General features: G+C 69.9%; 57 protein-coding genes and 2 pseudogenes (1 of these 59 cut by a window edge). 19 read left to right on the top strand and 40 right to left on the bottom strand.

Translation table 11 applies throughout. The annotated features are described in order from the left end of the window. Positions 1–505 (bottom strand): annotated as a pseudogene (locus tag AB0M48_RS28770) (hypothetical protein); the annotation flags it as partial. Between the two features lie 19 nt (positions 506–524). Here AB0M48_RS28770 and AB0M48_RS28765 point away from each other — a divergent pair. After that, positions 525–19,886 (top strand): glycosyltransferase, encoded by a 19,362-nt coding sequence (locus AB0M48_RS28765; RefSeq protein WP_363847813.1) that lies wholly within the window; start codon positions 525–527, stop codon positions 19,884–19,886. 19 nt (positions 19,887–19,905) lie between these two features. Beyond that, a complete protein-coding gene (locus tag AB0M48_RS28760; RefSeq protein ID WP_363847810.1) occupies positions 19,906–20,751 on the top strand; it encodes an XRE family transcriptional regulator in 846 nt (281 codons plus the stop codon). On the opposite strand, the gene AB0M48_RS28755 is transcribed toward AB0M48_RS28760, so the two are convergent. The 6 genes from AB0M48_RS28755 to AB0M48_RS28730 all read right to left on the bottom strand — a co-directional run bounded on the left by AB0M48_RS28755 (position 20,735) and on the right by AB0M48_RS28730 (position 36,080). Next, positions 20,735–21,943, bottom strand: coding sequence for an MFS transporter (locus tag AB0M48_RS28755; RefSeq protein ID WP_363847807.1), 1,209 nt, complete (start codon positions 21,941–21,943; stop codon positions 20,735–20,737). The two genes, AB0M48_RS28760 and AB0M48_RS28755, sit on opposite strands and share 17 nt — an antisense overlap. Before the next feature lie 125 nt (positions 21,944–22,068). Beyond that, positions 22,069–22,935: a hypothetical protein gene (locus AB0M48_RS28750; RefSeq protein ID WP_363847804.1), complete on the bottom strand. Its 867-nt coding sequence runs from the start codon at positions 22,933–22,935 to the stop codon at positions 22,069–22,071. Positions 22,936–23,134: 199 nt separating this feature from the next. Then, positions 23,135–23,590 (bottom strand): SRPBCC family protein, encoded by a 456-nt coding sequence (locus AB0M48_RS28745; RefSeq protein ID WP_363847801.1) that lies wholly within the window; start codon positions 23,588–23,590, stop codon positions 23,135–23,137. A gap of 25 nt (positions 23,591–23,615) precedes the next feature. Then, a complete protein-coding gene (locus tag AB0M48_RS28740; protein ID WP_363847798.1) occupies positions 23,616–24,464 on the bottom strand; it encodes an NmrA/HSCARG family protein in 849 nt (282 codons plus the stop codon). 74 nt (positions 24,465–24,538) lie between these two features. Further along, a complete protein-coding gene (locus AB0M48_RS28735; protein WP_363847794.1) occupies positions 24,539–34,960 on the bottom strand; it encodes a calcium-binding protein in 10,422 nt (3,473 codons plus the stop codon). 178 nt (positions 34,961–35,138) lie between these two features. Then, entirely contained in the window at positions 35,139–36,080 is a 942-nt protein-coding gene (locus AB0M48_RS28730) for a D-2-hydroxyacid dehydrogenase family protein (protein ID WP_363847791.1), read from the bottom strand. A gap of 25 nt (positions 36,081–36,105) precedes the next feature. Here AB0M48_RS28730 and AB0M48_RS28725 point away from each other — a divergent pair, with 25 nt between their 5' ends. Next, on the top strand, positions 36,106–36,564 hold the full coding sequence (locus AB0M48_RS28725; protein ID WP_363847788.1) for a DUF3291 domain-containing protein: 459 nt from the start codon (positions 36,106–36,108) through the stop codon (positions 36,562–36,564). On the opposite strand, the gene AB0M48_RS28720 is transcribed toward AB0M48_RS28725, so the two are convergent. Next, entirely contained in the window at positions 36,539–37,078 is a 540-nt protein-coding gene (locus tag AB0M48_RS28720; protein WP_363847785.1) for a TetR family transcriptional regulator C-terminal domain-containing protein, read from the bottom strand. The two genes, AB0M48_RS28725 and AB0M48_RS28720, sit on opposite strands and share 26 nt — an antisense overlap. A gap of 56 nt (positions 37,079–37,134) precedes the next feature. On the opposite strand from AB0M48_RS28720, the gene AB0M48_RS28715 reads away from it, so the two are divergent. Beyond that, positions 37,135–37,527 (top strand): hypothetical protein, encoded by a 393-nt coding sequence (locus AB0M48_RS28715; protein ID WP_363847782.1) that lies wholly within the window; start codon positions 37,135–37,137, stop codon positions 37,525–37,527. Here AB0M48_RS28715 and AB0M48_RS28710 read toward each other — a convergent pair. The 5 genes and pseudogenes from AB0M48_RS28710 to AB0M48_RS28690 form a co-directional block, all read right to left on the bottom strand. Next, on the bottom strand, positions 37,517–38,647 hold the full coding sequence (locus AB0M48_RS28710; RefSeq protein ID WP_363847780.1) for a lipase family protein: 1,131 nt from the start codon (positions 38,645–38,647) through the stop codon (positions 37,517–37,519). The two genes, AB0M48_RS28715 and AB0M48_RS28710, sit on opposite strands and share 11 nt — an antisense overlap. Positions 38,648–38,891: 244 nt before the next feature. Further along, positions 38,892–39,752 carry a BBE domain-containing protein gene (locus AB0M48_RS28705; protein ID WP_363847777.1) on the bottom strand — a complete coding sequence of 287 codons (861 nt, stop codon included), beginning with the start codon at positions 39,750–39,752 and terminating at the stop codon, positions 38,892–38,894. A 7-nt stretch (positions 39,753–39,759) separates the two neighbouring features. Continuing rightward, positions 39,760–39,828: pseudogene (locus AB0M48_RS28700) on the bottom strand (hypothetical protein); the annotation flags it as partial. A 274-nt stretch (positions 39,829–40,102) separates the two neighbouring features. Further along, entirely contained in the window at positions 40,103–41,200 is a 1,098-nt protein-coding gene (locus AB0M48_RS28695) for an ionic transporter y4hA (RefSeq protein WP_363847774.1), read from the bottom strand. 132 nt (positions 41,201–41,332) lie between these two features. Next, positions 41,333–41,743 (bottom strand): SSI family serine proteinase inhibitor, encoded by a 411-nt coding sequence (locus AB0M48_RS28690; protein WP_363847771.1) that lies wholly within the window; start codon positions 41,741–41,743, stop codon positions 41,333–41,335. 245 nt (positions 41,744–41,988) lie between these two features. Between AB0M48_RS28690 and AB0M48_RS28685 the strand changes: the two genes are divergently transcribed. From AB0M48_RS28685 to AB0M48_RS28670, 4 genes are all read left to right on the top strand, one after another. Then, positions 41,989–42,576, top strand: coding sequence for a D-alanyl-D-alanine carboxypeptidase family protein (locus AB0M48_RS28685; protein WP_363847768.1), 588 nt, complete (start codon positions 41,989–41,991; stop codon positions 42,574–42,576). Positions 42,577–42,666: 90 nt separating this feature from the next. After that, on the top strand, positions 42,667–43,302 hold the full coding sequence (locus tag AB0M48_RS28680) for a TetR/AcrR family transcriptional regulator (protein WP_363847765.1): 636 nt from the start codon (positions 42,667–42,669) through the stop codon (positions 43,300–43,302). A 33-nt stretch (positions 43,303–43,335) separates the two neighbouring features. Then, on the top strand, positions 43,336–43,833 hold the full coding sequence (locus tag AB0M48_RS28675; RefSeq protein ID WP_363847763.1) for a hypothetical protein: 498 nt from the start codon (positions 43,336–43,338) through the stop codon (positions 43,831–43,833). 221 nt (positions 43,834–44,054) lie between these two features. Continuing rightward, complete coding sequence (locus tag AB0M48_RS28670) at positions 44,055–46,295, top strand: glycoside hydrolase family 3 N-terminal domain-containing protein (protein WP_363847760.1); 2,241 nt, start codon at positions 44,055–44,057, stop codon at positions 46,293–46,295. On the opposite strand, the gene AB0M48_RS28665 is transcribed toward AB0M48_RS28670, so the two are convergent. The 15 genes from AB0M48_RS28665 to AB0M48_RS28595 form a co-directional block, all read right to left on the bottom strand. Beyond that, entirely contained in the window at positions 46,273–47,049 is a 777-nt protein-coding gene (locus AB0M48_RS28665; RefSeq protein ID WP_363847757.1) for a hypothetical protein, read from the bottom strand. The genes AB0M48_RS28670 and AB0M48_RS28665 overlap by 23 nt on opposite strands. Next, the gene (locus tag AB0M48_RS28660) at positions 47,046–48,794 is read right to left on the bottom strand and encodes a methyltransferase domain-containing protein (RefSeq protein ID WP_363847754.1); all 1,749 of its coding nucleotides are present in this window, start codon (positions 48,792–48,794) and stop codon (positions 47,046–47,048) included. The genes AB0M48_RS28665 and AB0M48_RS28660 overlap by 4 nt, the downstream gene beginning before the upstream one ends. Continuing rightward, positions 48,791–49,918 carry a nucleotide disphospho-sugar-binding domain-containing protein gene (locus AB0M48_RS28655; protein ID WP_363847752.1) on the bottom strand — a complete coding sequence of 376 codons (1,128 nt, stop codon included), beginning with the start codon at positions 49,916–49,918 and terminating at the stop codon, positions 48,791–48,793. Before AB0M48_RS28655 ends, AB0M48_RS28660 begins: the two co-directional genes overlap by 4 nt. Beyond that, a complete protein-coding gene (locus AB0M48_RS28650; protein WP_363847749.1) occupies positions 49,915–50,694 on the bottom strand; it encodes an alpha/beta hydrolase in 780 nt (259 codons plus the stop codon). Before AB0M48_RS28650 ends, AB0M48_RS28655 begins: the two co-directional genes overlap by 4 nt. Then, positions 50,687–50,947, bottom strand: coding sequence for a phosphopantetheine-binding protein (locus AB0M48_RS28645; protein WP_036014077.1), 261 nt, complete (start codon positions 50,945–50,947; stop codon positions 50,687–50,689). Before AB0M48_RS28645 ends, AB0M48_RS28650 begins: the two co-directional genes overlap by 8 nt. Continuing rightward, complete coding sequence (locus AB0M48_RS28640; protein ID WP_363847745.1) at positions 50,947–54,612, bottom strand: beta-ketoacyl synthase N-terminal-like domain-containing protein; 3,666 nt, start codon at positions 54,610–54,612, stop codon at positions 50,947–50,949. Before AB0M48_RS28640 ends, AB0M48_RS28645 begins: the two co-directional genes overlap by 1 nt. Next, positions 54,600–61,163 (bottom strand): SDR family NAD(P)-dependent oxidoreductase, encoded by a 6,564-nt coding sequence (locus AB0M48_RS28635; RefSeq protein ID WP_363847742.1) that lies wholly within the window; start codon positions 61,161–61,163, stop codon positions 54,600–54,602. The genes AB0M48_RS28640 and AB0M48_RS28635 overlap by 13 nt, the downstream gene beginning before the upstream one ends. Positions 61,164–61,486: 323 nt before the next feature. Further along, on the bottom strand, positions 61,487–61,957 hold the full coding sequence (locus tag AB0M48_RS28630; protein ID WP_363847739.1) for a zinc-binding dehydrogenase: 471 nt from the start codon (positions 61,955–61,957) through the stop codon (positions 61,487–61,489). Positions 61,958–62,024: 67 nt separating this feature from the next. Further along, positions 62,025–62,897 carry an aminoglycoside phosphotransferase family protein gene (locus AB0M48_RS28625; protein WP_363847736.1) on the bottom strand — a complete coding sequence of 291 codons (873 nt, stop codon included), beginning with the start codon at positions 62,895–62,897 and terminating at the stop codon, positions 62,025–62,027. A 61-nt stretch (positions 62,898–62,958) separates the two neighbouring features. Further along, positions 62,959–63,411 (bottom strand): winged helix-turn-helix domain-containing protein, encoded by a 453-nt coding sequence (locus tag AB0M48_RS28620; RefSeq protein ID WP_363847733.1) that lies wholly within the window; start codon positions 63,409–63,411, stop codon positions 62,959–62,961. 11 nt (positions 63,412–63,422) lie between these two features. After that, positions 63,423–64,355, bottom strand: a complete 933-nt coding sequence (locus AB0M48_RS28615; RefSeq protein ID WP_363847731.1) for an ABC transporter substrate-binding protein — start codon at positions 64,353–64,355, stop codon at positions 63,423–63,425. A gap of 12 nt (positions 64,356–64,367) precedes the next feature. After that, on the bottom strand, positions 64,368–65,090 hold the full coding sequence (locus AB0M48_RS28610; RefSeq protein ID WP_363847729.1) for an amino acid ABC transporter ATP-binding protein: 723 nt from the start codon (positions 65,088–65,090) through the stop codon (positions 64,368–64,370). Continuing rightward, the gene (locus AB0M48_RS28605) at positions 65,087–65,959 is read right to left on the bottom strand and encodes an amino acid ABC transporter permease (protein WP_363847726.1); all 873 of its coding nucleotides are present in this window, start codon (positions 65,957–65,959) and stop codon (positions 65,087–65,089) included. The genes AB0M48_RS28610 and AB0M48_RS28605 overlap by 4 nt, the downstream gene beginning before the upstream one ends. 208 nt (positions 65,960–66,167) lie before the next feature. Beyond that, positions 66,168–67,439 carry an LLM class flavin-dependent oxidoreductase gene (locus tag AB0M48_RS28600; protein WP_363847723.1) on the bottom strand — a complete coding sequence of 424 codons (1,272 nt, stop codon included), beginning with the start codon at positions 67,437–67,439 and terminating at the stop codon, positions 66,168–66,170. 12 nt (positions 67,440–67,451) lie between these two features. Continuing rightward, on the bottom strand, positions 67,452–68,303 hold the full coding sequence (locus AB0M48_RS28595; protein ID WP_363847720.1) for an LLM class flavin-dependent oxidoreductase: 852 nt from the start codon (positions 68,301–68,303) through the stop codon (positions 67,452–67,454). A gap of 369 nt (positions 68,304–68,672) precedes the next feature. On the opposite strand from AB0M48_RS28595, the gene AB0M48_RS28590 reads away from it, so the two are divergent. The 4 genes from AB0M48_RS28590 to AB0M48_RS28575 are packed head-to-tail and all read left to right on the top strand — an operon-like array spanning position 68,673 to position 71,622. After that, positions 68,673–69,062 carry a MerR family transcriptional regulator gene (locus tag AB0M48_RS28590; RefSeq protein WP_319985089.1) on the top strand — a complete coding sequence of 130 codons (390 nt, stop codon included), beginning with the start codon at positions 68,673–68,675 and terminating at the stop codon, positions 69,060–69,062. Further along, the gene (gene trxA, locus AB0M48_RS28585) at positions 69,050–69,361 is read left to right on the top strand and encodes a thioredoxin (RefSeq protein WP_363847716.1); all 312 of its coding nucleotides are present in this window, start codon (positions 69,050–69,052) and stop codon (positions 69,359–69,361) included. Before AB0M48_RS28590 ends, trxA begins: the two co-directional genes overlap by 13 nt. A gap of 19 nt (positions 69,362–69,380) precedes the next feature. Then, the gene (locus tag AB0M48_RS28580; protein ID WP_363847714.1) at positions 69,381–70,964 is read left to right on the top strand and encodes a Na+/H+ antiporter; all 1,584 of its coding nucleotides are present in this window, start codon (positions 69,381–69,383) and stop codon (positions 70,962–70,964) included. A gap of 10 nt (positions 70,965–70,974) precedes the next feature. Then, a complete protein-coding gene (locus tag AB0M48_RS28575; RefSeq protein ID WP_363847711.1) occupies positions 70,975–71,622 on the top strand; it encodes a uridine kinase in 648 nt (215 codons plus the stop codon). Positions 71,623–71,763: 141 nt separating this feature from the next. Here the strand turns inward: AB0M48_RS28575 and AB0M48_RS28570 are convergent, their stop codons facing one another. The 4 genes from AB0M48_RS28570 to AB0M48_RS28555 form a co-directional block, all read right to left on the bottom strand. After that, positions 71,764–73,344: a hypothetical protein gene (locus tag AB0M48_RS28570; protein WP_363847708.1), complete on the bottom strand. Its 1,581-nt coding sequence runs from the start codon at positions 73,342–73,344 to the stop codon at positions 71,764–71,766. Between the two features lie 128 nt (positions 73,345–73,472). Then, on the bottom strand, positions 73,473–75,161 hold the full coding sequence (locus AB0M48_RS28565; RefSeq protein WP_363847706.1) for a glycosyl hydrolase family 8: 1,689 nt from the start codon (positions 75,159–75,161) through the stop codon (positions 73,473–73,475). A 117-nt stretch (positions 75,162–75,278) separates the two neighbouring features. Further along, the gene (locus AB0M48_RS28560) at positions 75,279–76,958 is read right to left on the bottom strand and encodes a glycosyl hydrolase family 8 (protein WP_363847703.1); all 1,680 of its coding nucleotides are present in this window, start codon (positions 76,956–76,958) and stop codon (positions 75,279–75,281) included. Positions 76,959–77,081: 123 nt separating this feature from the next. Next, positions 77,082–77,912 carry a patatin-like phospholipase family protein gene (locus tag AB0M48_RS28555; protein WP_363847700.1) on the bottom strand — a complete coding sequence of 277 codons (831 nt, stop codon included), beginning with the start codon at positions 77,910–77,912 and terminating at the stop codon, positions 77,082–77,084. Between the two features lie 157 nt (positions 77,913–78,069). On the opposite strand from AB0M48_RS28555, the gene metH reads away from it, so the two are divergent. The 3 genes from metH to AB0M48_RS28540 all read left to right on the top strand — a co-directional run bounded on the left by metH (position 78,070) and on the right by AB0M48_RS28540 (position 84,721). Continuing rightward, the gene (metH, locus tag AB0M48_RS28550) at positions 78,070–81,642 is read left to right on the top strand and encodes a methionine synthase (protein WP_363847699.1); all 3,573 of its coding nucleotides are present in this window, start codon (positions 78,070–78,072) and stop codon (positions 81,640–81,642) included. Between the two features lie 125 nt (positions 81,643–81,767). Beyond that, the gene (locus tag AB0M48_RS28545; protein ID WP_363847693.1) at positions 81,768–82,802 is read left to right on the top strand and encodes a sugar ABC transporter substrate-binding protein; all 1,035 of its coding nucleotides are present in this window, start codon (positions 81,768–81,770) and stop codon (positions 82,800–82,802) included. Continuing rightward, on the top strand, positions 82,799–84,721 hold the full coding sequence (locus AB0M48_RS28540; RefSeq protein WP_363847690.1) for a bifunctional diguanylate cyclase/phosphodiesterase: 1,923 nt from the start codon (positions 82,799–82,801) through the stop codon (positions 84,719–84,721). Before AB0M48_RS28545 ends, AB0M48_RS28540 begins: the two co-directional genes overlap by 4 nt. Before the next feature lie 57 nt (positions 84,722–84,778). Here the strand turns inward: AB0M48_RS28540 and AB0M48_RS28535 are convergent, their stop codons facing one another. Next, on the bottom strand, positions 84,779–85,717 hold the full coding sequence (locus AB0M48_RS28535; RefSeq protein WP_363847688.1) for a phosphotransferase: 939 nt from the start codon (positions 85,715–85,717) through the stop codon (positions 84,779–84,781). Between the two features lie 54 nt (positions 85,718–85,771). On the opposite strand from AB0M48_RS28535, the gene AB0M48_RS28530 reads away from it, so the two are divergent. Further along, on the top strand, positions 85,772–86,212 hold the full coding sequence (locus tag AB0M48_RS28530) for an NUDIX domain-containing protein (RefSeq protein ID WP_363847686.1): 441 nt from the start codon (positions 85,772–85,774) through the stop codon (positions 86,210–86,212). On the opposite strand, the gene AB0M48_RS28525 is transcribed toward AB0M48_RS28530, so the two are convergent. Beyond that, entirely contained in the window at positions 86,167–86,778 is a 612-nt protein-coding gene (locus tag AB0M48_RS28525; protein ID WP_363847683.1) for a TetR/AcrR family transcriptional regulator, read from the bottom strand. The genes AB0M48_RS28530 and AB0M48_RS28525 overlap by 46 nt on opposite strands. 70 nt (positions 86,779–86,848) lie before the next feature. Between AB0M48_RS28525 and AB0M48_RS28520 the strand changes: the two genes are divergently transcribed. Continuing rightward, the gene (locus AB0M48_RS28520) at positions 86,849–87,793 is read left to right on the top strand and encodes a 2-dehydropantoate 2-reductase N-terminal domain-containing protein (protein ID WP_363847680.1); all 945 of its coding nucleotides are present in this window, start codon (positions 86,849–86,851) and stop codon (positions 87,791–87,793) included. On the opposite strand, the gene AB0M48_RS28515 is transcribed toward AB0M48_RS28520, so the two are convergent. From AB0M48_RS28515 to AB0M48_RS28505, 3 genes are all read right to left on the bottom strand, one after another. Next, positions 87,787–90,336 carry an amidohydrolase family protein gene (locus tag AB0M48_RS28515; protein WP_363847677.1) on the bottom strand — a complete coding sequence of 850 codons (2,550 nt, stop codon included), beginning with the start codon at positions 90,334–90,336 and terminating at the stop codon, positions 87,787–87,789. The genes AB0M48_RS28520 and AB0M48_RS28515 overlap by 7 nt on opposite strands. Further along, on the bottom strand, positions 90,300–90,797 hold the full coding sequence (locus AB0M48_RS28510; RefSeq protein ID WP_363847675.1) for a hypothetical protein: 498 nt from the start codon (positions 90,795–90,797) through the stop codon (positions 90,300–90,302). Before AB0M48_RS28510 ends, AB0M48_RS28515 begins: the two co-directional genes overlap by 37 nt. A gap of 126 nt (positions 90,798–90,923) precedes the next feature. Next, complete coding sequence (locus tag AB0M48_RS28505) at positions 90,924–91,313, bottom strand: hypothetical protein (RefSeq protein WP_363847672.1); 390 nt, start codon at positions 91,311–91,313, stop codon at positions 90,924–90,926. 190 nt (positions 91,314–91,503) lie between these two features. On the opposite strand from AB0M48_RS28505, the gene AB0M48_RS28500 reads away from it, so the two are divergent. Further along, on the top strand, positions 91,504–92,658 hold the full coding sequence (locus AB0M48_RS28500) for a metallophosphoesterase (protein ID WP_363847669.1): 1,155 nt from the start codon (positions 91,504–91,506) through the stop codon (positions 92,656–92,658). Here the strand turns inward: AB0M48_RS28500 and AB0M48_RS28495 are convergent. Together AB0M48_RS28495 and AB0M48_RS28490 are read right to left on the bottom strand one after the other, a co-directional pair. Continuing rightward, the gene (locus AB0M48_RS28495; RefSeq protein WP_363847666.1) at positions 92,645–93,190 is read right to left on the bottom strand and encodes a histidine phosphatase family protein; all 546 of its coding nucleotides are present in this window, start codon (positions 93,188–93,190) and stop codon (positions 92,645–92,647) included. The two genes, AB0M48_RS28500 and AB0M48_RS28495, sit on opposite strands and share 14 nt — an antisense overlap. Next, positions 93,187–94,101: a hypothetical protein gene (locus tag AB0M48_RS28490; RefSeq protein ID WP_363847663.1), complete on the bottom strand. Its 915-nt coding sequence runs from the start codon at positions 94,099–94,101 to the stop codon at positions 93,187–93,189. The genes AB0M48_RS28495 and AB0M48_RS28490 overlap by 4 nt, the downstream gene beginning before the upstream one ends. 452 nt (positions 94,102–94,553) lie before the next feature. On the opposite strand from AB0M48_RS28490, the gene AB0M48_RS28485 reads away from it, so the two are divergent. Next, on the top strand, positions 94,554–95,663 hold the full coding sequence (locus AB0M48_RS28485) for a hypothetical protein (RefSeq protein WP_363847660.1): 1,110 nt from the start codon (positions 94,554–94,556) through the stop codon (positions 95,661–95,663). Here AB0M48_RS28485 and AB0M48_RS28480 read toward each other — a convergent pair. Beyond that, a protein-coding gene (locus AB0M48_RS28480; protein WP_363847658.1) for a sugar efflux transporter crosses the window boundary here: on the bottom strand, positions 95,616–96,278 show its 3' portion. 540 nt of this gene lie beyond the right edge of the window; 663 of the gene's 1,203 nt are visible here — the last part of the coding sequence; its start codon lies off the right edge, out of view; its stop codon occupies positions 95,616–95,618. The two genes, AB0M48_RS28485 and AB0M48_RS28480, sit on opposite strands and share 48 nt — an antisense overlap.

Below are 96,278 nucleotides of genomic sequence, written 5' to 3'. Positions count from 1 at the left end.
CGAACACCAACACCCCCTCGACCAACACGCCATCGCCGACACCGAACGTCAACACGCCCCCGGCCAACCCGACCACCAACACGCCGCCGGCCAACACCCCGCCGGCCAACGCGCCGTCGCCGCGCCCGGACACCACCCCGTCCGCACAGCCCCCACGCGCCGACGCACCGCCCGCACAGACGCGCCCCGCGCCGCCCACCACCGCGCCGCCGGTCAACACCCCGAACACCAACACCCCCTCGACCAACACGCCATCGCCGACACCGAACGTCAACACGCCCCCGGCCAACCCGACCACCAACACGCCGCCGGCCAACGCGCCTTCGCCGGCCGCTGCGGTCAACACCCCGCCGGCGAACGTCTCGCCCAGGAATGCGCCCGACACCAACGTCCCGCCCACCAACGCCCCCAACCCCGGCGGCGACCCCAGCATCAAGACGCGGCCCGCTCCCCCGCCACCCACCACCGGTGCCGGGGCGAACCCCAGCACGACGGCGAACCCCAACGCCGCTCCCGATCTCGTCGTGGCGCCGGTCGTCACACCCGCGGCGAACAACCAGCGCTCGAACAACGACTCGGACAGCGACAGCAGCTCGGCGTACGAGGACGCGCTCGAGCCGACGCCCCAGCAGCGCGTGGACGGCTACCGGGCCCAGGACCCGAAGAACGATTCGGGTTATTGGCCGGACGACAAGGGCGAGCTCATGTACGGGCCGAACCCTGCGTCGGACTTCGTCAGCATCAGGGTCGACGAGAACACCACGGTCGGCCTGACGCCGTACATGACCAAGCAGTGGCTGGCGGACAACGGGATCAAGCTGCCGAAGGGGGCCACCGTCGAAGGGGCGATCCACCCCCTGCTCTACGACGCGGGTCTGGGCGGTGGCAACCGCAAGCCCGAGGTCTACGGCATCGACAACGCCGCCGACTTCCACAGCGAGATGATGGGTATCGCGGCCGAGCAGGGAATCCAAGAGCAGCAGCACGTGCTCGACGCGGTGAACGACCTCGCCACCGACATCACGAACAAGTACCCGCCGGACCAGTTCTCCTACGTCGGCCTGGGCCGCAGTCCCGCCGCGGTGGTGGCCGCGCTGCAGGACCAGGGCCACGACGCGGTGTCCATCCCGCTGTCGAACTTCCGGCCGTTGCCCTCGGACCCGGACTCGATCCTCATCCCGGCCTATCACGGCCCCGACGGCAGGCCCAAGACCGAGCCGCTGACCGACCAGCAGCAGGACATGCTCGACCAGCACTTCGACGAGTTCCTGGGCGACCTGCCTCATGGCAAGAACGTGCTGCTGATCGACTACACGCAGGGCGGCCTGTCGCTCGTGTCCGCGCAGTACCAGCTGCAGCAGCACGTGAACCACAACGCCACCCCCGACGCTCCGCCTCCCCGCGTGCAGGCGTTCGCCATCCACGAGGCGACGAACCGCAACGACATCCTCAAGACGATCAACGCCGCGGCGGATCCCGGGTCGAAATTCCAGAGCTTCTACGAGAGCTACCTGGACCCCAGCGGCCGCCGGAACTCCCGCCAGGACTTCAGGAACAACATCGAGACCCACGAGATCCCGTTCCGGCACCCTCTCGGCGACGCGTTCCGCAAGGAAGCGTTCGACGAGTTCGCCGAGCACGGGTCGTACAAGATCCTCGACCAGAACCCGGAGACGTTCCAGCAGGACCGCCCGCACAAGAACAAACCGGTCGAGCCCGGTGTCACGACCGCCTACGAGGTGCTGCAGGACGCTGTCGGGGAGGGCAGGCCCAGGCCGACGCCGGATACCGCCGACAACGGCACGGACGGCGGCTCCAAGGGCGGCGGTTCTCGCGACGGTGACGCGCAGGGCAGCGACCAGGGCAGCACTCGCGGCGCGCCCCCGTCCTCCTCGACCGGCACCCCCGACGCGGACACCGGCGGCAAGTCGAGCACCGACACCGACACGGCCGCGGACACCAACGCCCCCAACCAGAACACCAACGGCGACAACCGCCCGACGCCCACCAGGGACGCGACGGCGACCCCACCGACTCCCCCCGCGCCGGTCCCGCCCGCTCCCCCGGCACCGCCTGCTCCGAGCTCGAACACGAAACCGGACGGCACCCGCAAGGACGTGCCGAAGGTCGGCGCGCCGCCGGCGATGACGCCGCCGACGCCGCAGTCGCACCAGGGCAAGGACGTCCTCACCGACGAGTCCTGGCGGCACGACCCCGCCAGGACCGCGGACTGGTCCAACCCGGACAACCCCGCCGACCGCAGCACCTGGGCCCATCGCCGCAACGACACCGACGTCCGCACCGTCGACCTCGACGTCCGCGACGTGCGCACCGACAGCACGCCGTCGAAGATCGAGGCCTACAAGGGCCTCATCAACTACGACCTGCGCCGCATCGAGACCAGCCCCGGCAAGTTCGTCCAGGAATACACCGTCAAGGTCCACCTCGAACCCACCGGCAAGGTCACTCCCGACCAGCTCGCGCAGATCAGGGACAACGCCACCAACGGCGTCAACAACCTGCTCAACCAAGGCTTCCGGCTCCCCAGCGGCGACCAGTTCCACCTCAACCTCGAGTTCACCGACAACAAGGCCGACGCCCACACCACGGTCAAGATCGACCCCAAGAACCCGAACGTCGACCAGGACCACTGGAACCCGGACACCAGCCCCGAGGTCCTGGCCCACGAAACCCTGCACTACCTCGGCGTCCCCGACGAATACAAGGACACGACCCGAGTCCTGCAACAGCACGACACGAACTCCGGCGTCCACCACGACGACGGCGGCCTCATGGACACCGCCGCCCACCTGCCCGACCCCGGCATCCGGCCCCGCCACCTCTGGCTGATCGAACGCACCGCCACCAGCCAGGTCATGGTGCCCGACACCACGATCAACCCACCCGGCCCCGCCACGGTGCCGCCGCCCGCAGGCTGGACGCCCAAGCCACCGACGAACGACGGCCCTGTGTCCACGCCCGGCACCGACTCGGACCCGAGCCCCGACGCCGACCTCCCGACCAGGCCGACGACCATGCCGGGTCGGTTCTACGGCTCGGACTCGGACTCCGACTCGAACAGCGACTTCGACGTCGACGTCCGTCCCAACCAGACGCACCTGCCGAACCTGGACCGCGTCGGTCTGGTCGAGTCGGTGCTGCGCAGTGCGGCGTTCCAGAACGTGCCGGTCCCGAACGCGTCACCGCTGGTCGGTTCCGGCGACGTTCGATCCACTGTGGACACCGTGCTGAGCGATATCCGGCAGAACCCGCAGAACCACAACCACCCCGGCCTGAACCCGCCCGCCCTGGCGAACTGGGTCGCGAGCCGGATCAGCCAGGACACCCTGGCGAAGTTCCACCCCGACCTGGAACCGAACACCCCTGGGCTCACCGCCGACGCCAAGGTCGAGCAGTGGCGGGCGAACCTCGCCGACGACCTGGCGAACGGGTCGTCGAAGCGCTGGGACGTCGTGAACGCCGGCCCCAAGGCCGCCGGTACGAACCCCGGTGACGCCGACGTGATCAAGCACCTGACTCAGCAGCTGACCGCTAACGGCGCGCTGCCGTCGTCGGCCGACCTGGTGGCGAAGGCGCTGCAAACGCCGTCGTGGGCCGACTCCCACGTCGGATCGCACCTGCCCGACTCGATCGCGCAGGCGTTGGACGTGCAGCTCGTCGTCGCCGACAACGGCGTGCAGACGGTGCACGGCCCGGACGGCGCGACGCAGGTGCAGATCAGCTCGCAGAACGGCACCTTCGGCGCGCTCGGAGCCCCGACGCCTCAGGAGATCCGCGCCGGCATGGAGGCGTGGCTCGCGGGCAAGTCCTCGGCGGAGGTCAACCAGACCATCGCCGATCTCTACAAGGGCCGCCAGGACGAGGGCCTCTACAACGCCGCGCAGAAGGTTCAGCTCGTCAAGCGCGCAACCGCGCACCCCGGCGGCCCGCAGGCGTTCGTGAACGCCCTGAGGGAACGATCCTCGGCCCTCCAGGACCGCATCAACGAGGTGAAGGCGCAGGCCCCCCGCAGGCCCAGCCTGTGGAAGACGCCGCAGCACACCGAACGGCAGGCGCAGATCGCCGCGCAGGTCAAGACCCTCACCGACCTCCTCGACAGCACCAACACCCAGATCGAGACCCTGGCCGCGCAAGGCCCTGGTCTGGGCACCACCCACCTCATCGACAACTTCGTCGCGGGCCCGAACGCGGACAAGCTCGAGCACGTCCCCGCGGACGTGCTCCCCCGGCTCGACGCCCAGCTGACCGCGCAGATCGCGGCGGCGGAGAACGCCGGGTTCGACGCCTCGAACCTGAAGAAGTTGCAGGAGCGGGTGCAGAACGAGGCAGACGTCCGCACTGTGACGAACCACGCCGCGACGCGTGGTCTGGACGGGCTGACGGCCCAGTTGGACGACGCCAGGGAGGCGTTGCGGAACTACCGCGACGGCAAGGCGTCGAACACGGGTTTCCACGGCTTCCTCAACCAGATGCTCGGTCAGGAGGTCGACACCTCCGTCGACTTCGACCAGAAGATCGCCCAGGCCGAAGCCCTGGTTCAGCAGGCTGAGCGCAACCTGTCGTTCGCGAGCGATCCCGACTACGGCAACCGCTTCGAGAAGGCCGCGGAGAAGTACTCGAAACTGCAGTCGGCGATGCAGCGGTTGGACCAGCTCAACGCGGAAATCGATGCGCGTGGTGAGCGCCTGCGCGATCTCGACGCCAGGACTCGGGAGTTCAACGCACGCCAACTGGCCCGCGCTCTCGAAGAGCGACAAGCCCAGCAGGACGCCGAAAGCGTCCACAGCGCTCCTGGTTCCGACGCGGAGTCGGACGTCGACGCGCGGTCGGATGCCGATGCACAGTCGAACTTCGACGCGCAGCCGGACAACCGCGTGCTGACCCCGCGGCACGAACACGCGGCTTTCCGGGCGTCGCTGTACGGGAAGTCGCAAGCCGAACTCGCGGAACTGGCCGCGCAGCACAGCACCCACCCGGACCGCTCGTTCGAGATCGAGCAGATGTCCCGCTACCAGGAGATCGCCCAGAAGGAAGGTGGCCTCCAGCAGCACCTGCGGGACCTGCAGAGCGAGATCCGCCAGACCCGCGAGGAGGCCCGTGACCTCCAGCGGACCACCGACGCCCTGCCGGACGTGCTCAAATCCGAGCTCATGCGCACGGACCAGGCGCAGCGCCACGCGGAGCAGCAGCGGCTCACCGACCACGCGCAACAGCTCGACCAGGAGCTCATGCGGCTGCAGTACGACCGCACCGACGCGCTGACCACCTACGCGCTCACCCTGCCCGCCGACACGACAGCACCCGAGTGGCAGACGGTGACGCCGGTCGACGCCGAGATCATCGAGAACCGCGTCACCGACCTGATCCGCGACGCGCGCATCGGCGGTCTCCCGACTCCGGAACTCGACCGCCTGTACGACCAGATCCGAGAAATCCGGATGATGGAGACGCCGACGCCGTCCCGGCCCGAAACGCCGACGGTCGAGGTGGACGACTCGGCGTCGGTCCGATCGGACGACATCGCGTCAGCTGATCCGGACACCGACGTGCGGGACCGCGAGAACACCCCGCCGGCAGAGACCCCGCAGGAGCAGGCCGCCCCCGCGGCCGAACCGCGGCCGTTCATGCAGGACCCGTCGGCGCATTCCGCGGCCCCGGACATGGACCTCGTCGTCCCCGGTGGCTTCGGTCCCGTCCACGAGGGCACACCGCAGCGGTCGTTCGAGGCGTCGCTGTACGGCCTGGACACCGCGGCGCTGCGGGACCTGCAGCAGACGTACGGCCGTGACGCCGCACGCTCGGCGGCGATCGAGCACATGATCGAGGTCTCCCGGCAGTCGGGCCCGCCCGCGACCCACGACCAGCGCACGCGAATCGCCGAACAGCGCCTCGCTGAGATGAAGACGGCCCGCGACCGGTGGAACGCCTCGGACCTGGTGCCCGACCGCCTCAAGACCCAGACGATGCTGGACGAGCAGGCGACCCGGCGGGCGGGCGCGGACCGCCAGGTCGAGTACTACCAGCGGCGGGTCGACCAGCTCACGAACAACCGCGACGCGGCTCTCACCACGCACGCGCTGCAGCTGCCGGCCGACGTGGACGCGCCCGGCTGGCGGCAGTTCGGCGACGCCGACCTCGCGGCCGTGCGCAGCCACGTCGACCAGCAGATCCGGGACGCGCAGGCGGGTGGGCACAACACCGCTCACCTCGAGGCTTTCCTCGACTTCACCAACGAGCTTCAGGAGACGCGTCGGAACGAGGACGCGGACACCCGTCCCGCGCCGGAACCGGAGACCCGTCCGGCGCCGCCCAGGCCGACGCCCAACCCCGTCATCCCGATGACGACGATGGCGCCGCAGCCGGTCGGCCAGCTCCCGGACACGAACCTGCCGAGCTTCTTCCAGGACAACAAGGCGCTCGGCTCGATCGTGCCGACCGACGTGCGCGGCGCGGACGCGGTGGTGCGGGAGATCAACGGGCTGCGGCCCGACGACGCCGCCCGCATCAAGAACGCGATCGAGAACGACTTCGAGACGTTCCTCGGCGATGGACGCAACTTCCAGGTGAAGATCGGCAACGCCTGGTTCGAGGCGAACGTCCGCGCGGAGATGCACGCGGACGGGAGCAGCGTCACCGACGCCGCGAACACGAAGGTCGACAAGAACTACCAGGCCGCCGCCGCGTCCACGACGACGAACAGCATCTCGACGTCCAACGACGTCGGCGGTGCGGTGACGGCCGGCGTGGCGATGGGCCCGTACGGCTCGCTGGGTGGCAAGGCCGCGCTCGCGACGCCCGCGGTGTCGCAGGCCACCAGCACCTCCATCACCGAGCAGCGTGCGATCAAGGGATCGGACTCCGGGTCCAAGAAGATCACCGTGCCGGTCTCGTACGAGATCACGCTGTACGACGCGTCGGGCAACCCCTCGCTGTTCTCGACGCTCAGCACCGGTCCCGACGTGACGCTGCAGGTCCCGGCGGACCTCAGCACGATCGTCGACTCCGGCAGGTCCTCCGCGGCGGTCACGCCGCCCGACGCGGCGTGGGGCCTCAAGGCCGAGAACGTCGTGCCGGAAGCCGTGGTGGTCAAGGACTCCGGGAAGCTGTTCAACGACGTCGCGGAGAACCTGCACCCGTCGATCACCAAGATCGGTTCGCCGGGCCGCGAGGCGCTGCAGAACTTCCTGAGCCCCACCTCGATCCGCAACAACCTGCCCTCGATGCTCGGCGGCTTCGTCACCTCGCCGGACCTGATCAGCCCGCACGCCAGCAAGGGCGCCGCGGTGCAGATGAAGGCGACGCTCAAGGACGCGAAGCTCATCGGCACGCACGCCGACGCGGCGCTGGACCTCAAGGACACCTTCTCCTGGGGCAGCAGTGTGGCCGCGTCCAGCAAGACGGGGTTCGACGTCACCGCCGGCTTCGGGGGCAACATCGGCGTCCCCGGCAAGGTCGGCGGCACCGTCGGCGCGACCGCCGGCTACTCCGCGCGCACCGCGGAAGGCGTCAACGCCGGGTCGAGCTCCAGCCGCAGGTCCGGCATCGGGGTCAAGGTCGAGACCGGTCTGTACGAGGTCACCGCCGAGGTCGAGGTCCAGGGCCCCGCGGGCAAGCCCGTGACCATGGAGATCACGACCCACATGCGCATGGGTCTGGGCGAGGCCGGTGCGGTGGGCCTGCCGACCTCGGCCGGCACCCGCAACTCCACGACCGACCCGGCGACCGCGGACACCAGGTTCCTGCCGCCCTACGTCGCCGACACGCTCGCCGCGGGCAACGCCAAGGTGGGCGAGTTCGTGCCCGCGACGCAGGTGCAGAGTCAGGTCGAGACGAAGCTGCGGGAGCTGCCCGGGTTCGAGAAGTTCCTGCCGAAGTGGAACAACCCGGACGCGAACCCCCGCTCCAGCAAGGGCCAGGGATTCGGTGACGTGGCCGAGCGGCTCGCGAACCAGCGCAAGCTGGACGCGAACCTGTCCCCCGCCGCGTTGAAGGCGAACATGGACAGTCTGCTCGGTCCGGGCCTTCAGGTGCAGCTGAAGAACTCCGGCAGGACGACGAACACCTACGTCAACGTCACGGTCAAGGCGAAGCTGACCAACCCGAAGCACCTCGGCAAGGCCGACGGGCGCACGGTCAGCGACTCCACCACGAGCGGCCCGAAGCTCGACGCCAACACCAGCACCACCAAGGGCTGGACCGGTGGCATCACCGGCAGGGCCAACATCCCGGTGAAGACGGGCGTCGCCTCGCTGACCCCGATGCCGCAGGCCGGTGTGTCCTACAGCCACTCGTGGACGGACAAGACCTCGGCGGGGCCGGCCGTGAGCGCCACCTCGTCGAACCCCGGCAGCCCGGACGCGCAGGTGTTCCAGGGCGACGTGGAGTTCGAGGTCGAGATCACCACGTTCACGCGGCCCCGGACCTGGGTCCGCACCGTCGTGCCCGGCGCGCCCGGTCAGCACGCGCCGGACGTGAAGACCGTAGCCAAGACCGGCGCCGGCCTGGACAAGATCGACGGCAAGGTCAACCTGTGGGTGTCGGACTCCTCGACGCTCAAGGACAACCCCGGTGACGGTTTCAAGCCGGGTGACCCGTTGGCCACGCCGATCGAGAACTCCCCGACCGTCAAGGACCTGCTGAACCCGGCACAGGCCCGCCCGAAGTCGCCGGAGTTCCTCCACGTGGAGGCTGTCGCCAACACGACGGAGCTGCGGGACCAGGCGATCGACGCGCTCAACCGCGCGGCCAAGGGCGACTCGGCGCTCACCACTCCGGGCACGGCGTCACGGGCGCAGATCGACAGGATGTTCGCTCCGGAGAACATCAAGGCGAACCTGCAGCGGCTCATCGAGACCGGCGTGCAGGAGCAGGGCCTCAAGTACGACCGCCGCGTCGCCGACCGCTCCGGCGCGATCGGCATGTCGGTCAAGCTCGGTGAGGCGAAGCTGGTGTCCATCTCGGACGCCACCGGCACCGACAACTCGTTCAGCGGTGGTTACAAGGCCGGTGGGTCGTCCACGACGAGCCGGTCGGTCGACCTCGTCGCCGGCATCAACGTCCCGGTGCGTCCCAACGTCACCCCGCCGGCCGCCGGCCAGCCGTCGAACCCCAGCGGGTCCGGCGGTGTCGCGGTCACCGGCAAGTGGACGCCGTGGTCGGACAACAAGACCACGTCGAACGAGATCGGCGGCAACGTCGACCGCGGCCGGACCACACCGGACGACGCCCGGACCGTGCTGGTCCAGGTCGACGCCGAGTTCACGATCGTCGGCGAGAGCCGCGCCGGGAACTTCGTGCACGGCGGCACGCCGAACGCCCAGGGCGTGAAGGTGAACCTGCCGAAGTCCGTCTTCGTGCGGGTGTCCGAGGACGTCGCGCGGGAGATGGGCGTGCTGCCGAGGGTGGCGCCGAACGTCCCCAAGCCCGACTTCCCGAAGATGGCGCCGCCGTCGACGGTGGCACCGGGCGAGCCCGGCGCGCTCGGGCTGTCCAACGTGGAGAAGGTCCCGGACCTCTCCGCGGCGGTCAACGAGCTCACGACGAAGCTGTCCACGAACACCAAGAAGTTCGGCAGCGACCCGCTGATCCCGGACTCCGTGCTCAAGGACTCGATGAGCAACCTGCAGCGCATCGTCGACCTCAACTCGCCGTCGAGCGTCAAGGCGATGATCGACAGCGCCCTGGACGGTGGCGTGCCGCTGCTGGTCCACCAGCCCGGCACGTTCGGCAAGGACTCCTACCAGGTCACGCTGCGGGCGAAGACGGGCGAGCCGAAGTTCGACCAGGTCGTCAACGACGGCGTCGACATGTCCCACAACGACGGCGGCTCCCGCAAGGAGAGCTACGGCAAGGGCCGCGGCACCGGCTGGGGCCTCGGGCTGCGGGCACCGGGCCTCGCCTCGCCGGGGAGCGCGAACCCGAACGTCTCCGGCACCGCGGGTCTCAGCGCGATCGCGAACGTCGGCTCCGCCCAGAGCAGCTCGGTGACGGCCTCGACCAGCATGGCGTTCGGCCACAACCGCACGGCGAGCGGTCCGGCGGCGCGCTACAACGTGCCGGTCGAGTTCGAGCTCGTCGTGGAGAAGGGCGACAAGGAGGTCGCGAAGGTCCGCAGCGCCGAGCAGGACATGGTCGTCCGCACGCACGCGGACAACCAGAAGGTCTCGGAGCCGACGACCGGTCGCGGCACCCCGCAGCCCTACATGTCGGCGGCGAGCAGGCGCGGCGGCGAGTTCGGCACGCCGGAGGCGACCTACGCCTTCCAGCAGGACAGCCGCGCCACCCAGCTGCCGGCGACCGCGTCGGTGGAGAACCTGCGCGGCGCGGGCGACCTGCGCGACGCCGCCGTGAAGGCGATGACGGAGGCCGGCGCGGGCAAGGGCCTCACAGGCAAGGGCACGGGCTCGCTCAACAGCCTGCTCTCGACGCTCAGCCCGGAGAACCTGCAGCCGCACCTGCCCGCGATGCTGTCCGGCCCGCTCGACGTGCCGGGTCTCAAGGAGGCGGCGCTGACGTTCGGCCAGGACGCCGACGTCAAGGTCTACGCGAAGCTCGTGAATCCGCAGCTGGACTCGCTCAGCGACGGCGTCAAGATCGAGACCCCGCTGACCACCAAGACGACCGACGTCTCCAGCGAGGCCAAGGTCGCCGACACCTCCGACGTGGCCGTGGGCCTCGCCCAGGGCAGCGCGGCGGTCAAGCAGGGCGACCCGAAGGACACCGTCAACTTCGGCACCGGCGGCGTCGAGCTGAGGCACGCGAACGAGGACTCGTCCGCGGTCTCCGGCGGCCCGGCGCAGGCCCAGGGCGGGGGCGTCAAGCCCAAGGACCCGTCGCGCACCGGTCTCGTGCAGTTCGACGTCGAGTACCGCGTGGTCGCGACGATCGGAGGCAAGACCGGCGTCGTCGACCTGACGGTGCCCGGCTCGGCCGGCGTGCGCATGCCCGCCACCGAGGTCGAGTCGGTGCTGAACCAGAACTTCAGCGACTCGTTGAAGGACGCCCAGACGGAGGTCAAGAAGACGGCCGACGACTGGCGCGAGGCGGAGAAGAAGGTCGACGAGGCCCGGCACGAGGCCCAGGAGGTCATCAATTCCGCGGCCGCCGTGCTGGCGAGGACCGACCAGCCGCTGGGTGACGCCGCGACGAAGCTGAACACGGCGATCGAGAACCACATCAACGCCGAGGCCGAGCGCCGGACGCGGCAGACGGCGTTCGACACCGCCGTGGCGGACGTCGCGCAGACCCGCGCGGCGATCCAGGACCTGACGCCGCGGATCTCGTCGCTCAGCCAGGACGCGCTCGCGACCAAGGACGCCCTGGACGACGCCCAGATCGGCGGAGCGCCGAAGGCCGAGCTGGACCGGCTCGGGCAGGAGGCCGACGCGGCGCACACCGCGTTGACCGACGCCCAGCAGCAGCTCACCGACGCCCACACGCAGCTCGACGTGCAACGCAAAACCGCCGTCGACGCCCGCGCGGAGCTCCAGGCGCAGCAGAAGGCCGTCGCCGACGCCGAAACGGCCCGCACCGATGCCGAGGAAGCCCACAAGGCACTCACGGCCGAACGCGCCGAGGCCGAGAACAAGATCAAGGACGCGGAGACCAAGCTCGACGACGCCCGCAGGGCCGCGGACGCGGAGCAGAAGAAGTGGTGGGACGCGAAGGCGGAGGCAGACCGCCAGGTCGACCTCTACAACGCGACCCCACCGCCCGCGACCCCGCCGCCCGCGCCGCCGGCCCCGCCCGCGACACCCGGCGACGCGACCACGAACACGCCTGCCCGCGACGCGGCCACCAACACGCCACCCGCCGACGCGACCACCAACACCCCACCCAGCGACGCCACCAGCACCGCAGCGGACGTGAGCCAGAAGCCGCTGCCCCCGCTGCCCGCGGAGTCGTCCGTGGCGGAGGGCAGCCGTAGCGGCGCGGAGACGAACTCGCCCAGTCCTGCTCCGACGACCACCAAGGCGCCGAAGAAGGTCCGCGGCGGTGGCGCGCCGCCGGCGATGACGCCGCCGACGCCGGAGTCACACCGGGGCAAAGACGTCCTCACCGACGAGTCCTGGCGGCACGACCCCGCCAGGACCGCGGACTGGTCCAACCCGGACAACCCCGCCGACCGCAGCACCTGGGCCCATCGCCGCAACGACACCGACGTCCGCACCGTCGACCTCGACGTCCGCGACGTGCGCACCGACAGCACGCCGTCGAAGATCGAGGCCTACAAGGGCCTCATCAACTACGACCTGCGCCGCATCGAGACCAGCCCCGGCAAGTTCGTCCAGGAATACACCGTCAAGGTCCACCTCGAACCCACCGGCAAGGTCACTCCCGACCAGCTCGCGCAGATCAGGGACAACGCCACCAACGGCGTCAACGACCTGCTCAACCAAGGCTTCCGGCTCCCCAGCGGCGACCAGTTCCACCTCAACCTGGAGTTCACCGACAACAAGGCCGACGCCCACACCACGGTCAAGATCGACCCCAAGAACCCGAACGTCGACCAGGACCACTGGAACCCGGACACCAGCCCCGAGGTCCTGGCCCACGAAACCCTGCACTACCTCGGCGTCCCCGACGAATACAAGGACACGACCCGAGTCCTGCAACAGCACGAGACGAACTCCGGCGTCCACCACGACGACGGCGGTCTCATGGACACCGCCGCCCACCTGCCCGACCCCGGCATCCGGCCCCGCCACCTCTGGCTGATCGAACGCACCGCCACCAGCCAGGTCATGGTGCCCGACACCACGATCAACCCACCCGGCCCCGCCACCGTGCCGCCGCCCGCGGTGACCTCGCCCTCGTCCGGCGCTGCACCGCACGGCGTTCCCGCACCCAGCCCGAACGCCGCTCCCGGCACCGGTGCCGTCCCTCCGTCGTCGCCGGAACCGGCCGCGGTGACGCCCTCCACCCGGCTCCGCTCGGCCTCCTGGCCGCTGCCCCGCACGCACCAGGCCGCCCAGCAGTTCCAGGCGCGGCCTGCTCCCGAGGGACACAGGCGGGAGTCCGTCAAGAGCAACAAGCGCGAGTCCACCAAGAGCAGGCGCGAGTCCATCAAGAAGCTGTTCACCGTCGAGGTTCCGGGGATGTTCAGGAGGGAGTCGCAGGCGTCGGTGCCGTTCACGGCTCCTGCCGCGGCCGTGACGCTCACCTCGTCCGACCCGTGGGTCGGCTTGCTGCACGCCCAGGCCGATCCGTCCACTGTGGATGTCGACGTACTGAAGGACCACGTCGCCCAGGCGGTCGCCGAGGGCAAGCCCGGCAAGGCCCGCATCCTGATCAACCGCCTGCGGGGATCGGACAAGCAGGCCGAAGTGCAGCAGCACTACGACGACGCCGTCGCCGCGCGGGGCGACGAGGGTGCCGTCGAGGTTCCGAAGGAGCTGCACTTCGCCTGGTTCGGCACCACACCGAACCAGGCCGCCGTGCAGAGCCTGCTGGAGTGGGCCGCGAAGGTTCGCGAGAACAACGAGAACTCGACCGGTCCCGACCAGAACTGGAAAGCCACGCTCTGGACCGACGCGTCGTCGGCCGATTGGACCCCTGAGGTCAAGCAGCAACTCGTGGACGCGGGCATCGACATCCAGCCGGACGTCGACTCCCTGGTGCACGACCTCTCGACCGACGTGCAGAGCCGCACGGACACCCGGACGACGATCGACGACGTCTACTCCGCCGCCAAGGACCCGAATGCCAAGGCGTACAACCTCCAGTCCGACATCGCGCGGTACGCGGTGCTGGCCAAGCGCGGCGGTGTGTACGTCGACGTCGACATCCGCCCCGGCGCGGTGTCGCTGAACGAGGTCGGCGACCTCAAGATGCAGCCGACGGACGTGCCGCTGATGGCACCGCGACTGCGGGACCAGCACAGCGTCGACAACGCGTTGGCAGGACTGGAGGACGTCGCGCCGGGCGCCGCTCTCAGCACGGCCGCCGAGATCCAGTACGACAAGGGCGAGCTGAACAACAACTTCATCGTCGCGCCGCCGGGCAACGACTTCATCCACGCCCTCACCGACGTCATCCCGAAGAAGTTCGAAGGCCTGCAGAGCTACGGCATGTCGCAGGAGGCTTTCAGCAAGGCGCTCAAGAAGCAGGCGCCGGACATCTCCGGGCCGAACGTCCTGGTGGCCGGTGGTCTCACGCCGACCACCGGCCTCATCGGCCAGTTCACGATGCAGCCGGAGAACCACGGCCTGCGGGCCGAGATGAACTACCTGCCGGAGCCGGTGCCCCTCGTCGACAAGCGGGACTACAGCGCCCTGTTCGACCCGAAGGTCAAGAACAGCTGGTCGGGGCTCGAGTGGGTGACGACCGAGAGCGAGGCCCAGATCGACACCGGGTCGTCGCAAGCGTCGCTGCGGGCCGCGAACGTCCCGAACGCCGACGTGACCGCTCTCGCCACCGCTCGTGCGGAAACGACCCCGGACGTGCACGTCCGGTCACGGAGTCCCCTCGTCCCGAACGATGCGGCGACGCCGGTCACGAGTCCCGCCGACGTATCAGCCGACGTATCAGCCAACGTCTCAGCCGACACGGACCCGGCCCACGGCACGACAGCACGAGGACAGCACGACAACGCCACGCGGCACGAGCTCACCGAGCAGATCGCGGCGATGGGACTCGACGCACGGCACGCCGCGTCGACGTTCGACGGCCTCAGCGCCCTGGGATCGGTGGAGAACCACGTCGCGGACGTGCTGTCCTCCCCCGGTGTGCAGGGCCCGGTGAACCGGATCCTGTCGGCCTCGGGCTCGTTGAGCCCGGAGCACGCCGGGCGGGTACGTGACCTGGTCACCGACCTGCTCGTGACCACGAGTGCCGTACCCGTGCGGCATCGCCGCGTCGGCGACATCACGAAGCTGAACCTCGGTCACGTCCACGACTGGCAGACCGCGCGGCCGATGCCGCCGGCGACGCTCGAGCACGTTCTGGCCGAGATCGCCGCCGACGTCGAGGCCGGCCGTGTGCCGCTGTCCGACCTGCCGCACCACGCGGCGGACCCGCTGCCCCGCCGACTGGCCGTGCTGGGGACGCTCAACCTCGCACCGCACGCGCGGGCGGGGCTGCTGGCGCACCCGCCCTTCGCGGCGCTGCTCGACTCACCCCACCTCGCCGACGCGCTGTTCGCCGGCAAGGGCCTGGACGAGCAGCGGTTCCTGAACACCTGCGAGTCGGCCGCGGTCCACACAGGACTGCGGAGCGTGTTGCCCACGGTCATCGCACAGGTGCACGCGGGCCGCGCGGTCGCGGACAGCGCGGAGCAGGCACTGCTGCGTGCCCTGGAGAACAGCCCTGAGCTGCTGGCACGCAAGGACCGCCCCGGCGGGCGCACCGTCGAACAGCTCGTGCGGGACCGGATCGCCGAGGCACGCGAGACGTTCGACCGGCTGGAGCAGCAGTCGAGCACCGACGCACCGGACTGGGCCGCCATGAGCGACGACTGGGGGCGGGTGATGCAGAAGCTCGCCGCCGTCTCCGACCCGAGCGAGGGCGTCGACTCCATCCCGGTGCTCAGCCGCAAGGCCATCCGCGGAGCGTGGGCAGCCAGCGCGGTCCTGTCGCTCCCGATGGGAGTCGACCGGCCGGGCCGGCGGGGCACCGGTGTGAACGAGGACTACCGGCTGCTCGCCGAACAGGTCCTCGCGGATCCCACTCCGTCAGGCAGGACCAGGCCGCTCGCGGACATCGTGGACGACAGGTTCTGGTCGCGGGTGCACCACCTGGGCGCGCTGCCCGTCGCACTGGAGGGGCGGTTCACCGCGCACGCGCTGTCCGTGCAGGCGGTTCGCCACGAGGGTGTGGAGGTCTACCTCGTCGGCGACCCGAAGAAGAAGCACTTCGACATGCTCACGCAGTCCGAGTTCGCCGCATGGGCCGCCCGCAGCAACGCCGAGGCGGCACTTCCGCTCCAGACCACGGTGATCACGAGCCCCGCGAACGTCCAGCCCGCGGCGCCCGGTGGACCGGCGCACCCGTCGACGAGGCCCACCCCTCCCGAGCCACCGGCCAGCTCCAGCCCTCCCGTGCAGTCGACGACGAACTGGACACCACCGGAAACGTCGGCTCCCGACACCACCACCGCGAGCCGGCACGACGGCGCGGCCGAACAGCAGCGCGAGATCACCACGGCCGCCGCGGGCGACGGAGCCCGCCCGAAGCAGGACCGCCCGGCGGACGTCCTCGACTGGGCGCGACGGATGCCGCTGGTCGACCTGGCCATGACCGATCCCGGCGCCAAGATCCGCCAGGGCCAGAGCACGCGCGAGCACACGCAGCGGGTGCTGGAGGTCCTCGGACGGCCTGCTCCGCGGTCGTTCCCCGGGATCGGCCGGATCCTGCCCAAGATCACCGCGGTGACCGCGCAGGGTCCCGAGGCCGCGACGAGGAACGACGCCATCGCGCTGGCGTCCGTCGTGGACAACGTCGCCAGGGACATGGCGGAGGCGTTCAACGACCCGCTGTTGAAACCGGTGTTCGCACGCAAGATCATCGAGTCGCAGGCGGACCGGCTCCACTGGGACGGCGACGCGTCGTCCTCGTCGATGTCCCCGGAGGCCGTCCGCCTGGCCGGTGCGCTGGTCTCCGACGACCCGCTCACCTCGTACATGCGGGGAGACGTCGAGCTGCCCGCCGTGGCAGCCAGGGTCGAGGACGTCGCCCAGCGGGCCGGTCTGGACGCGCAGACGACCTTCGACCTCCTGCGCAGGCGCTACGAGGCGGAGATGCTCTCGTACACGATCTCCGAGATCCAGGCGGGGAGGCTCAAGCGGGATCCGAACGCCGACGGGTCGTTCGACCTGGAGAAGCTGCCCGGCGAGATCGCGCCGAGCCACTTCCGCGATGTCGTCGAACTCCGCAAGACCACCACTCTGCACCGCTTCTTCGGCGGTCCCGAACGGGGCAAGCCGGAAGAACGCGAGTGGAACAACAAGGACCTGGTCCTCACCACGGCCGCGGCCACACGCCTTGACAGCCTGCGAGCCGTGCTGGCGCCTGCCCCGGCGGCGACTGCCGCAGAGGTATCCACGGCCGATGCCACCGCACCTGCGGCGGGGCCCTGGACCCCGCCGGCCGCGCTGCCGTTCACGGCGGCCGACCTCGCGGCGGGCAGGGATGGGCTGGCCTCGTCCGCGGCCACCACCTCGGTACCGCCGCCAGGCTCCGCTGAGGCAGGATCGCTGACCCAGCGCCAGTACGAGCACCTGCGCGACATCCGGACCGACCGAGCCGAGGGCGACCAGGCGGTCACCGAGGCGGCGGCACGCCGGGAGTCGGTCAAGCAGAACCTCGTCGAGGAGCTCTCGGTGCCGGACCTCGCCGCCGCCGAGCAGGTGCTCGCGAAGGCCGAGGCCTGGTTCGCCACCGCGCCGATCACCATCTCGCTGAAGGGCGAGACCGTTTTCGGCACCGACCAGGGAGCGGCGTCGCTCACCCGGCCCGACGCGCGCTACCTGCCGGCCGCGGAGGTCGGTCTGCGCGTCGTCGACTCGTCCACGCTCGAGTCGCTGCGGTCCAAGGAGAGCGACGTGGACGCGCGCCGTGCCGAGGTCCACCGCCTGGAGGCCGAGCTGGTGCAGAAGGCCCAGACGGAGGACGCGTTCAACCGAAGCTCGGAGTTCAAGGCGCTGTGGACCGCGCACCACCGCGCCAAGGCCATGCTGACCGCCAGCGAGATCGACGCGGCCAGGACGCCGCGGCAGGTCCGCTACCTGGAGGGGTTGCTCGCCGAGGACCCGGACTTCGCCTTCTGGACGCAGTCCAACGAGGTCAACGCCTCTCGTGGTGACAACTACACGCGGTGGCGCCGGGAGAAGGACGACGCCGAGTCGGGCAGGCGCGGGTTCGGCCCGCACGAGGCCGCGGTGTTCGGCGCGGTGAACGTGAACTACGACCGGACGAAGGGCTTCGAAGGAACGGCCTTCTACGGCGAGACCCATTTGCTGCTCGAACCGCACGTGCGCCAGCGGTCGTTCTACACCTTCGGTGCGAGGGGGCCTGCACGCAGCAACGTCGTAGACCTGATGCACGACATGTTCGAGCAGCGCCACACGGACTACGTCAACGGCATCGTGCAGAACGCCCTGGGGCTGGAAGGGATGGTCCCGCAGCGGAACCTGCTGCTGGAGACGCACGTGTACGGCGATGTCGTGTTCGGTCGCGACGTGGCGGAGGTCTCGGTCCCCCGCGCAGGGCTCGACCCGGCCGTGCGGGCGCGGATCGAGGCGTTCGCGGAGACCCACGGCATCACCCTGGTCGAGTCGGACCCGGCCGCGTGGCCGGAGCAGAAGGCCGAGGTCGACGCCGCGGCGGTCAGCAGCGCGCTCGCCGCTCCACCGGCGAACCAGGATGCAACCGAGGCCAGCCGTGCCGGTGCGGGTGACCGGACGACCTCGGGTCAGCCGGTCGCCGCGCCGCAGTTGCCGGAACTGGACCTCGGCAGGCCGTTCGTCGAGGACCTCTTCGACGAGATCGACGCCAAGACGTCCGCCGCGCCACGTCCGGCAGAACTGCGGGACTCCGTGCAGTGGCGGGTTCCGGAGGACGCCGCTTCACTCACCCCGGACCGGCTCGAACGGGAGTTCGGCATCCCGAAGGTCAACCAGGAGCGGTTCCAGAACTTCGTCGACCGCTTCAACATCGTGCTGGACGTCCGTCCCACGAACCCGGACTCCGTTCGCTGGCTCTACGACGGCGCGATGCCGAAACCCAAGGACATCAAGGCGAAGACCATCAACCAGGCCGACGTGCTGCTCGGTGCCGACGCGGAGCACGTCGGGCTCGTCGGGTTCTTCCAGCCGGACCCCAACCCGGATCTCTCCGACGTCGACCCGGCGATGCGGGACAAGGTCGCCAAGCGCTTCAACGAACGCGCCGCCGAGTTCGCCGAACTGATCGGCACGATGGAGAAGTACGAGCAGGACGGCAAGTTCAAGGTCATCGACGGTGTCGTCCACGGGTCGAACTCGCGAGGCGACCTCGTCTGGGTGACCGGTGACGCCGACATGTACGGCATGTACGACACGGAGGGCAACCGGCTCGGCGAGGAAGACTACGAGGGCATGGTCTTCCTGCTGGTCAACCGCAACGTGGGGGTCCAGCACGGAGCACACCTGTACTGGGACCCGGCCACCGACTTCGACCGGAAGATCTTCGACACGATCGTCAACAAGCACGTGACCGAGGAACCGCTGGTGCGGTTCAACCCGGGTCAGCCGGCGTCCCTCGTGCTCGCCGACCCGTTGCCACCGCGCGTCGACGCGGACAGCCAGGCCGCGCCGATCGAATCCGGAGGTTCCGAACGGCACGAGGTGGCGGAGGCCGCCCCGCCGAGCCGGCTCAGCCAGTACGAGGAACACGTCAGCAGCACGCGGCGGCACCTGCGGCACCTGGCGTTCGACGTGGTCAACCAGGCCGCTGCCCCGGCTGTCACCTCGGACGGCCTGTACGCGGCGGTCGGACAAGTGGTGCGCCAGGACCCGGCGGCCCTGCGCGGACAGGTGCTGAACCACGCCGCCACCACTGCGGCGGTGAGCCGGGCGACCGCGGACTTCACCACGTCCAGGCCGGTCCACACAGGACACCTGACAGGTGCGCTCGTTGAGAACGCCAACTGGAAGATGCACGCCGACGCGAACGAGAACACCGGTGCGGGAAACGCGCGCGACCTGCTCGGCCACCTGATCGCGACTCAGCTGGGCACGACCTTGGTGATTCACCAGGGCGCGGGCACCACGCCGCTGGTGCTGGCACCGATGGGCGACCACGCCGGAGTTTCCGTCGAGGTCGACATGGTGGTGGTCGACGGCCGCGTGACCTACCGGCCTCACCAGCCACTTCAGCAGGGCGTGTGAATGCATTAGCGTGACCAGCGTGGACGAGTTCGCGCAGGCGCTCCGGACGGCGATCACGAATCGCGGTCTCGGTCTCGAGCGCCTGCGCGAACACCTCTCCCAGAACGGCGTGTCCGTCTCGATGGCCACGCTGAGCTACTGGCAGACGGGCCGCAGCCGTCCCGAGCGGCAGAAGTCGCTGCAGGCCGTCGTCCACTTGGAACACATCCTGCAGCTCCCGCCCGGCCACCTCTCGGAACTCCTGGGACCACCGCGCCCGCGGGGCCGCTGGCTGCGTCACGCCCCGGCACCGATGTCCGCGTTCTGGTCCCCGCAGACGCCCGTCGAGCGCGCGTTGAACGGCCTCGACACGCAGTGGGACGACCAGCTGCTGCGCGTGAGCCAGCAGGACTTCGTGACGATCGGGGCGGACCGCACCGAACGGGTCTTCCGGTCGCGGCAAGTGCTGTCGGCGTCGATGACCGGGCCCGACCGGTGGGTCGTGATCATGCACGTCGACGACCACGACCGGCCGTTGCCGCTGGTCAGCGCCCTGAAGAACTGCACGGTCGGCCAGGTGGTCCGCGAGCCGGCCGAGGGGCTGCTGGTCGCGGAGCTGCTGTTCGAACGGCCGCTGCGCAAGGGCGAGAGCATCGTGATCGAGCACGAGCTGGTGAACCAGGATCCGTGTCCACCCGCGACGAACTACGAGCGCAAGTTCCGGCTGCCGACGCGGGAGTACGTGCTGGAGGTGACGTTCGAGGGCGCCCCTCCCCGTTCCGCGGTCCAGCTCGCGGACGGGTCCGCGGTGGCGCCCGGCCACACGCTGCTGGACGTGGCGCTGGACGTGCGGCCCGGTGTCCGCGGCTTCAGCTGGACCTGGTGAAGCCCTTCGACGACGGGACCAGCGCGGCGGCCGCGGGGGCGGCGAAGCAGATCACCGCGCAGCCGCCCAGCACGACGCCGGCCCCGAAGTGGTCGATGGCCGGTGCGATGAAGGCCAGGCCGACCGGCGCCAGGCCGAAGGAGAGCAGGAAGTCGAGCGAGGAGACTCGGGCGAGCTTGCCCGGCTCGACCTCTCGCTGGACCGCGGTGAACCACGGGATGTTGAACAGCTCGACCCCGACACCGCCCACGACGTAAACGGCGATCACCACCGACCAGTGCACCGGCAGCAGCAGGGCCAGCGGGACCAGGCCGTAGCAGGCCAGTCCGGCCAGTGCGGCCCATCCCGGCGTCTTCGGGCGCCAGCGGCCCATCAGCGCGGCTCCCGCCAGCGCACCGAGGGTGTACGCGGTCGTGGCGGCCACCAGCACCGCTTCCGTGTCGTAGCGGTCGCGGCTCACCACCGGCAGCAGGACGGCCGTGGCGGAGTAGCCGAAGGCGACCATCGCGGTCAGCGCGCCGAGTCCGGAGAGCAGCCACGGGTGCCGGCGCGCCTCGTTCAGGCCTTCGAGGAAGTCCGCGGCGAAGCTGGCCCGGGCGGTGGTGCGATCCGGTGCCCTGGTGCCCTTGGGAGGCACGAACGCGGCGACCAGCCAGAGGGCGGCGGTGATGATGAGCAGTGCCCTGGCGTCGACCAGGAGCGCGGCGAGAGCGGTGAGGCTCGGGGCGGCCAGCGTGGTCACCCTGATGGCGACGGTCGTCGCCGCGTTGGCCTGCTGCCGCTGCGACTCAGGCACCACCTCGGCCACCATCGCCTGGAACGCGGGCCGGCAACCGCCCTGACCGGCACCGACGATCGCGGCCGCGGCGGCCATGAGCACCAACGAGCTGCCCATGCCGAGCGCGATCACGGGTGTCATGACCGCGCCGGTGAGGCACGACCAGAAGACGACGTTGCGTCGTGAATGACGATCGGCGAGCACACCGGCCACGGGTACCGCCACCAGGAAACCGACGGTTCTGGTGGCGAGGACGACGCCGAGTTCGACGGCGGTGATCGACCGTTCGAGAACGGCCAGGCCGAGCACGAACGGCAGGGCCCACATCGCGAGACCCGACACGGTCGTACCGGTCCACAGCCGCACGAAGGGCACGTTCCGCAGGACAGATGGCGCTGTTGCTTTCTCCGTCACGACGCCCAAGGTTTCACCACTGGCGGACTCCTGACCACACTATTCCCGGCGACAGCGCAACGGGCGGCTGTTCCCCCGCGCCTCGAAGGGAACAGCCGCCCGTCGTGCCGTCCGATGTGGACAGATCAGCCGATCTTCTCGATCCGCGCGTTGCGGATGAGGAACTTGCCCGGCTCGCGGACCTGTTCGAACGCCGCGTTGTTCAGCAGCGCGCAGCTGCCGGACGCCGACGCCACCTTGACGGTGGTGGACTTGTTGTTGTCCAGGTTCGTCACCTTGAGCGTGGTGCCGATCGGGAACGTGCCGCTGGACGCGGCGGGCGCGCCACCCTCACCGGACAGCGTGACGGTCGAGCCGGTGCAGACCTGCTGGCCGGTGGCGCCGTTGTCGCCCTGGTTCGCGTCGGGCTGTTCGCTCGGCTGGGCCGTGGGCGCGGGCTGGTTGCCGGCGTTGTTGTTGCCCTGACCGGTGTTGCCCTGGTTGGCATTGCCCTGCCCTGCGTCGGCCGCGCCACCGTCACCCTTGCAGCCCGCCGCCTTGCGTCGCTGCTGGATGAGGTCGACCACGGCCTGCCGGTTCGCGATGCGCGCCTCGGACTGCGAGTCCGGGGTGGCCTTCTGGCCCGCGATGAAGCTCAGGTTGTTCTGCAACGCCTTGTCCAGCCCGCCGCAGTCCTCACCGGACGTGGCGGCCTGCCCGGCCTCGGGCTTGGCCTGGACGTCGTTGCCACAACCGGCCGCCGCACGCCGCTGGTTGATGAGGTTCACGACCTGCTGGCGGTTCTGGATGCGAGCGTCCGACTGCGCGTCCGGGTTCGCCTGCTGACCGGCGATGAAGTTCAGGTTGTTCTGCAGGGCGGTGTCCAGTCCGCCGCAGTCCTCAGCCGCGTTCGAGTTGGTGCCGCTGAAGGCGAAGATGCCGCCGGCGACAGCCGCGATCGCCAGCACGGCGCCCGCGCCGATCATGGCGGGCTTGCGGTGTCGAGCGCCCATTCTGTGTCTCCTCGGGGGGTCGAACGGTGTTGTACCGATGACTACGGGGAGGTCACGGACGGGGTTCAAAATGGCCTGGACCTTGTTGTTTTTAAATGCTTTTAAGGTTTTCGCAGTGCTGGTGATCTTGCTGGTCAGAGTGCTTTTCGGGCTGTGGAGCGCTTTGGCGCCTCGCTTTGTTCGTTTTCCTGTCTGGTTGTCAGGCAGACTCGACAGCACGCTTCAACCGCTCCAGCGTCGCCTCGATGTTGCGCTGGTTCGTCACGGCGCGGTCCCTCACCCCGGTCGCCAGCATCGTGAGCGGCACGTACCAGCCAGGCCGGCGGTCCCACGTCGACTCGGTGACCCGGCACCCGCCCGCGGTCTCCTCGATGTCGTACTGCCAGCGCGACACCGCCAGGCCGAGCGACTTCACCTCGAACGCGAACCGGGTCGCGGAGCAGTCGGTCACCGTGGAGGTCGTCGGCCACTTGCGCCAGCCGCGCTGGTTGATGCCGCGGAACCGCGCACCGACCCGTGGACCCGCGGCGTTGAGCCACTTGCCGCCCGAGTACTCCTCGGCGCATCCGCTGAGCCCACGCAGGTCGCTGACCAGGGCGAACACCCGCTGCGGCGAGGCGGCAACGTCGATGTGCGCGGAGGCGTCCGGCTTCATGCCGCCGAACTTACTACGAGTAGGTTCAGTGCGCCAGCCACTCGCGAACGGTGCGCGCGGACGGCACGATCGCCCTCGTGGCGTCGAGGTCGTACGCCACGGGGTGCGTGCGCAGCCATCGCCACATCCTCGTCAGGTCGTCGCCGACGAATTTGTGGAACAGCCAGATCGGCATCGGGAAGCCCCGCGGCGCACGACCACGGGTCTCCCGCCAGAGCGCACGGCACTCGTCGACGCTCCGCACGTCCGCGCAGAGCGGGAGATCCGCACCCACGAACCGGTCCGGCTCCGCGAACACCCTGGCCGCCACGGCGCCGACGTCGCCGGCCGAGAACCACAGCAGCGGCCGGTCCGCGCCGATCAGCTTCGGCATCAGGTGCCACATGGACACGGCCGGGTAGAAGTCCTTGTCCGTCATCAGTTCCATGAACGCCATCGGGCGCAGGACGGTCAGCGGCAGCCCGAGCGACTCCAGGTGCGCCCGCACCACCAGTTTGTTCTCCCACTGCCGCACACCGGTTCCCGGCACTCCCGGCCCTGCCGAGGCGTACACCACGTGCCGCACGCCCTCCGAAACCGCGGCGTCACCGACCGCGCGTCCTTGCTGGACCTCCTCGTCGAGGCCGCTGGTCATCGGGTTCTGGACGCTGAACACCCCGTGCGCGCCCGCGAAGGCGGGGCGCAGCGAGTCGGCGGACGCCATGTCCGCGCGCACCACCTCGGCGCCCGCCGAGGCGAGCCGCCCGGCCGCGGGTGACGAGGGGTCACGGGTCAGCGCCCGCACCCGCCAGCCGCCGGCGAGCAGGTGCCGTGCGACCGAGCCGCCCTGGCGTCCGGTCGCACCGGTGACCACGACCAGTCTGGCGTCGTTCATGGCCGACCTCCTGTCGGTCCGACGCGAAAAGCATCCGGAGCCGCTACCGCGGCTCCGGATGCCCCCGCTCGTTCTCAGTCCGTGCAGGACACCGGCGAGTCGAAGTGGCCCGGTGTCGTGGGATAGGCGAAGCCGATCCCGTGCTGGTTGTTGTCGGACGGGTAGACCAGCGCCAGCTCGCGGAACGCCGAGGTGCCACTGGTGGTCACGTCGCCGACCGTCTGGCCCGCACCCGAGCCCCAGGCCAGCTTCTGCAGGAACACCTCCATGCCGGGGCTGCGCTGACGGATGTCGTTGTAGCCGCCGTAGGAGGCCGGGCAGTGCGTGTACAGGTTGTACGCGCCGGCCCAGTCGATCAGGCGGTCACCGGGGTTCGGGCCGTTCTGCGCGCGGTCGGCCTGGAGCACGTCGCGGTCCCAGCCGCCGTAGATCCAGTCCGTGCCGTCGTGGTGCTGGTTGTCGGCCAGCGTCGCGGGAACGGCGGGGTTGTCGTTGGTCTTCTCGGTCATCTCGAGCCACAGGCACGGGTCGACCGCGCCGTCGCCGAGCGTCTGCGGCCACAGGCCCTGCGCGCAGTTGCCGGGGTAGGAACCGCGCGGGTTGAAGTCCAGCACGTCCGACCCGAGCGCTCCCTCCTGCGAGGCCGGCGAAGTACCGCCGACGCCGCCGAAGGTGTGGTCCAGGAACCTGTCGTTCGTGCCGCGCGAGGCCGCGTCGAACGCGCCGTTCGTGAGGCAGTCCGGAGTCTGGGCGTCGACCACGGGGTCGCAGCCCTTGCCGCCCCACAGCACGTCCGCGCCGTCGCCGCCGAACGTCCGGTCGCCGCCGCTGTCGGCGTTGACCAGGTCGTCGCCGAACCCGGCGTGGATGTTGTCGTTGCCCTGACCGCCGCGCATGCGGTCGTTGCCGCCCTCGGCGATGCCGTTGTGCGGCATGGCCGGTGCGGTCGGGCCGCCGACGAACTTGTCGCCGTTGACGTCGTGCAGCAGGTCGGCCCGCCGGTCGTAGGAGCCGGCGCGGAAGCCCGTGTAGGACTCCTGCGGCACCGAGTTCAGGCTCACCGTGAAGCCACGCGCAGCCACGTCGTTGGCGTTCATGTACTCGTTGACCACACCACCGCGGTCACCGAGCATCGCGTCCTCGCCGTCGCCGCCGAACATCACGTCGTCGCCGAGCTCGCCGTACATGTCGTCATCGCCGTTCTGGCCGTGCATGGTGTCGTTGCCGTCCTGACCCCACATCCCGTCGTTGCCGTCGTCACCGAACATGGTGTCGTTGCCGAAGGCTCCACCGGGTTCACAGGTCGCCTGAGCCGTCGTGCAGAACCTGGTCGACGGGCCGATGTCGGCCACGCGCGACACCGTTGCGTTCGAAGGCACTGCCCCGGACTTGTAGCGCTCGGCGTAGACCTGCTCGGTCATCGACCCCGGCTGGCCTTGCAGCGTGCGCCGCAGGGAGCCGTTGTCGCCGAGCTGGACGTCGTCCTCGCCGTTGCCCTCGAACGCGTCGCCACCATCGCGGAAGCCCTGGATCGTGCTGCCGCCGATCATGTCGTCCTGCCCGTCGGGCGCGGTGCCGACCAGCTGGTCCGGTCCGCTCGCGGTGCCCGGCCAATCCGGTTCCACCAGCGGTACGACCGTGGTCTGCGACGACGGGGAGCCGAGCCCGCGGTCACCGCGCAGCACGTCACCGCCGCCGTTGCCCTCGAGGTAGTCGGCGTTGCCGTCGCCGGTGAGGAAGTCCCCACCGTCCTGGCCCCACTGGACGTCCACGCCCGAGCCGCCGGACATCCGGTCGTCACCGAACCGGTCCGCCGGACCGGCCTGCAGGTCGTAGCGCTGCACGATCCGTTGTGCGGCGGGGTTTCCGCCCGCGGACCCGAGCCGGACCGTGGCCCGCGTCGGGGTCTCCCCAGGCGCCGGGCGCAGCACCACGCCGTTGTCACCGATGGCGACGTCGTCACCCGGACCGCCGAACATCGCGTCGGCCGAGTCGAGCTGGCCGGCCGTCGTGTCGCCGGTGCCGGACAGCGGCGTGCTGTTGCCACCGACGAGGTCGTCGTTGCCGTCGTCGCCCTCGATGAAGTCGACGCCCTGCGAGCCCTCGACGTAGTCGTCGGAACCGTTGCCCTTCAACCGGTCCGGACCGGTCTGGCCGATGATCACGTCGTTCGCGTCGTCACCGTTGACCTCGTCCGGACCGGACGAGTCGGCGTGCGGCGTGAGACCGAGGTCGTACAGGAAGATCGCGCGCCCGGTCATGCCGCGTTCCAGCGTGATCCGGTTGAGCGTTCCACCGCGCACGAGCCGGCCGTTGTCACCGAGCACGACGTCCTGGTCGTTGTTGCCGTGGACGACGTCTCCGGCGTCGGGCTGGCCGGCACCGGCCGATTCCTCGGTCGAGCTGCCGCCCACCAGGTCGTCCTGACCGTCGTTGCCGTCGATCCTGTCCCGGGCGGGACCGCCCTCGGCGTAGTCGTCCGACCCGTCACCGGTGATGGCGTCGTCGTCACCCTGACCGTAGATCACGTCCGAGTCGTCGCCACCGCTGATCTTGTCCTTGCCGGACGTGCCCGCGGCGGGCGTGTACCCGAGGTCGAGCAGCTCGGCCTTGTGCGCCTTGACGAACTGCCGCTCGAGCGTGACCGGCGTGGCCTGCGGACCGTCCACAAGGGACAGCACCGCGTTGTCGCCGGCGATCAGGTCAGGACCCGAGTCGCCGAACAGGCTGTCGCCCGCGTCCGGACGGCCGGCACCGGAGGCCACCTCGGCGCTGCCACCGACGATCCGGTCCTCTCCGGAGTCACCGTGCACGACGTCGTCGGCGTTGTTGCCCTCCAGGTAGTCGTCCTTCGGGCCACCGAACACCTCGTCGTGCGCGAGACCACCGAACGCCCGGTCCTCGTCCTCGCCACCGAACACGAAGTCCGCACCACCAGCGCCGGCGTTCGCCCCGTCGAGGTCGAACGGTGTGTCCACACCGTTGTCGCCGATGACGACGTCGTTGCCGGTGTCGCCGTAGAGGAAGTCGCCGACGTCGGGCTCTCCGGCCTTGCGCGTGCCACCGATGACGCGGTCGTTGCCCGCACCGCCGAAGGCGCGGTCGACGCCGTTGTTGCCCTCGATCACGTCGTCCTCGGCACCGCCGTACAGCGCGTCGTCGTCGTTGTTGCCGTAGACGTGGTCCTTGCCCGCGTCGCCGTAGGCCACGTCCTTGCCGCCACCGCCGTAGATGGTGTCGTCGTCGTTGCCACCGGCCAGGACGTCGTCGCCGAGCTGACCGCAGAGCCGGTCCTTGGCGGACCTGGCGTCCACGTTGTCCGCCGCGCCACCGGCGGCCACGATCTCGACACCGGTGCCACCGGTGATCATGTCGCGGCCGTCGTCGCCGTCCTGCGGTTCGGCAGGCGGCATCGACGCGGGGTCCTCGCTCGGCGGTGTGCACGGGTTGGCGTGCTTGTCACCGAAGACGTCCGCGCCACCGTCACCACCGATCACGTGGTCGTTGTGCGAACCGCCGACCAGCAGCTTCGACGACGGCGTGACACCGGCGGGCAACACGCGGTGCTTGACGGCGCGCACCGGGCCGAACACCCCGGAACCGGTCACCTCGCCGACGTCGGACGGTTCCGCGATGACGTAGTCGTCGTGCGGCCCGCCGTACACCTTGTCCTTGCCGTAGCCACCGGTCAGCACGTCGTTGTTGCCGCCGCCGCGGATGTCGTCCACCTGGTCCTTCAACGAGTGACCGGTCACGAAGTCCACGCCCTGGCTGCCGTACACGGTGTCCGAACCCGTGCCGGTGTCCACGACGTTGATCGCGTCCTTCATGTTGTCGCCGTTGAAGCCCTTGTCCGCGGGGCCGTGCTCGTCGACACCGGTCTGCACCTCGGTACCGGTGTAGATCGTGTCGCCGCCGGAGCCACCGGAGATCCGGTCGCTGCCGGTGCCGCCGATGATCACGTTGGCTTGCGCGACGAGGTGCGCCGGCGGGGTGGTCTTGCCTTCCGCGAGCGGGCTGTCGGACGCGATGCCGATGTTGTCGTCGTCGGGACCGCCGTCGATCCGGTTCTTGCCGAGCCCTGCCGCGATGCGGTCCTTGCCCGCGCCACCGCTGACGGTGTCGTCCGCACCGCCGACGGTGATCACGTCGTCGCCGTCGCCACCGGTCACCGTCGCCGTTCCTTTGCCGCCGAACGCGGCCGCGAGGTCGCCGGTCGTGATCTGGTCCTTGCCGGGACCGCCGTTCACCACGGACCTGCCGATGCCGGTCTTGACCGAGTCGTCGCCGTCACCACCGGTGACCTCGACGTCCTTGTCGAACGGCTGGGCTTCGGCCTTGGCGTCGTTGGCGGCGCCGCTCTTGTCGCCGTCACCCTGGAAGACGATGATCCGCTTCCCGTCGTCACCGCTCGCGTTGCCGACCACCTTCGTGAGGTTCGGGTCGCGGAACTCCTCGCGGAAGCCCAGCGCACTCACGGCGAAGCCGTCGAACCCGCCGCCGTCCTTGACGAGTTGAGTGATCGTCCACTTCTCCTCGTTGTTGTTCGCGGTCCACTCGGAGTGACCGCGCTTGCCGATGTCGCCGTCACCCATGTGCAGCACCAGCGTCGTGCCGCTCTTGTGTGCGAGAACGGGTGGCGGTGGCGAACAGTCGGGTTTCACGGAGAAGTCGAGCAACGTGATGTCGGCCAGCGTGAAGTCGAACGAGACGCTGAAGATCGAGAACCCGAGCGTGATGTACACCTTCAGGAACAGACTCAGTCGTCCGTCCATGTTGAACAGGCACATCGGGTTGTTCAGCGCCACCTTCGAGAACTCGAAGAACCGGAACTTGCCGTCGTTGTTCGGGTCCGCCCAGGTGAGGTTGATCGTCAGCGCGACACCGCCCTTGATGCCGACCTCGATCACCACCAGGCTCACCGCCGCGCCGGCGGCCAGCTCGCCGCGGAACGTCACGACCGGCAGCGGCTTCCCGGTCTCGTCCTGCGTGACCAGGTAGATCGAGTCCAGAATGGACGCCGCCTTGCCGGACCCTGCCAAATACGATTCGGCAGCCTTGCGGAGACCGAACGTGTCGAAGCCCGCCCGGAACCGCGCCTCGACCGAGGCGCTGCCGGAGATCGTCACCAGTACCGGCGGCGGCGCGTACACCGGGCCGAACGACTGGCTGTAGGAGAAGCCGAGGCGCAGCGGCCCCGAGTCGAACCGGACCAGGTCCACGTCCTGGCCCATGATCAGGCCGAAGAGCTTCGAGGGCTCCTTCAGGATCGGGAACGTGAAGCCGGCCTTGTTGCCCTCCTCGCCCTCGGACACGACCTTCGCCCCACCGGCCGACGCGTCGATCTTCGACGCCAGGTCACCTGGCGCCAGGTTGATCTTGTTCGGGTCGATCAGGGACGCGGCGTTGTCCGGCGAGTTGGTCGTGGTCTTCGCCTTGTCGCCGAGCACGGAGAAGCTGCCGATGTCGATCGCCCCGCCGTTCTGGGTGATCTTGCCGATGAGCTGGATCGCGCGCAGGACCTTGTCGACGAACTCCAGTTCCGGGCCACCGGCGATGGTCGAGAACTCCTTGGCGATGGTGACCAGGTTGACGTCACCGCCGCCCACTGCTCGCGACAGGTCCGACAGCACCGGGATCGGGGCGTAGAGCTGGTCGATGATCGGCTGGATCGGCTTGGTGAACAGCGCGATCTTCTCGACGATCGGTTTGAGCACCTCTCCGAGGAACTTCCCGGCGTTGAGCTGGACGTTGTTGAACGCGATCTCCGGCGTGCCGTCACCGGGCTTGCCGCCGAACGCGTTCCACTCCCACTTGAGGTGGAACCAGCCGTTGACGCCCGGCAGCGGACCGGCGCTCACGTCGAAGTCCCAGTCGATGCCGGCCTTGGCCTTCAGCGAGACGTCGGTGACCTGGCCGACGTCGGCCAGGTCGGCCAGCGTGATCCGGTCGTCGTTGGCGGGCCCGCAGTTCTCGTAGCAGGCCGCCTGTCCCTTCTTGTGCAGGTCGACGACGAACATGCCGGTGAACAGGTCGGTCGCGCCGCCCGCGTGCTGCTTCAGGTTCACGTCGAGGAACGCCAGGCGTGCCTTCATCGCGTCGGGCAGCGTGAAGCTCAGCTTGACGCCGAGCTCGGGGTTCGGCCCGTCCTTGGTCGCCACGTAGAAGCCGCTGCTCTTGTCGACGCCCGCCTTGACGTGCAGGTGGTAGGCCAGCGCCGCCTTCATCTCGGGCGCGCCCGGCGCCGCCTTCAGCGACAGGCCGGGGATGCCGATGTCCAGCGGGCTTTGCAGCGCAAGGGTTTCCTTGTCGCAGTCGTTGCCGAACACGTCACCGTCGCAGACGTCGAACGTGAACGTCGCACCGGTGATGTCCGCCAGCGACGCCGCCGCCGGGCAGTCCGTCAGCTTCGGGTTCGTCGTCGCCGGCACGTACGCCGCGCCGTTGGGCGTGTTCTTGTCGTCGAACGACACCGCGTCCGCACCCAGGTCACCCTTGATCACGACCCAGTTGTTCGCGTTCGGGTCGGTCTTGCGGATGACCTTGTAGCCGGTGGCGTACTGCGACTTCTTCCAGGTGATCCGGTTGAAGTTGTCGTTGGTCAGCGGGTCGGCGCCGTTGGTCACCTCGGCGAGGGCCGGTGGCGCGTCCTTGCCCTGGGCGCTCGCGACGACGCCGTAGACGTACTTCTTCGCCCCGGCCGTGCCCTGCGCGGTGGCCTTCGCCTCCGTCGCCGGTTGCAGCGTGGCGTCACAGGTGAAGCCGACCGCGACCGCACTGCCGACCGCGGGCTTGAGGTGGTCGTTGACCCACGTGGTCAGCTCGCCGGTGTTGTTCACCCGGCCGCCGCCCGGCAGCTTGGTCATCGCCTCCTGGATCTTGGCGCGCAGCTGGCCGAACTTGTCGGCTCCCTGCTGGACGTCGTCACCGACCAGCGGCAGCTTGCCGTCGAACGCGGCCGTGCGCAGCGCGCGCTCGATCATCGCCAGGTACTTCTCGATGCCGTCGCCGAACTGGGAGAAGTCCAGCAGCGCGTCGAGGATCTTCTGCCCGAGGTCGGTCGGCATCTCGAACCGCTTGACGCCACCGGGCAGGTCGGGGCTGAACGAGAACGCCTGATCCAGGTCCGCGACCTGACGCGGCAACCGGACGACGAACGAGTCACCGGGACTCGACAGCTTCGTCCAGTTGACGTTGTCGGAGCTCACGAACACGGGCATGACCGCGCACAGCGCGAGATCGGTGCCCTGCGCCGGGTCGCCCTGGCAGGTCACGGGCTGGTTGTCGCCGTTGAGCGTCAGCTGCACGCCCTTGACGAAGTCGCTCAACGGCACCGGGTTCTGCCCGCTGAAGCCGAGGTGCGCGTTGTAGTGCGCGTTCGCGACGGCCTTCTCCGGGCCCTTCGGGTTGCCGAGCGCGATGGACAACGGCCCGACCGAGGACTTCACGACCCCGGTGATGCCGCCGTGCGCGGTGATGTCCACAGTGGAGTCGGGCAGGACCTTGAGCCCGCCCGCGTTCGCCGGCCCGTCGCCGGCTTCCAGCGGCAGCACGAACCCGATCTTGGTGGAACCGGTCAGCGCCAGGTTCGCCGTGGCCTCGCCCTCGGCACCGACCAGGGACCTCGCGGTGCCCTTGTCGTCGGTGAACGAGAACCGGACCGGCTGCGAGGTCGCGACCTTCCGCAACACGTCGACCTTGAGCACGATCGACGGCTTCGAGTCGACGACCTGGTAGGCGAACGAGATGCCGCTGCCGGTGGGCAGCGCGGCGTTCAGCTGCGTGACCAGGTCCTGCAGGTAGTCCGGCGGTGCCGCGGTGAGCCTGTCGACCGCGTCCTCCAGCGGGCTGCGGAACGCGTACCCGGTGCCGTTCGCGGGTACCTGGCCCCACGGTCCGGCGAGCAGCACGCGGTTGTTCGCCGGATCGGCCGCCGCGACGACGGCGACCTGGGTGCCGACCAGCACGGCCCGGCCCTTCAGATCGGGGCCGAACGCCTTGTCCCCGGTCCTCGTGTCGTCGCGGAGGAAGCCCACGCTCACGCCGTTGATCGTCGTGTTGCCGTAGTTGCCGGTGCCCGCGTCGGCGCTGCCGAGCAGCTCGGACAGCGACTTGCCGACGACCGGCAGAGGCGTGGTCATGGCGGTCTTGACCTTGCCGTCGCCGTCGACCGCCTGCAACGAGCCGTTGAGCACCTGCAACGACTTGATGATCTGGCCGAACATCGCCCGCGGGTTGTTCGGGTCGAAGTCGAACGCCTTGGCCTTGTCGAGCGCGTCGAGGCCGGTGAACTCGATCTTCGACGGGTCGGTGATGTCGGGCATGGTTACGCCGACCTGCACCGGCCCGCCGAAGAAGTCCTGGATGCCCGGCACGTCGAGCTTCACCGTGGCCGTGGCCTTGGCGCCCACCGAGACGGTGAGCAGGTTCTCCGGTTCGAGCGCGGGCGTCTCCGGGTTGTCGACGACCTTGGCGAAGATCTGCGACAGCGGCAGGTCGCCGTCGGCGTCACCGATCTTCTTCAGGCTGATCGACAGCATGTCGGTCGAGCCGTCCTTCGTGGACATGTGCAGGTCGCCGGACATGTGCACCTTGAGGTACCCGACGCTGCCGTTGACGTCGACGTTCGTGTCGACCTGGGCGCTCGCCCCGAGCAGCTGACCGCCGGTGCGCAGCAGGAACCGGTCGGGCGTGCGCGGCAGGCTGGACACCAGGGTCGTGGTGCCGTCGGGGTTCTTGTCCGCGAACGGGCAGCCGGTGGCCGCGGCGTCGGGGTCGAGCGGCTTGCACGCGTCACCCTTGATCGGGTCGCGCAGGTCCAGCACCAGCGTCGCCTTGGCCTCGTAGGACGGCTTCACGGTCGCGGTGGCGTTCAACGCGTTGGCGCCCTTGAGCCCCTTGCCCGCGAAGACGTCGCCGAACGTGACCTGGCCGGTCATGGGGTCCGGCGCGTTGACCTTGTACGGCGACTTGCCGGCCGGGGTGCCGCCCTGCCAGCCCTCTTCGAGCGTGATCTCGTCGGCCGTGTTGCTCTTCACGACACCCTGCGAGGTGCCGGCGGACACGATGCGCCCCTTGAACGCGTCGACGGTCCACGGCTTGGTCTTGCCGACGTGCTTGAGGGTCGTGCCGGTGTAGGTGACGCCGTCGCCCTGGCCCGAGGTGAGACTCGCGACCACGTCCAGCGGCTGGCCGTCGTTCGGCGCGTCCTGCTTCATGGTCAGCGTGAACTCGAGCTTCTTCACGTCGTCGCGGTAGTTCACGCCGGACACGGCGATCGGTCCGGCGTTGAGCTTGGTGAAGAGCTCCTGCACCGAGCTGAACTTCGGCAGCCCCGCCTTGGCCGGGTCCTCCTCCGGCTTGAACACGTTGTCGTCGACGAACTTCGCGAGCGCGCTGCCCGCCTTGACCGCGTCGGCGAGCGTGCCGCGCATGAACGGCAGGTTCACGTTGCCGACCGGGTCGGCCGTCGAACCCCACTGGGCGCGCTGCACCGCGTCGATCGAGCTGACCAGGTGGCTCAGGCCCTCGAGCAGGTCGCGCGGGCCGAGCGTCGTGAAGCGGGTGAGCTGGGCCAGGTCCGGGCCGGTCACGGTGATCGACGGCGCGCCGCTCGCGATGTCCGGCCACTGCACGCCGATCGTGCCGGTGAGGCCGCCGGCGTTCGCCCCGGCGAGCTGCTGGGACGTGAACTTGAGGCTGGCGTCGACCTTGCCCGCGGGGTTGCCGAGCCCGATGTGGAACAGGCCCGCCGCGGCGCCGGGCTCGGAGATCTCCGTGAGCCTGCCGTCGCCGTCGGGGTCGTCGGCGAACGCGGTGATGTTCGCTTCGACCGTGACGTGGCTGGCGCCCTTGTCGAGATCGACACCGAGGATGCCGAAGCCCGCGGACGGCACGGCGTCCGGGTCGAACGCGCCCTTGGCGCCCACGCTGAACTTCGGCGAGTCACCATCCTTGACGAGCCAGAACGCGCCGGTGGACTCCTGGTAGGCGAAGCGGAACTTGGCGTCGAACGTCAACGTCACGTCCACGGCCCCGGACGTCGTGAAGCTGACCGCCGGGTCGGCGACGCTGATCGGCTGCTTGTCCGCGACCGTCGTGACGTGCAGCGTGGCGTCGACCCGCTTGACGCCGTTGGTGTCGCTCGTCTGCACGGTGAGCGTGCCCGGCCTGCTGTCGCCGAGCGGGTAGGTGCCCGCGAGGTCGGGGAAGTTCTCCTTGTCCTTCAACGGGTCGTGCACCGTCTTGGCCACGAGGTCGCCGAAGCCGAGCGCCGCACCGGGACTCACGCCCAGCAGCGGCAGCGCCTCCCCCAGCTTGCCGACGTTCGCGAGCTGTTTCGAGAAGTCACCGAAGGCGCTGATCCCCGCCAGGATCTTCTGCACGTCCGGTGCCTGGGCCACCGCCGGTGGGCTCACGGCCACCAGTCCGAACAATGCCAGTGCACCGCTGGTGAACGCCGCTACCGCCCGCCTGCTTCCGCGTGAGTACCGCATGGCCGGCCCGCCCTTTCGACGGCGTGGCCCCCGATGCCTCGCTGCCAGGTCCGATGTCCAGAGTGGAGTGACGCAGGCCACACACATGTGCCGCCAACGGGTAGTCGTCCCGCCAGAAGGGGTCGTTACCCCTGCATCAGGCAGACCTGGCGATTCACCCGTTCAGCCCACCAGACATCTACTGGGAGTGGGCCAGCTCCCGGATCGGCGTGCCCTGAACGAACGCGTGGACGTTCTCCACGGCCTCCTGGAAGTACGTCCGGTAGTTGGCCCGCGTGACGTACCCGAGGTGCGGCGTGGCGAGCACGTTCGGCAACGTCCGGAGCTCGTCGGTCACCGGCAGCGGCTCGGTTTCGAAGACGTCGAGACCCGCGCCGGCGATCCTGTTGTGCCGCAACACGTCCAGCAGTGCCGCCTGGTCGACGATGGCCGCGCGCGAGGTGTTGACCAGGAACGCGGACGGCGTGAGGCAGGCCAGCGCCGCGGCGTCCAGGAGACCTCGGGTGCGGTCGCTCAGGACGAGGTGGACGGACGCGAAGTCGGACTGTCCGAGCAGCGCGTGCAGGGAGGGTGCCAGCCGCACACCCTCGGCCTCGGTGCGGTCCTCGGTCAGGTTCTGGCTCCACGCGACGACGTCCATGCCGAACGCCCTGCCGACGCGCCCGACGGCCCGGCCGATGTGGCCGAAGCCGACCAGGCCGAGCGTCGCGCCGGCGAGGTCGACGCCGATCGTGCTCTGCCACGGGCCGCCGGAGTGGAAGGCGGCGTTCTCGACGGCCAGGTGGCGCGCGAGTCCCAGGATCAACGCCCAGGTCAGCTCGGCCGGCGGGGTCTTCGCGCTGCCGGTGCCGCAGACCGTGACGCCGTGCTCCTTCGCCGCCGCCAGGTCGATCGACGCGTTGCGCATCCCGCTGGTGACCAGCAGCCGCAGCCTGGGCAGCCGCGCGAACAACTCCGCCGTGAACGGGGTGCGCTCACGCATGATGACGACGCACTCGGCCTCGGCCAGGGCGTCGGCGGGGTCGTCGAGGTGCTCGCGCAGGACCGTGACGTCGAGGCCCGACCAGTCGGCGTGGGCGAGCGCCGCACCCTGGTAGTCGTCCAGCACCACACACCTCATGCGCTGATCATGTCAGAGTGGGGGCATGGGAGCCTTCCACCTGGCACAGGCCAACATCTCGACCGGGCGGTGGGCGTTCGACCACTGGAGGATGCGCGGGTTCACGAGCCGGATCGACGCGATCAACGACCTGGCGCAGCAGGCCCGCGGCTTCGTCTGGCGGCCGGGCTCGGATCAGATGACGGCCGATCTGCGGCGGCTGGGGCGCGATCCGATGCTCGAGGCGTTCAACCTCAGCGTGTGGGAGTCGATCGAAGCCCTGTGGCAGTTCACCTTCAGCGGCGTGCACCTCGAAGCGGTCAAGCGCACCAAGCAGTGGTTCGACCCCGAGAGCGTGCTGGACGTGATGTGGTGGGTCCCCGCCGGGCATCGGCCCACGACGGACGAGGGCCTCGCGAGGCTCGACCTGATCAGTCGGAACGGGCCGACGCCCGAGGGCTTCACGTTCCGCAGGCGGTTCACGCCAGAGCACCCCGGACGATGATCTCCACCAGCGGCCGGGGATCGATCGCCTCGCCCCGCCCGAACTGCTGCAGGAACAGGCCCTGCACACAGGCCCCGAGCGTGTCCGAGGCCGCCAGCGGGTCGCGCGCGCCGAGACCGGCGAGGGCCGGGACCAGCATCGACGCCATCGTGGCCTTGCCGCGCACCAACGCCTGCCGCACCTGAGGATTGGTCGCGGCCTCCACCCACAGCACCATGCGAGCGGTGACCGCGACGGCGTTCGGGCCCGTCATGAACTCGTAGAGCCGGCACAGCTCGTCGACCAGATCCTCCGGCGACGCCGGCCTGAGCGTGGTCTCGACCTGCGGGACCTCCTGGCGCACCATCCAGTCCACGACGCCGTCGAGCAGCGCGGCCCGGCTGCGGAAGTAGTTCGACGTGGAGCCCTTCGGCAGGTCGGCGCGGTCGTCCACGCGCGCGTGGGTGAGGCCTCGCAGACCTTCGGTGCCCAGGAGTTCGACGGCGGCGGCGAGTGCGCGGTCCCGGTTCGACATCACCGCACTACTATAAACGTAGTGACGAGACACTACGAACGTAGTACCGTCGATCCATGACCGCGACAATCGCCCTGATCGCCTGGATCGTCAACACCGCGATCGGCTTCGTGCTGCTGGCCCGCGTCCTCAGAGCGCGAAGACGGGTACCGGCCCTGGCCTACTACCACCTCGTCACCTCGATGGTCGGCCTCGGCGTCTGGATCGCTTTCGTGGCAACGGGTTCGACACTTCTGGCCTGGACCGGATTCGCGGTGCTCACGCTGCACCTCACCCTCGGGGACACCCTGATGGTGAAGGGCTGGCGGAAGAGCAACCCGGACGCGCGGGGCATCGTCTACTTCCGGGCGATGACGTCCCTGCTCAAGAGGCCGATTCCGCTGGCACACGCCTGCATCTCGCCCCTGGCCTGGTTCCCGGCCCTCGCCGCCGCGGTGATCAGCAGTTAGGGTGCGTGCTCCGGCCGGCGAAGCGGTCGCCGAGCCAGTTCATCGCGTTCGAGCCCCACGCGCTGACCGCGGTGACGTGCCCGAGCAACGGCAGCGGCGTCCACTGCACGTCGGCTCCGAGCGAGCACCACTGCGAGCGCAGCTTCTGCCCGACGGCGAACGGAATCAGCTCGTCGAGCGTGCCGTGGTAGAGGTACACGGGCGCGGCGGGCTTCACCGAGCCGAGCGCGTTCTCCTTCAACCTGTTCTGCCACACCGGGTCGAGCATGACGTCCGGCCGCGTGGTCAGCGCGTTGAGCCGCGTGAACGGTGCCACCAAAGCGATCTCGGCCACGCAGGACTCGCGGATCTGGTCGATGACCTGCTTGCCGCGGGCGTTGAGCACCGACGACAACGGCAGTTCGGGATAGGCCTGGGCGTATCCCGCCGCGGCCGCGAACACCAGTCCGGAACCCGCGTTGCCGTCGTTGAACTTCGCGACCGCGTTCAGGTCGGCGGGCACGCCACCCGCGGCGACGCCGACGACGTTCAGCGCGGGCGCGTAGGACTTCCACTGCTCGGCGGCGGCCGACGCGGCCTGGCCACCCTGCGAGTAGCCGAAGACACCGACCGGGGCGTCCGCGGACAGCCCGGGGATGCCGCTCGCCGCCCGTGCCACGTCCAGCAGGGCACGGCCCTCAGAACGCGCCACCGCGTAGGTGTGATCCCCTGGCGTGCCAAGGCCTTCGTAGTCGGTCACCGCGACCGCCCAGCCGTTGAACATCGCCTGCGCGAGGAACGCGATCTCGACCTCGGTGCCGTTCTGCAGCTGCTGCGACGGCGCGCACCGGTCGGCCATGCCCTGCGTGCCCATCGCGTACGCGACGATCGGGCGCGGGCCGTTGTTCCACGGCAGCGGTGACACGAGCACCATGCCGGACACGACGGTGGCGGTGCCCGTCGCGGACGTCGAGTTGTAGCGGATGTCGTAGGCCTTCACCGGAGCCGGTAGCAGTCTGAGCGGCTCCGGGTGCCACGCCACCTCCCGGCTGCTGACCAGCTCCCCCGGCGCCGCGGCGGTGGCGGGCGTGACCAGGCTGAACATCAGGAAGACGGCGGCGAGCACGGCACGGAGCTGCATCGTTGGACCCCTTTGTGGTAACCGGCGTTACCGCAATGTAGGGCCGAACGCCGCAACAGGACAATAGTCCGTTCGGCTTTATGGATTCATGTCGGTGTCGTGAGCGGAAATCGACCGAGCCAGTTCGCGGTCAGACGGGCGGATCGTGGTTCCGCCCCCGTGTCCTCATACTGGACCGTATGGGGGCGCGGGGGCGGGGCCGCGAGCCGTCCTGCTGAGCGTGAACTGACCGGCCGATTTCCGCTCACGACGCCAAGCTCTGAGGGAACGCGAAGACGCGATCCGGGTCGTACTTGCGTGCCACCTCACGAAGCCTCGTGAGCGACGAGCCGCAGTAGGCGTTCGCCCAGTCCGGCATCTGCGGGTCGAGGTAGTTGACGTAGCCGGTGGCGCCGAACATCTTGCCGAGCTCGTCCCGGGCGACACCCATCGCGCGCCGCGCGTTCGCCTCACCCGCCTGCAACGACAGCTCGACCTGGATGCTCGCGAGGGCGCCGCGGTGCGGGAACGCCGTGGCCGGGCCACGACCGACCGCGCCGCCCAGCGCGTCGATCATGTTGTAGGAGTTCGGGGTGTTCTTGAAGATGTCGGCGAGCTTCTGCGGGTCGGTGATCGGCCCGGTCAGCATCCGCGACGTCGCGACGTAGCTGCCGCGCGACTGGCTGCCGCCGCCCCCGTTCCAGCTCGGCCGGCACGAGCCGTCGCTGACCCGGCACCACGCGAACCGCTCCATCGCGGCGAGGAAGCTCTGCTCCGTCTCGCGGCGCGAGGTGGGTTGCGAACCGACGCGGCGGACGAGGTCGTCGAGCAGCAGACGGAGGTTCGCCGGCGTGCCGACGAAACAGCCGCCGACCTCGACGTACGGATTTGAGCCGCTGCCGACGCCGACGGTCGAGGTGAGGGCGTCCGGCGCCTTGCCCTGCCAGTCCGGCCACGCGCTGAGCAACGAGGCCAGCGCGGCCGACGGGAACTGGAGCGTGAACGTCGTGAGGTTGCGAGCGGGTTCGGTGCGGAACACGAACGACGTGACGATTCCGAAGTTGCCACGTGCCGTCCGGCCGGACGTCGATCCGGTCGAGGCCGCGCACGTCGACGACCAGGGCACCGTCCGCGGTGGAGTAACCCGGATAGCTGTGGCCGCCGCAGCGTGCGGTGATCTTCGTCCGTTCCTGGCGCGCGATCTCGACGCAGCGCTGGACGTCCGCGGGGGACGCGACTCGCGCGATCGCGCTGGGACGCTGGGCGTCGTACTGCGTGAAGTAGCCGAGTTTGGCGTCTCTGTAGGCGGCGTCGCCCGGCCTGATCAGCTGGGCGTCCATCGTGGACTTGCCGATGAGTGCCGACACAGCTCCCCAAGCGGCTGTGTGCAGAAGTGCCCTGCGACGCAACATGGCACGAACGTAGGAGCCGGATGAACTGGGGCACAACGGATTCGGAGACCGGGAACGATCCCGGCTACGGGTTCACAGCCAGGAACAGGAATGCGGCCAGAAGCACCAGGTGAACGCCACCCTGCAGACGCGTCGCCCGGCCCGGCACCACGGTCAGGACGCTGACGAGCACCGTCAGCAGCAGCAGGATCATCTGCGTCGGCCCGAGGCCGAGCATCAGCGGCCCGTCCAGCCAGATCGTCGCCAGCGCGATGGTCGGGATCGTGAGGCCGATGCTCGCGATCGCCGAGCCGTAGCCGAGGTTGAGGCTGGTCTGGATCCTGTCGCGCAACGCGGCGCGAGAGGCGGCGATCGTCTCGGGCAGCAGCACCAGCAGGGCGATGACGACACCGACGAACGACTGGGGGAACCCGGCCGCGCGCACGCCCGCCTCGATCGCGGGCGACTCGATCTTCGCGAGGCCGACCACCGCGACCAGGGCGAGGAGCAGGAAGCCGAGCGAGGTCAGCGCGGCCCGGCTGGACGGCGCCTCGGCGTGCTCGTCGGCCTCGATCACGCCGTCCTCGTCGACGGGGAGGAAGAAGTCGCGGTGCCGGACGGTCTGGGTGAAGACGAACAGCGCGTACAGGCCGAGGGAGGCGATCGCGGCGAACGCGAGCTGCGGGCCGGAGAACTCGGGGCCGGGCGTGGTCGTGGTGAAGGTCGGCAGCACCAGGGTGAGGGTGGCGAGCGTCATCACGGTGGCGAGCGCGCCGCCGCTGCCCTCCGCGTTGAACAGGATCGTGTGGTGCTTCAGCGCGCCGAGCAGCAACGCGATGCCGACGATGCCGTTCGTGGTGATCATGACCGCCGCGAACACCGTGTCGCGCGCCAAGGACGAGGCCTCGGGTCCGCCGGACACCATGAGCGTGACGATCAGCGCCACCTCGATGACCGTCACCGCGACCGCGAGGACGAGGGATCCGTACGGCTCCCCCACCCGCAAGGCGACGACCTCGGCGTGGTGCACGGCGGCGAGGACGGTCGCGGCGAGGACCAGGGCGACGAGCGCGACGAGCAGGCCCCCGAGGTCACGCCCCCAGGTCAGGGCGAGCAGGACCATGCCGAGCACGGGGGTGATGGTCGTCCAGTGGAGCAGCGGGAAGCGGGGAGCGGCGGCCATGATCCAACCCTCGCATGCCCGGCAGCCCGTCCGCCATTCGGCGCAACACCCGTTTCGGATGCCACGAAATGTGGAGCGGAGCGCCCCTGCCGCGCCCCGCTCCACATTTATTTGAGGTGCCGTGTTCGATTCCTAGAAATCGAAGAGGGCACCGGTGTGCGCCAGCATGACGCACGAGTTCGGGTAGGTGTGCACCTCGCTCACGGGCTCACCGCGCCAGAAACCGAACATGGCGACCTTGACGGGCGCGTAGTGGAACGTGCACGCCCGGTCGTCCGCCTGCATGGTCTGCAGGTCGGTCCCGGCGGAGGCGAGCGTCGCGCAGGCGAGGGCCCTGCGCGGGTGCTGGTCACCTCGTTCGCAGGTCAGCACCGTTGCCTTGAAGGCGTTGCCGTCGAACTCCGAGTACTGGACGGAGAGCACGAGCGCGGTGCCGCCGCGGGAAGAAGACGGGGACTGTGCCGCGGGAGCGGCCTGGGCGATGCCGGCGAAGGCGAAAAGCGACACGAACAGAGCGACGAGACCAAAGATGCGGCCGGACATGAAAAACGGTCCTCCTGAGACCTCACGAATACGGGCCGGTTCTCGGCCGATGCAGATGTTGCCACCCCGAATCGCTGTGGCGAAAGGGGCCAGGATTCGTTCACCGATCACATTCGTCCGCTCCACCGAAAGCGTGATTGGGCCGAACGGATGTGTCGATCGCCACGTTCGCGGGGACACAGCTGCCGAAGGACTGTTACGGGTTGCTGACAGACGTGGCCGCGTGCCGACGTATTATTCGAATCATGTCCAAGACCTCCAGACGCGTCGTGTCCGGCGTGCTCCTGATCGTCACACTCGTGGTTTCCACCGGCGGCGCGCTGGGTTACCTGGGCAGATTGACGCTCGTGTTCGACCGCCAGCCGGGAAAACCGCTCGCGATAATCGAGGAGGTGCCCGGACCACCCGACGGGCCGAACTGCCCGATCGACGCGCGCTACTTCGACGAGGAGCCGGAGGGCCTGCGCCCCGAGGTGCTGCAGGCATGGCTCAAGCTGCGCCAGAAGGCCTCTGACCAGGGAATCAAGCTCTGCCTGAACGACGGCAAGCGCAGCCGTCAGCAACAGCAGGCGGAGTTCGACGACGCGGTCAAGAAGTTCGGGACCGAAGAACTCGCGGCGAAGTACGTGTTGAATCCGCCGGACCGCTCGATGCACGTGATCGGATTCGCGGTCGACGTGCAGCCGATCGAATCAGCGAAATGGGTCGAGAAAAACGGCAGCACCCTCGGCTGGTGCCGCCGTTACGAAAACGAGCAGTGGCATTTCGAGTACAACTCCGGCTATCTCACCGGAGGCTGCCCCGCCCTGATCCCCAGCGCGACGGGCAGCTAACCCCCGCGCAAAGGTCTAGACGCCTGGGGTGCGCGAGAGGTTGCGCCGACGTAATCTGACAAGCCCAGTTACCAGATTGGAGCACGTCCGGTGGCCCGTGCCTACGGCGGCATCTCACCCGAGCAGCGCAAGGCCGAGCGCCGGGCGAAGCTGCTGCAGGCCGGTCTGGCGCTGTTCACGAGCACCGGCTTCGCGGCCACCAAGATCTCCGAGCTGTGCACCGAGGCCGGTGTCTCCACGCGCAACTTCTACGAGGAGTTCGCCTCGAAGGAGGCCCTGCTGCGCGACCTGCACGAGCTGATCAACGCCGCGGCGTTCACGCGGGTCCGCACGGCCCTGTCCGAGCTGGAGACCGCCGACCTGCGGAGCCGGATCACGACGCTGCTGGACGTGTTCGTGCGCAGCGTGACGGCCGACCCCCGCGCGCCGCGCCTCAACTACGTCGAGGCCGTAGGCGTGAACGCGGAGATCGAGCAGCAGCACGTGCGCTGGGTGAACACATGGGCTGAGTTCATCGAGTCGGAGGCCCTGGCGGCGGCGGCCGCGGGCGTGGCGCCGCAGCGGTCGTACCGGCTCACCGCGATAGCGCTCGTGGGCGCGATCACCGGCCTGCTGCGCGAGTGGCAGGCACACCGGCCCCCGCTCGCGGTCGACGAGATCGCCGAGGAGATCCGCGAGCTCATGCTGGCGGCCATCCTGCGGGCAGACGTCCCGCACAAGCGCTGAACCGTTGGGCCACTGCCGTCCGTAATCCCCGATGTGAGCCGATTCGCCGTTCTCGCGCTGCTCGTGTGCCTGGGTGCCTGTGCTGCTCCGCCAGAGCAGGAGACAGCCTCGCTGGCCGAACTGGAGGCCGCTGCCGGTCCGGTCGCGGGGCCCACCCAGATCCTGCCGGGAGACATCGCGAAACTGCAGGTCGTGGAGTCGCCCGCGGTCGGTGCCGTCATCGCCGACCGCGAGCGCAACACCCTCTACTTCAACACCCAGGACGGCCCGTCGAAGTCGACCTGCCTGGAACCGGAGTGCACGCTCGTGTGGCCGCCGTTGCTGGCCGCGGGCGGCAAGATCGAGGCACCGGGCTTCGACCAGGCGTTGCTCGGCACGACCAAGCGCCCGGACGGGCTGGAGCAGGTCACCATCGCCGGCAAGCCGGTGTACCGGTACGTCGACGACGAAGTGGCCGGCGACGCGACCGGGCACGGCGTGGACGACAAGTGGTTCGCCATCTCACCGACCGGCTCGAAGGCCACCCGCTAACCCGAATTTCCGGCGCCCGCGCAACCGCGCCGCGTGACGCCCGCACGACACACTGGAACCGGTGACCCCGCAGGGTTGCCGGTCTGTCGCGTTCGGGTTACTCGAACGATTCGTTTGTACCGGAAATCAAGAAACCGGTTTCGCCCGGAACCGGTTTCAGGTATCAACTGTGAGAGCGCTCCCATAGACGCTGCCGCCGCACGAGCCCTCTCGGAGACCACATGGATCGCGACGACGTGCCCTACCTCGACGCCACGCTGCCCACCGCAGAGCGGGTAGCCGACCTGCTGGGCCGCATGACGCTGGCCGAGAAGGTCGGCCAGATGATGCAGCTGGACTCGAGGGAGGACCTGGACGACCACGTGCTGCGCAAGCATGTCGGGTCGATCCTGCACACCTCGCCGGAGCGAGTGCTGCGCGCGCATGACCTCACCACGCGGACGCGGCTGCGCGTCCCGTTGCTGATCGCCGAGGACTGCATTCACGGCCACTCGTTCTACGAGGGCGCCACGATCTTCCCCACGCAGCTGGGCATGGCGGCGAGCTGGGACCCCCAGCTGGTCGAGCAGGTCGCCCGCGTCACCGCCGTCGAGGCCGCCGCGACCGGCGTGCACTGGACGTTCTCGCCGGTCCTGTGCATCTCGCGGGACCTGCGCTGGGGCCGTGTCGACGAGACGTTCGGCGAGGACCCGGTGCTGATCGGCGAGCTCGCGGCGGCGATGGTCCGCGGCTACCAGGGCGACGGCCTGGCCGACGAGACGGCGATCCTCGCGACCGCGAAGCACTTCGCCGGGTACTCCGAGACCCAGGGCGGCCGGGACGCGAGCGAGGCGGACCTGTCGCGCCGCAAGCTGCGCTCGTGGTTCCTGCCGCCGTTCGAGCGGGTCGCGCGTGAGGGCTGCGCGACGTTCATGCTCGGCTACCAGTCCACCGACGGCGTGCCGATCACGGTCAACTCGTGGCTGCTCGACGAGGTCCTGCGCGGCGAGTGGGGCTACAAGGGCACGCTGATCACGGACTGGGACAACGTCGGCCGCATGGTCTGGGAGCAGAAGCTGCAGCCCGACTACGCGCACGCCGCCGCGGCCGCCGTGAAGGCCGGCAACGACATGATCATGACGACCCCGCAGTTCTTCGACGGCGCGTTGCAGGCCGTCGAGGACGGTCTGCTGGCGGAGTCCGACCTCGACCGCGCGGTCACCCGCATCCTGACGCTCAAGTTCGACCTGGGGCTGTTCGAGAACCCGCGCAGGCCGGACGCCGAACGCCAGCGCGTGATGATCAACCACGACGACCACGTGGCGCTGAACCTCCAGGTCGCGCGCCGGTCGCTGGTGCTGCTGCGCAACGACGGCGTGCTGCCGTTCGGCAAGCCGAAGGGCAAGATCGCGGTGGTCGGCCCGCTCGCCGACGACGCGCAGACCCAGCTCGGCGACTGGGCCGGCTCGTCCGGTCAGGCCGACTGGCTGCCCAACGGCCACCCGCGCGAGATGATCACGACGGTCCTCGACGGCCTGCGCGAGCTCTCGTCGCAGGAGGTCACCTACGCCCGCGGCGCCGACATCCTCACCCTGGAGCCGGACCCCGAGGGCGACACGTTCCCCGACGGCCAGCCGCGCCCGCCTGTCGTGAAGGCCTGCGCGCCGGACGCGAACCTGATCGCCGAGGCCGTGGCCGCGGCCGAGGGCGCCGACTACGTGGTCGCCGTCGTCGGTGACGTGATCGAACTGGTCGGCGAGGGCCGGTCCACCGCCACGCTCGACCTGATCGGCGGCCAGATCGCCCTGCTCGACGCGCTGGCCGAGACCGGCACGCCGCTGGTCGTGGTGCTGCTCGCGTCGAAGCCGCTGGTCCTGCCCGCGTCCGCGCGCAACGCCGCCGCGCTGCTGTGGGTGGCGAACCCCGGCATGCAGGGTGGCCGCGCGATCGCCGAGGTGCTGCACGGGCTGGTCGAGCCCAGCGGCCGGCTGCCGATCTCGTTCGCGGCGCACGCCGGGCAGCAGCCGACGTACTACAACCAGATCCGCGGCCAGCACGGCACGCGCTACGCCGACCTGACGCAGGAGCCGGCGTTCGTGTTCGGCGAAGGCCTGTCGTACACGACGGTCGAGTACGGCGACCTGCACGTGGAGACGGCGGTGCTGCGTCCGGACGAGACCGTCAAGGCGTGCATCTCGCTCACGAACACCGGGTCACGGCCTTCCCGCGAGACCGTGCAGGTCTACGTCAGCGACGCCGTCACGTCAGTGAGCTGGGCCGACAAGGAGCTCAAGACCTTCAGGCAGGTCGACGTGGCGCCGGGCGAGACCGTGAAGGTCGACCTCGAACTGCCCGTCTCCGCCTGCACGATCGTCGACGCGGACGGCCACCGGGTGGTCGAGCCGGGCGAGTTCGTCCTGCTGGTGGGCCCGAACTCGAGGGACCTCCGCCGGGCGGAGTTCACCGTGAAGCCGCTGCCTTGAAGGGGCCGGGGACGATCGTGAGGTAGCGGGGAGGGATCTCCACCGCCTTCGTGATCGCCTTCTTGACCGCCGGGACCAGGTCCGCGTCGACGAGTGCGACAGCGGGCCTGCCCGGCGGGTCGATGAGCATGCCGGCGCCGCGCGCGCCCGCCGCGAGTGCGGCCTCGACCACCGCGTCCTGCTCCGGATCCGGGTCCTGAGCGCGGTGGTACGCCGTCAACGCCACGCCGAGATCGTCTGCTTCGCGCACGTAGGGCCGTTCCACCTGCGGTTCCGGGCGCCGGATCCGGGTGTCGACGACGAGCAGCCGTTGGCCCGGCAGATCGAGCGCCTCGGCGCGCGCCTGTTCGAACCGCTCGCCCGAGAGGTCCCTGAGCGCCAGCTCCACGGCCGCGTTCAGCGCCTCGCTCGCGGACAGTCCACTGCCCCGCGGCAGGTCGACGCTGCACATCAACGCGGCCCCGCCCCTCGCACGCACGCCCGCCGCCCAGGCCGGGACGTCGCCGGACGGCAACAGGGCGCGCTCGGTCGGCCGGTTCACCGACACGAGTTCGAGCAGGCCGTCGTCGCGCCGGTCCCCCGCCACGATGGCACCCCACTTGGCGGGCACCTTGATCGCACCACCGAGCAGGTTCAGGACTCCGGGGGCGTACCAGACGCCTTCCGCGGGCCGTCCGAACGTGCGCCGGAACGCGTGCGGCACCAGCCTGAGCTCCGGCGCGAGCTCAGGCCGATCCGCGATGTCCACCGTCATGCCTGCTGCACCAACGCCTTCTGGGCCAGCAACCGGTAGGCGTTGCCGTTGCCGGTGCGCGCGGCGAGGAAGCGGTTGACCGTCTGGTCCAGCGCCAGCGCGACGAAGAACGCCGGGATGCCGAGCGACCACAGCAGGAAGCTGCGGGTCCTCCTCAGCCGCACCTTGCCCGGCCGCCACGGCGCGGGCGTGCGCGGTGCCTTGTCCCCCAGCCACAACAGCAGCGCGAGCGTGAAGTCGTTGCACAGGTGGGCTTTCGCGCGTTCGGTGGCCACTGTGGTCAGTCCGCGCTCGGCGAGGGCGTCCTGGAGGTTGCCGATCGGCATCATGTGCTGGTGCTGCGGCTGGAACCACGGCATCCAGTACTGCCCGAACAGCCTGCCCAGCCGCCACTCCGGGTCCGGCAGCTCGATCAACAGGTAGCCTCCGTCCGGCAGCACGTCCGCGGCGATGTCGAGCTCCTCCCACGGATCGCGCACGTGTTCCAGGTAGTGGTGCATGCTGATCACGTCGTAGCGGCCCTTGAGCTCGCCCGCGAAGTCCTTGAAGCTGCCGCGGTAGGAGTTCTCGATCCGGCCGAGCCGCGCCGCGTCCTCGATGGCCGCGCCCTGGTCGAGCCCGTCGAACCTCGTCTGCGGCAGGACCTCCTTGGCTCCCAGGCAGAAGTGCGCGTGCCCGGACCCGACGTCCAGCCAGCGTTCGGGTTTGGTGAACGGTTCGACCATGCGCGCCCGGCCGTAGTAGGGCTCGGTCTTGCCGGAGAACACCGCTTCCGCCGACGTCTCGCCGAGGCCGTCGTAGAAGTCGCGGTAGTAGAAGCCCAGGCCCTCCTCGGTCAGGCGCGGGTTCTGCCAGACGTGTCCACATCGGACACACCGGTCCATCGTGAACGTGCCTGGCTTGCGCTGCACCAGGTCCGTCGCGGTGACCCAGCGGCGCAGGTCCGTGCTCCCGCACGACGGGCAGTTGGTGCGCGGCGCCTCGTGGAAGTTCCGGTCGCGGTTCTGCTCGTACCAGGGCGTGGCCTGTTCGAGGTGCTGGGCCTGACGCTTCTCGGCCGTCGACTTCTTGCCGCCGGAGGTCTTGAACCACAGGTAGGGCGTGCGCAGGACGCGCGGCACCCACAGGTCCCGCGGCTTCAGCGGCGTGCCTGCGAACACCAGGACCGGGTGCACCGAGTAGGCGGCCAGCGCGGCGAGACCCCACTGCCAGTTCGTGACCAGGGCGGCGACCACGGTCGCGTACCCGATGACCGAGCCCGCGATCCACAGCGACGGCCGCTTCCCGAGCCGCCGCAACGTCGCCGCGCGGTACCCGAGGTCGTACGGCCCGGCCTTCAGTCCCGGCGCGACCGCGATGTCGACCCGCGCGTGCACGTGGTCCTTGACCCGCCGCACGTACGCCACGAACTCGGTGGGGTCGTCGGGATCGACCTCCTCGACGTACGGCTCCCGCACCAGGACGGCCTGCGACGCGCTGATCCCGCGCGCCCACTGGTCGTCGCGGTACTTGCCGGGGTCGACCGCGCCGAGCAGGTCCAGCGCCGCGACCGTGGGCAGGTCGCGCGGGACGAGGTCGACGAGATCGGCGTCGGACTCCCAGGAGCCCTCCGGATGGACTCCGGTGGCGGTGACGATCGAGTGCCCGCTCGCGCCCTGGGCGAGCACTCGCAGCTTGGACGCGCGGGAACGCAGGCGCAGCACGTCCAGCAGGACGACCACCACGACCAGCACGCTGAGGATCACCCGGCCACCACCTTCTCCAGTAGGTCGGCTGCGGCCGCTGCGCCGCCTGCCGCCGAGAACGATTCGCGCACCAGCTCGGCGGCGGCCGCGTACTCCGGCTCGTCCAGCACGGATGCCAGTGCGCTGCGAATGTCTGCTGCTCGCGCCCGTGAGTAGGTCAGCCGCACCCCGGCGCCTGCCTCCACGACCTGGGCGGCGACGGTCGGCTGGTCGTCGCGGATCGGTGCCACGACCAGTGGCAGCCCGTGCGCGAGCGCTTCGCAGACCGTGTTGTGGCCGCCGTGCGTGACGACGGCGTCCAGGTGCGGCATCAGCGCGAGTTGCGGCACCGAGGGCAGCACCAGGACGTTCGCCGGGGCGGGCCTCGGCGGAGCGACCATCACGGCCTGGACGTCGAGTTCCGCGACCGCCTCCAGGGCCTGGCCGAGGAAACGCTCGCCCGCGGGACCGTTCAGGGTGCCCAGGGAGATCAGCACCCGCCGCCCGCCGGCCAGCCTCTCCCAGGGGAAGTCCACCCGTTCCACGCGGTGGGTCAGCGCGGGGCCCACGAACGCCACTTCCTCGCCGAACTCACCTGCCACCAGCGCCTTCGAGCTGTAGACCAGCACCAGCCGGTCGGAGAACCTGATGTCGCCACCGGCGAAGTCGTGCAGCAGGTCGCGCACCCAGGCGTCGACCTTCGGCATCGTCCTCAGCGGATTGACCAGCTCGGCGGACGTGCTGGCCGACGTCACCCACGGCAGTCCGGCGCCGCGCGCCACCAGCGGTCCCGCCAGCGCCTGCTGGTCGGCCACGACCACGTCCGGGGCGAACACCGTGACGGCGTCCGAGACTCCCGGCACCATCGCGTGCCCCAGCGGGATCAGGAACTCCTCCCAGAAGAACTTGAGCACGGCCATCCCGCGCAACGCGAGCCAGCGCTCCCGCTGAGCGCGGATGACGGCTTCCAGGTGGTCGTCGATCGCGCCGAACACGAGCGCGTTGTCCGGCAGGAGTGGTTCCAGCGTGCTGGGATGCCCGACCCACGCGACCTCGTGCCCGCGCGCCAGCAACTCGGCCCCGACGGAGGCGGTCGGGTTGATGTGGCCGGTCAACGGCGGCACGACGAACAGGAACCGGCTCATGACGGCAGCCAGTCGAACAGCACGTCCAGCAGCTCGGCCGTGGCCTCGCGGAGAACCGTGTGCCCCAGCCCGGGCACCACGTGCAGCCGGCACGACGGGATGCGCTCGCGCAGTTCGGCGGCGGCCCCGATGAGTTCGGACTCGGCGCCGTAGACGCCGAGCACCGGGCACCGGACCTGCGTGAGGTCGAGTTTGGCGCCGCAGCCGAGGTCGTCGATCAGCGTGGTGCCGTTGAGCAACGCGTTGGCGTTCACGGCGAGCTTCGCGATCTTGCGCTGTCCCAGGGCCATCAGCTGGTCCTGCGTCCGGTCGAACTCGAGACCCAGCGCGGCGACGGTCAGCGTGTTCGTGATGTCCTCGAACCACGCGTCGCCGACCACTCCCCCGACGGCCGACTCGACCAGCACGACGCCACCGACGCGTTCGGGAGCCTGCACGGCCGCGTGCATCGCGACGACACCGCCGTAGCTGTTGCCCAGCAGGAAGACCGGCTCGGGCACGCCGATCTCGTCGAGCACGGCGACCAGGTCGAGCGCGCTCTCCTCCGGCGTGTAACCGGACGGAGGCCGTTCGGACAGGCCGTGCCCGCGCAGGTCGAACAGCACGGTGCCGTAGCCGGCCTGGGCCAGCGGCGCGGCGAGCGTGTAGTAGAAGCTGGACAGGTTGTCCATCACCAGGCCGTGCACGAACACCACGGTCGGTCCGGCCTGTGTGCCTTCTGGAGGCCCGAGCCGCTGCACGTGGAAGCGCAACCCTCGGGTGTGAACCTCAGACACGGGCCGTGATGTGGTCGACGAGCCGGCCGACGGACATCGCCATGATCTCGTCGATGTCCATGTCCGCCAGGAAGGCCACGAGGTCGACGCCGTAGTGGGCGTTGAGCTTGTCCGCCAGGGCGACGAACTCGATCGACTCCAGGCCCAGGTCGTCGCTGAACGTGGTGTCGCGGGTGATCTCCACGCCCAGCAGGAAGTCGGGCCCGACCACCTCGGTGATCAGCTTCGCGACCTGCTGCAGCACCTCGTCCATCAGATCTCCGTTCGCACGCGGGCCGCGGCTCGCCCCGGTTCGGATGTCACTTCGACTCGCGGCACGGCGAAGGCCCCGCGCACACGGCCGTCGGCGGTCACACTCAGTTCGGCCGGGTAGATCGGCCCTGCTCCGCGATCCCACAGCCACGAGCGCACGGCGTCCTTCACCGCGATCACGCGCAGCAGCCAGTCCCGCTGGGCGGGCACGTCCAGGTCGCCGTAGTGGTGCCGCTCGGCGGAGTTCAGGTAGCGGCGCATGATCAGGTCACGGGTCGCGCTGTCGGCCCAGTTCTCCACCACGCACACCCGGTCACCGTCCTGAGTGGACAGCATCTCGGTGCCCGGCTTGAGCTTGACCTGCCAGATCCGGTCGTCCGTGGTGAACCGGCGGGTGGTCCAGCCGGTGATCCGGCACCACAGCACGCCGTTCACGGTCAGCTCGGCGTCCGCGATCATCACCTGCGGGGTGACCTCACGAATCCACGCGGTGCAGCGGACGTCACCGGAGGGCGCCGGTCCGTGGAACGTCACCCGCTCGATGCCGGTCGGCAGCACGGTCTGGTCCTCGGTGCGGCACACCTGCATCCAGTGGCCGATCAGCTGCCCGGCGCTGTCCAGCAACGCTCCCGGCGCGGGCAACGGCGTCAGCACGCCCGCGATCCCGTTGTCCGCCAAGCAGTCGATCTTCGTGACGCCCGCGAACGCCGGTCCGTGGAACATCCAGTTGTCCGCGTACAGCTCGACGGCCGTGACCGGCGCCTCACGGACGCCTTCGAGTTCCCTGCCGACCGGCTCCGGGGTCTGCGGGGACATCAGCACGACGCCCTCGGCGTAGTCGCCGACCTTCACCAGGACCCGGTCCTGACCTTCCGCGCGGGCGGAGATCTTGACGGTCGTCGCGGGCAGCGCGGTGAGCCAGCGCTTGGCCCTGACCTGGGCGAACCCGTGGACCGTGCCACCGGTGAGCCGGCGCGCGGCGTCCGCGAACACCTCCAGCAGACCGGTCGCGGGGACGATCGGGAACCCGTCCGCGAGGTCCGGCCAGCCCGGTGCCTGCGGGAACACCGAGTGGTCGGCCAGTTCCGGCATGGTCCGCAGCGAGAACTCGCGGGTGAACCCCGCCTCGTTCGGCCTGAGCGCGCCGACGACCTCACGCGCGACCGCGTTGGTGTGGGCGAGGAGTCTGTTGACGGCGGCGGACATCGGGCTGTCGCCGGCCACCAGCACGGGCTGGGTGCCGAGTGCGTCGAGCGTGATCTTCGGTGTGCCGAGCCGGAGCTTGACCTTGTGGGCGGTGCCGCGCTTGAGGCCGAACGCCCACAACGCCTCCGGCGCGATGTCGGCGTTCACGGCGATGTGCGGCCTGTCGTTCAGCGTGTCCCCGACGAAGCCGGTCAGGCTGCCCTGCCCGATCTGGACGAACGCGCGGAAACCCGCGCCGTGCAGGCGTTCCAGCAGTGGCCGGAACCGGACGGGCTCGACCAGGTGCCGCAGCACCAGTTCGCGGACGTCGTCCGCACTCATCGGTTCGAGGGAGTTCGCCGACCACACCGGGACGTCCGACGCGCGCACCGGGAGCTGGTCGAGCATTTCCTTGGCCCGCCCCAGGTACGGGGCGAGCGCCGGGGTGTGGAAGCCGGTGCGGAACGGCATCAGCTGCGCCATCACGCCGTTCGCCTTCAGCGTGCCGAGGACCTGTTCGAGGCGGTCGATCGGGCCGCAGATCACCGACTGGTGCGGGCAGTTGTCGTGGCTGATCGTCACGCCGTCGATCAGGTGCTGCTCGGCGGCGTCGGCGGAGCAACCCAGTGCGGCGTAAGCGATGTCGACGACCGCGACCGCGCCCGGACCGAGCGCCGAGACGAACTCGTCGATCGTCGGGTAGATGCCGCCGACGACCATCGCGGTCCACTCGCCCATGCTGTGCCCGGCGAGCGCTCCCGGGGTGATGCCGAGCGCCATCAGCTCGCGGGCCTCACGGCGGCCGTCCTGCAGCAGCCCGACGGCGTGGTCGACGACCTCGCCGCTGAACTCGCGTTCGAAGCCGGGGAACAGGAACGCGACCTGGTCGGTGCCGGTCAGCAGCGGGTGCGGGGAGAACCAGATGTCGTGGCGGCCGGGCCACGCCTTGCCCTGGGCCAGCACGCGTTCGGCGAGCTTGAGCTTGCGCTCGTCCGGGTTGCCGATGGTGAGCCGGAACGCCCTGTCGGCGGTGGAGGTGCGGCGTTCCTTCAGCGCGGTGGCGAGTTCGTCGGCGGTGTCGGCGGCGAACGTCATGACCGGCTTGCGCGGCTTGGCGATCGTGTGGCCGTCGAGGACGGCGTGGGCGTTGATCCCGCCGAACCCGAACGCGTTCACGACCGCGCGATGCCGTCCGGTCCACTCGCGAGCACTCGTCACGGGTGTGAACCTGGTGCCGGCCAGGCTGCTGTGCGGGGTGTCGACGTGCAGGGTCGGCGGAAGCGTGTTGTGGTGCAGGGCGAGTGCCGCCTTGATCAGCCCGGCCATGCCGGCCGCGGGCATCGCGTGGCCGATCATCGACTTGACCGTGCCGATGCCGATCTCGTCGCCCTGCCCGCCGAACGCGCTGATCATCGTCTGCAGCTCGGCGGCGTCACCGGCGGGCGTGGCCGTGCCGTGCGCCTCGATCAGACCCGGCGACTTCTCGCGGGGATCGAGACCGGCATTGGCCCAGGCTCGTTGCACGGCGAGGAGCTGGCCGTCCGGGTTGGGCGTCATCATGCTGGTCGCGCGGCCGTCGCTCGCGGTGCCGATGCCGCGGATCACCGCGTAGACGCGTTCGTCGCCGACGTCCTCCAGCCGCTTCAGCACGACCATGCCGACGCCCTCGGACAGCAGCGTGCCGTCCGCGTTCGCGTCGAACGGCCGGATCCGCTCCGTCAGGCTCAGCGCCCTGAGCTGCGTGAACACGCTCCACAGCGTCGGGTGGTGGCAGACGTGCACGGCGCCCGCGAGCATGGCGTCCGCGCGACCCTCCTGGAGTTCGCGGACGGCGTGCTCGACGGCGACCAGCCCGGACGCGCAGGCCGCGTCCACGGTGTACGCGGTGCCCTTGAGGTCGAACCGGTTGGCGATGCGCGACGCCGCCAGGTTCGGCACGAGGCCGATCGACGACTCCGGCTGCTCCGGGCCGAGCCGGTCGCGAATGGCCTGCCGGACGGTGTCCAGCTCGGTGCCGGCGAGGTTCGGGAAGAGGTCCCCGACGACCGACACGACCTCGTCGGCGAGCCTGACCCGCTGGTCCAGCCGCGCGCAGCCGGGCGTGAGGTAACCGCCGCGTCCCACGACCACGCCGACGCGGTCTCTCGACGGCAGCACGGACTCACCGCCCGCGTCGGCGATGGCCTCGGCGGCCGTGGCGAGGGCGAGCAGCTGGTCGGGCTCCGCGCCGTCCACGGTGGACGGCATGATGCCGAACCTGGTCGGGTCGAACTCCGCGAGGTCGTCGACGAACCCGCCCCTGCGGCAGTAGAACCTGTCGCCGGTCCTGCTGTCCTGGTCGTAGTAGGTGGCCGGGTCCCAGCGGCCCGGCGGGATCTGGCCGATCGCGTCGACGCCGCTGACGATGTTGCGCCAGAACGTCGCCGCGTCCGGGGCACCGGGGAAGACGGCGCCGATCCCGACGATCGCTACGCCTCCCATCGGTAGACCACCTGCACGTCCTGACCGTTCGCGATCTCGTTGAGCAGCGCGTCCACGCCCTGCGCCGGCTCGATCATCGGGATGCCGCGGCGCGCGTACTCGCCGGCGAGGCCGGACGCCATGCCTGCACCGGCCCAAGGACCCCAGTCGACGGCGACGACACGGCGGTGCGCGCCCCAGAACCTGGCCATCCGGTCGAGCGCGTCGTTGGCCGCCGAGTAGTCGGCCTGACCGCGGTTGCCGAACACGCCGCTGACGCTGCCGAACAGCACGAGGAACCCGTCGCCGAACGCCTTGGCGCCGTTCACCTTCGTCGCCCAGACCCGGTCGAACGACTTCTGGGTCTTGGCCTCGATCAGCTTGTCGTCGAGCACACCCGCGCCGTGGACGACACCGTCGAGCCGGCCGAACCTGGCCAAGATGTCGTCGACCACCCTGCCCACGGCTTCGGCGTCGGTGACGTCGCACTCGTGGTAGCGCACGCTCGATGCCGTGGCACGCAACCGTTCCATGGTCTGACGGACTTCGCGTTCGGCGAGGACCTTGCGCGCCAAGGCCTGCACGTCGTCCTTCTCGCCGAGTTCGAACAACGCCTTCACGAGTTCGGGCTCGGTGGTGGCGTGGCTGAGCCGGTGGTCCTCGGACGCGATCGGCGTGCGGCCGATCAGCTCGACGTGGCAACCGGTGCGCTCGGCCAGTCCGGTGGCGGCGAGCGCGGTGATGCCGCGGGCGCCACCGGTCAGCAGCACGACGCTGTCGGCGTCGAGGGTGAGGGGCGCGGGGTCGAGTTCTGCCTCGGCCACCTCGATGACCTGGCGCCTGCCCGCCTGGTAGCCGACGACGGCCGGGCCGGGCCCGATCTCGGCCAGCAGCGCGGTGGCGATGTCGCGGTGGCTTTCCTTGGGGTTGACGTCGACCGAGCGGACCACGAGGTCCGGGTACTCGAGCGCGGCCGTGCGGATCAGGCCGTGCAGCCCGATGTCCGACGGCAGCTCGTCGGGCTGGTGGTCGAATCCGAACGTGCCGCCGCCCGTGGTCACCACGACGAGCGCGACCCCGTTCGTCACGCACGCCTTGACCTCGCTGAACGCCTCCGGCAGCCGTGCCTGGAGCCGGATCACGACGTCGACGCCGGTCAGGTCGGCCGGGAAGGACGGCTCGATGCGCGGCCGGGCGGTGTGGCGTTCGAGCAGGTCGGCCAGTTCGAGCCCGATCCCGTTGTCGTCGACGATCAGCACGGTCTTGCCGGTGAGGTCGGCGGGGGCGGCGGGTTCCGCAGGCACGACCTGGGGAACCAGCCGGACCAGTCTGCCGGGAGCGGGAATCGCGGTGCCGCCCGGCGCGGTGGCGGAGTTGGTCGCTGCGAGCGCGGCGGCCGGGATGGTGGTGGCGGTAGCTGCGGTGAGAGCGGGGGTTTCCCCGAACCAGGCGACGATCCCGTCGATCGTCTTCACCTGCGCCAGCTCGTCGACCTCCCCTGCCGCGCCGAGTTCCTGGGCCAGCTCGCCCACGATCTCCGCGCGCTTGATGGAGTCGATCGACAGGTCCGCCTCCAGGTCCAGCCCCGGCTGCAACATCTCGACCGGATAGCCCGTGCGCGTGCTGATCGTCCGCAGCACGACCTCCCGGACGTCCTTGCCCACCGCGGCGACCGGGGCCGCGGCGCCGAACCAGCCGACGATGCCCTCGATGGTCTTGAGCTGCGCCAGTTCGTCCACCGACCCGGCGGCGCCCAGCTCGGCCACGAGCTCGCCGACGATCTCGGTCCGCTTGATGGAGTCGATCGACAGGTCCGCCTCCAGGTCCAGCCCCGGTTGCAGCATCTCGACCGGGTAGCCGGTGCGGTTGCTGATCGTCCGCAGCACCACCGCGCCCACGTCCTCCTGCGGCTTCGCCACCTGCTCCGCGACGACGGCGACGGGCTGCTGGTCGATCACCTGCCGGGGCGCCGGGACCGGCGCGGGCTCGGTGCCGAGGTAGCTCAGCAGGACGTCCCGCTGGGCGCTGACCGCGTCCCGCATCCCGTCCAGGAACTTCTCGATGATCTCGTCACGGCCCAGCCCCGACCCCACTCGCAGCGTCGGGAACTCCGTCGCGGGCCGGAGCCCGCCGGGCAGTGCGTCACCGTTCGCGTCCCGCACGAGTCCTCCATCCACGTACCAGCCAGGCCGCGGCGGCACGGCCGTGGCCGGTTCGGCCCTGTCCTCGAACAGCGGTGCGGTGTCCACCTCGACACCGGCGACCGCGAGCGTCGCCAGAGTGCGCAGGAACGTCACGTGGTCGTCGCAGCGCAACGCCTGGTGCGGCCGGTCACCGAGGGTCTTGCCGACCAGTGACGTCAGCACGCCGCCGGGGCCCGCCTCGACGAAGATCCGGGCGCCCGCCGCGTACATCGACTCGATCTGGTCCACGAAGCGCACGCGGCCCGCGAGCTGCGCGGACAGTCCTTCGCGGACGTCGCCGTGCGGAGCCGCCGACACGTTGGACCACACCGGGAACCGCGTCTCGCCGAGGGAGATCTCCGCGAGACGGGCCGCGAACCGGTCGCGGGCACCGGCCATCAGCGGGCTGTGGAACGCGGCGGCGACCGGGATGTTCTTCACGGTGAGCCCGGCGGCCCGGAGCACCTCGACCGCACCGGCCACGGCCTCGGTCGGGCCCGAGATCACGACCTGGTCGGGCGCGTTGTGGTTGGCCACCACGACGTCCGGCGGCAGCAGCGCCTCGACCTCGGCCACCGTCGCGGTCACCGCGGCCATCGTGCCGGGGTCCTCGCCGACCGCCTCCAGCATGGCCTCGGCGCGCGCGACGCTGAGCTCCAGCAACTCGGCGGCCCCGAACACACCGGCCGCCGACAGCGCGACCAGTTCGCCGTAGCTGTGCCCTCCGGCCAGGTCCGGCCGCACACCGACGGAGTCGAGCAGCGCCGTGACCATGAGCCCGGCGATGCCGAGCGTCGGCTGGGCGTTGCGGGTGTCGGTGATCTCCGCGCGCTGCCGGGAGACGTCCTCGGCGGTCAGCGCGGCCGGCGGGTACATCACCCGCTCGTAGCGCGCGTCGAGGAAGTCCTGCAGGCGCGGGAAAGCGGTGACGAGGTCGAGCAGCATGCCCGGCCGCTGGCTGCCCTGGCCGGGGTACAGGAACGCGACCTGGGGCCGCTCCCCCGTCCGCAACGACGCGGCGTCCGAAGCACGCCAGGCTTCGACGTCCGCCAAAGCCTTCCGCAGTGCGGCGTGATCACTCACCACGAACGCGGCCTGGACCGTGCCGCTGCCACACGCCGCGGCCAGCGAACGCAACGGCGTCCGCTCGTCCACCAAAGCCGCGAGACGGGCGGCTTCCCGTTGTGCGGCAGCTGGGTCGTCGCCGCGGATCAGGAACAGCTCGGCGGGCCAGGCGGTCAGGCCGTGCCGGGGTTCGTCGGCCCCGGTGTAGCCCGCGATCACGGTGTGGAAGTTCGTGCCGCCGAACCCGAACGCGCTCACGCCCGCGACCCGGTTCCGGCTCGCCCACGTGCGGTGGCCGAACGCGAACGGGCTCGTCCGAGCGTCCCAGAAAGCGTTGGGCTGCTTGACGTGCAACGTGCCGGGCCGCACGCCGGTGTGCACGGCCAGGGCGGCCTTGATCACGCCCGCGAGTCCGGCCGCACACTTGGTGTGGCCGATCTGCGACTTGACCGAGCCGATCGTGCACGTGCCGGGTTCGACGCCGGAGAACATCTCGGTCAGCGACGCGAGCTCGGTGCGGTCGCCCACCACGGTTCCGGTGCCGTGCGCCTCGACCAGTCCGACGGCGGTGACCGGCAGCCCGGCCGCCGCGTAGGCGCGGCGCAGGGCCCGTTGCTGGCCTTCCGGACGCGGCGCGGTCAGGCCCAGCGACCGGCCGTCGCTCGACGCGCCGATGCCCTTGACCACCGCGTAGACGCGGTCACCGTCCCGTTCGGCGTCGGCGAGTCGCTTGAGGACGACGGCCGCCACGCCCTCGCCGAGTGCGATGCCGTCCGCCGCCGAGTCGAACGTGGCGCAGCGGCCCTTGACGGACAAAGCTTTCACCGACGCGAACATCTGGTAGTCGTGCGCGCTGTTGTGCAGGTCGACCGCGCCGCACAGGACCATGTCGCTGGTGCCGCCGACGAGTTCCTTGCACGCCACGTCGAGCGCCGCGAGGCTGGACGCGCAGGCCGCGTCGACCGTGTAGTTCGCGCCGCCGAGGTCGAGCCGGTTCGCGACCCGGCCGGCGATCACGTTGCCGAGCACGCCCGGGAAGGAGTCCTCGGTCAGCGACGGCAGGTGGTCGTCCAGACCGCGGACGCCCAGGGCGGGCAACGCGGTGCGGACCGTGTAGGCGTTCGCGAGGTCGGCACCGGCCTCGGCACCGAAGATCACCGACGTGCGTTCGCGGTCGAACACCCGCGTCGCGTAACCGGCGTCCTGGAGCGCTCGCGCCGAGACTTCGAGCGCCAGCAGCTGGGCGGGTTCGATCGAGGTGAGCGAGGTGGGCGGGATGCCGTACGCCAACGGGTCGAAGGCCGTGCGCGGGAGGAAACCACCCCATCGGAACGGGCTGCCGTAGCGTTCGGGCGACCAGCGGTCCGGCGGGATCTCGGTGATGGAGTCGGCGCCCGCCAGGACGTTCGCCCAGAACTCCGCGACGTCACGCGCGCCGGGCATGATCGCGGCCATGCCGACGATGGCGACGTCCAGCGGTGCGGGCTCGGCGGTGTCCGCGACGGTCTCGGGCAGCACGCCGGACACGATGTCCTCGTGCAGCTCCGCGATGGTGGTGCGTTCGGACCGCAGCGTCGCGACCTGGCCGATCATGAACATGCCCTCGCGGCGCTGTTCGTCCTCGCCGACCGGCTTGAGCCCGCCGTCCTCGCGCACGAGACCGCGGCTGGCGAGCCGGAGCCGTCCCAGGTTGAGCTGTTCGAGCCTCTCCCAGCTCTCCTGTTTCGACAGTCCGGTCAGCTCGGCCCGCGCCTGCTCGAAGGTGTCCACATAGGACGTCTGCGCGCAGCGGACGGCGTGGCCCGGCGAGGTCTCCAGCAGCGCCGTGTCCTCGCACTCCAGCGCGACCTGCTGGAACACCGGCTGGATCGCGCCGTGCGTCACGGCTTCCTCGGTGAACAGGTAGGCCGTGCCGACGAGAACACCGACCGCCGCGCCCCGTGCCGCGATCGACGCGGTCATGGCGGAGATCATGGCGGCCGAGCGGGCGTCGTGGATGCCGCCCGCGAACAGGGCGACCACGTCCCTCTCACGCCCGCGCAGCACGTCGATCTGCTGCTGCCACAACGTGAAGCTGGTCCGGGGACCGGTGTGCCCACCGCACTCCGAGCCCTCGAAGACGAACTTGCGGACACCCTCGTCGAGGAACCGGCGCAGCAGCGCGGGCGACGGCACGTGCAGGAACGCCTCGATGCCGGCGTCCTCCAGTTCGCGCGCCTGCGCGGGCGTGCCCCCGGCGACGATCGCGTACTTCGGCCGGACGGCCAGCACGGCCTCCATCTGCCGAGCCCGCAGTTCCGGCGGAGCAAAGCCGAGCAGGCCTACGCCCCAGGGCCGTTCGCCGAGTTCGGCGGCGGTGTGGTCCAGCAGTTCACGGACCGCCGGGCCCTCCATCAGCGCGAGCGCGAGGAACGGCAGCGCACCACCCTCGGCGACGGCCGCGGCGAACGCGGGCTGGTCGCTGACGCGGGTCATCGGGCCCTGCGCGATCGGGTACCGCAGGCCGGGGACGCGGTCGCAGAACGGTCCGCCTGGCCGGATCGAGCGGTGCTCACCCGCCAGGGTGAGATTGTTCCTCATCCCTTGTTGAATGGCTCCGACCACGCCTCCGACAGTGCCGAACGAGGTACGGTAAGAATCCGCCAGGGAACCTTCCTGACCAATTTCGAGCGCGTTTTGACGAACATGAACGCGTAACCCGTCGTTCACGACGGTGTCGGCGCCGTCCATCATCCGGACCGCGTTGACAATTTCGCCGGAAATATGTTTTCGCGCTTCTGCGACGAGTGCGAGCTGGCCTTCCAGCACCACTCCGCGAGCACCCCCGGCGACCGCCGCCGCAGCCGTGTCGGGGCCGATCGACCCGGCCACCCAGACCGGCAGGTCGGTCAGCGCGAGCACCTGCTGGAGCAGCACGAACGCAGGTGAGCCACCCACTCGGCCGCCCGACTCGGCACCCTTCGCGATCAAGCCGGCGGCTCCGAACTCGATCGCCGCAACGGCTTCCGCCACCGAGGTGATCACCGCGAGGACGCGGCGTCCACCCAGCTCAGCGAGGTTCGGAACATGTCGAACAAGATCCACGACGACGGTGTCGACGGTGTCCGGCAGGGGCACGGTCAACGGTCCGTGCAGCCGCACCCCGAAAGCACGCGGGTGACGCGTGGTGACACGGCCGAGGTCGGCGGCGGCGTGGGGCCCGAGGTCGAGCACACCGAGCCCGCCGGCTCGTTCGGCCGCGACCACGAGGGCCGGGTTGGGGGTGCCGAAAGGACTCAGGCACAGCACCCGTTCTCGATCCGACAGCATGTCCACTGCGCTCACTTCCTCACCCTGCAGGGTGGGGAGAAAGGAATTCAGCTAGGGTTACTACTGACCGGTACGGTGACAGCGCGCTCACCGTACGCACAAACCCGAGGCGCCGTCGAGGGGGGTGGTGAAACTTTCTCATCTACGTAACCTGACGAATGGCCCCGGATGGCGGGGCCTCCTACTCCGGTTCGCGGATAGCGCGACGTGCTATGGCATCAGCAGCACCGGCTTGATCACCTCACCCGCCGCCGCCCGCATCGCGTCCCCCACGGCGCCGAACGGGAAGTGCGTGACGACCTCGTCGAACGGAAACCTCCCCTGCCGGCGCAGGTCGATCAGCGTCGTGATGAGCGCCGTGCTCCACCCCTCCCCCCGAGCACGCCGACGACCCGCTTGCCCCACAACGTGCTGAGGTGGTCCAGTTCGACGCGCGCCGCTGCCGGCGCTCCGCCGATGAGAGCGCACGTCCCGCGCATCCCCACCGACTCCACGGCCTGACGGCAGACCGTCACGACTCCGGTGCACTCCAGACTGAAGTCCGCGGGCCCGGCGCAGATCTCGTGCACCGCCGCGCCAGGCTCGTCCACGGCGACGTTCACCGTGTCGGTGGCGCCGAACCGCCGGGCGAGCGCGAGCCGGGACTCGTGCCGGTCGACCGCGATGATGCGGGTCGCCCCGCTGTTGCGCGCGGCCATGATCGCGGCGAGCCCGACCGTGCCGGCGCCGTGGACCACGAGGGACGAACCGGGGTGCGGCTCAAGCACGTTCAGCACGGCGCCCGCACCGGTGGACAGTCCACACGCCATGGGCCGAGCAGTTCCCGCGGGAACTGGCCTTGGATCAGTTCACCCACAACGGACCCGTCGATCCGCTTCAGTCGTCCCAGCCGGGACACAACTGGTCGAGCGTCCGGCTGGCGATACCCGCGAGAAACAGATTGGTCTCGCGGTAGTACGGCAGCGCAAGCACAGCAAGGTGCAACGCCCAGCCCTTGGCGCGGGCCCAAGCGGCGTCGTCGTACTCGCCCATCTCCCGCTGAAACACCTTGCGGCCGCGTTCGTCGAGGTAGAGCCAGGCCGTCATGAGGTCACCGGCCGGGTCGCCGACGCCCGCGCTGCTCCAGTCGATCACGCCGGTCAGCTCGCCGCCGGTGAAGATCAGGTTGCCGACGTGCAGGTCGGCGTGCAGCCACCGGCCCGGCTGGTCCCAGCGCGGGGCGTTCAGGGCGTCGTCCCAGATCGTGACGAGTCTGGGGTCGCCGCCGACCTGCGCGATGCAGGAGCGGACGGAGTCGTCGTTGTCGCGGGCGTCGAGACGGCCGCGATAGGTGGTCCACGGCCGGCCGGTGGCGTCGACCTCGTGCAGAGCGCGGATCAGGGCGGCGAGCCGGTGCGGGGTGTCCTCGGACACTTCCTCGGCCGGGGCGGTCTCGCCCGCGACCCAGCGCACCACCGACCACTGGTACGGGTAGCCCAGCGCGGGCTCGCCCAGCGCCAGCGGTTCCGGCACGGCGACCGGCAGGTACGGCCCGACCAGGGGAACGACGACCGCTTCCTTGGCCGGGTCGTTCCTCGCCCATTCCCGGCGCGGCAGCCGCACCGCCAGGTCGTCGCCGAGCCGGTACAGGGCGTGGCTGGTGCCGCCGTGCACGAGCTCGGTGATCGGCAGACCGTGCCAGCGCGGAAACTGCGTGCGGACCAGTTCGTCCACAAGGGACACGTCGGTGGCGGTCTCGCCGTCGAGCATCGATCAACTCCCCCGGTTGAGCCTCCCATGCAACACCGCGCCTGGGGCCGGGGCAACTCGTTTACCCGGCGCGCCGGTCCGCGAGGCGCACCACGTTCAGCGACCGCTCCACCCGGAACCTGCTGCTCGACGACACCAGGTACCCGACGCCGCGGACGGTCTGGACGATCTCCGCCGCGTCGCCGAGCTTCTTCCTCACCCTCCGCACGTGCACGTCGACCGTGCGGCCGCCGCTGTAGTCGTCGTCGACACCCCACACCGCCGAGAGCAGCTCGCGCCTGCGGTGCACGCGGTCGGTGTGGGAGCACAGGTGGAGCAGCAGTTCGAACTCCAGCCGCGTCAGCTCGACGGGCTCGTCGTGCACCAGCACCTGCCGCGTGTCCGGCAGGATCCGGACGTCCGCCTCGTCGACCACGGCCTCGACCGCCGGCACCAGGCCCGCGTCGGTCAGCGCGCCGAGCAGCCGCAGCGCGGTGTTCTCGTCCCCGGTGTCGATGGTGATGCTGAACCTCATGTCGCACCTCCTCAGCTCTTGGGCAGGCCCTGCGGGTTGATCTCCGACGTCGGCACGGCCTCGTCGGACAGGCCCCAGCGCTCCAGCACCTCGGCGTACTTGCCGTTGGCGATCAGCTGGTTCAGCGCCTCCTGGACAGGAGTAACGAGCCCGCTGTCCTTCTTCGTGGTCGCGGCGATCTTGCCCTGGACGGCGGCGCCGCCGGAGAAGTTGCCGATCACCTCGGTCTGCCCGGACGTCGCCGCGTGGTAGGCCGACGTGGGGTTCGGGCCGAGGTAGGCGTCGATGCGGCCGGACTGCAGTGCCAGGTAGTAGTCCGACGAGTTCTGGAAGTACTTGATGTCCGTGGCCTTCAGACCCGCTGAGACGTTCGCCGCACTCCAGTCGACCAGGATCTTCTCCTGGTTGGTGCCCGACGTCACGGCGATCACCTTGCCCGCCACGTCTTTGGGCTCCTTCACCTTCCAGGTACCGCCCTTCTTCGCCTCGAACGCCAGCGTGTCCAGGCGGTAGGTGGCGAAGTCGTACTTCTCCTTGCGCGCCTCGGTCACCGTGATGTTCGACAGGCCGAGGTCGTAGGCACCGCTGTCCAGACCGACGAACAGGTTCTCCCACGACGCGACCTCGAGGCGGGGCTTCAGGCCCAGCACGTCGGCGACCAGCGTGGCGATGTCGGTCTCGACACCGATCACGGTCTTGTCGTCGGTGGCGTAGAACCGCAGGGGTGGTGCTGTGCCGGCGGATCCGCCGATCACCAGTTCCCCCTTCGTTCTGAACTTCTCCGGCACCTTCGCGGCGATCTTGTCGTCCTTCACCGCGGTGACGCGGTTCTGCTGCGGGCCGAGGTTCACGCTCAGGCCCGGGACCTCGGCGGGCTCCTCACCACCGGCCGTGCCGCAGGCAGCCAGACCGAACGCCAGCACGGCGAGAAGTACTTTGCGCACAACGAACTCCTTCTACAGAACCTTGGACAGGAAAGCGCGGGTGCGCTCGTGGACGGGGTGGTCGAGCACCTCGCCGGGTGATCCCTGCTCGACGATCACGCCGTCGTCGATGAACACGATCCGGTCGGCCACCTCGCGGGCGAAGCCGATCTCGTGCGTGACGACGACCATCGTGGTGCCGGAACGGGCGAGGTCGCGCAGCACGTCCAGCACCTCGCCGACCAGTTCGGGGTCCAGCGCGGACGTCGGTTCGTCGAACAGCACGACCTTCGGCCGCGTGGCGAGGGCACGGGCGATGGCGACGCGTTGCTGCTGGCCGCCGGAGAGCTGCCGCGGGTACGCGTCCGCCTTGTCCGCGAGCCCCACGCGTTCCAGGAAGTGCCGCGCGTCGGCGAGCGCCGCCACCTCCGCGATGTTCTCCAGCGCGGTGAGGTGCGGGAACAGGTTGAAGTTCTGGAAGACGAACCCGATGTCCCTGCGCTGTTTGAGGATGTCGCGTTCCTTGAGCTCGTGGAGCTTCCCGCCGCGGCGCCGGTAGCCGATGAGCTCGCCGTCGATCGTGATGTACCCGCGATCGACCTTCTCCAGGTGGTTGATGGTGCGCAGCAACGTCGACTTGCCGGAGCCGGACGGCCCGAGCACCACCACGACCTCGCCGGCCGCGACCTCCAGCGACACCCCGCGCAGCACCTCGAGCGACCCGAAGTTCTTGTGCACGCCCAGAACCTCGATCACCTGCGGTCTCCTCGCGCGAAGTAGCGCTCGACGTGGTGCTGGCCGATCGAGAGCAGGGTGGTCAGGATGATGTACCAGACGGTCGCGACCATCAGCAGCGCCACGACCCGCGCGTTGCGGCCGTAGATGACCTGCACCTGGTAGAAGAGCTCGCCGATCGCCATCACGGAGACGACCGACGTGCCCTTGAACAGGCTGATCACCTCGTTGGCCGCGTTGGGCAGGATCGACCGCATCGCCTGGGGCAGCACGATCCTGCGGAACTGCCGGAGCCTCGGGATGCCCAGCGCGGCCGCCGCCTCCAGCTGCCCGCGGTCCACCGAGATCACGCCGGACCGGACGATCTCCGCCGCGTAGGCCGCCTGGTGCAGCGCGAGCCCCAGCACGGCCGCGCCCATCGGGCTGATCAGCGCGATCGTCTCGAAGCTGACGAACTCCGGCCCGAACGGCACACCGAGCGAAAGCCGCTGGTACAGGTAGGAGATGTTGAACCAGAACAGCAGCTGCACGATCAGCGGGATCGACCGGAACGCCCAGATGTAGGTCCAGCCCACGGCGCTCAGGAACGGGCTTTTCGACATCCGCAGCACCGCCACGACGATGCCGAGCGCGAACCCCAGGACGGTGCCGAGCACGGTCAGCACGATGGTCGTGCCGACGGCGGTCAGGATCGACCGGGCGGTGAAGTAGCGGGCGAACGTCGGCCAGTCCCACGCGGGGTTCGTGACCAGGCCGTGCACGAACTGCGCGGCGAGCACCAGCACGAACGCGACACCGACCCAGCGCCAGGGGTGACGGGCGGGCACGACCGGTAACGAGGAGAGATCATCGTCCTTTGTGGACACGAGCGTGAGCGTGCCAGAGGTCATGGCGAGTCCTTGCTGCGGCGGGGAACGTGAGACGAGCGAGAAGGGTCAGCTCGTACAGGCGGTGCGACAGCGGGAGGACAGGACCAACGCGGCAGCGCCTTTCATCCTGTCCTCCCTTCCCTGCGCTCTTGAGGAGAGCACTCACTCAACGACGCTCACGTTAGGTACCGGCGAACCGGCCGGGCAAGGACGTCCACGTGCTGAACAACTATCGGATACCGAGATGATCCCTCAGCGTCGGACCTGTGTAGTCGGCCCGGAAGACGCCGCGCTCCTGCAGCAACGGCACGACGGTGTCCGCGAACTCGTCGAGCCCGCCCGGCGTCACGTGCGGCACGAGGATGAACCCGTCGGCCGCGTCCTGCTGCACGAGGTCGTCGATCTGCGCGGCGACGCTGTCCGCCGACCCGATGAACGTCTGCCGGGCGCTCACGTCGATCACGAGGTCGCGGAGGGACAGGTTCTTGGCCGCGGCCTTCTCCCGCCACTCCCGCACGGTCTGCGCCGGGTCCTTGAACATCCGCACGCTCGCGCGGCCCTTCGCGATGGTGTTCTCGCCGATCAGCGGCTCGACCTCCGGCAACGGCCCGTCGGGGTCGTAGCCGCTCAGGTCCCGGTTCCACACCTGCTCCAGGAACCGGATGGCCGTCGCGCCGCTGACCTGCTGCCGCCGCACCACGGCGGCCTTCTCCTGCGCGTCCGCGTCCGTGTCGCCGAGGACGAACGTGGCCGCGGGCAGCACCACCAGCTGGTCGTGCGTGCGGCCGTACTTGGCCAGCCGCCCTTTGACGTCGCGGTAGAACTTCTGGCCCGCCTCCAGGGTCCCGTGCCGCGAGAAGATCGCGTCAGCGGTGGCGGCGGCGAACTCCCGGCCCTCCTCGGAGTCTCCCGCCTGCAGGATCACCGGACGCCCCTGGGGCGAGCGCGGAACGCCGAACGTGCCGCTGATGTCGAAGTGCTGGTCGGTGTGCTCGAACGGCCCCACACCGGTGTCGAACAGCTTCCAGGCGGTGCGCAGGAACGACTCCGCGCGCGTGTACCGGTCCTTCTGCTCGAGGAACCCGCCGCGCCGGAAGTTCTCACCGGTGAACGCGTCCCACGAGGTCACGACGTTCCAAGCGGCACGTCCGTCCGACAGGTGGTCGAGCGAGGCGAACTGCCGCGCCACCTCGTAGGGTTCGTTGAAGGTGGAGTTGATCGTGCCCGCGAGGCCGAGCCTGTCGGTGACGGCGGCCAGCGCGGCGAGCACGGTGAACGTGTCCGGCCGGCCGACGACGTCCAGGTCGTAGATCTCGCCGCCCTGCTCGCGCAGCCGCAGCCCCTCGGCCAGGAAGAAGAAGTCGAACTTCGCCCGTTCGGCCGTCCGTGCCAAGTGGACGAACGACTCGAACTCGATGTGGCTGCCCGCCTGCGGATCGCTCCAGACGGTCGTGTTGTTCACGCCGGGGAAGTGCGCGGCGAGGTGGATCTGCTTGGGCATCTCGCGTTCCTCCTAGGCGAACTGGTTGGCCGGGCGGGCGAGGCCGAGGTGGCCGCGCAACGTCGTGTGCTCGTACTCCGTGCGGAACAGTCCGCGCCGCCGCAGTTCCGGCACGACCTCACGGGTGATCAGGCGGAGGTCGCCGTGCAGCCGGAATCCGGTGAAACCCTCGCCGTGCCAGGCGATCAGCTCCTCGACCGGGGTCGCCGCGTCGACGTCTCGGAACACGAGCCTGCCGGATGCCGAGACCTCGTCCGCGAACACGATGTCCCCCAACGGCTCCGAGGCCGCGATCAGCGGATGGCCCTGCGGCGGACGTGGCGTGATCGACGGCCCGCGCACCTTGAACCACCGGCCCTCGAAGTCGATGTGGTGCAGCTTCTCGCGGTCGATGAACCGCCCGGTGGCCACGTCGCGGATCTCCGCGTCGTCCTCCCAGCTGTCCCACAACCGGCGCAGCACCTCCGCGTAGTCCGCGGCCTCCTCCCACAGCTCGGGCTCCGGGCCGATCGAACGACGCCCGAAGTGCCTGGCGTCAGCGGGATCGGACGCGACGGCCAGCTGCACGCCCGCCCGTCCCCCGCTCACGTAGTCGAGCGTGGCGATCGCTTTCGACAGGTGGAACGGCTCGGTGTGCGTCACCACCGCCGTCGGCACGAGCCCGACGCGCGTGGTCAGCGGAGCGATGCGCGCGGCCGTGAGGACCGCGTCCAGGCCCGGCCGGCCGCCGAGCGAGTCGTCGAACGTGACGAAGTCGAGCTTGGCCTCCTCGGCCTCGCGCACGAGTCCGGCCCAATGCCTTGCGGTGAAAGCCTCTTCGCCAGTGGCGTGGAGCGCGGCGGCCAGGTGCAGTCGTGTGCCCACCGGTCCCCCTCTCGTCGTTTACCCGCATTCTGTGGGCGGAGAAGGGGCTCGTGCCGGGGCGGCCACTGGGTGGGACTCCTGGCCGGAGCGGGAATATTTTCGTGCTTGCGGATCGTGGCGCGGCGATGTCACGATCTTCCGCATGACGACTCGAAAGGGCGTGCGCGCCCTCGCGCTGTGAGCGCACCGAGCGGGCTTGAGGCCCGCTCCTCCGATCGTTTCCCATTCCGGGACCACTGGCAGACCGTTCGGGCGCGGATCGCCGCGCTCGTCTGGTGCCTGCGTCACCGGCTGCAGCGCGGCGACTGGCAGGGCGCCCCGAGCCGAAGTGTTGCGTTGACGTGAGCGTCAAGGTTTAGCGTTCGGTCCATGAGGATCGGCGAACTGGCCAAGCGAGCCGGCACCACGACCCGTGCGCTGCGCTTCTACGAGTCCGAAGGGCTCCTCGAAGCGGGACGCACGCCCAACGGTTACCGCGAGTACGACGAGCACCACCTGCGGCTGGTTCGCGAGATCCAGTCATTGCAGGCGGTCGGGCTGTCCCTGGAGGACACCCGGCCGTTCGTCGCGTGCCTGCGGGCCGGGCACGAGTCGGGCGACTCGTGCCCGGACTCGCGGGAGGTCTACCGGCGCAAGCTCGCCGAGGTGGACGCCTGCCTGGACCGGCTCAACACCGTCCGGGAGTTCCTGCTGGCCAGACTCGCCTTCCAGGACCCGTGCCTCGTGCCCGAACCCAAGGAGTTCCAGTGCAGCAGCTGACCGACGCCACGTTCTCGGAGCAGACCCGGACGGGGACCGTTCTCGTGGAGTTCTGGGCGCAGTGGTGCGGGCCGTGCCACATGCTCACCCCCGTGCTGGAGGAGATCGACCGCGAGCGGGACGACCTGACCGTGGTCAAGATCAACGCCGACGAGAACACCGCCACCGCCCGCGACCACCAGGTCATGTCGCTGCCGACGATGCTGCTGTTCCGCGACGGCGTGCCGATCCGGCAGATCGTGGGAGCGCGTCCCAAGTCCCGCCTGCTGGCCGAACTGGATGACGCGCTGAGCACCTGATCGGCCTATCTTCTAGCGCATGCTCGGTCTCGAACTCGTCGTGGTGCTGGGTGTGTGCATCCTCGCGAGCAGCATGGTGTCCGGCCGGTTGCGGGTCGCCGCCCCGGTGTTGCTGGTGGTGTGCGGCGCGGTGCTCGGCTTCGTGCCCGCCCTGCAAGAGGTCAGCCTGCCGCCGGAGGCGATGCTGCTGATCTTCCTGCCGGCGTTGCTGTACTGGGAGAGCCTCAACACGTCGTTGCGGGAGATCCGCAGCAACCTGCGCCCGATCGTGCTGCTCAGCACGTTGCTCGTGCTCGCAACGGCCGCCGCCGTCGCGTCCGTCGCCCACGCGCTGGGCCTCGGCTGGGGTCCGGCGTGGGTGCTCGGTGCAGCTCTCGCACCGACTGACGCCACGGCCGTCGCGGCGATCGCCCGTGGCATGCCGCGTCGCACGACGACGATCCTGCGCGCCGAGTCGTTGATCAACGACGGCACGGCTCTCGTGATCTACGCGATCGCCGTCGCCATCACCACCGGTGAGCAGCAGTTCAGCACCGGACGGGTCGGGCTGCAGCTGGTGCTGTCGTACGCGGGCGGCGCGGTGGCCGGGCTGGTCGTCGCGTGGCTCGCGGTGCAGGTGCGCAAGCGGCTCGACAGCCCGTTGCACGAGAGCGTGGTCAGCATCCTGACCCCGTTCGCGGCGTTCCTGCTGGCCGAAACCGTGCACGGCTCCGGCGTGATCGCCGTGGTGACGTGCGGCCTGACGCTGGCGCGGGTCGGGCCGCGCATCGTGCGCGCCGACACCCGTCAGGTCAGCTACGCGTTCTGGGGCATCGCGACGTTCGTGTTGAACGGTGCCCTGTTCGTCCTGATCGGACTCCAGGCGCACAGCGCGATCCGGTCGCTGGACGGCTCGGAGACCCTCGCGACGTTCGGTGCCATCGGGCTGGTGGCGCTGACGGTGACGGGCACGCGCCTGCTGTGGAGCTACACCACTCCGTATGTGATCCGCGCCCTCGATCGCCGTCCGCAGCAACGACTGCGGCGCGTCGGTGCCCGCCAGCGGCTGGTGTCGTCGGCCGCCGGGTTCCGCGGCGCGGTGTCGCTGGCCGCCGCGCTGGCCGTGCCCGAGACGGTGGTGGGTGGCGGGCCTTTCCCGTTCCGCGACGAGATCATCCTCATCACGACGGGCGTCGTGGTGCTGACGTTGATCGTGCAGGCGGTGCTGCTGCCTTCGATCATCCGGTTCTCGCAGCTGCCCGAGGACACGGCGCTGGACGAGGAGCTGCGGCTGGCCCAGACGACGGCGTCCGAGGAGGCCTACGAGGCCCTGCCCCGTCTCGCCGACGAGGTGGGCGTCTCGGACGTCGTCTACAAGCGGGTGCGCGCCGAGTACGAACACCACCTGGAGGTCGTGCGGGCCAAGGAGGCTGGCGACGAGGAGGTGGCGCGGTCGGAGGTCGAGTACGCGGCGTTGCGGCTGGAGCTGATCGCGCACAAGCGGGCGACCGTGGTGCGGTTGCGCGACGAGGCCGCCATCGACGACATCGTGCTGCGGACGATCCAGCGCAAGCTCGACGTCGAGGAGGTCCGGCTCTCCAGGCGCGAGGTCGAGGACGACTGAAGTTCGGCCCGTGATCACTCGGGAGCGCGTGCTGGGCCGGATCGCCGACCACCTGGTCGGCCTCGGGCGTCCGCTGCGGGTGGCGGTGGACGGGATCACCGCGTCGGGCAAGACGACGCTGGCCCGAGAGCTGACCGCGGCAGTCGCCGCACGGGGACGGTCCGCCGCGCACCTGTCGATGGACGGGTTCCACCACCCGCGAGCCGTGCGGCACCGGCAGGGCCGCGACTCGGCGGACGGCTACTACCTGGATGCCTACGACTTCGGCGCGTTCTCGCGGCTGGTGCTGGAGCCGCTCGGGCCCGGTGGGGACCGCCGGTACCGCGAGCGGATCATCGACCTGCGCTCGGACACTCCCCTGGACGAGCCGCCGATCACCGGGCCGGACGACCTCGTGCTGGTGGTGGACGGGAGCTTCCTGCAACGCGAACTGAAGTGGGACGAGGTCGTCTTCGTCGACACGCCGTTCGAGGTGGCCTTCGAGCGCGGCACCCGGCGTGACACCGAACTGCTGGGCGGGCTGGAGCAGGCGCAGCGGGCCTTCGGCCGGCGGTATCACGCCGCGAGCCGCCAACCCGGAGCTGCTGGAGCGCGAGCTCGGCAAGAACGCCGCGCTCACCGAGGCCATCGCGGCCGCACTGCACGCGCGGTGCGGTGATCCTGACACCGCTTTCCTCGCCGCCGGTGCCGCCATGCTCGCGCAGCAGGCCGCGTTCCGGCAGTGGACGCAGCCCGGTGAGACCCGGACCTTGCGCGATCTTCTGCTGGACGCGGTGCGCGCCCTGCGCACGACCGTCGGTTAGCTGACCAGCGAAAGGCCCCGGCGGACCGGCTCCGGAGCAGCCGTGGCGGGTGCGGCCGAGGGAACCTCGACCTCCTCGCCGCCGATCTCCCGGGTGATCCACGCGCCGGACTCCACCAGGACCTTCAGCGTGCGGGTGTCCAAAGCGTTGACGCGGCCGTAGTACCACTCGTCGGTCGCCAGCGGGCCCATCCGGTCACCCATGCGGTTCTTGATGTCCAGGACGCGCTCGAACAGCGTCTTGACCAGGGCGGCGCGGTCGGCGGGACCCTGGAGGCCCTCGCGGATGCGGTCCTCGATGCCGCGCGGGGTGCCTTCGGAGTCGGGCATGAGCATGGTGGTCCAGGCGCGGGACTTCTCGCGGTACTGGAGCTGCTGCATGACGCCCTCGTGCTGGGCGAAGTCGGCGGCGCGGAAAGCCTTGCCGCGCCAGCGCTTCTGCAGGTTCACGGCGAGCGAGAGGGCGCTCTTGAGGCCGGTGTTGAGGCCACGGCCCGGCCAGAAGTGCAGCGAGTTCGCGGCGTCGCCGAGCAGGAAGCCGAACGTCGACGGCGCGAGCTGCGCGGTGAACTTCGACATCTGCTGCATGCCGAGCGTGAACGAGTTGATGCCGACGACGTCCGCCACGCCGACGCCGAAGAAGCGCAGGCCGTCGAGGATCCGGGGCCACAGGTAGGAGAGCTTGTCGACCGACGGCTTGAAGACGGCGCGGTGCCGGTCGCAGACGAAGCGGCCGTTCGAGGCGGGACGCATGGTGCAGCCGAACTTGCCGATGCACGACACGGGACCGCTCTCGCCCAGGGCGACGATCTCCGACGCCTCCTCTGCGGTGAGGCGCATGTTGATGAAGCCGCCGCCGAGCGAGTTGAAGAGGAACCTGTTCTGCGCCACGGTCAGCGGGACGGTGTGCTCGTCGGGCGACTTGGCGGTGACGCGGATGCCCAGGACGCGCTCGTCCAGCGGCGAACCGTCCACGGAGAACAGTTCCCGGCTCGGGGTGCCGAACTGGGACGAGAACGCCTCGCGGGTGGCGGAACGGGCGCCGTCGGCGATCGCGAGCACGTGCAGGCCGTCGAAGCGGGCGGGAGGCGTGTAGGCGCCGGGGACGACCTCGATGCCGTAGACGTCCTGGGCCATGTCGAGCAGGGAGTCCTCGATCCAGCGGATCTTGATGTTGCGCGGACGACCCTTGGACGCCGGGGAGTCCGGGCCGAGCGGCCACATCTCGAAGAACTTGCCGGGCGCGAACAACCGCTCCTGGACGGCGACCGGCAGGGAGGCCCAGACGTTGCTCTGCAGCGTCACGACCTGCTCGCGGCGGTTGTTGCCCTCGGCCAGGCCCTTCCACACGACGCGGTTGCCCTGGCGCATCCAGCGGCGGTCGTGCACGCGGACCGAGACCTGGTCGCCCAGCAACGACTTGATCGTGCACGCGAAGGCGAGACCGACCGGGCCGCCGCCCGCCACGTCCACCCGCAGCGGAGCGGTCTGGCGCAGCGGCACGACCCGGCTGCCCTGCTTCGGCAGCTTGACCGTCGGACCGCATCTACCGATCAGCACCGTCTTCTCGTCCGCCATGACCCATCCCCCTCGATCCCGTTCGACGGCGGGAACACGTAGTGGCACGGGAGACGGTTCAACGGTTCTCGAAGAATTTTTCCAGGGGCCCTGTCGCCGCACTCAGCGCGGCGACAGGGCGGAGCGGTCTACGGGATCCAGTGGTTGCCGGACACCGTGATCATCACCTGGAGCTGGATGCTCGCACCGAAGTACGTGTTCGTGTCGATCGGCGTGGTCAGCATCTTGTTCCACAGCGCGTCCAGCCACGCCTGGCTGCCCGAGTCCGTCGTGGCCGCGACCGCGAACGGCGCGAAGAACGCCGCGTCGCTGCCGCTCTCGATCTGGGTGCCGCCCAGCGAGTAGCCGATCGCGATCCTGTTCGGGTCGCCGCCGGTCTTGCTCCTGATCCACGAGTTCATCTTGCGCGCCGCCACCAGCGACTTGCCGTCACCGGTCAGTGCGGCGTCCGCACCGATGCGCCACGGGTCGCGGCACGCGTTGTACCAGTACTTGCCGTCGGTGTCGTCCCGTTCGAGCATCTTGCCGACCGCGGGCTTCACCGTGGAGTTCGTGTCCTGCACGAAGTCGGGCAGCAGGCCGGTGCTCGGCGCGTACTTCGACTGCAGCGTGGCGATCAGGTCCTGGTGCTTGGCGCGGATCGTGTCCCACGCCGAGTCGCCGGTCGCCTTGCGGAACGCCCGGAAGTGGTCGGACATCCAGTCGGAGGAGCGGGAGCCGTAGTACTGCCTGCTGTTGCCCGAGTTGGACCAGTCGCCCATCAGCAGCAGGTTCGTGTTCGGGTTGACCAGGCTCTTCTTGATCGCGTTGATGTTCCTGATCGCGATCTGGCGGTAGTCGTACGTGCCGGCGCTGCCCCACTGCCGGTCGGCCAGCAGCAGCCCGTAGGCGGTGTCCATGTCGCCGTCGGTCGCGCTGTCGCCGCCGCTGACGCTCCTGCAGGAGGCGTCCTGTTCCGCGGCCAGCAGGTCGGGGTTGATGACCGACGGGTGGGCGAGCTTGTACTTCAGCAGGCCGTCGAAGATCTTCTTCGCGTCCGGGTCCGCACCGGCCATCTGCGCGGTGATCACCATGCCGTAGCCCTGCGCCTCGGCGACGTACGGGTGGTCGGCGTCCGGTGAGATCACCTGGTACCAGCCGTTGCCGCAGTTCTGCTTGACGAACGCGGCCTTCCACCTCTGGTAGTGGTCGACGATCTTGGCGTCCATTGTGGACGTGCTGCCGGACGGCCGCAGGATGCCGGCCGCGTACGGGGTCCGGCGGCTGCCGAACGGGTAGCCGAGGCCGCTCGACGGCGGAGTGGTCGTGGTCGGCGGGGTGGTGGTCGTCGGCGGGGTGCCGTCACCGGCGCCGTAGACCTCGAACTCCCACAACGAGTAGCCGTACGAGGTGCCACGCGCAGTGCCGTGTACCCGCACGTACCGGCCGGAGCCGTACAACGTCAAGTCGTCGGTGCCACCGTCACCGGCGCTGGTCGAGTACACGTCGGACCAGGAGGAGCCGTCGGGAGAAATCTGCACGCGGTACGACCTGGCGTACGCGGCCTCCCAGCTCAGCTTCACCCGGCTGATCGCGTGCACCGAGCCGAGGTCGACCCGCAGCCACTCCGGGTCGTGTCCCTCCACCGAGGCCCAGCGGGTCGACGCGCTGCCGTCGACCGCCTTGCCCGCCTCGAGTCCCGCCCCCTCGACGGAGGAGGCCGTCACCGCCTTGCCGCGGGAGACCAGTGGGTCCGCCGCCGATGCGATGGTCGTTCCCGCGACGAGGAGGCCGAGCACGAGCCCGGCCGCCCCGATCGCCGTCGTTCTGCCGCCCACGACCGCCTCCAGCAATTGGTTAACAAAGCTGTCAATGCGAGTGGTTGGCGACGGTATGCAGGTCGGACACCGTCAACAAGAGGTGCAGACCGTTGTTGCTCGATCGAACAGTGCTGGTCAGGGAACCCAGTGGTTGCCCGTGACCGTGATCATCACCTGGAGCTGGATGCTCGCGGAGAAGTAGCTGCCGCCGTCGATCGGCGTCTGCAGCATCCTGTTCCACAACGCGTCCAGCCACGCCTGGCTGCCCGGATCGGTCGCCGCCACCACCGCGAACGGCGCGAAGAACGCGGCGGCGCTGCCACCGGAGATCTGCGTGCCGTTGAGCTGGTAGCCGATCGCGATGCCGGCGGGGTTGTTGCCCGTCTTGGACTTCACCCACGTGTTGAGCTTGCGGGACGCCGCGAGCGACTGGGAGTCACCGCTGGTCACCGCGTCCGCACCGATGCGCCACGGCACGCGGCAGGCGTTCCAGTAGTACTTGCCGTCGTTCACGCTCTCCAGCACCTGCCCGGCCGGCGGGCGCGGGGAGGAGTTCGTGTTCTCCACGAAGTCCGGCAGCAGACCGGTGTTCGGCGCGTAGTTCTGCTGCAGCTGCCCGATCAGGTTCTGGTGCGCGGCGCGGATCGTGTCCCACGCCGAGTCGCCCGTCGCCTTCCGGAACGCCCGGAAGTGGTCGGCCATCCAGTCCGACGACCGCGAGAGGTAGTAGTACTGGTCGCCCGCGCTGGACCAGTCGCCCAGCTTGAGCAGGTTCGTCGACGGGTTGACCTCGCTGGCCTTGATCGCGTTGATGTGCCGGATCGCGAGCTGCTTGTAGTCGTAGGCGCCGGTGCTGCCCCACTGCCGGTCGGCGAGGAGCAGCCCATAGGCCACGTCCATGTCGCCGTCCGTGGCGCCGTCACCGCCGTTGACGCTGCGGCAGTTCACGTCCTGCTCGGCCGCGAGGAGATCGCGGTTGATCGAGGACGGGTGGTCGATCTTCCACTTCACCAGGCCGTCGAAGATCTTCCGCGCGTCCGGGTCCGCGCCCGCCATCTGCGCGGTGATCACCATGCCGTAGCCCTGCGCCTCGGCGACGTACGGGTGGTCGGCGTCCGGCGAGATCACCTGGTACCAGCCGTTGCCGCAGTTCTGGCGCACGAACGCGGACTTCCAGCGCTGGTAGTAGTCCACCACCGCGGCGTCCAGGGTGGACGGCGCGCCGGAGGGCCGCAGGATTCCCGCCGCGTACGGGGTCTTCCTGCTGCCGAACGCGTAACCGAGGCCGTTCGAGGGTGGAGTGGTCGTCGTCGTGGTCGTCGGCGGAGTGCCGCCGGTCACGCCGTAGACCTCGAGCTCCCACAGCGAGTAGCCCCACTGCGTGCCGCGGGCCGTGCCCAGCACCCGCACGTACCGCCCGGAGCCGGACACGGTCAAGTCGTCGACACCACCGTCACCGGTGCCGGTCGAGAACACGTCCGTCCAGGCCGAGGCGTCCGGAGAGGTCTGCACGCGGTAGCCCCTGGCGTACGCGGCCTCCCAGTTCAGCCGCACCCGGCTGACCGCGTGCGCCGAGCCGAGGTCGACCCGGAGCCACTCGGAGTCACTGCCCTCCGCCGAGGCCCACCGGGTCGTCGTGCTGCCGTCCACGGCCTTCGCCGCCTCCAGCCCGGCACCCTCGACAGAGGACGCCGTGACCGCCTTGCCCTGCGACACCAGCGGGTCCGCGGCCGTCGCACTGGTCGTCCCCGCCACCAGGAGACCAATCACGAGTCCGGCCGCGCTCACCGCAGCCAACGCCGATCGTCTGTCCACACCCACCTCCAAACCAATGGTTAACAAACCTGCCTAAAGGGCGGTCGCGGCGACCATAGGCGGGCCGGTCAACCTCGGACAAGAGGTGCGGACCAGTCATCTGAACCGGAACCGGTTGCGGAACTACTCCCAGACCTTCCGGACGGCTTCCGCCATCGAGACGGCCTGCGCGTACCCGGCCTCCGCGGCGGGCTTGCGCCGGGCCGGATCCAGCAGGTTCCTGCCGATCGCGGCCAGCGCGGCACCGTCCGGGCTGATCACGATCGACGGCACCCCGAGCTTCGCGGCCTGCGCGCCGGGCGTCGCCGCCGGACTGGCCGACCGCGTCAGCGGCGCGACGACCACCACCCGCGAGTACCCCGCGGCGAGGTCGACGTTCGCCACGGACCGCATGCCGCCGTCCATGTACCGGCTGCCGTCGATGCTGACCGGAGGCCACACCAGCGGCACCGCGCAGCTCGACGCGACCGCCTTCACCAGCGGCACCCCGCTGTCCCGGTCGAACGCCACGAACTTCCCGCTCACGGCGTCCACGGCGGTGACCTTGAGCGGACGCTCCGGCCAGTCCTTCGTGGACAGTCGCGAGTCGAACACCTCCAGCCGGGACTCCTCCGACGGCGTGCGGGCCTTCAGCGCGGCACGCCCGAGACGGGCCCGCTTCTGCGCCGGCGTCCCCGGCATCACGTAGGAAAGCGCGTACCTGACCACCATCCACGAGGTGAGACGGGCCGGGATCTCCCCGTCGGGCGGCGCCAGCTGACTCGCGTAGAGATCGGCCAGCGGGGCACCTCCCGCCAGCTCCGCCGCCACCACGGACCCCGCGGACGTCCCGACGAACAGGTCGGCACCCGTCAGATCGACGCCCTGTTCCGCCAGTCCGTGCAGAATGCCCGTCTCCCAGGCGATTCCGGTGACGCCACCGCCACCCAGCACCAACGCTCGTTCTCCTGTCACAGCGGCCATCCTATGGAGTGGGACGAGTTCCTGGTGCATGGTCGCTGTTGGTAATCTTGCCGGCGAAGCCGAGAAGCGCTGCAACAGGTCTCGCGCCTGCCACGCTCGGCCTCGCACCACCACGAACAAGGGCGCTTCCGACTTTTCGGGAGCGCGCGTGACTGGTCTCAGGTCTCTGTTGAACTCGCGCATCGCCGTGCTCGACGGCGCGTGGGGCACGATGTTCCAGCAGGCCAAGCTCTCCCCCGCCGACTACTACGGCACGGAGTTCGGCGACCACCACCTCGACGTCGCGGGTGATCCGGACCTGCTCAACCTGACCCGCCCGGACCTGGTGCTCGACGTGCACCGGCAGTACCTGGCGGCGGGCGCGGACATCACGACCACCAACACGTTCACCGCCACCTCGATCGGTCAGGCCGACTACGGGCTGGAGGACCGCGTCCGCGAGATGAACATCGCCGGCGCGCGGCTCGCCCGGCAGGCCGCGGACGAGTTCGGCGGCCGGTTCGTCGCGGGCTCGGTCGGGCCGCTCAACGTCACCCTGTCCCTGTCGCCCAAGGTCGAGGACCCCGCGTACCGCGCCGTCACCTTCGACCAGGTCAAGGCCTCCTACGCGGAGCAGATCTCGGCACTGCGCGAGGGCGGCGTCGACCTGCTGCTGATCGAGACGATCTTCGACACGCTGAACTGCAAGGCCGCGATCGCCGCGGCCCGCGAGGTGGCGCCCGACCTGCCGCTGTGGATCTCGGTGACGATCGTCGACCTGTCCGGCCGCACGCTGTCGGGCCAGACCGTCGAGGCGTTCTGGGACTCGATCGCGCACGCCGAGCCGCTGGTCGTCGGCGTGAACTGCTCGCTGGGCGCCGAGGAGATGCGCCCGCACGTCGTCGACCTGGCACGACTCGCGAACACCTACGTCGCCTGCCACCCGAACGCAGGCCTGCCCAACGCGTTCGGCGGCTACGACCAGACGCCGGACGAGACCGCCGCCCTGCTGAAGGACTTCGCGGGCAACGGCATCGTCAACGTCGTCGGCGGCTGCTGCGGTACCACACCCGAGCACATCAAGGCCATCGCCGACGCCGTGCGCGGCATCGACGCGCGCGAGGTGGTCAAGCCCCGGCACACCACCCGCTACAGCGGCCTGGAGACGTTCGAGATCGGCCCCGACACCGGGTTCGTCATGATCGGCGAGCGCACCAACGTCACCGGTTCGGCCAAGTTCCGCAGGCTGATCGAGGCCGACGACCACAACGCCGCCCTCACCGTGGCGCTGGACCAGGTGCGCGGCGGCGCGAACCTGCTGGACGTCAACATGGACGCCGACCTGCTCGACGGCGAGCAGGCGATGACGACGTTTTTGAACCTCATCGCGACCGAGCCGGAGATCGCCCGCATCCCGGTGATGATCGACAGCTCCCGGTGGACCGTGCTGGAGGCCGGGCTGCGGTGCGTGCAGGGCAAGGGCGTGGTCAACTCGATCAGCCTCAAGGAGGGCGAGGAGCCGTTCCTGCGGCAGGCCCGCACGATCCGCGACTACGGCGCCGGTGTCGTCGTGATGGCGTTCGACGAGCAGGGCCAGGCTGACACGACCGACCGCAAGGTCGAGATCTGCGCCCGCGCCTACGACCTGCTGACGCAGCAGGCCGGCTTCCCGGCCGAGGACATCATCTTCGACCCGAACGTGCTCGCGGTCGCGACCGGCATCGAGGAGCACAACGGCTACGCCAAGGCGTTCATCGACGCCCTGCCGCGGATCAAGGAGCGCTGTCCGGGCGTCCGCATCAGCGGTGGCATCTCGAACCTGTCGTTCTCGTTCCGCGGCAACGACGTCGTGCGCGAGGCCATGCACTCGGCGTTCCTGTTCCACGCCGTCAAGGCCGGGCTGGACATGGGCATCGTCAACGCCGGGCAGCTCGTCGTCTACCAGGACATCCAGCCCGAACTGCTGGAACTGGTCGAGGACGTCATCTTCGACCGCCGCGAGGACGCGACCGACCGCCTCGTCACGCACGCCGAGACCGTCAAGGGCCCCGGCCAGAAGCGCGTCGTGGACCTGTCGTGGCGCGAGGCCCCGGTCGGCAAGCGCCTGGAGCACGCGATCCTGCACGGCGTCGTCGACTTCATCGAGGAGGACACCGAGGAGGCACGGCAGGCCCTGCCGCGTCCGCTCGACGTCATCGAGGGCCCGCTGATGGACGGCATGAAGGTCGTCGGCGACCTGTTCGGCGCGGGCAAGATGTTCCTGCCCCAGGTCGTGAAGAGCGCCCGCGTGATGAAGCGCGCGGTCGCGTACCTGGAGCCGTTCATGGACGCCGAGCCGAAGGCCACGGCGGGCGGCAACGGCAAGGTCGTGCTGGCCACGGTCAAGGGCGACGTCCACGACATCGGCAAGAACATCGTCGGCGTCGTGCTGGGCTGCAACAACTACGAGGTGATCGACCTCGGCGTGATGGTGCCGGCCGCGAAGATCCTCGACACGGCGATCAAGGAGCACGCCGACGTCATCGGCCTGTCCGGGCTGATCACGCCGTCGCTGGACGAGATGGTCTCGGTCGCCGAGGAGATGCAGCGGCGCGGCATGAAGCTGCCCCTGCTGATCGGCGGCGCGACGACCTCCAAGCAGCACAACGCCGTGAAGATCGCCCCCGTCTACGACGAGCCGGTCGTGCACGTGCTCGACGCGTCACGGGTCGTCGGCGTCGTCTCCGACCTGCTGGACGACCGGCGCGCCCACGAGCTGAACATCTCCAACCGCGCGGAGCAGGCCCGGCTGCGCGAGCAGCACGCGAACCGCAAGTCGGTGCCGTTGCTCAAGCTCGACGAGGCGCGCGCGAATCGGGAAGAGGTCGATTTCTCCGAATTGCCGACCCCGGCATTCACCGGTACTCGCGTGCTGAGCCCGTCTCTGGCCGAACTGCGCGAGTTCATCGACTGGACGTTCCTGTTCCTCGCCTGGGAACTCAAAGGCAAGTTTCCCGCGATCCTCGAGCAGCCGGTAGCCCGCGAACTCTACGACGACGCGACCGCGTTGCTGGACGAAATCGTCGCCGGGGAATTGTTCGAGGCGAAGGGCGTGTACGGCTACTGGCCCGCGCATTCCGACGGCGACGACATCCTGCTCGACAACGGTGTGCGAATCCCGATGCTGCGCCAGCAGACCAAGAAGCCGCTCTCGCGCCCGAATCGCTGCCTCTCCGACTACGTGGCGCCCGAGGGCGACCACATCGGTGGATTCGCGGTGACGATCCTGGGTGCCGGGAAGCTGGCCGCGAAGTACGAGGCCCAGAACGACGACTACCGCGCCATCATGGTGAAGGCGCTGGCGGACAGGCTCGCCGAGGCGTTCGCCGAATGGATCCACCTGCGGGCGCGGCGCGACTGGTTCGAGCCGGACGCGCAGCCGGAACTCGCTGACCTGCACGCGGAGAAGTTCCGCGGCATCCGTCCCGCGCTGGGCTACCCGGCCTGCCCCGACCACACCGTGAAGCGCGAACTGTTCGATCTGCTGGGCGCGGAGGAAATCGGGATCTCGCTCACTGAATCGTTCGCGATGAACCCGGCGGCGAGCGTGAGCGGCCTGATCTTCCAGCACCCCGAGGCGAAGTACTTCACGGTCGGCAGGCTCGGCCGCGACCAGGTGCAGGACTACGCCACGCGGTACGGCAAGCCGCTCGCGGAAGTCGAGCAGTGGCTGCGCCCCAACCTCGGTTACGACCCCGCGTGATCGGTGCCGGAACGTGAAAGCGCTTGCCGGTATTGGCAGGCGTCATCCCGGTTTGGCACCAGTCGATGTAGCATCGGCCGCTCTGGATCAATCACCCCGTAGGTCGAGCGAGCCCGAGGTCATCCATGCGAGCTGCGGCGCTGGTGCTGGGTCTGGTGCTGTTAGCGAGCTGTGCTGCCGCTGCGGAGTCCGGGGCGTTGCCGCACGTCGGTTTCGTGGTGAAACGCACCGGTGGTTCCTTCGCCCAGGAGATGACGAGCGGCTTTCACGAGGGCGTCGGCCGCATCGGCGGGGTCAGCGCGACGGTGACCGGTCCTCCCGGGCAGGACGGGCACAAGGAAGTCGAGTTGTTCCGCGATTTGACGATGGCGGCGATTGGCGGAATCGCCGTGGCGACGTCGGAGCCGTCGCTGATGGCGCCGTCCATCGGTGAGGCGTTGAAGCAGCGCGTCGCGGTGGTCGGCGTGGACATGCGGCTCACCGCGAGCTCAGGGGTGAAACTCCACATCGGTAACGACAACTACGAACTCGGCGAAAAGCTGGCTGACGAGTTGATGCGCCGAATGCCCCCGGACGCGACCGGGACGGTGGTGCTGGGGAACACGGCTCCGGGACTCGCCGGGTTCGACGACCGGGCCGAGGGAATCCGTGGGCGGTTCGCCGAAAAGCTACCGGGGGTAGTGGTGCTGGGCCCGTTCGACACGCAACGTGACGACGTCGCGAATCGCGACACCTGGAAACGTCTCGTGGCAGCGAATCCGAACGCCCTCGCGTTCGTTGGTACGGGCGACTGCGACGGCGTCAACCTCGCCGCGTTGAAGACCGAGAAGTCGGCGAGGTGGCTGGTGGGCGGGTTCGGGGTCGACCCGAGGACGTTGCAGGCGGTGCGGGACGGCGCGATGGTGGCGTCGATCTCTCCGGAGCACTACCTGAAGGGCGCTGTGGCAGGCTGGTTGCTCGCACGGCACGCCAAGGGCGGTGCTGCGCTGCCGGAGGGCTGGATCGAGACGCCGGGGCTCACGGTGACCACCGCGAACCTGGACCAGATCCTGCACCGGCAGGAGTCCGAGAAAGCGCGCAAGGAGTTCTTCCAGCCTCAGATCGACAGCTTCGTCGACGATCCGGCGAGCTGGGTGCGACCGTTGGAGCAGGCACGGTGAGCTTTTGGGAGGGCCGCGCCACCGCACGGGTGGCGACGGTCGGGCTGACGTTCGGGCTGCTGGTCCTGGCCGGGCTGGCGCTGTGGAGCAGCATCAGCGCGCAGGCGACGACCGCGCACGTGCGGGAGCTCAACGAGACCAGCGAGCGGTGGGCCCGCGTGCTGGAGCACATCAACGTCGCCGACAACGCGTTGCGCGACCTGCAGGTCGCGCGGACCGAGCAGACCGTCGAGCCGCTGCAGAACTCCGTCGGCTCCGCACGCGCGGAGCTGGAGTGGCTGCGCGCCAACGGCATGCCGTCCGACGCGGCGGAGGCAACGAAGCTGCTGCCCCTGTACGACCAGAGCACGGACATGCTGCGCGCGGTCGTCGCCGGCACCGACCCGGCGCAGGCGGACCAGGCGGGGCTCGCGCACTCGTCGTTGCGGCGCCAGATCTCCTCGACGATCGGGGTCAAGCGCCTCGACACCACCGAGTACCTGCGTTCGGCCGACGAGAAGAACGCGCGGCTGCGGATCGCGCAGATCGTGGTGTTCGTGCTGGACGCGGCCCTGGTCGCGCTGTTCGGCATGGTGCTGCTCGCGCAGCGCCGCATGATCCTGCGCCAGGCCGCGAAGAACGAGCACGAGGCCCACCACGACGCCCTGACCGGCCTCGCGAACCGGACGCTGCTCGCGCGGCGGATGGAACAGGCCGTCGACAAGGCGCGCAAGAAGGACGAGCCGCTGGCGTTGCTGATCGTGGACCTCGACAGGTTCAAGGAGGTCAACGACTCGCTCGGGCACCACACCGGCGACCTGTTGCTGCGCCAGGTGGCGAACCGCCTGTCGTGGGCGGTGCGCGACACGGACCTGGTGGCACGGCTGGGCGGCGACGAGTTCGCCGTGCTGCTGCCCGGCGTCGGCTCGGCGGAGAACGCCAGCATGGTCGGGGACAAGATCCTCCAGGCCCTGGCCATGCCGGTCACGCTGGAGGGCCTGGAACTGGAGATAGCGGCCAGCGTCGGCGTGGCGCTGTGCCCGTCGGACTCGGGCGACGGCCACGAACTGCTGCGGCACGCCGACATCGCGATGTACGCGGCGAAGCGCGAGAAGTCCGGCGTCGCCGTCTACGACGCTCGCCTGCACGAACGCGGTGCCGCGCACCTGACCGCGGTGACGGAGCTCCGGCACGCGATCGACCGCGGTGAGCTGTTCCTGCACTACCAGCCCAAGGCGCTGGCCGACACGGGCGCGGTGTGCGGGGTCGAGGCGCTGGCCCGCTGGCAGCACCCGACGCGCGGCCTGGTGCGCCCGGACGAGTTCATCCCGGTCGCCGAGGAGAACGGGCTCATCGAGCCGCTGACCCGGTACGTGATCGACGCGGCCCTGCGGCAGTGCCGTTCGTGGTCGGACGCGGGCTGGGAGGTGCCGGTCTCGGTGAACGTGGGCGCGGCCTGCCTGCACCACACCGAGTTCCCCGGCGACGTGGCCGACCTGATCAAGCGGCACGGGCTGCCCGCCCGGTTGCTGACGCTGGAGATCACCGAGTCGGCGATCATCTCGGACCCGGACCGCGCGGTGGAGGTGTTGCGCGGCCTCACCGAACTGGGCGTGCGGCTGTCCATCGACGACTTCGGCACCGGCTACTCGTCGATCTCGTACCTGCGCAGCATGCGGGTGCACGAGATGAAGCTCGACCGGTCGTTCGTGACGCACATGTGCACAGACGCCGGCGACAGCGCGATCGTGCACGCCCTGGTGGCGCTGGCCCGCAACTTCGGGTTGCAGGCCGTCGCCGAGGGCGTGGAGGACCAGGACACGTGGACGGCGCTGGCCGAGGCCGGGTGTGACGTGGTGCAGGGGTACTTCCTCAGCGAGCCGCTGCCCGCTGAGGAGATCGTTGCCTGGCTTGGGGATCGCGCGGCCGCTCACGCGTAAGCGCGGTGACCACTGACCTTTGCCGCGTCTTTCGCCCCTCAGACGGGTGCATCGCGGTCACCGCGCGTAAGACTCGGTGTCCCGCCACTGGTTGATGAACGGCTGCATGAAGTCGACCATGGCGGGCAGCTGGTCCGCGCACGACAGGTAGGCGATCACCCGGATCGCGCCGACCGCGTTGACGAACCTGAGCACCTCCTCGTCGAGCTCGCGCAGGCCGTTCCTGCGGGCGCCCCGGTTGTAGGCGGCTTCGTACTCCAGGCCGAGGCCGCCGAGGTCCCATTCGACCGGGCCGTAGGTGATCAGCTCGAAGTCGGAGAACAACGGGCCGCCGGTGCTCGCGAAGATGTTCGCGGGCGGTGAGTCGCCGTGGATGGGCTGCAGGTCGATGCCGGGGAACTTCGCCTCGAACGCGGCCTGGGAGCTGACGAGCGGTTCCAGCACCTCCCATTCGGCTCGTGCCCGTCGGAGATCCTCCGCGGTGACGATGTCCAGGCCTTCGAGCTTTTCGAGGCCCTCGCGGACGAACCGCGGTTCCGCCGACGACAGGAACTCGAGCTCGCCGGGGTAGTCCCGCAGTGCCTTGTGCAGGTCGGCGGAGAGTTCGGAGTTCTTGAGGTAGTCCGGTTCCGCGGACTTGTCCTCCTCGGTGAACGGCCAGAAGGTGATCGAGAAACCGTCGCGCTGCACGGGTTCGCGCGGGACCAGCGTGCTCGGCGGGATGACCGGGGTGCCCTGGTCGTGCAGCCACTGCGCGACGTCGAGTTCCTGTTGCTGGCGCCGGGCCAGTGACTCGAGGGTCGTGGTGTGCGGCAGGACGGTCGGGACGCGGGCCACGACGGGCGACGGTGCGAGGTGCACGACGACGGAGAACAGTTCGTAGAGGACCTTGCCCTCGGTGATCTCCAGGCCGAGTTCGCGACCTGCCGCCACCGCGGCGTCTCGTGCGGCGTTGGTGCGGGCGGCGATGTTCTCAGGGGTCGCGAAGGCTGTCATGCCAAGATCGTGTCACGGCCCCGTGGCTCGTCGCAGATCATTTACGGTGGGCCCATGGCCGACCGCCACCTGATCGACGTCCACGTGCTGCTCGTGCGCGACGGCGAGGTGCTGCTCAGCCGGCGCCGTGACGCCGATCCCCGGTTCGACGGCCTCTGGCACCTGCCCTCGGGCAAGCTCGACGCGGGCGAGTCCGTGCTCGACGGTGCCGTGCGCGAGGCCGCGGAGGAGGTCGGCGTGGTGATCGAGCCCGGCCACCTGCGGCACGTGCACACGGTGCACGCCAACGGATCCGGTGCGGAACCGCGGCTCGGGTTGTTCTTCGAGGTCCGGCGGTGGAGCGGGGAACCGGTCAACCGCGAGCCGGAGAAGTGTTCGGAGCTGCGGTGGTTCGGGCTGGACGCGCTACCCGCGGACCTCCTCTCCTACTCCGCCGCCGGGATCACCGGTCACCTGGCCGGGGAGTCGTTCGGGCTGCTCGGCTGGAGCCCCTGAACCAGCCCGTCCAGCACCAGGGTGACGACACCGTCGGCCTCCGCCCGCCACCCAGGGCGGTCGTGGGCCGCACCGATGCCGTGCAGCGCCATCATGACCGCACCGGCGCCCACATCGCCCCGGACGGTGCCCTCCTCGGCGGCGGCGGTCACCAGGTCGGTGACGGCCTGTTCCAGCGCCCTGCTGCCCTCGGCGAGCGCCTCCGAACCGCTGGTCATGAGCGTGACCAGCGTCCGGGCCAGGCCGTGGTGGTCGTGCAGGTAGTCGACGAAGCCGCGGAGGAAGGTCGCCAAGGCCTCCAGCGCGGGTGACGTGGCCTGCAGCCGGCGAGCCCGGTCGCACAGTGCGACGACCTCCTCGCGGTAGACCGCTTCGGCCAGTGCCTCCCTGGTCGGGAAGTGGCGGTACAGCGTGCCCGTGCCGACGCCGGCCAGCCGGGCGAAGTCGTCGAAGCGCAGGTCGAAGAACTCCCCCGCTTCGAAGATCTCCCTGGCCTTGGCCAGCAGCGCCTGGCGGTTGCGCTGGGCGTCCGCACGCAGCGGCTTGGCGCTCCCTCGCGTTGACAAACGGAACCTGCCTCCATATTTTCGTAATTGGAGATTGTCTCCACTTACATCGTAACCCATGGGGTGCACCGTGAAGATCTTGATGTTCGGCCGCGGCGTGATCGCCACCGTGTACGGCTGGGCGCTGGAACAGGCCGGGCACGACGTCGAGTTCTACGTCCGGCCGGGCCGCGCGGCGCAGTACGGCGACACGACGATCCTCGACCTGCGCGACCTTCGGCGGCGCCCGTGGGGGCAGCGTGTCGTGCTGGAATGGCCGGTGCGTCTCCGCGAGGAACTGGGGCCGGACCACGACTTCGACCTGATCGTGCTGAGCGTGGGGCACCACCGGTTGACCGAGGCGGCGGACTTCCTGGCGCACCGCGCCGGCAAGGCCACGGTGCTGGTGTTCGGCAACATCTGGGCCGAGCCGCTGGACGCGATCGGCGCGCTTCCCGCCGAGCAGGTCGCGTGGGGCTTTCCCCAGGCGGGCGGCGGTTTCGGCGAGGACGGTGTGCTGCGTGGCGCCCTCCTGCCGTCCGTCCTCTTCGGAACCGTCGGCCAGGAGACGGAACGGGGGCGGGTCGTGCGGCAGGTGTTCCGCGGGGCGGGGTTGCGGATCAAGGAGGTACCGGACTTCCGCGGCTGGCTGCTGATCCACTTCGTGTCGGACGCCGGGCTGTTCTCGCAGGGGCTGAGGCTGGGCGCGCTGGCCGATCTCGCGGGGCGCAGGCGCGAACTGCGCGAAGCGTTGCTGGCCGGGCGCGAACTGCTGCCGCTGGTCGAGGCACGGGGTGTCGTCGTGGGACGCCGCGCCCTGCTGTTCCGCGCGCCGACCTGGCTGTCTGCTCCCCTGTTCGCCTGGCTGACCGCTCACTTCGGGCCGGTGCGCGACAACTTCGCGACGCACTCCGACCCCGAAGCGGAGGAGCCGCGGGCGATCTGCCGGGACGCGCTGGCGGAGGCACGCCGGCTGGACGTTCTCGCACCGCGGCTGGCAGCGGCGGAACCGAGCTTCGCGGCACCCGTTCAGTGATCGCAGCAGACGCGCTCGGCCCACTCCGGCTCGTGCCACCAGTGCTTGTTCTCCGCGGACGGCAACGGATCGAGCGCGGCTGACGTCGTGAGGGCCTGCCGTTGCTGCCGGTAGGGCGCGAGCAGGTCGGGGACCCGGTGGAGAACTCCGCCGACCATGACCCGCTCCACGTTCGCCGCCGTTTTGATGTCGGCCAAGGGATTGCCGCGCACGAACGCGATGTCCGCGGCGGATCCGGGCTTGATCGCGCCGAGCGGCAGGCCCAGCCACCTCGCCGGGTTGCGGGTCGCGGTGATGAGCGCTTCCCTCGGCGTGAAGCCGTATTCGACCAGCGCGCGCAGGTTCTGGTGCGTGGCGGTGGCGGGGCTGTCGAGCGGCGCGTCGGTGCCGGTGATGACGAACCCGCCGCCGCGGTGGACGTTCAGCGCGAACTCGACCCAGCCCTTCAGCACCGCGCGGGAGGCCGTGGCCGCCGGGGTGCCCTGGGAGCCGGCGTCGGCCACGTACCGCTCGTACTCCCACGGCGGGAAGAGCACGCGGGTGCGTTCGTCGGTGACCAGCGACTTGTCCGTGTCGTACAGGGCTCGCGACTGGAACAGCGTGGGCGTGATGGACATGCCGGACCTGGTGAACAGCGCCACCACGTCCTGGTAGGCCTTGCCCTGCCGGGTGATGGTGTGGGAGTAGCCGAGCCGGTTGGTGGCACCGACGTGTTCCATGCCGTCCATGCCGATGTGGGCGGCCGGGTACAGGTAGTGGGACGACAGCGGCACGCGGGACCGTTGCACGGCGGCGCGTTGCAGTTCGACGGGCAGGCGGACGTAGGTCTTGATCATGTCGTAGCCGAGCTCGTGGGCGCGGCGCAGTTCGAGGTCGAGCTGGGCCTTGCTGAGCGTCGGGCGCATGAAGTTGTAGTAGACGCGCGAGCCGTCGACGGCCTCGCCGGTGGCGTAGAACCGCGGCCCCGTCAGGGTTCCCGCCGCCAGCGCCTCCCTGGTCTCGACCATCTGGTAGACCGGGTCACCCGGTGAGCGGACCGTCGTGACGCCGTACGCGAGCCAGACGTTGCCCTGCCGCGCGCCCCACTGGCGGCCGCGCAGGTGCCAGTGGTTGTGGGCGTCGATCAGGCCGGGGATGGCGGTGAGGCCTGACGCGTCGACGTCGGCCTTGCCGCGGTGCGGGCGGATCTGTTCGATCTTGCCGTTCTCGACGACGATGTCGACGTCGTGCTTGAGCTCGTGCGCCTCGCCGTCCCAGTAGGCGCCGACGTGGATCACCTTGCGTTCGGGCGCCTTCGGCTTGCGCCAAGTCAGACCGTGCCGAATGGTCGTGACCCGTCCATCCAGAGTGGACTTCCGGATTCGGCCGTTGTTCAGGTACACCAACGCGTCGTTGCCGTGCCACGCCAGCGAGTCCGTGACCTCGCGGGTGATCTGGCGCGGCTCGCCCTGGAAGGTGCCCTTGCCGTCGACCGGGACGACCCACGCGACGCTCTCGACGACGAACGCGATGTGCCTGCCGTCCGGCGACCACACCGGGCCGTCGTCGCCGCGCGTGGCGATCGAGCGGAACGGCATCGGCTCGGTGTACTTGAGCTCGCCGCCGACGAGGTCGACGCTCAGGATCTGGCTGGTGCCCTCGCGGAACCGGCGGGAGAACGGCTTCACCGCGGCGAGGGCGACCGTGCCGCCGTCCTTCGACCAGGTCGGGCGGCCCGGCTGGAACAGCGTCGGCGTGACCTGCCTGCGCGCCTGCCGGTCGGTGATCCACACCTGGCCGTCCTGGTCCAGGTAGGCGACCTTCGTGCCGTCCGGCGAGAACCGCGGCGTGATCTGCGCGTGCGGCGCCGGCGCGTACAGCTCGTCCTTGCCCGTGTCCAGGTCGCGAATCCACAGCTGGGCGACGCCGCTGCGGTCGCTGGCGTAGACGATCTTCCTGCCGTCCGGCGAGAAGTCCGGGTCGGAGTCGAAGTACCTGCCGTCCGTGAGCTTCGTCGCCTTGCCGTCGCTGAGCACGTACAGCGCGTTCAGCGCCCGGAAGGCGATCTTCCCGTCGCTCGACACCACCGGACCGGCGATGCCCTTGACCGCCCCACCGGTGAGGTTCCGGGTGCGGTGCGGCCTTCGGTTGGTGCGCACCGGAACCGTGGCCTCGAACGCGATGTCCTTTGTGGACCCGTTGGCACGGCAGCGAATCCTGCCGTCCGCGGTGTAGAGCACGCTGTCGCCGTCCCAGATCGGCGCGAACCCGAAGACGTCCTCGCCCGTGACCACCGCGGTCGCCCCGAGCACCAGCTCGGCCTGCCCGGGCCGCATCCGCGTGTAACTGGGCTGGCCACCGGGCCCGAACGCCGCCCCGAACAGCTGCGTGCCCGCGGGCGCCGTGACGAGCCGCTCGCGCACGCCGTCCAGCGTCACGGTGTCGACCGCCGCGTTGCCGACGGTGAAGATGATCCGCCTGCCGTCCCCCGACCACTGCGGCGCCGCGGCCTCGTCCGGCACGCCGGTCAGCTGCGTGATGGTGCCGGACGCCAGTTCGAGCACGTGCACGCCGTAGCTGCCGGCCCGGTCGCTGACGAACGCGAGGTGCCTGCCGTCCGGCGAGAACGCGGGCTCCCGGTGGTCGTACTTCCCCCGCGTGAGTTGCCTGAGCCCCTTGCCGTCGAGCCCGATGACGTACAGGTGGTAGTTGCCGTCCCGATAGACTGGAACGCGATCTGGCCGTCTGGCCCGAAAGACGGCAGCGAGGCGTCCTGCAGCTCGTCGGTGAGCTTGCGCGCCTCCCCACCGGTGGAAGGCAGAACCCAGATGGCGGTGACGAGGTCGATGGCGAGCCACCTGCCGTCCCGCGACCGCGACACCGAGATGTTGGTGCCCTGCGTCAGCTTCACCCGCTCGCCGGACTCCGCCTGAGCCGCGGTGCCGATCGTGAGCGTGGACGCGGCGGTGGCGACGGCGGCGGCCTGGCCGGTGCGGGTCAGCAGTTCGCGACGCGACAGTTCCATGGCGGCACTCCCCCGAATGGTGTTCCCCTTGGAGAACCCACCCTGGCACCACCCGAGCCCGGCGCCATCGGCCGTTCGGACCAGCGTCCACCACGCGGGACACTGGTCCAAGCCCGAAGAAACGAGCTAGAGCGCGAGCGCGCCCTCGATGCGGGCCACCATCGCGTCCTCGGCCTCGACGACGACACCGTCGGCCTCGGCGACCTCGCGGCAGATCGCCAGCACGGCGCGCGGGAAGTCCCTGGCGTCCTCCGGCGACTTGGCCGTGAGGGTCTTCATCGAGGAGCGCAGCGCCTCCAGGACGACGGGCTCGATCTCCTCGTCGGTGCCGGCGGGCACGGACGGGCGGGCGCTGCCCAGCACGATGCGCAGGTCGGGCGACAGGTTGGCGAGCGCGCGCAGGCCGGCGAAGCGTTCCTCCAGCACGGGGCCGGGGTCGGCGTGGGAGACCAGCAGCATGGCGCCGTACACGGCGGTGCGCAGCGTGCGGCTCTCCTCGTCGGTGTAGAAGATCATGTGGCCCACTCCAGGTCGTCGGGTCAGGCGGTTGTTCTGGTGTTGTTCAGAAGACTCTCCAGCTCTCTCGCGGTTGCTTCTCAGCTGCGAAAACGCCTGTGATGGACGTCTATCGCGGACGCAGCGAACAAACTGACCGGGCTGTGCGTTGAGATGGGTTGAGACCTGTCCAGCCCAGGAGGATGCACGCATGACGACCACCGCTACCCGGCCCCGCATCACGGTTCGGCGGGTGGTGTTCACGCTCGTCCTCTTCTCCGTGACGACGCTGCTGTTCTGGGTGCCGTTCGAGGGCCTGTTCGCGGCGAGCGCGGAGTGGCCGGCCCCGGTCCGGCCGATCGCCGCCGTCGTGTTCGTCGCGGCCGCCATCACGATGATCGTGCTGTTCACCCAGCGCGGCAGCGACCGCGCGGCGCGGATCTCACAGTTCCTGCTGGGCTTCGTGTGGATCGCGTTCGTGTGGACGCTGATCACTGACGTGGTGCGGCTCGGACTCGCGCTCGGCGGCGTCGAGAACCCGTTCCGCTCCCGTTTCATCGCCGTGCTGCTCGCCGTCCTCATCGTCACCGTGACGGTCTACGGGGTGTACGAGGCGATGCGCGTGCCTCGCATCAAGCGGCAAGACGTGACGATTCCCCGGCTCGACCCCGCGTTCGACGGCCTGACCGTCGCGGTCATCACCGACACGCACTACGGCGCCATCAACCGCGCGAAGTGGTCGAGGGGCATGGTCGACGCGGTCAACGAGCTCGGCGCCGACGTTGCCGTGCACGTCGGTGACATCGCGGACGGCACCGCCGAGCAGCGCCTGGAGCAGGCCACCCCGCTCGGCGACGTGAACACCGAGCACCGCTTCTACATCACCGGCAACCACGAGTACTACTCGAACGCGCAGGGCTGGATCGACCTGATGACCCGGCTGGGCTGGAAGGCGCTGCGCAACGAGCACGTGGCATTGGAGCGCGGCGGCGCCAAGCTGGTGTTCGCGGGCATCGACGACGTGACGGCCAGCCACTCGGGCGAGCCCGGCCACGCCGCCGACCTCGCGCTCGCGTTGCGCGGCGCCGACTCCAGCGCCCCGGTCGTGCTGCTCGCGCACCAGCCGTCCGAGATCAAGAAGGCCGTCGACGCCGGGGTGGACCTGCAGCTGTCCGGGCACACCCACGGCGGGCAGATCTGGCCGTTCCACTACCTGGTGCGGCTGCAGCAGCCGGTGGTCGCCGGCCTGAGCAGGCACAGCGACCGCACCCAGCTCTACACCAGCCGCGGCGCCGGCTTCTGGGGCCCGCCGATGCGCGTCTTCGCGCCCAGCGAGATCACCCTGCTGACGCTCAAAGCCGGCTGAGGTGCACCCCGGATAGATGGCCACTGTCGTTGAACCTGACCAACTGGGGTGACTCGCCGGTCGTGTAGCGGATGACCGTGAGCGCCGCGTGGTCGTGGTTCAGCGTCAGCCACCGCTCGGGCGGGGCGTCCAGCGCGTCCCGCACGAGCCAGCCGATCAGGAACGAGTGCGTCACGACCAGCACCGGGCCGTCGCCTGGCCGGGCGAACCGCGTCTCGGCCTCGTGGGCCCGCGCCGGCCCACGGGTGCGTTCGGACTCCGGGAACCGGTCGAAGAACTCGTCGTGGTCGGGGACGAAGTGCGGTACGTAGTCGTCCGCCGCCGCCTCGACGCGGCAGGGCACGCGCAGCACACCGGCGATGATCGACGCGGTCTCGGCGGCACGAGGTGAGGGGCCGTGGTGCACGGCCGCGAAACCCGTGCCGCGCAACCGTTCCGCCAGGGCCTCGGCCTGCTTGCGGCCACGCGCCGTCAGCCGGGACCCGTCCTTCGTCGCCTCGCCGTGCCGGACCAGGTGCAGATCTCTTGTCACGCCGTGCAGTCTGCCTTGACGGCACTCGCGGCGTGATGGGCGTAGGTCGGTCCGGAACTGTTCCAGTCCTGACCTCGGGTGACGAGCTGCACGGTCAGGTTTCCGCTGGCCTTGAACTTCCCGACGCCGACCCACTGCCCGCGCTTGTCGACCTGCTTGATCGCGAACGACGCCATCGGGGTGCCGCCGACGCCGTTGCGGTCGAACACGTAGTACACGGTCGGGTTACCCCCGACCTCCTGCAGACCGCCGTTCGGGATGTGCACGGAGACGTCGCACGTGCCCGTCGCCGCGAACGTCCACATGCCGTAGGCCGAGTTGTCGTCGCGGCGCGCGTCGCCGGACATCGGGATCGACACGAACGTCGAGCCGCACCTGCCGTCGCCGTGGTCGACCCAGCCCTTGCGGCCGTCGCGGTACGACCCGACGTTGGTGTAGCCGCCGCAGCCGGGGCCGGTCGTGAAGGACTTGGCGCCGCCGGGAGCCCTGCCGGTGTCACCGGCGGGTGGCGCGACGGCGTTCTGCGTCGTCGTCGGCATCAGTCCCAGCGCGGACGAGGCGAGCGACGGGTCCAGGCTGTTCGCCGACGTGGACTCCGCCGGCAGTTCCTCCGGCGGGGTGATCAGGCCGGGGATGTAGCTGTGCGAGGGCTGCGCGGTGTCCGTGCCGCCGCTGCCGGAGCTGCCGTCGAACGTGACGAGGGCGATCCCGCCGAGGACGAGGAGCGCGGTGATGGCGACGATCGCCGCGGTGCGGGGCTTGAACGGGCCGGCCGGCGGCTTCTCCTCCTGCTCCGGGAGGTCACCGGCCGAGGCCCAGCGGGCGGCACCCCTGGCGCGGGCGGCCTCCATCAGCGCTGGGTCGGGCGCCAGATGGCGCTCGGTCGGTTCTTCGGGGAACTGGGTCGGCACGGAGCGCAGTGTGCCAGGGACACAGGGCCACTCGAACGCGTGGTTCTTTCACGAACGGGTTGTTTGACTCAATGGACCGCACGCTGTGCAAGCGACTGGTCCGTTTCGTCTACGTAACGTGACGGCGACCGTTGGAGCCGGCCGCGATTCCTGACTCGTGAGTCAAGCTAAGCACCGGTGCGCACCTGCGCACACCTGCCGCATCGGCCCCGAAAATCCGGATCTTGTCCCGGTTCCCGCGTCACAGAACGAAAACACCTGCAGAACGCCTTGATCTCGTCGCGTTTCGGCGGCAACAGAACCGGCCCAGAGCCGTCATGTTCCGGACACGAAGTCGATCGGTCGCACGATCTGGCGGCACCGGCGTCGTCGGCAGGACGGGTTCCGGCGCCTCGATTTCCCGTGAGTGCGGCAGTAGCCAAGCCCCTCCCGGCCCGCCTAGGGTGCCCGCCATGCCTTCAGGTAGACAGGCCGTCGTGCTGCTTGCCGCCCTCGTGGCGGGTTGTGGCACGGCGATCCCCGGTACTCCCGTCGCCGGACCTCGGTCACCTCAGACATCGACGTCCCAGACCGTCACCGTCGTGACGACGACTCCCGCGCCGAGCAGCAGCGCCGTCCCTCCGCCTGCTCCCCCGCCCCCGCCTGCCCCCGTCGCGAAGTTCGGCAACCCGAACGGCACCACCGCCGTGCCACCGGAGGCCGCCGCCGAGGACACCTCGAAGCCCACCCGCGTGATCGGCACCGGCACGCCCGCGAGCTGCACGTCGCAGGCCGTGGTCGACGCGGTCGCCGCCGGAGGGATCGTCACCTTCAGCTGCGGGCCGCAGCCGCTCACCATCCCGCTGGCCACGACCGCGAAGGTCCGCGCGAGGACCGTTCTGGACGGCGGCGGCCGCATCACGTTGAGCGGCCAGGGCCAGCGTCGGGTGCTCGACCACAACGCGCCGAGGCTCGTCGTCCAGAACATCACCCTCGCCGACGGCAACTCGACCGGCGACACGGCCGACGGCGGGGGTGGCGGCGCGATCATGGTGCGCGGCGGTCAGCTCAAGGTCGTGAACTCCCGCTTCGCGAACAACAGGTGCGACGCCAGCGGACCCGACCTCGGCGGTGCCGCGATCCGCGTGACCGACTGGGCCGAGAAGGTGCCGGTCCACATCACCGGCAGCACGTTCGAGGGCGGTGTGTGCTCCAACGGCGGCGCGCTGAGCAGCATCGGCGCGTCGTGGGTCGTGCTCAACAGCCTGATGAGGAACAACAAGGCCATCGGCCGCGGCGCCAACCCGGCCCGCGGTGGCACGCCGGGTGGCGGCAGCGGTGGCGCGATCTACAACGACGGCAACACGTTCACGCTGCGCGTCGCCGGTTCGCTGATCGAGGACAACCAGGCCAACGAGGGCGGCGGCGCGGTGTTCTTCGTCAGCAACGACAACTCGGGCTCGATGTCGGTCGAGGGCTCCACGCTGCGCCGCAACCCGAGCCTCGGGTTCGAGACCGTCAAGGGGATCTTCTACCTAGGCGTGGGCGGCAAGCCGAAAATCACCGCTTCGACGATCCAGTGAGCCCGCGACCAGCAGGAGCGCGAGGCCGGCGACGCACATCGCCAGGCTGAAGCCGTAGACCCAGCGGAACCCCAGCTGCTGGGAGACACCGAGCAACGCGCCCGCGACCATGCCACCGACGATCTGGGTGTTGCTGAACATCGTCGTGGCGTGGCCGGGGCGGCCGGGGTCGAGGCTCTGGAAGTACGTGATGCCGACGCCCATGATCAACGAGATGGCGGCGGCGTGCAGCAGCTGCGCGGCCATGACCTGCCAGATGGCGTCGGTGAACACCATCAACCCGTGGTAGCTCAACGAGATGGCCGCGCCGATGAGCACGAGCCTGTGCTGCGACATCCGGTTCGCCAGCGAGCCGAACCACAGCATCATCGGGATCTCCAGCGCCGCGCACAGGCCCATCGCGAGCCCGGCGTCACCGGCCGTGCCCTGCAGTTCGGTCGTGATGAACAACGGCAGGCCGCTCACCGCGAGGCCCACGGCCCCCTGCAGGAACAGGAAAGCGGCGGAGACGACCACCATGGTCCTGCCCGCGGAGCCGGCGGCTTCCTCGGTCTTCTTCTCCTCTTCCGCCCGCGCGGGCGGCACCGGGAGCGTGAGGGCGAGGACCGCGACACC

This window comes from Lentzea sp. NPDC051208 (genome assembly GCF_040682435.1).
Classification (GTDB): domain Bacteria; phylum Actinomycetota; class Actinomycetes; order Mycobacteriales; family Pseudonocardiaceae; genus Lentzea; species Lentzea kristufekii.
This window is presented reverse-complemented; position numbering and strand designations above follow the sequence as displayed.

Coding starts and splice junctions, on each gene's coding strand:
- AB0M48_RS28750 (WP_363847804.1), bottom strand. CDS start 22,935: ATGGGCGCTCGACACCGCAAGCCCGCCATGATCGGCGCGGGCGCCGTG.
- AB0M48_RS28745 (WP_363847801.1), bottom strand. CDS start 23,590: ATGAAGCCGGACGCCTCCGCGCACATCGACGTTGCCGCCTCGCCGCAG.
- AB0M48_RS28740 (WP_363847798.1), bottom strand. CDS start 24,464: ATGAACGACGCCAGACTGGTCGTGGTCACCGGTGCGACCGGACGCCAG.
- AB0M48_RS28735 (WP_363847794.1), bottom strand. CDS start 34,960: ATGCGGTACTCACGCGGAAGCAGGCGGGCGGTAGCGGCGTTCACCAGC.
- AB0M48_RS28730 (WP_363847791.1), bottom strand. CDS start 36,080: ATGAGGTGTGTGGTGCTGGACGACTACCAGGGTGCGGCGCTCGCCCAC.
- AB0M48_RS28725 (WP_363847788.1), top strand. CDS start 36,106: ATGGGAGCCTTCCACCTGGCACAGGCCAACATCTCGACCGGGCGGTGG.
- AB0M48_RS28720 (WP_363847785.1), bottom strand. CDS start 37,078: ATGTCGAACCGGGACCGCGCACTCGCCGCCGCCGTCGAACTCCTGGGC.
- AB0M48_RS28715 (WP_363847782.1), top strand. CDS start 37,135: ATGACCGCGACAATCGCCCTGATCGCCTGGATCGTCAACACCGCGATC.
- AB0M48_RS28710 (WP_363847780.1), bottom strand. CDS start 38,647: ATGCAGCTCCGTGCCGTGCTCGCCGCCGTCTTCCTGATGTTCAGCCTG.
- AB0M48_RS28695 (WP_363847774.1), bottom strand. CDS start 41,200: ATGGCCGCCGCTCCCCGCTTCCCGCTGCTCCACTGGACGACCATCACC.
- AB0M48_RS28690 (WP_363847771.1), bottom strand. CDS start 41,743: ATGTCCGGCCGCATCTTTGGTCTCGTCGCTCTGTTCGTGTCGCTTTTC.
- AB0M48_RS28685 (WP_363847768.1), top strand. CDS start 41,989: ATGTCCAAGACCTCCAGACGCGTCGTGTCCGGCGTGCTCCTGATCGTC.
- AB0M48_RS28670 (WP_363847760.1), top strand. CDS start 44,055: ATGGATCGCGACGACGTGCCCTACCTCGACGCCACGCTGCCCACCGCA.
- AB0M48_RS28665 (WP_363847757.1), bottom strand. CDS start 47,049: ATGACGGTGGACATCGCGGATCGGCCTGAGCTCGCGCCGGAGCTCAGG.
- AB0M48_RS28655 (WP_363847752.1), bottom strand. CDS start 49,918: ATGAGCCGGTTCCTGTTCGTCGTGCCGCCGTTGACCGGCCACATCAAC.
- AB0M48_RS28645 (WP_036014077.1), bottom strand. CDS start 50,947: ATGGACGAGGTGCTGCAGCAGGTCGCGAAGCTGATCACCGAGGTGGTC.
- AB0M48_RS28640 (WP_363847745.1), bottom strand. CDS start 54,612: ATGGGAGGCGTAGCGATCGTCGGGATCGGCGCCGTCTTCCCCGGTGCC.
- AB0M48_RS28630 (WP_363847739.1), bottom strand. CDS start 61,957: ATGGCGTGTGGACTGTCCACCGGTGCGGGCGCCGTGCTGAACGTGCTT.
- AB0M48_RS28625 (WP_363847736.1), bottom strand. CDS start 62,897: ATGCTCGACGGCGAGACCGCCACCGACGTGTCCCTTGTGGACGAACTG.
- AB0M48_RS28620 (WP_363847733.1), bottom strand. CDS start 63,411: ATGAGGTTCAGCATCACCATCGACACCGGGGACGAGAACACCGCGCTG.
- AB0M48_RS28605 (WP_363847726.1), bottom strand. CDS start 65,959: ATGACCTCTGGCACGCTCACGCTCGTGTCCACAAAGGACGATGATCTC.
- AB0M48_RS28600 (WP_363847723.1), bottom strand. CDS start 67,439: ATGCCCAAGCAGATCCACCTCGCCGCGCACTTCCCCGGCGTGAACAAC.
- AB0M48_RS28590 (WP_319985089.1), top strand. CDS start 68,673: ATGAGGATCGGCGAACTGGCCAAGCGAGCCGGCACCACGACCCGTGCG.
- AB0M48_RS28580 (WP_363847714.1), top strand. CDS start 69,381: ATGCTCGGTCTCGAACTCGTCGTGGTGCTGGGTGTGTGCATCCTCGCG.
- AB0M48_RS28570 (WP_363847708.1), bottom strand. CDS start 73,344: ATGGCGGACGAGAAGACGGTGCTGATCGGTAGATGCGGTCCGACGGTC.
- AB0M48_RS28545 (WP_363847693.1), top strand. CDS start 81,768: ATGCGAGCTGCGGCGCTGGTGCTGGGTCTGGTGCTGTTAGCGAGCTGT.
- AB0M48_RS28535 (WP_363847688.1), bottom strand. CDS start 85,717: ATGACAGCCTTCGCGACCCCTGAGAACATCGCCGCCCGCACCAACGCC.
- AB0M48_RS28530 (WP_363847686.1), top strand. CDS start 85,772: ATGGCCGACCGCCACCTGATCGACGTCCACGTGCTGCTCGTGCGCGAC.
- AB0M48_RS28510 (WP_363847675.1), bottom strand. CDS start 90,797: ATGGAACTGTCGCGTCGCGAACTGCTGACCCGCACCGGCCAGGCCGCC.
- AB0M48_RS28505 (WP_363847672.1), bottom strand. CDS start 91,313: ATGATCTTCTACACCGACGAGGAGAGCCGCACGCTGCGCACCGCCGTG.
- AB0M48_RS28500 (WP_363847669.1), top strand. CDS start 91,504: ATGACGACCACCGCTACCCGGCCCCGCATCACGGTTCGGCGGGTGGTG.
- AB0M48_RS28485 (WP_363847660.1), top strand. CDS start 94,554: ATGCCTTCAGGTAGACAGGCCGTCGTGCTGCTTGCCGCCCTCGTGGCG.